At 72.7% G+C, this 114,602-nt stretch carries 98 protein-coding genes, 2 tRNA genes, 4 pseudogenes and 1 riboswitch (2 of these 105 cut by a window edge); of the genes and pseudogenes, 54 read left to right on the top strand and 50 right to left on the bottom strand.

What is annotated here, in order from left to right; genetic code table 11:
• A protein-coding gene (locus OG946_RS13365) for an SDR family oxidoreductase (protein WP_326796331.1) crosses the window boundary here: on the top strand, positions 1-786 show its 3' portion. 123 nt of this gene lie to the left of the window's left edge; 786 of the gene's 909 nt are visible here — the last part of the coding sequence; the start codon falls outside the window, past its left edge; it ends in the stop codon at positions 784-786.
• A 173-nt stretch (positions 787-959) separates the two neighbouring features.
• Here the strand turns inward: OG946_RS13365 and OG946_RS13360 are convergent, their stop codons facing one another.
• Both OG946_RS13360 and OG946_RS13355 read right to left on the bottom strand, forming a co-directional pair.
• The gene (locus OG946_RS13360) at positions 960-1,166 is read right to left on the bottom strand and encodes a hypothetical protein (protein WP_326796330.1); all 207 of its coding nucleotides are present in this window, start codon (positions 1,164-1,166) and stop codon (positions 960-962) included.
• Between the two features lie 107 nt (positions 1,167-1,273).
• Positions 1,274-4,714, bottom strand: a complete 3,441-nt coding sequence (locus OG946_RS13355; RefSeq protein ID WP_326796329.1) for a S41 family peptidase — start codon at positions 4,712-4,714, stop codon at positions 1,274-1,276.
• A gap of 212 nt (positions 4,715-4,926) precedes the next feature.
• On the opposite strand from OG946_RS13355, the gene OG946_RS13350 reads away from it, so the two are divergent.
• Positions 4,927-5,679 carry an MOSC domain-containing protein gene (locus OG946_RS13350; RefSeq protein ID WP_326796328.1) on the top strand — a complete coding sequence of 251 codons (753 nt, stop codon included), beginning with the start codon at positions 4,927-4,929 and terminating at the stop codon, positions 5,677-5,679.
• Positions 5,680-5,724: 45 nt separating this feature from the next.
• On the opposite strand, the gene OG946_RS13345 is transcribed toward OG946_RS13350, so the two are convergent.
• The 5 genes from OG946_RS13345 to OG946_RS13325 all read right to left on the bottom strand — a co-directional run bounded on the left by OG946_RS13345 (position 5,725) and on the right by OG946_RS13325 (position 12,077).
• Positions 5,725-6,942: a hypothetical protein gene (locus OG946_RS13345; protein ID WP_326796327.1), complete on the bottom strand. Its 1,218-nt coding sequence runs from the start codon at positions 6,940-6,942 to the stop codon at positions 5,725-5,727.
• Positions 6,943-7,057: 115 nt separating this feature from the next.
• The gene (locus OG946_RS13340; protein WP_326796326.1) at positions 7,058-7,909 is read right to left on the bottom strand and encodes an EamA family transporter; all 852 of its coding nucleotides are present in this window, start codon (positions 7,907-7,909) and stop codon (positions 7,058-7,060) included.
• Complete coding sequence (locus tag OG946_RS13335; RefSeq protein WP_326796325.1) at positions 7,906-8,400, bottom strand: YbaK/EbsC family protein; 495 nt, start codon at positions 8,398-8,400, stop codon at positions 7,906-7,908. The genes OG946_RS13340 and OG946_RS13335 overlap by 4 nt, the downstream gene beginning before the upstream one ends.
• Before the next feature lie 94 nt (positions 8,401-8,494).
• Complete coding sequence (locus OG946_RS13330) at positions 8,495-10,231, bottom strand: penicillin-binding transpeptidase domain-containing protein (RefSeq protein WP_326796324.1); 1,737 nt, start codon at positions 10,229-10,231, stop codon at positions 8,495-8,497.
• Between the two features lie 97 nt (positions 10,232-10,328).
• Positions 10,329-12,077, bottom strand: a complete 1,749-nt coding sequence (locus OG946_RS13325) for a dolichyl-phosphate-mannose--protein mannosyltransferase (protein WP_326796323.1) — start codon at positions 12,075-12,077, stop codon at positions 10,329-10,331.
• A gap of 246 nt (positions 12,078-12,323) precedes the next feature.
• Between OG946_RS13325 and rsmI the strand changes: the two genes are divergently transcribed.
• The 5 genes from rsmI to OG946_RS13300 all read left to right on the top strand — a co-directional run bounded on the left by rsmI (position 12,324) and on the right by OG946_RS13300 (position 16,409).
• Positions 12,324-13,202: a 16S rRNA (cytidine(1402)-2'-O)-methyltransferase gene (gene rsmI, locus OG946_RS13320; RefSeq protein WP_326796322.1), complete on the top strand. Its 879-nt coding sequence runs from the start codon at positions 12,324-12,326 to the stop codon at positions 13,200-13,202.
• Positions 13,203-13,299: 97 nt separating this feature from the next.
• Entirely contained in the window at positions 13,300-13,563 is a 264-nt protein-coding gene (locus OG946_RS13315) for a hypothetical protein (protein ID WP_047016192.1), read from the top strand.
• Between the two features lie 79 nt (positions 13,564-13,642).
• Positions 13,643-14,560, top strand: coding sequence for a TatD family hydrolase (locus OG946_RS13310; protein ID WP_326796321.1), 918 nt, complete (start codon positions 13,643-13,645; stop codon positions 14,558-14,560).
• Positions 14,557-15,450 carry a 16S rRNA (adenine(1518)-N(6)/adenine(1519)-N(6))-dimethyltransferase RsmA gene (gene rsmA / locus OG946_RS13305; protein ID WP_326796320.1) on the top strand — a complete coding sequence of 298 codons (894 nt, stop codon included), beginning with the start codon at positions 14,557-14,559 and terminating at the stop codon, positions 15,448-15,450. The genes OG946_RS13310 and rsmA overlap by 4 nt, the downstream gene beginning before the upstream one ends.
• Complete coding sequence (locus OG946_RS13300) at positions 15,447-16,409, top strand: 4-(cytidine 5'-diphospho)-2-C-methyl-D-erythritol kinase (RefSeq protein WP_326796319.1); 963 nt, start codon at positions 15,447-15,449, stop codon at positions 16,407-16,409. The genes rsmA and OG946_RS13300 overlap by 4 nt, the downstream gene beginning before the upstream one ends.
• A 246-nt stretch (positions 16,410-16,655) precedes the next feature.
• On the opposite strand, the gene OG946_RS13295 is transcribed toward OG946_RS13300, so the two are convergent.
• A complete protein-coding gene (locus tag OG946_RS13295) occupies positions 16,656-17,954 on the bottom strand; it encodes a transcriptional regulator (protein ID WP_326796318.1) in 1,299 nt (432 codons plus the stop codon).
• Positions 17,955-18,176: 222 nt separating this feature from the next.
• Between OG946_RS13295 and OG946_RS13290 the strand changes: the two genes are divergently transcribed.
• The 3 genes from OG946_RS13290 (at position 18,177) to OG946_RS13280 (ending at position 22,998) form a co-directional block, all read left to right on the top strand.
• Positions 18,177-18,986, top strand: a complete 810-nt coding sequence (locus tag OG946_RS13290) for a hypothetical protein (protein WP_326796317.1) — start codon at positions 18,177-18,179, stop codon at positions 18,984-18,986.
• A 274-nt stretch (positions 18,987-19,260) separates the two neighbouring features.
• On the top strand, positions 19,261-21,120 hold the full coding sequence (locus OG946_RS13285) for an ABC-F family ATP-binding cassette domain-containing protein (protein ID WP_326796316.1): 1,860 nt from the start codon (positions 19,261-19,263) through the stop codon (positions 21,118-21,120).
• A 123-nt stretch (positions 21,121-21,243) separates the two neighbouring features.
• The gene (locus OG946_RS13280) at positions 21,244-22,998 is read left to right on the top strand and encodes an outer membrane protein assembly factor BamB family protein (protein WP_326796315.1); all 1,755 of its coding nucleotides are present in this window, start codon (positions 21,244-21,246) and stop codon (positions 22,996-22,998) included.
• Positions 22,999-23,041: 43 nt separating this feature from the next.
• Here OG946_RS13280 and galK read toward each other — a convergent pair whose 3' ends face one another.
• The 3 genes from galK to galT are packed head-to-tail and all read right to left on the bottom strand — an operon-like array spanning position 23,042 to position 26,411.
• Positions 23,042-24,292 carry a galactokinase gene (gene galK / locus OG946_RS13275; RefSeq protein ID WP_326796314.1) on the bottom strand — a complete coding sequence of 417 codons (1,251 nt, stop codon included), beginning with the start codon at positions 24,290-24,292 and terminating at the stop codon, positions 23,042-23,044.
• The gene (galE, locus tag OG946_RS13270; protein WP_326796313.1) at positions 24,289-25,326 is read right to left on the bottom strand and encodes a UDP-glucose 4-epimerase GalE; all 1,038 of its coding nucleotides are present in this window, start codon (positions 25,324-25,326) and stop codon (positions 24,289-24,291) included. Before galE ends, galK begins: the two co-directional genes overlap by 4 nt.
• Entirely contained in the window at positions 25,323-26,411 is a 1,089-nt protein-coding gene (galT, locus tag OG946_RS13265) for a galactose-1-phosphate uridylyltransferase (RefSeq protein WP_326796312.1), read from the bottom strand. The genes galE and galT overlap by 4 nt, the downstream gene beginning before the upstream one ends.
• Before the next feature lie 262 nt (positions 26,412-26,673).
• Between galT and OG946_RS13260 the strand changes: the two genes are divergently transcribed.
• Together OG946_RS13260 and OG946_RS13255 are read left to right on the top strand one after the other, a co-directional pair.
• On the top strand, positions 26,674-28,344 hold the full coding sequence (locus tag OG946_RS13260) for a sodium:solute symporter family protein (protein WP_326796311.1): 1,671 nt from the start codon (positions 26,674-26,676) through the stop codon (positions 28,342-28,344).
• A gap of 9 nt (positions 28,345-28,353) precedes the next feature.
• A complete protein-coding gene (locus OG946_RS13255) occupies positions 28,354-28,737 on the top strand; it encodes a hypothetical protein (RefSeq protein WP_326796310.1) in 384 nt (127 codons plus the stop codon).
• Positions 28,738-28,825: 88 nt separating this feature from the next.
• Here OG946_RS13255 and OG946_RS13250 read toward each other — a convergent pair whose 3' ends face one another.
• Entirely contained in the window at positions 28,826-29,521 is a 696-nt protein-coding gene (locus OG946_RS13250) for a response regulator transcription factor (protein ID WP_101424136.1), read from the bottom strand.
• 357 nt (positions 29,522-29,878) lie between these two features.
• Here OG946_RS13250 and OG946_RS13245 point away from each other — a divergent pair, with 357 nt between their 5' ends.
• Positions 29,879-30,643 carry a response regulator transcription factor gene (locus OG946_RS13245; RefSeq protein ID WP_234380420.1) on the top strand — a complete coding sequence of 255 codons (765 nt, stop codon included), beginning with the start codon at positions 29,879-29,881 and terminating at the stop codon, positions 30,641-30,643.
• Between the two features lie 52 nt (positions 30,644-30,695).
• Here OG946_RS13245 and OG946_RS13240 read toward each other — a convergent pair whose 3' ends face one another.
• A complete protein-coding gene (locus OG946_RS13240) occupies positions 30,696-31,190 on the bottom strand; it encodes a MarR family winged helix-turn-helix transcriptional regulator (RefSeq protein ID WP_326796309.1) in 495 nt (164 codons plus the stop codon).
• A 71-nt stretch (positions 31,191-31,261) separates the two neighbouring features.
• On the opposite strand from OG946_RS13240, the gene OG946_RS13235 reads away from it, so the two are divergent.
• A complete protein-coding gene (locus OG946_RS13235; protein ID WP_326796308.1) occupies positions 31,262-32,059 on the top strand; it encodes a trans-aconitate 2-methyltransferase in 798 nt (265 codons plus the stop codon).
• Positions 32,056-32,415, top strand: a complete 360-nt coding sequence (locus OG946_RS13230) for a VOC family protein (RefSeq protein ID WP_125935178.1) — start codon at positions 32,056-32,058, stop codon at positions 32,413-32,415. The genes OG946_RS13235 and OG946_RS13230 overlap by 4 nt, the downstream gene beginning before the upstream one ends.
• A gap of 145 nt (positions 32,416-32,560) precedes the next feature.
• On the opposite strand, the gene OG946_RS13225 is transcribed toward OG946_RS13230, so the two are convergent.
• Positions 32,561-33,163, bottom strand: coding sequence for a TetR/AcrR family transcriptional regulator (locus OG946_RS13225; RefSeq protein ID WP_234380808.1), 603 nt, complete (start codon positions 33,161-33,163; stop codon positions 32,561-32,563).
• A gap of 88 nt (positions 33,164-33,251) precedes the next feature.
• The gene (locus OG946_RS13220; RefSeq protein WP_326796307.1) at positions 33,252-34,283 is read right to left on the bottom strand and encodes an acyl-CoA desaturase; all 1,032 of its coding nucleotides are present in this window, start codon (positions 34,281-34,283) and stop codon (positions 33,252-33,254) included.
• Between the two features lie 325 nt (positions 34,284-34,608).
• On the opposite strand from OG946_RS13220, the gene ppc reads away from it, so the two are divergent.
• Positions 34,609-37,401, top strand: a complete 2,793-nt coding sequence (gene ppc / locus OG946_RS13215; protein WP_442814344.1) for a phosphoenolpyruvate carboxylase — start codon at positions 34,609-34,611, stop codon at positions 37,399-37,401.
• Positions 37,402-37,555: 154 nt separating this feature from the next.
• Here ppc and OG946_RS13210 read toward each other — a convergent pair whose 3' ends face one another.
• The 7 genes and pseudogenes from OG946_RS13210 to OG946_RS36075 form a co-directional block, all read right to left on the bottom strand.
• Positions 37,556-38,254, bottom strand: coding sequence for a hypothetical protein (locus tag OG946_RS13210; RefSeq protein WP_326796306.1), 699 nt, complete (start codon positions 38,252-38,254; stop codon positions 37,556-37,558).
• A gap of 165 nt (positions 38,255-38,419) precedes the next feature.
• Complete coding sequence (gene pth, locus OG946_RS13205; protein ID WP_101424145.1) at positions 38,420-39,010, bottom strand: aminoacyl-tRNA hydrolase; 591 nt, start codon at positions 39,008-39,010, stop codon at positions 38,420-38,422.
• Positions 39,011-39,089: 79 nt separating this feature from the next.
• Positions 39,090-39,704 carry a 50S ribosomal protein L25/general stress protein Ctc gene (locus OG946_RS13200; protein WP_326796305.1) on the bottom strand — a complete coding sequence of 205 codons (615 nt, stop codon included), beginning with the start codon at positions 39,702-39,704 and terminating at the stop codon, positions 39,090-39,092.
• A 191-nt stretch (positions 39,705-39,895) separates the two neighbouring features.
• Positions 39,896-40,873 carry a ribose-phosphate diphosphokinase gene (locus tag OG946_RS13195; protein WP_326796304.1) on the bottom strand — a complete coding sequence of 326 codons (978 nt, stop codon included), beginning with the start codon at positions 40,871-40,873 and terminating at the stop codon, positions 39,896-39,898.
• Between the two features lie 97 nt (positions 40,874-40,970).
• Positions 40,971-42,449 (bottom strand): bifunctional UDP-N-acetylglucosamine diphosphorylase/glucosamine-1-phosphate N-acetyltransferase GlmU, encoded by a 1,479-nt coding sequence (gene glmU, locus OG946_RS13190; RefSeq protein WP_326796303.1) that lies wholly within the window; start codon positions 42,447-42,449, stop codon positions 40,971-40,973.
• Positions 42,450-42,561: 112 nt separating this feature from the next.
• Positions 42,562-42,633 (bottom strand) — tRNA-Gln (locus OG946_RS13185).
• A gap of 178 nt (positions 42,634-42,811) precedes the next feature.
• Positions 42,812-43,043 (bottom strand): annotated as a pseudogene (locus OG946_RS36075) (hypothetical protein); the annotation flags it as partial.
• A 157-nt stretch (positions 43,044-43,200) separates the two neighbouring features.
• On the opposite strand from OG946_RS36075, the gene OG946_RS13175 reads away from it, so the two are divergent.
• Complete coding sequence (locus OG946_RS13175) at positions 43,201-44,766, top strand: sensor histidine kinase (protein WP_326796302.1); 1,566 nt, start codon at positions 43,201-43,203, stop codon at positions 44,764-44,766.
• A 51-nt stretch (positions 44,767-44,817) separates the two neighbouring features.
• Here the strand turns inward: OG946_RS13175 and OG946_RS13170 are convergent, their stop codons facing one another.
• Together OG946_RS13170 and OG946_RS13165 are read right to left on the bottom strand one after the other, a co-directional pair.
• Positions 44,818-45,348, bottom strand: coding sequence for an SUKH-3 domain-containing protein (locus OG946_RS13170; RefSeq protein ID WP_326796301.1), 531 nt, complete (start codon positions 45,346-45,348; stop codon positions 44,818-44,820).
• Positions 45,349-45,351: 3 nt separating this feature from the next.
• Positions 45,352-45,855, bottom strand: a complete 504-nt coding sequence (locus OG946_RS13165) for a YwqJ-related putative deaminase (RefSeq protein WP_326796300.1) — start codon at positions 45,853-45,855, stop codon at positions 45,352-45,354.
• A gap of 365 nt (positions 45,856-46,220) precedes the next feature.
• Between OG946_RS13165 and OG946_RS13160 the strand changes: the two genes are divergently transcribed.
• From OG946_RS13160 to OG946_RS13150, 3 genes are all read left to right on the top strand, one after another.
• Entirely contained in the window at positions 46,221-47,204 is a 984-nt protein-coding gene (locus OG946_RS13160; RefSeq protein WP_326796299.1) for an SMI1/KNR4 family protein, read from the top strand.
• 7 nt (positions 47,205-47,211) lie between these two features.
• Entirely contained in the window at positions 47,212-50,037 is a 2,826-nt protein-coding gene (locus tag OG946_RS13155; RefSeq protein ID WP_326796298.1) for an SUKH-4 family immunity protein, read from the top strand.
• Between the two features lie 172 nt (positions 50,038-50,209).
• Positions 50,210-51,148, top strand: a complete 939-nt coding sequence (locus tag OG946_RS13150) for a hypothetical protein (RefSeq protein WP_326796297.1) — start codon at positions 50,210-50,212, stop codon at positions 51,146-51,148.
• A gap of 36 nt (positions 51,149-51,184) precedes the next feature.
• Here the strand turns inward: OG946_RS13150 and OG946_RS13145 are convergent, their stop codons facing one another.
• On the bottom strand, positions 51,185-51,787 hold the full coding sequence (locus OG946_RS13145) for a class I SAM-dependent methyltransferase (RefSeq protein WP_326796296.1): 603 nt from the start codon (positions 51,785-51,787) through the stop codon (positions 51,185-51,187).
• A gap of 99 nt (positions 51,788-51,886) precedes the next feature.
• Here OG946_RS13145 and OG946_RS13140 point away from each other — a divergent pair, with 99 nt between their 5' ends.
• Positions 51,887-52,489, top strand: a complete 603-nt coding sequence (locus tag OG946_RS13140) for a helix-turn-helix domain-containing protein (RefSeq protein ID WP_326796295.1) — start codon at positions 51,887-51,889, stop codon at positions 52,487-52,489.
• Positions 52,490-52,506: 17 nt separating this feature from the next.
• Here the strand turns inward: OG946_RS13140 and OG946_RS13135 are convergent, their stop codons facing one another.
• Entirely contained in the window at positions 52,507-53,352 is an 846-nt protein-coding gene (locus tag OG946_RS13135) for a putative RNA methyltransferase (protein WP_326796294.1), read from the bottom strand.
• Positions 53,353-53,549: 197 nt separating this feature from the next.
• Positions 53,550-54,587 carry an AraC family transcriptional regulator gene (locus tag OG946_RS13130; RefSeq protein ID WP_326796293.1) on the bottom strand — a complete coding sequence of 346 codons (1,038 nt, stop codon included), beginning with the start codon at positions 54,585-54,587 and terminating at the stop codon, positions 53,550-53,552.
• A gap of 307 nt (positions 54,588-54,894) precedes the next feature.
• On the opposite strand from OG946_RS13130, the gene OG946_RS13125 reads away from it, so the two are divergent.
• The gene (locus OG946_RS13125; RefSeq protein WP_326796292.1) at positions 54,895-55,521 is read left to right on the top strand and encodes a hypothetical protein; all 627 of its coding nucleotides are present in this window, start codon (positions 54,895-54,897) and stop codon (positions 55,519-55,521) included.
• Between the two features lie 249 nt (positions 55,522-55,770).
• On the opposite strand, the gene OG946_RS13120 is transcribed toward OG946_RS13125, so the two are convergent.
• Both OG946_RS13120 and OG946_RS13115 read right to left on the bottom strand, forming a co-directional pair.
• Positions 55,771-58,356 (bottom strand): ABC transporter permease, encoded by a 2,586-nt coding sequence (locus OG946_RS13120; RefSeq protein WP_326796291.1) that lies wholly within the window; start codon positions 58,354-58,356, stop codon positions 55,771-55,773.
• A 1-nt stretch (position 58,357) separates the two neighbouring features.
• A complete protein-coding gene (locus OG946_RS13115) occupies positions 58,358-59,122 on the bottom strand; it encodes an ABC transporter ATP-binding protein (protein WP_326796290.1) in 765 nt (254 codons plus the stop codon).
• A 603-nt stretch (positions 59,123-59,725) separates the two neighbouring features.
• On the opposite strand from OG946_RS13115, the gene mfd reads away from it, so the two are divergent.
• The gene (gene mfd / locus OG946_RS13110) at positions 59,726-63,280 is read left to right on the top strand and encodes a transcription-repair coupling factor (protein WP_326796289.1); all 3,555 of its coding nucleotides are present in this window, start codon (positions 59,726-59,728) and stop codon (positions 63,278-63,280) included.
• A gap of 39 nt (positions 63,281-63,319) precedes the next feature.
• On the opposite strand, the gene OG946_RS13105 is transcribed toward mfd, so the two are convergent.
• From OG946_RS13105 to OG946_RS13090, 4 genes are all read right to left on the bottom strand, one after another.
• A complete protein-coding gene (locus tag OG946_RS13105; RefSeq protein WP_326796288.1) occupies positions 63,320-63,754 on the bottom strand; it encodes a TA system VapC family ribonuclease toxin in 435 nt (144 codons plus the stop codon).
• Positions 63,751-63,993, bottom strand: coding sequence for a type II toxin-antitoxin system VapB family antitoxin (locus OG946_RS13100; RefSeq protein WP_240662138.1), 243 nt, complete (start codon positions 63,991-63,993; stop codon positions 63,751-63,753). The genes OG946_RS13105 and OG946_RS13100 overlap by 4 nt, the downstream gene beginning before the upstream one ends.
• Positions 63,994-64,111: 118 nt before the next feature.
• A complete protein-coding gene (locus tag OG946_RS13095) occupies positions 64,112-64,510 on the bottom strand; it encodes a putative quinol monooxygenase (RefSeq protein WP_326796287.1) in 399 nt (132 codons plus the stop codon).
• Positions 64,417-64,905, bottom strand: coding sequence for a DinB family protein (locus tag OG946_RS13090; protein WP_326796286.1), 489 nt, complete (start codon positions 64,903-64,905; stop codon positions 64,417-64,419). The genes OG946_RS13095 and OG946_RS13090 overlap by 94 nt, the downstream gene beginning before the upstream one ends.
• 215 nt (positions 64,906-65,120) lie before the next feature.
• On the opposite strand from OG946_RS13090, the gene OG946_RS13085 reads away from it, so the two are divergent.
• The 3 genes from OG946_RS13085 to OG946_RS13075 all read left to right on the top strand — a co-directional run bounded on the left by OG946_RS13085 (position 65,121) and on the right by OG946_RS13075 (position 67,815).
• Positions 65,121-66,308 (top strand): epoxide hydrolase family protein, encoded by a 1,188-nt coding sequence (locus OG946_RS13085; protein ID WP_326796285.1) that lies wholly within the window; start codon positions 65,121-65,123, stop codon positions 66,306-66,308.
• Between the two features lie 129 nt (positions 66,309-66,437).
• A complete protein-coding gene (locus OG946_RS13080) occupies positions 66,438-67,091 on the top strand; it encodes an HAD family hydrolase (RefSeq protein ID WP_326796284.1) in 654 nt (217 codons plus the stop codon).
• Between the two features lie 157 nt (positions 67,092-67,248).
• Complete coding sequence (locus OG946_RS13075) at positions 67,249-67,815, top strand: hypothetical protein (RefSeq protein ID WP_326796283.1); 567 nt, start codon at positions 67,249-67,251, stop codon at positions 67,813-67,815.
• A 176-nt stretch (positions 67,816-67,991) separates the two neighbouring features.
• Here OG946_RS13075 and OG946_RS13070 read toward each other — a convergent pair.
• Positions 67,992-68,438, bottom strand: a pseudogene (locus OG946_RS13070) (ATP-binding protein); the annotation flags it as partial.
• Between the two features lie 1,451 nt (positions 68,439-69,889).
• Here OG946_RS13070 and OG946_RS13065 point away from each other — a divergent pair.
• The 3 genes from OG946_RS13065 (at position 69,890) to OG946_RS13055 (ending at position 72,070) form a co-directional block, all read left to right on the top strand.
• Entirely contained in the window at positions 69,890-70,729 is an 840-nt protein-coding gene (locus OG946_RS13065) for a helix-turn-helix domain-containing protein (RefSeq protein WP_326796282.1), read from the top strand.
• Positions 70,726-70,971 (top strand): DUF397 domain-containing protein, encoded by a 246-nt coding sequence (locus OG946_RS13060; RefSeq protein WP_326796281.1) that lies wholly within the window; start codon positions 70,726-70,728, stop codon positions 70,969-70,971. Before OG946_RS13065 ends, OG946_RS13060 begins: the two co-directional genes overlap by 4 nt.
• Positions 70,972-71,071: 100 nt before the next feature.
• Complete coding sequence (locus OG946_RS13055; RefSeq protein WP_326796280.1) at positions 71,072-72,070, top strand: helix-turn-helix domain-containing protein; 999 nt, start codon at positions 71,072-71,074, stop codon at positions 72,068-72,070.
• Here OG946_RS13055 and OG946_RS13050 read toward each other — a convergent pair.
• Positions 72,057-72,383 (bottom strand): ArsR/SmtB family transcription factor, encoded by a 327-nt coding sequence (locus OG946_RS13050; protein WP_326796279.1) that lies wholly within the window; start codon positions 72,381-72,383, stop codon positions 72,057-72,059. The two genes, OG946_RS13055 and OG946_RS13050, sit on opposite strands and share 14 nt — an antisense overlap.
• Before the next feature lie 91 nt (positions 72,384-72,474).
• Here OG946_RS13050 and OG946_RS13045 point away from each other — a divergent pair, with 91 nt between their 5' ends.
• The 5 genes and pseudogenes from OG946_RS13045 to OG946_RS13025 all read left to right on the top strand — a co-directional run bounded on the left by OG946_RS13045 (position 72,475) and on the right by OG946_RS13025 (position 78,741).
• The gene (locus tag OG946_RS13045; RefSeq protein WP_326796278.1) at positions 72,475-73,638 is read left to right on the top strand and encodes an MFS transporter; all 1,164 of its coding nucleotides are present in this window, start codon (positions 72,475-72,477) and stop codon (positions 73,636-73,638) included.
• A gap of 72 nt (positions 73,639-73,710) precedes the next feature.
• Positions 73,711-75,226 (top strand): annotated as a pseudogene (locus OG946_RS13040) (family 43 glycosylhydrolase).
• A gap of 80 nt (positions 75,227-75,306) precedes the next feature.
• Positions 75,307-76,104, top strand: coding sequence for an HNH endonuclease family protein (locus OG946_RS13035; RefSeq protein ID WP_326796277.1), 798 nt, complete (start codon positions 75,307-75,309; stop codon positions 76,102-76,104).
• A gap of 267 nt (positions 76,105-76,371) precedes the next feature.
• Positions 76,372-77,397: a glycosyltransferase family 2 protein gene (locus OG946_RS13030; protein ID WP_326796276.1), complete on the top strand. Its 1,026-nt coding sequence runs from the start codon at positions 76,372-76,374 to the stop codon at positions 77,395-77,397.
• Between the two features lie 3 nt (positions 77,398-77,400).
• Positions 77,401-78,741, top strand: a complete 1,341-nt coding sequence (locus OG946_RS13025) for a polysialyltransferase family glycosyltransferase (protein ID WP_326796275.1) — start codon at positions 77,401-77,403, stop codon at positions 78,739-78,741.
• A 71-nt stretch (positions 78,742-78,812) separates the two neighbouring features.
• Here the strand turns inward: OG946_RS13025 and OG946_RS13020 are convergent, their stop codons facing one another.
• Positions 78,813-79,913, bottom strand: coding sequence for an acyltransferase (locus tag OG946_RS13020; RefSeq protein ID WP_326796274.1), 1,101 nt, complete (start codon positions 79,911-79,913; stop codon positions 78,813-78,815).
• A 171-nt stretch (positions 79,914-80,084) separates the two neighbouring features.
• On the opposite strand from OG946_RS13020, the gene OG946_RS13015 reads away from it, so the two are divergent.
• From OG946_RS13015 to OG946_RS12975, 9 genes are all read left to right on the top strand, one after another.
• Positions 80,085-80,738: a SurA N-terminal domain-containing protein gene (locus OG946_RS13015; RefSeq protein WP_326796273.1), complete on the top strand. Its 654-nt coding sequence runs from the start codon at positions 80,085-80,087 to the stop codon at positions 80,736-80,738.
• A 91-nt stretch (positions 80,739-80,829) separates the two neighbouring features.
• The gene (locus OG946_RS13010; protein WP_326796272.1) at positions 80,830-81,948 is read left to right on the top strand and encodes a MazG family protein; all 1,119 of its coding nucleotides are present in this window, start codon (positions 80,830-80,832) and stop codon (positions 81,946-81,948) included.
• A gap of 1 nt (position 81,949) precedes the next feature.
• The gene (locus OG946_RS13005) at positions 81,950-83,191 is read left to right on the top strand and encodes a cytochrome P450 family protein (protein ID WP_326796271.1); all 1,242 of its coding nucleotides are present in this window, start codon (positions 81,950-81,952) and stop codon (positions 83,189-83,191) included.
• Between the two features lie 98 nt (positions 83,192-83,289).
• Complete coding sequence (locus OG946_RS13000) at positions 83,290-84,324, top strand: transglycosylase family protein (RefSeq protein ID WP_326796270.1); 1,035 nt, start codon at positions 83,290-83,292, stop codon at positions 84,322-84,324.
• Positions 84,325-84,532: 208 nt separating this feature from the next.
• Positions 84,533-84,697: riboswitch (cyclic di-AMP (ydaO/yuaA leader) on the top strand.
• 76 nt (positions 84,698-84,773) lie between these two features.
• Positions 84,774-85,457, top strand: coding sequence for a transglycosylase family protein (locus OG946_RS12995; RefSeq protein ID WP_326796269.1), 684 nt, complete (start codon positions 84,774-84,776; stop codon positions 85,455-85,457).
• A 317-nt stretch (positions 85,458-85,774) separates the two neighbouring features.
• Positions 85,775-87,058 carry a phosphopyruvate hydratase gene (gene eno / locus OG946_RS12990; protein WP_047016128.1) on the top strand — a complete coding sequence of 428 codons (1,284 nt, stop codon included), beginning with the start codon at positions 85,775-85,777 and terminating at the stop codon, positions 87,056-87,058.
• A 110-nt stretch (positions 87,059-87,168) separates the two neighbouring features.
• Complete coding sequence (locus tag OG946_RS12985; protein WP_047016127.1) at positions 87,169-87,636, top strand: FtsB family cell division protein; 468 nt, start codon at positions 87,169-87,171, stop codon at positions 87,634-87,636.
• Between the two features lie 103 nt (positions 87,637-87,739).
• The gene (locus OG946_RS12980) at positions 87,740-88,276 is read left to right on the top strand and encodes a DUF501 domain-containing protein (RefSeq protein ID WP_326796268.1); all 537 of its coding nucleotides are present in this window, start codon (positions 87,740-87,742) and stop codon (positions 88,274-88,276) included.
• A complete protein-coding gene (locus tag OG946_RS12975) occupies positions 88,273-89,199 on the top strand; it encodes a Ppx/GppA phosphatase family protein (RefSeq protein WP_326796267.1) in 927 nt (308 codons plus the stop codon). The genes OG946_RS12980 and OG946_RS12975 overlap by 4 nt, the downstream gene beginning before the upstream one ends.
• Here the strand turns inward: OG946_RS12975 and OG946_RS12970 are convergent.
• The 3 genes and pseudogenes from OG946_RS12970 to OG946_RS12960 form a co-directional block, all read right to left on the bottom strand.
• A complete protein-coding gene (locus OG946_RS12970) occupies positions 89,191-89,577 on the bottom strand; it encodes an ASCH domain-containing protein (RefSeq protein WP_326796266.1) in 387 nt (128 codons plus the stop codon). The genes OG946_RS12975 and OG946_RS12970 overlap by 9 nt on opposite strands.
• A pseudogene (locus OG946_RS12965) lies at positions 89,574-90,693 on the bottom strand (hypothetical protein). Before OG946_RS12965 ends, OG946_RS12970 begins: the two are co-directional and overlap by 4 nt.
• Before the next feature lie 40 nt (positions 90,694-90,733).
• On the bottom strand, positions 90,734-91,126 hold the full coding sequence (locus OG946_RS12960; RefSeq protein WP_326796265.1) for an ATP-binding protein: 393 nt from the start codon (positions 91,124-91,126) through the stop codon (positions 90,734-90,736).
• A gap of 159 nt (positions 91,127-91,285) precedes the next feature.
• Between OG946_RS12960 and OG946_RS12955 the strand changes: the two genes are divergently transcribed.
• The 4 genes from OG946_RS12955 (at position 91,286) to OG946_RS12940 (ending at position 95,977) form a co-directional block, all read left to right on the top strand.
• Complete coding sequence (locus OG946_RS12955; protein WP_326796264.1) at positions 91,286-92,080, top strand: GntR family transcriptional regulator; 795 nt, start codon at positions 91,286-91,288, stop codon at positions 92,078-92,080.
• Positions 92,077-92,739 (top strand): YdcF family protein, encoded by a 663-nt coding sequence (locus OG946_RS12950; RefSeq protein ID WP_326796263.1) that lies wholly within the window; start codon positions 92,077-92,079, stop codon positions 92,737-92,739. The genes OG946_RS12955 and OG946_RS12950 overlap by 4 nt, the downstream gene beginning before the upstream one ends.
• A 269-nt stretch (positions 92,740-93,008) precedes the next feature.
• Entirely contained in the window at positions 93,009-94,505 is a 1,497-nt protein-coding gene (locus OG946_RS12945) for an NAD(P)/FAD-dependent oxidoreductase (RefSeq protein ID WP_326796262.1), read from the top strand.
• A gap of 185 nt (positions 94,506-94,690) precedes the next feature.
• A complete protein-coding gene (locus OG946_RS12940) occupies positions 94,691-95,977 on the top strand; it encodes a cyclopropane-fatty-acyl-phospholipid synthase family protein (RefSeq protein WP_326796261.1) in 1,287 nt (428 codons plus the stop codon).
• 284 nt (positions 95,978-96,261) lie between these two features.
• On the opposite strand, the gene OG946_RS12935 is transcribed toward OG946_RS12940, so the two are convergent.
• From OG946_RS12935 to OG946_RS12915, 5 genes are all read right to left on the bottom strand, one after another.
• Positions 96,262-96,930 (bottom strand): hypothetical protein, encoded by a 669-nt coding sequence (locus OG946_RS12935; protein WP_326796260.1) that lies wholly within the window; start codon positions 96,928-96,930, stop codon positions 96,262-96,264.
• Positions 96,923-97,600 (bottom strand): hypothetical protein, encoded by a 678-nt coding sequence (locus OG946_RS12930; protein WP_326796259.1) that lies wholly within the window; start codon positions 97,598-97,600, stop codon positions 96,923-96,925. The genes OG946_RS12935 and OG946_RS12930 overlap by 8 nt, the downstream gene beginning before the upstream one ends.
• A gap of 34 nt (positions 97,601-97,634) precedes the next feature.
• A complete protein-coding gene (locus OG946_RS12925; RefSeq protein ID WP_326796258.1) occupies positions 97,635-99,035 on the bottom strand; it encodes a hypothetical protein in 1,401 nt (466 codons plus the stop codon).
• Complete coding sequence (locus OG946_RS12920; protein ID WP_442814341.1) at positions 99,032-99,295, bottom strand: hypothetical protein; 264 nt, start codon at positions 99,293-99,295, stop codon at positions 99,032-99,034. The genes OG946_RS12925 and OG946_RS12920 overlap by 4 nt, the downstream gene beginning before the upstream one ends.
• A gap of 138 nt (positions 99,296-99,433) precedes the next feature.
• The gene (locus OG946_RS12915; protein ID WP_326796256.1) at positions 99,434-100,822 is read right to left on the bottom strand and encodes a cystathionine beta-synthase; all 1,389 of its coding nucleotides are present in this window, start codon (positions 100,820-100,822) and stop codon (positions 99,434-99,436) included.
• 329 nt (positions 100,823-101,151) lie between these two features.
• On the opposite strand from OG946_RS12915, the gene OG946_RS12910 reads away from it, so the two are divergent.
• On the top strand, positions 101,152-102,186 hold the full coding sequence (locus OG946_RS12910) for an SGNH/GDSL hydrolase family protein (RefSeq protein ID WP_326796255.1): 1,035 nt from the start codon (positions 101,152-101,154) through the stop codon (positions 102,184-102,186).
• Between the two features lie 178 nt (positions 102,187-102,364).
• Here OG946_RS12910 and OG946_RS12905 read toward each other — a convergent pair whose 3' ends face one another.
• A complete protein-coding gene (locus OG946_RS12905) occupies positions 102,365-103,201 on the bottom strand; it encodes a MurR/RpiR family transcriptional regulator (protein ID WP_326796254.1) in 837 nt (278 codons plus the stop codon).
• A 139-nt stretch (positions 103,202-103,340) separates the two neighbouring features.
• Between OG946_RS12905 and OG946_RS12900 the strand changes: the two genes are divergently transcribed.
• Together OG946_RS12900 and OG946_RS12895 are read left to right on the top strand one after the other, a co-directional pair.
• The gene (locus OG946_RS12900) at positions 103,341-103,757 is read left to right on the top strand and encodes a hypothetical protein (protein ID WP_326796253.1); all 417 of its coding nucleotides are present in this window, start codon (positions 103,341-103,343) and stop codon (positions 103,755-103,757) included.
• 217 nt (positions 103,758-103,974) lie between these two features.
• Positions 103,975-105,336: an SGNH/GDSL hydrolase family protein gene (locus OG946_RS12895; protein ID WP_326796252.1), complete on the top strand. Its 1,362-nt coding sequence runs from the start codon at positions 103,975-103,977 to the stop codon at positions 105,334-105,336.
• 258 nt (positions 105,337-105,594) lie between these two features.
• Here OG946_RS12895 and OG946_RS12890 read toward each other — a convergent pair whose 3' ends face one another.
• Both OG946_RS12890 and OG946_RS12885 read right to left on the bottom strand, forming a co-directional pair.
• A complete protein-coding gene (locus tag OG946_RS12890; RefSeq protein WP_326796251.1) occupies positions 105,595-106,179 on the bottom strand; it encodes a hypothetical protein in 585 nt (194 codons plus the stop codon).
• Positions 106,180-106,448: 269 nt separating this feature from the next.
• Positions 106,449-106,530: transfer RNA gene (locus OG946_RS12885), tRNA-Leu, on the bottom strand.
• A gap of 350 nt (positions 106,531-106,880) precedes the next feature.
• On the opposite strand from OG946_RS12885, the gene OG946_RS12880 reads away from it, so the two are divergent.
• Both OG946_RS12880 and OG946_RS12875 read left to right on the top strand, forming a co-directional pair.
• Complete coding sequence (locus tag OG946_RS12880; RefSeq protein WP_326796250.1) at positions 106,881-107,705, top strand: ABC transporter ATP-binding protein; 825 nt, start codon at positions 106,881-106,883, stop codon at positions 107,703-107,705.
• A gap of 57 nt (positions 107,706-107,762) precedes the next feature.
• Positions 107,763-110,321 (top strand): ABC transporter permease, encoded by a 2,559-nt coding sequence (locus OG946_RS12875; protein ID WP_326796249.1) that lies wholly within the window; start codon positions 107,763-107,765, stop codon positions 110,319-110,321.
• Positions 110,322-110,453: 132 nt separating this feature from the next.
• Here the strand turns inward: OG946_RS12875 and OG946_RS12870 are convergent, their stop codons facing one another.
• Positions 110,454-110,684, bottom strand: a complete 231-nt coding sequence (locus tag OG946_RS12870; RefSeq protein WP_047016108.1) for a DUF4287 domain-containing protein — start codon at positions 110,682-110,684, stop codon at positions 110,454-110,456.
• A gap of 118 nt (positions 110,685-110,802) precedes the next feature.
• On the opposite strand from OG946_RS12870, the gene OG946_RS12865 reads away from it, so the two are divergent.
• Complete coding sequence (locus OG946_RS12865; RefSeq protein ID WP_326796248.1) at positions 110,803-111,111, top strand: hypothetical protein; 309 nt, start codon at positions 110,803-110,805, stop codon at positions 111,109-111,111.
• Positions 111,112-111,180: 69 nt separating this feature from the next.
• Here the strand turns inward: OG946_RS12865 and OG946_RS12860 are convergent, their stop codons facing one another.
• Positions 111,181-112,134, bottom strand: coding sequence for a hypothetical protein (locus OG946_RS12860; RefSeq protein ID WP_326796247.1), 954 nt, complete (start codon positions 112,132-112,134; stop codon positions 111,181-111,183).
• Positions 112,135-112,403: 269 nt separating this feature from the next.
• On the bottom strand, positions 112,404-113,636 hold the full coding sequence (locus tag OG946_RS12855; protein ID WP_326796246.1) for an acetyl-CoA C-acetyltransferase: 1,233 nt from the start codon (positions 113,634-113,636) through the stop codon (positions 112,404-112,406).
• Between the two features lie 238 nt (positions 113,637-113,874).
• Between OG946_RS12855 and OG946_RS12850 the strand changes: the two genes are divergently transcribed.
• A protein-coding gene (locus OG946_RS12850) for a Bax inhibitor-1/YccA family protein (RefSeq protein ID WP_326796245.1) crosses the window boundary here: on the top strand, positions 113,875-114,602 show its 5' portion. It continues 172 nt past the right edge of the window; 728 of the gene's 900 nt are visible here — the first part of the coding sequence; its start codon is at positions 113,875-113,877; the stop codon falls past the right edge of the window.

Raw genomic sequence — 114,602 nt, 5'->3', positions numbered from 1 at the left:
GAGCCGGACGAGCTGAAGAAGGTCGCCGACTCGCTCCCCGGCGAAGCCGCCCACTGGTACGCGGACGTCACCGACCACGACGCGATGACCGGCGCCGCCGCCGAGGTCGAGGAGCACTTCGGCGGCGTCGACGTCGTCGTCGCCAACGCGGGCGTCGCCACCGGCGGCCCGTTCCTCGACTCCGACGCCCGCTCCTTCGACCGCGTCATCGAGGTCAACCTGCTGGGCAGCGTGGCCACCGCCCGCGCCTTCCTGCCCGCACTCGTCCGCGCCCGCGGCTACCACCTCCAGATCGCCTCGCTCGCCGCCGTCACGCCCGCGCCGATGATGGCGGCGTACTGCGCGTCGAAGTCCGGCGTGGAGGCGTTCGCGCACTGCCTGCGCGGCGAGGTCGGGCACCAGGGCGTGGACGTCGGCGTCGGCTATCTGAGCTGGACCGACACCGACATGGTGCGCGGCGCCGACGAGGACGAGGTGCTGCGCGACATGCGCGCGCGGCTGCCGTGGCCGTCCAACAAGACCTATCCGCTGGCGCCCGCCGTCGACCGTCTGGTCGCGGGCATCGAGCGGCGCTCGCCGCACGTCTACGGCCAGTGGTGGCTGCGCGGCATGCAGTCGGTGCGCGGCGCGCTGCCGTCGCTCGTCACCGGGCCGCTGGGGCGGCGGGAGATGCGCAAGCTCGCGCCCCGGCTCGCGGCCACGCGGGCGGCGCGCGGCGGGCTTGTCGGCGCGGGCGGCGCGGCGGACGAGCGCACGCGGGCGCTGCGGGAGACGCCGGAGCGGTAGCGCGCGGCGGGGGCCAGGCGCGTACGGCGGCGGGGGCGAACGCCCGTACGCTCTACGCCCGTACGCGCTGAAGGCAGACCCGCGCGCGCTCGTACGCGCCCGGCGCGGGACAACGGCAAAGGGGCGCACCCGGCGTGGGGTGCGCCCCTCGGGCGTGGCTCAACGACGCCGTATCAGCGCTGCTCCCGCTTGTCGTCGCGCTCGTCGCGGTCGTCCTTCATACGGTCGCGGCCCTGCTCCGCGCCCTCCTTGGCGCGCTGCGAAGGGTCCTGGCCGGACTCCTGCTTCTGCTCGCGGCTCTGCTGCGCCTTATGCGCGGCCTGCTTGGCCTTCTCGGCCGCTTCACCGGCCATGTCCTTCGCCTTGTCGAATGCGCCCATTCTGGTCACTCCTAGTGAGAGAGGGGGGTTCGGGCCCTCCATCAGGCTGACATGGACGGCCGAATGCCGCATTCCGGAACCAAGTGCCGTTACGCCTCCCGGGTGTTCTACGACCGCCGCGTGCGCGGGGGCAGCGGCGGCCGGCTGCGGTCAGGTACGTCGGTGTAGTCGGGCGGCGCCGCCGCCGGGTGCTCGCGCAGCAGGTCGAGCGCGGTGGCCACCGCGACGTTCAGCTCGGAGGTGCGGCCCTCCGCCCAGTCCAGCGGCGTGCGTTCCGCGACCACGTCGGGCGGTACGCCCGCGTTCTCCACGCCCCAGCCGTACTCGTCGAACCAGGCCGCGTTCATCGGCACCGTGATCACCGTGCCCTCGCCCAGCCGGTGACGGCCCGTCATCCCGACCACCCCGCCCCACGTCCGCAGCCCCACCACCGGGCCGAGGCCGAGCAGTTTGAACGCCGCCGTGATCATGTCGCCGTCCGACGACGTGGCCTCGTCGGCCAGCGCCACCATGGGCCCGCGGGGCGCGGTCGAGGTGTACGAGACGGGCTGCGCGTTGCGCGTCAGGTCCCAGCCCATGATCGTGCGGGTCAGCTTCTCCAGCACCAGCTCGCTGATGTGCCCGCCCGCGTTGCCCCGTACGTCCACGATCAGCGCCTCGCGGTTCATCTCCATCCGCACGTCCCTGTTGAACTGCGCCCAGCCGCTGCCGATCATGTCCGGGATGTGCAGGTAGCCGCAGCGCCCGCCGCTCAGCTCGTGCACCACCGCGCGGCGCGCCGCGACCCAGTCCTGGTAGCGCAGCGGCCGGTCGTCGACCAGCGGCACCACCGCCACCCGGCGCAGCCTCCCGCCGCCGCCCTCGGCCGCGAACGTCAGCTCCACCGACGTGCCCCCCGCCCCCTCCAGCAGCGGGTACGGCCCCGTGACCGGGTCGACCGCGCGGCCGTCGACGTGCGTGAGCACCGAGCCGTCCGGGATGCCGGTGCCGGCCAGCGGGGAGCGGGCGCGGGTGTCGGAGGAGTCGCCGGGCAGGATGCGGGCCAGCGCCCAGCCGCGGCCGTCGCGGGTGCGGACGAAGTTCACGCCGAGGAAGCCGATGGGCCGCTGGTAGTGCGGCGGGCCCTCGTTGCGGCGGGCGGGCGTGACGTACGCGTGCGACGTGCCCAGCTCGCCCAGCACCTCGCGCAGCAGGTCGGCGAACTCGTCGGGGGAGGCCACCCGGTCCAGCAGCGGCCGGTACTGCGCCAGCACCGCGTCCCAGTCGACGCCGCACATGTGCGGCTCCCAGAAGTACGCGCGGATGACCCGGCCGGCCTCGTCGTACGCCTGGTGCCACTCGGCCACCGGGTCCGCGGTGTGCAACACGCGCCGCATGTCGATGTAGACGGTGGTGTCCGCGTCCGCCAGGCCGTTCGCCGGGATCGCGCGCAGCGAGCCGCCGTCGTTGGCGACCAGCCGGCTGCCGTCGCCGCTCACGGCGATCTCCGTCACCAGCGACGTCAGCTCGGTGAGCCGGGCGGTGGAGATGTCGAAGTGCTCCAGCGTCGGCCGGCCCGAGGTGTCCGCGGGGTTGGCGAACGTCTCGCCGAGCGCCCCGGAGATCGGCCAGCGCAGCCAGACCAGCCCGCCGCCCGCGACCGGCACGAGGGAGGAGTACTTCGACGCCGGCACCGGAATCGGCGTCACCCGGCTCTCCAGCCCCTCCGGTTCCACCAGCACCGCGGAGTTCGCGCCCGCCTCCGCCGAAGGCGGGCCGACCGGGTCCATCCCGCCGGCCGCGGGCCGGCCCTCGGCGGACAGCGCGAAGGGCGAGGGCGTCGCGGGATGCAGCGGTACGAGGTACGGACGGGAGCCCAGCGGGAACGACAGGTCGCCGGTGTGCACGTCGTACACCGGGTCGAAGCCGCGCCAGGAGAGGAACGCCAGATAGCGGCCGTCGCGCGTGAACACCGGCTCCTCGTCCTCGAACCTGCCGTCCGTGACGTCCACGATCGTCCGGTCCGCGACCCGGGCGATCTTGATCTGCCGCAGCGAGCGGCCGATGCCCGGGTGCGCCCAGGCGATCCACTTGGAGTCCGGTGAGAACGACAGGTCGCGTACGGGCCCGTTGACCGACCGGATCAGCTCCGTGAGCTGGCAGTCGCCGGCCGCCTCCGCCGGCGACAGCTCCTCCGCGGCCCGTACCGCCTCGGCGAACTGCTCCGCCACCTCCGCCGACATCCGCTCGTCCGCGTGCACCCGCTCCGGCACCCGGACCAGCAGCAGCCGGCCGTCGTGCGAGGCGATCGCGATGTGCCGGCCGTCCGGCGACGGCACCAGCGCCAGCACCCGGCCCAGCTTCCCGGCCGCCAGCCGCAGCGGCTCGCCCACGGCGCCGGTGCGGGGCAGGTCGGCGATCTCGATGGCGTCCTCGCCGGCGGCGTCCGTGACGTACGCGACGCGGTTGGTGTCGCCCAGCATCTCCGGCAGCCTGATGCGGACGCCGGGGGTCTCGGTGATCGTGCGCGCCGGGCCGTCACGGTGGGTCAGCCAGTACAGCGCGCCGCGCACCGCAACGGCGCTGGCCCGTCCTGTGGTGTCGACGGTCAGCCCCTGGACGTGGTTCTGCGCGGCCACCTGGTACGGCCGCCGCCCGACCCGTGGGCTGCCGAGGCGCACGTCGAGGCGGCGGGGCTGGCCGGCGGGGCCGAAGTCCTCGGCCAGCCACAGCTCGCCGGCGCACTGGTAGATCACCCGGTAGCCGTCGGTGGCGGCGTTCCTGGCGTAGAACTCGGCGTGGTCGCTGTGCCGGCGCAGGTCGGTGCCGTCGGGGAGGCAGGAGTACAGGTTGCCGACGCCCTCGTGGTCGGAGAGGAAGGCGATCCGCGCGGCGGGCGGCGGGCCGACGAACATCACGCACTCCACGTGCCCGCCGAGGTCGGCGAGCAGCCGCCGGCCGTGCAGGTAGATCCGGCCGGTGGCCCCGCCGCGGTAGCGCTTCCAGGCGGCGGGCTCGTGCGGCGGGCGGCCGGTGAGCAGCAGGGTCTTGCGGTGTCCTGACAGCTCCGCGACGGCGATGTCGTCGACCGGGCCCCAGGGCAGCCGGCGCCCGGGGGCGCCGTTGGCCGGCACCAGATAGGACCAGGTCTGGTACGACAGCGGCTGGCCCTGCGAGGACACCGCGAGGATCTGCGCCTCGCCGTCCTCGCCGCTGCCCGGCGGCGTCCAGCCGCACACCCGGGTGTCGGGGCTGCCCCAGTACGTCAGCCGCCGGGCCCCGCCGCCCTCCGCGGACACGACGTGGATCTCGGCGTCGAGGCTGTGCCAACTGGTGAACGCGATGGACCGCCCGTCCGGCGAGAACCGCGGGTGCCCGACACGGGTGCGGTCGACGGTCAGCCGCCAGCCCCGCTCGGGCTTGGCGCCGGGGGCGGGCAGGGGAGCGAGCCACAGGTCGTCCTCGGCGGCGAAGCAGAGGAGGTCGCCGTGCAGGTGGGGAAAGCGCAGGTAGGGCAGGCCGGGGCCGGGCGCGGCGGTGCTGTCGGAACCGGCTGTCACAAACTCCATGTTTCGGGGCGTACGGGGACACGGCAAGTCGGGCGGCGGGCGCCACGGCGGACCGGGCGCCGTCGCCGCGGCCGCGGGCGGGCGCGGACCGCGTGCCGTCGCCGGGCCCGGCGCGGGGGCGGCGGCCGGGCGCGCACCCGGTCGCGCCTCCGCTCGCGTACGGCCTGGAAACACCCTTCGGCTTCGCCCGGGACGGGCATAGGGTCCGAGGCATGCCCGAACTCCCGCCCGCCATACCGGCTCCGCCGCCCTCCCCGGAACCGTCCGACCCCACCGTCGCCATGCTCCGGCGCTTCCCGGTCAAGTCGATGCTCGGCGAACGGCTGCCGGAACTCGTCATCGACGAGCGCGGCACGGTCGGCGACCGCCTCTGGGCCGTCACCTACGGCGACGGCAAGCTCGGCAGCGGCAAGAACTCCCGCCGCTTCCGCCGCACCGAGGGCCTGCTCCACTTCTCCGCCTCCTACGCCGCCGCCCACGACCCCGGCAGTGCCCGCCCGCACGTCGTCACCCCCGAGGGATCCGGCCTGCGCGACGACGCCCACCTCGCCGAACTGCTCGGCGTGGACGCCCGGCTGGCCCGCGAGGACGCCGTCTCGCACTACGACGACTGCGGCGTGACGCTCATCGGCACCGCCTCCCTGCACGCGCTCGGCCTGATACTCGGCGACACCGAACCCGCCGATGCCCGCCGCTTCCGCAAGAACATCCTTCTGGACACCGAGGAACCCTGGATCGAGGAGGACTGGGTGGGCCGGGAGATCGCCGTGGGCGACGAGGTGCGGCTGCGGGTCGTCAAGCGCATGAAGCGCTGCGTGATGACCACGATGGCGCAGCGCGACCTGCCGGAGGACCGCCGCGTGCTCAAGACGCTGACCGCGGACCGCGGGATGTGCATCGGCGTGGGCGCCGACGTCCTGAACCCCGGCACCGTACGCCTCGGCGACACGGTACGCCCGGTCTGACCCGCACCACGCCGGTCAGCCCCCGTCCGGTCAGCCCCGGTCCCGTCAGCCCGCGGGCGGCGGACCGGCAGGCGGCGGTGGCGCCTGCGGCGGCGCGGCCGGGGGCGGCGGCGCGGCTATGGTCGGCGCCTGCGGCATCGCGTCGTACGGCGGATGGGCCCTCGGCTGCGGCGGCGCCTGCGGCGCGGGCTGCCCCACCGGCTGCGGCGGTACGTAACCGCCCGCCACCGGCGGCGCGTCCGCCCCGGCCGCCGCCTCCGGCGCGCGCAGCATCATCGCGATCACCACGACGGCTATCAGCGCGCCGCCGACATAGGTGGCCAGGTTGAGCCAGCCCTCCGTGTCCTCGGTGTACACGTCCCAGCCGGGGAAGGGGATCCGGTTCCCGTCCGCCACGTCGTCCGGGTAGTCGGTGATCGTCATGCCGATCATCTGGCGGACGTACAGGTAGAGCAGCACCCCGAGAAGAGTGATCGATGCGCCCCGCACCACCGGCCGCCGCATCAGCGCCAGCACGCCCAGCACCAGCAGCGCCACCGGGAACACCGCCGCCCAGAACTCCCCGGAGCCGGCGAGCACCGGGTAGGGATTCTCGCCGGCGTCCACCAGCCCCTTGAAGTACGAACCCTTGTCGGCCTCTTCCCGGGTCAGCATGCGCACGATCCAGCCGACGAGCGCCAGTCCGAGGACGACCATCAGGCCCCCGGCGATCACGTAGAGCTGCGACCCCTGCGCCGGCATCCCCGCCGAGCCCGTGGCCGGCCGGTCGCCCGCCCGGAGCATCAGCACGACGACGGTCGCCGAGAACAGCAGGACCATCGACCAACTCGCGATGATCGCGACCTCCAGGTCATTGCCCCCGATGTACCACTGACGGAACTGGTCGCTCGACGCGAGGCCGATCAGCTCGCGCGCGGCGGTCGCGAACATCACGAACCCGCACAGCAGCGCGGCCCCCCGCCCCGCCCGCCGGTTCAGCGCCGCGACCAGCCCCGTCACCATCAACGCCACCGTGAACGCCCACACGTACGGGCTGAACAGCTCGGGCTCCAGAATGATGCGCGGGTCGTACAGCGCCTTGAGGAAGTCCCCGGCCTCGGTGTTCACATAGTCGAAGTCGTAGTAGATCCAGACGATCACCGTGCGGCCCAGGGCCGTGAGCAGCACCGCCGCCGTCAGATACGCGCCCAGGTGGCGCCGCGGCGCATGCCGGTCCGACGCTTGCCCGGACTGCCGTTTGGTCCCTTCTTCGAGCACTGTCATGGTCATCCCCCGTTGCCGGTGTTGCGGAGATTCCATCCTGAAGGCGAACGCCCGCGGAAAAAACCCCTGTGGATAACCCCTGTTGCGTACTCGTCACACCCCCGGGACGCCCCGGCTACGCCGGGAGCAGCACCAGCGCGATCCCCGCCACCATCAGGCAGGCCGCCACGATCCGCGGCCCGCCGAACCGCTCCTTGAGGAACACCGCCCCGATCGCCGCGCCCACCACGATGCTCGACTCCCGCAGCGCCGCTATCGGCGCAAGCGGGGCGCGCGTCTGCGCCCAGAGCACCAGCCCGTACGCCGTGATGGAGATCGCCCCGCCCAGCAGCCCGCGTACCGCCACCGGCGCCAGTTCGCGCACCATCCCCGGGCCGCGCAGCACCAGCGCCGCCAGCGGGATCCACGGGCCCATCAGCAGGACCAGCCAGGCCGTGTAGCCCATCGCGCTGCCGGAGGCGCGCACTCCGACGCCGTCGACGATCGTGTACGCCGCGATGGACAGGCCCGTCGCGAACGCCGCCGCCAGGGCCGGCCAGTGCGGGCGGGTGTCCTTGCCGCGCAGCCCCCACAGGGCGATGCCGCTCAGGCCCGCGCACGCCACCGCGACGCCCGCGGTCTGCCACAGGCCCAGCCGCTCGCCGAGGAAGAGATGCGCCACCGCCGCGACGACCAGCGGGGCCGTGCCGCGCGCTATCGGGTAGACCTGCCCGAAGTCCCCCAGCCGGAACGACTGCATGAGCAGCGTCATGTACACGAGGTGGATCGCGACCGACGCCAGCAGCCACGGCCAGGCGCCGGCGTCCGGGATCGGGACGAAGAACACCGCGGTGCCGGCGATCAGCACGTCGCCCACGCCGATCAGCGCGAAGACGACCAACTGGTCCTTGAAGCCATGGGCGATGGCGTTCCACGAGGCGTGCATCACGGCGGCCGCGAGGACCGCCGCGGCTATGAGGGGGGTCACACCCCGGGCTCGCGCACCTCGGACACGTCGGCGACCCGCGCGCCCGCATGCGCGACGAGGTCCTTGGGAGCCATGGGGAACACGGTGTGCGGGTCGCCCGCGGCGGCCCAGACCTCGCCGTGGTCGAGGAGCCCGCGGTCGGCGAGCACCGTCATGCGCGTCACGTGCCCGAAGGGCGGTACGCCGCCGATGGCGTACCCCGTGGCCTCGCGCACCACCGCCGCGTCCGCCCGGCGCACGCCCGCGGCGCCCAGCTCGGCCCGTACGCGCTCGGTGTCCACCCGCGAGGCGCCGTCCATCAGGACCAGCACCGGTACGCCGTCCGCCGCGAAGATCAGGGACTTGACGATCTGGCTCAGCTCGCAGCCGATGGCCTCCGCCGCCTGCGCCGCGGTGCGGGTGGCGTCCGGAAAGCGGCGTACCGGGACGCTCAGGCCGAGTTCGGCGAGGGCGGCGGCGAAGAGCGGGTGTGCGGTGTCGGCTGTCGTCATGGAGGTGACGTTAACGCCCGGTGTACGGGCCACGCGAACACATTCCGCACGCCGGGACCCGGCGCCCCGCGCCGGGTCCCGGTGAACCTGCGCCTCAGCCGCCGTGCGCCGCCAGCACGTCCCGCACCAGCGGGCCCGCGAACTCACCGCCGTGCCCGATGTTCGGCACCGTGGCCGCCGCCGCCAGGTCCCCGCGGTACGCGGTGAACCAGGCGTCCGTCTCCTCCTGGCCGCCCATCTCCGCGGAGCCGGTCTTCGCGCCCACCTGCCCGGTCAGCCCGCTCATCGCCCCCGCCGCCGTACCGGTCCTCGCCGTCTCCTCCATCAGGTCCCGCAGCGACTGCGCGGTCGACGCCTTCATGCTCTTCGGCGCCGTCGCGAACTGCCGCCCGTCGAACGCCTGCGGCACCAGGTGCGGCTGCTTGAAGACGCCGGACTTCGCGGTCGCGGACACCGACGCCATCGTCAGCGGGTTCATCCGGACGCCGCCCTGGCCGATCAGCGACAGCGCCATCTCCACGCCGGACTGCACCGGCACCGAGCCGTCGAAGGTGGTCACGCCCGTCTGCCAGTTGAGCCCGATGCCGAAGACGTCCCTGGCCTGCTTCGTCAGGTCGTCGTTCTCCAGCTTCTCCGCCATCGAGATGAACGCGGTGTTGCAGGAGGCGGTGAAGGACTGCGTGAACGTACCGCCCTGGATGGTGAACGAGTTGTCGCCGACGTTCTCGAACTCCCAGCCGCCGTACGCCTTGTACCGCGGGCAGGGGTGCGGCCTGTCGGGTGCGGCCAGACCCTTGTCCATCAGCATCGAGGCCGTGACGACCTTCATCGTCGAGCCGGGCGGCAGCGTGCCCTGGAGCGCCGTGTTGTGGCCGTCGGGGACCTGGTTGGCGACCGCGAGGATCTGGCCGGTGCTCGGCTGCAGCGCCACCAGCGCCGCGCCGCCCTGCTTGGCGACGGCCTCCTCCGCGGTCTCCTGCACGGCCGCGTCGAGCGTCGTCTGCAGCGTGCCGGGCCTGGCTTTGGAGAGCACCAGAAGGGTCTCGGGCGTGCCCGCCTTGTCGTCGTCCTTCTCGTCCTTCTTCTCGTCGCCCTTGGGCGCGTCGGCCGGCTCGGTCCAGACCTTGACGCCCGCCTTGCCGCCGGCCTTCGCGCCGTAACGTTCGCGCAGGTCCGCGATGACGGGCGCGAGCGAGGGGTACTCCTCGGGGTCGAGCCTGGCGCCGGTGCGGTCCAGTGCCTTGATCGGCGGTGCCTCGGTCGAACCGGTGCGCAGCCGCTCGCCTTCGCCGAGTTTGGGATGTATGAGGGACGGGTCCCAGACGACCTCTGGCTCGCCGGTCTTCTCGTCCCGTACGACCTCAAGTGCCGAGCTGTACGCCCAGGGCTTGACGTTGTCCCCGAAGGTCACCCGGGCGTCGACGCTGAACGGCACCTTCGTGCCCTCCGGCCGGCCGGGGGTCAGCTTCACCTTCTCGACGCCCGCGTCCTCACGGTACGAGTCAAGGCCGCGCAGCGCCGCCTTCCTGTCGTCCGTCATCCCGGACGCGGTCTCCGTGTCGCCGCCCGCCCAGGCGGCCAGGAAGGCCCCCGCCGCCCTGGCGGTCTCCCCGGGACCCGGCGGCCCGGTCTTCACCGGATCGGATGAGGCCGGCGCCGACAGCGCGTTGCCGCTGCTCTCGGCCTTGTCGTCCTCCAAGAGGCTGTACGCGCCGAACCCCGCCGCACCGACGACCGCGGCACCGACTCCGACGACTACTGCGATCCGGGTGCGCGTCGCTCGCGCCGACGCACCTGATCCGACGCGTCTGCGCCGGTGGCTGCCCGCCATCTGCCGTGCTCCCTCTGCGCGCCCCGAGACCATTTCGACCCTGCGTCAAGCACATTAAGCCACCTGCCGCAGGGACGCCCACCCGTCGCGCTCGCGCTCAGACCCAACTCCCCAGCCACATCCGCGCCTCCCAGGCGTCGCGCGTGATCGTTTCACCGGTGTAGATCGGCCAGAAGTAGATGAAGTTCCAGAGCACCAGGAGGACGAGCACCCCCGCCGCGACCACGCCCGCGGCTCTGCGCCATTCGGTGGGCTGGGCCGTGCCGGGTCCGGCCGCGGACGTGCCCGTGCCCGCGAGGGCGGCGGTGCCGGCGCGGGCCATCGCGCCGAGCATCATCGTCACCGCCAGACACAGGTACGGGAGGAAGACGACGGCGTAGAAGAGGAAGATCGTGCGCTCCTGGTAGAAGAGCCACGGCACCCAGCCGGCCGCCAGACCGCACAGGATCGCGCCGGCGCGCCAGTCGCGGCGCAGGCCCCAGCGGTAGAGCGCGTAGACGACGGCGGCGACGCCCAGCCACCACAGCAGCGGGGTGCCCAGGGCCAGGACTTCGCGGGCGCAGTTCTCCGTCGCGTCGGCGGGGCAGCCGTCGTAGCCCGGGCGCGGGTCGTCCCAGAAGTACGACACGGGCCGGCCGACCACGGGCCAGCTCCACGGGTTGGAGTCGTAGGTGTGGCCGGAGTCGAGGTTGACATGGAACCTGTAGACCACCGCGTGGTAGTGCCACAGGCTGCGCACGGCATCGGGGATGAAGGGGAACGCCGTGTCGCGGTCCTCGGCCCAGCCGCGGAAGTAGCCGTTGTCGGAGGCGAACCAGCCGGTCCAGGAGGCGACGTACACGGCCGCCGCCACCGGCACCGTGGAGACGAACGCAGGCACCACGTCGAGGCGCAGCGCGCGGGCGTACGGGCGGCGGGAACCGGCCGTACGGCGGGCGCCCGCGTCCCACAGCACCGTCAGCAGCCCGAACGCGGCGAGGATGAACAGCGCGTTCCACTTGGTGCCCAGCGCGAGCCCCATGCACACGCCGGCGGCGAGCCGCCACGGCCGCGCCCCGAGCCGCAGCCCGGAGGCCACCGCGTCGTCCGGCCGCCCTCGCGGCAACGCGGCGGCGAGCCGTTCCCGTGCGCGGTCCCGGTCGACGAGCAGGCACCCGAACGCGGCCAGCACCCAGAACATCAGCACCAGGTCGAGCAGCGCGGTGCGGCTCATCACGAAGTGCAGGCCGTCGACCGCCATCAGCAGCCCCGCCAGGCAGCCGAGCAGCGTGGAGCGGAACAGCCGGCGGCCGATACGGCACAGCATGAGCACCGACAGCGTGCCGAGCAGGGCGGTGACGAAGCGCCAGCCGAAGGGGTCCAGACCGAACGCCCACTCGCCGAGCGCGATCATCCACTTGCCGACGGGCGGGTGGACGACGTAGCCGGGATCCTCGCTGAGCGGGATGACCTGCGGGTCGTCGAGGAGCTTGTCGTTGGCGTCCTTGGGCCAACTGCCCTCGTAGCCGAGCTGGAGCAGCGACCAGGCGTCCTTCGCGTAGTACGTCTCGTCGAATATCACCGCGCGCGGGCTGCTCAGGTTCACGAACCGCAGCAGGCCGGCGAAGAGCGCCACGAGCAGCGGCCCGCCCCACGCGCCCAGCCGCGCCACCCGCATCGCCGTCACCGCGGGCACGCCCATCACCTGCAGCAGCCGCGCCCCGGACCGCCGGTACGGCGGCACCAGCCGCTCCGTGACGCCGGACTCGCGCCGCGGCACGTACCCGAACGCGCGGAGCCGCCGCTGCCACGCGGGGGCGGGCGCGGACCGGCTCTGCGCGGGCTGCGTCACGGTGTCACTGCTCACGGGGGCCCATCCTAGGCGCGCGCGTCCCGGGCACGGCCGGACTGATCCGAACCGGCCGGGAGCCGCCCGTACGGCCGCCGCACGGCCCGTACACCCCGGGCGGACCGCCCGCCGCCGCGGACCCGGCCACGGACCGCCGAGGGCGCCCGCCACGGACCCGCCGCGGGCCCCGCCCGGGACCCCGCCGCGGACCTGCGGCGGGACCCGTCCTCGCGGCCTGCCGGTGCCATCCGACAGGATGGGGACGTGAGTGGACTCCTCGTACTGGCAGGCACGCCCATCGGCGACCCCGCGGACGCCCCGCCGCGGCTGGCGACCGAGCTGGCCGCCGCCGACGTCATCGCCGCCGAGGACACCCGCCGGCTGCGCCGGCTGACGCAGGCGCTCGGGGTGCAGCCGACGGCCCGCGTCGTGTCGTACTTCGAGGGCAACGAGAGCGCCCGTACGCCCGATCTCGTCGAGGAGCTGGCCGGCGGCGCGCGCGTCCTGCTCGTCACCGACGCCGGCATGCCCTCCGTCTCCGACCCCGGCTACCGCCTCGTCGCCGCCGCCGTACGGCGCGGTATCACGGTCACCGCCGCGCCGGGTCCTTCCGCCGTGCTCGCGGCGCTCGCGGTCTCCGCGCTGCCGGTGGACCGGTTCTGCTTCGAGGGCTTCCTGCCACGCAAGCCGGGGGAGCGGCTCGCGCGGCTGCGGGAGGCGGCGGCCGAGCGGCGCACCCTGGTGTACTTCGAGGCCCCGCACCGGCTCGCCGACAGCCTCACCGCCATGGCCGGGGTCTTCGGCGAGGACCGCAGGGCCGCCGTGTGCCGGGAGCTGACCAAGACGTACGAGGAGGTCAGGCGCGGCCCGCTGCGGGAGCTGGCGGACTGGGCGGCCGAGGGCGTGCGCGGCGAGGTCACGGTGGTCGTGGAGGGCGCGCCCGTGGACCGCGAGCGGCCCGGTGCCACGGAGCTGGCGCGCCGGGTCACCATCCGTGAGGAGGCGGGGGAGGGGCGCAAGGAGGCCATCGCGGCGGTCGCCCGGGACGCCGGGGTACCCAAGCGCGACGTGTTCGATGCGGTGGTGGCCGCGAAAAATTCGGCAAACAACTCAGAGTGGCCGGATCAAAACTCCTTCAATTGATGGTATGGACGGCTGCGGGCCGCGCCGAATGGGTGTCCACTGGAATAGGGGATGCGTTCCGGCGACTTGTCCCTCACATGGACAAGAGGAGCAGCCAATGTCCGAACCCGAGCCAGTGATCGAGTCATATGCCTTCGCCTGCATGATGTGCGGGCACGGGTGGGAGCAGAGCTACGAGATACACCACCACGTCGATTCGAAGGGCCGGCCCTTCGTCACGTACCACACCGACGGAGAGCGGGTGCCCTCGCCGCTGACCCGGCCCACGTGCCTGAACTGCGGCGAGCACGTCGTACGCATCATGCGCGCCGGCCAGGTCCGGTCCGTCGAGTCGGTGCGGCAGCGCTCACGCCGTACCTGACCCCGCGGGGACCCCGGCAGGCCCCGGGCGGTCACCGCCCCGCACGGCGTTGTCGTACCGGGCCAGTAGAGTCCCCGGCATGGCTCAGCACACCTCCGGCGGCGCGGACGCGACGTCCGCGCCGCCGCCGCCCGAGCCGCTCGGCCACCCCGCGGCGGACTCGCACACCCATCTCGACATGCAGGACGGCACGGTCGCCGAGGCGGTGGCCGCGGCCGCCCGGGTCGGCGTCACCACGCTCATCCAGGTGGGCTGCGACGTGGAGCGGTCCCGCTGGTCCGCGGAGACCGCCGCCGCGCACGACGCGGTGTGGGCGACCGTCGCCCTGCACCCCAACGAGGCCCCGCGGCTGGGCGCGGGGCTGGAGGCGGCCCTCGGCGAGATCGACGCGCTCGCCGCGCTGCCGCAGGTCGTCGGCGTCGGCGAGACCGGCCTCGACTACTACCGGACAGGCCCCGAAGGCGTCGCCGCGCAGCAGCACTCCTTCCGCCGCCATATCGAGATGGCAAAACGCCGGCAAAAAGCCCTCGTCATTCACGACAGGGATGCGCACGACGACGTGCTGCGCATTCTTGAGGAAGAGGGGGCGCCGGAGCGGGTGGTATTCCACTGCTATTCCGGGGACGCGGCGATGGCCGAAACCTGTGCGGAAAACGGTTACTTCATGTCCTTCGCCGGCAACGTGACCTTCAAGAACGCGGGGCAGTTGCGCGAGGCGGTCGCCGTCGCGCCCGCGGAGCTGCTGCTCGTCGAGACGGACGCGCCGTTCCTGACGCCGATGCCGTACCGGGGCCGCCCCAACGCGCCGTATCTGATCCCCCTCACGCTGCGCGCCATGGCCGCGGAGCGCGGCGAGGACCCCGACGAGCTGGCCGCGGCGATCGCGGCGAACACCGCGCGCGCCTTCGGCTACGCCCCGGCCGACGCCGACGCCATACAGTCCGCCGGCGGCTCGCCAGGAGTCCGCCAAGACGCAGGGAATAACCTGGAGCGGTGAGCGCCACCACCGGCGAGCCGGACCCGCTGCTCGGCCCCGCGGACGTCCGCGAGCTGGCGGCGGCCCTCGGCGTACGCCCCACCAAGCAGCGCGGCCAGAACTTCGTCATCGACCCCAACACCGTCCGCCGCATCGTGCGCGCCGCCGGCGTGCGGCCGGACGACGTGGTGGTCGAGATCGGCCCGGGACTCGGCTCGCTCACCCTCGCCCTGCTGCAGGCGGCGGCCCACGTCACGGCCGTCGAGATCGACGACGTGCTCGCCGCCGCCCTGCCCGCGACCGTACGGGCCCGGCTGCCGCGCCGCGCCGAGCACTTCGCGCTCCTGCACGCCGACGCGCTGCGGGTCACCGAGCTGCCGGGGCCGCCGCCGACGGCGCTGGTGGCGAACCTCCCGTACAACGTCGCGGTGCCCGTGCTGCTGCACATGCTGGCAACCTTCCCCGGCATCGAGCGCACGCTGGTCATGGTGCAGGCCGAGGTCGCCGACCGGCTCGCCGCCGCCCCCGGGTCGAAGGTCTACGGAGTGCCGTCGCTCAAGGCCGCCTGGTACGCGGACGTCAAGCGGGCCGGCGCCATCGGCCGCACCGTGTTCTGGCCCGCGCCGAACGTCGACTCCGGGCTCGTCTCGCTCACCCGCCGCGAGCCGCCCGCGACCGGCGCCACCCGCACCGAGGTCTTCGCGGCCGTCGACGCCGCGTTCGCCCAGCGCCGCAAGACGCTGCGCGCGGCGCTCACGGGCTGGGCAGGCTCTGCGCCCGCCGCCGAGGCCGCGCTGCGCGCCGCGGGCGTCTCGCCGCAGGCCCGCGGCGAGTCGCTGACCATCGAGGACTTCGCGCGGATCGCGGAGTCCCGGCACCGGACCGCCACCACGAGGAGCAGCACGCCGTGACATCCGGATCGACCACGCCCGCCCCCGGTCCCGCCCCCGCCGCCGCGCGGAGCGTCACCGTCCGCGTACCCGCGAAGGTCAACGTGCAGCTCGCCGTCGGCCCGCCGCGCGCGGACGGCTTCCACGACCTCGCGAACGTCTTCCTCGCCGTGGGCCTCTACGACGAGGTCACCGCCACCGAGGCCGATGCCCTGCGCATCACGGTCGCGGGCCCCGACGCCGCCGCCGTACCCACCGACACCTCGAACCTCGCCGCCCGCGCCGCGCAGTTGCTCGCCGCCCGCCACGGGCGGGAGCCGAACGTCCACCTGCACATCGCGAAGGACATTCCCGTCGCCGGCGGCATGGCCGGCGGCAGCGCGGACGGCGCGGGCGCGCTGCTGGCCTGCGACGCGCTGTGGGGCACCAGGACCGGCACCGGCGAGCTGCTGCGGATCTGCGCGGAACTCGGCAGCGACGTGCCGTTCAGCCTGGTCGGCGGGGCGGCGCTGGGGCGCGGCCGGGGCGAGCGGCTCACGACGCTGTCCGCGAAGGGCCCGCTGTACTGGGTCTTCGCGGTGGCCGACGGCGGCCTGTCGACGCCGGAGGTCTACGGGGAGTTCGACCGCCTGGCGGCGGGCCGCTCCGTACCTGACCCGGACCCGTCCCCCGCGGTGCTGGACGCGCTGGGCTCCGGCGACCCGGCGGGCCTCGCCGCGGCGCTGACCGCGATCGAGGGCGGAAACGACCTCCAGCCCGCCGCCCTCTCCCTCCGCCCCTCCCTGGCGGAGACGCTCAAGGCCGGCACCACGGCGGGCGCCCTGGCGGCCCTCGTCTCGGGCTCGGGCCCGACGTGCGCGTTCCTGGCGGCGGACGAAACGGCGGCGGCGGAGGTCGCGGCGGCGCTGGAGGCGTCGGGCACCTGCCGCAAGGCCCGCGTCGCCCAGGCCCCGGCCCCGGGCGCCGTGGTGGTGGACTGACGGGCCGGCCTCCGCGTTTCACCTGCCGCGGTCTCCGGATCTTGAGCGGGAACGCGAAAGTGCCTTCTGAGCTGGGATGATGAGGCTTCCAGGGCTTCTGTCGCCACAGCGGGAAGGCACTCTCTGCGTGCACACGACCGGGTCACGTCCCAAGCTCATCCTGTCGGCCGACGGTCGCGGGGTGGTCAGCCATGCCGGACCCCGCAGCCGTTCCCGGTCCGAGCACCAGAGAACCGACCGGCTGACCTACTGGCTGCTGATCCACCTGTCTTCGGAGCTGCGGTAGTAGTACTCGGGAAGGGTATCGACGCCGCTGGTGCGGAACGGGCGGCCGTCGTCGTCGACGCGGACCGTACCGGAGCGGCCCTGGCTCGACCACTCCAGTTCCAGGTACCAGCCGCAGTCGCACGCCATGGTGCCGGCGGTGACCAGCAGGACCTCCGGCTCGCTGACGGAGACGGCGTAGGGGAAGGTCAGGGCGGGGATGTCTCTCTCCTCGTCGCCGCCGGGCCGGGACCGGGTCAGCGGCCGGTCGGCGTCGAGGTCCACCTCAAACCTGCGCGGGGTCAGTGAGCCGCCGCAGCCCTGGCTCATGTGGAAGACGTTGCCCGGAGTGGGCTTGTCGCGTTCGATGACCCGGACCTGCAACGCCTCCAGCACCACCGCCGCGGAGTCACGGCCTTGGACGGAGATCCGCACCAGGGTCTCCCCGCCGTGCACCGCGCTCTGCGATTCCGCCCACTCACGCGCGTCCTGCTGGACGGGCGGCGCCGGCACCTCGTCAGCCGGACGGTCGACGACGTACCGGTGGGAGCAGCCGCCTTGCCAGACGTGCGAGTCCACCGTCCAGTCCAGCGGCACCTGCGCGTCCCCCTGCTCCTGCCCCGCATCCGGGGCCTGGCTCTGGGGCGGCTCCGGATCGCTGTCCAGCCCCGGGTCAGGGCCTGGTTCCGTGGGCTCGGCCGGCTCCGGGGCGCCGTCCAGGCCCGGGTAAGGCTCCGGGCCCGCGAGCGTCGAATCCGGGTCCGGGTCCGGGCTGGGGGTCGGTTCCCCCACCGAGTCCGGAGCCAGGAGCCCGGCTGACGTCACCACGACGACGGCGATGACTCCCGCCGCCACAGCCGCGGCGACGCGCCTGGGCCAGCGGAGGGGCGAGGGCGGCAGCGCCGCTGCGGGCTCGGGCTCCTTCGGTTCCCCCGGTTGGGGCTCCCCCGGCTCGGGCTTTTTCGATTCCCTCGGTTCGGGCTCCTCCGGCTCGGGCGCGGCGGGCTCCTGCTCCTGCCTCCCGCAGGACTCCCGCGCGCTCACCCACAGCCGGTGGAGCTTCAGCCGTTCGTTCGGTGTCGCGTCGCACAACTGGGCGAAGCGCTCCAGCAGCGCGAAGTCCGCTGGCACCGCCGCGCCCGAGCAGTAGCGGTGGAGAGTGGAGGCGCTGACGTTCAGCCGCCGGGCCAGGGCTCCGTAACTGCGCCCGTCACGTTCCTTGAGCCGGCGCAGGTACGCGGCGAAGTCCTCGGCCTCCGGTGCCTTTCCCCGCTGCTTCACCCTGACTCCCCGCTCGTGTGTGAACCGTTCTCACCCTCCCACACGCCCGCGCCGCGCGTTCTGCAGCCGGCGCGAGGACGCAGGTCACCGGGGCGAACGGTGTTCCATCGTCCCGGGTTCGGGCGGTGTGGTTGTCCCCGCGCACCGTCTCCTCACAAACTCCTGGCGTCCACACACCGGAAACACCCGTACCTTCCACACCAGTCAAGGGACGACCCACGCATGACCACCCACGCCCGCCCTACCGGGCGCCGCACGAAGACCGTGACCCTGAACGTCCTCGCGGTGGCCTTGGCCGTCGCCACCGCTGTGTCCTGCACCGGCTCGGACGGGGACGACGAATCGGGCACCACGGGCACCGAGACCACTTCGGAGACCACGGACCACCCAGACGCCGAGGAGGCCCCAGGCCCCCAGGAGCCGGAGACCACGGAAGATCCCGGCGCCCAGGACGACCCCCGCGCCCAGGAGGGCTCGGACACCGCGGACGCCGCGGACGCCTCGACGGCCGCGAGCCCGGGCTTCCTGGAGGCTGACGATCTGCCCCTGGACTCCTCCGGGCCCTGGACTGCCGACGAGGTGACCACCGGCTTCCCGGAGCACGGGGGCCCGTCCTGGCTCGAAGAGACCCTGGCGGAGGGGGACGTTCCCCAGCGCCGCGAGTTTCGAACCGAGTTGGATGCCGGCGCCACCCAGTACACCGTCGTACAGCCCGACGAGTCCGCCGCCGCCGACCTGGCGACGCGACTCGACGAGGCGATCGAGCGGTACGCGAACGAGTACGAGGAACAGCAGCCCGCCAGTACCGCGGAGTACCGGGACTACGGCACGATCCATGTCGGGGACGGCGCCCGCGTCCAGGGGCTGCACACCCGCCAGGACCACGGCGCCAACGACGTCTCCCTCTACGCGGTGGGCCGCGACGGCGACACGGTCACAGTCGTCCGCTGGGGCAAGATGGGCGACTTCACCAGCGCGCCCGTGGCGGACTTCCAGGACACCGCGACCACAGCCGTCGACCGCCTGCGCTGACCGAACGGGCTCCCGGCTCTCCCTTCCCTGGCACGCCGCTCGGGTTCGGGTGGAACTGCACGGTCCCACCGTGCAGTTCCACCAGGAGGCTGGGCGCGGTGCGGCGCGGGAGCGTGGCTGGTGTGCGCCCCGGGGGCCGGGAGCAGCGCTCCCGGGTTCGGGAAGGAGCGGGGCGGGGGAAAGGCTGCGGGCGGCTTCCGGCGCTGCGCGAACTACGCTGGGAAGCCGCCCGCCGAGGAACCCACCCCGACCCCGCGAGGAGCACCGCACCGCCATGGCCGCCGCCAACCTGGTCAATCTGGAAGCCGTCGACAAGGTCTACGGCACCCGCGCCCTTCTCGACGGCATCTCCCTCGGCGTCGCCGAAGGCGACCGCATCGGCGTCGTCGGCCGCAACGGCGACGGCAAGACCACCCTCGTCCGCCTCCTCGCCAAGCTCGAAGAGCCCGACGCCGGCCGCGTCACCCACACCGGCGGCCTCAGCCTCGGCGTCCTCACCCAGGGCGACACCCTCGACCCCGCCGCCACCGTCCGGCACGAGGTCGTCGGCGACATGGCCGACCACGAGTGGGCCGGCGACGCGCGCGTCCGCGACGTGCTCACCGGACTCTTCGGCGGCCTCGACCTGCCCGGCTTCGAGCAGGGCCTCGACACCGTCATCGGCCCGCTCTCCGGCGGCGAACGCCGCCGCATCGCGCTGGCCAAGCTGCTCATCGGCACCCCCGGCCTCATCGTGCTGGACGAGCCGACCAACCACCTCGACGTCGAGGGCATCGCCTGGCTCGCCGAGCACCTGCGCACCCGCCGCGCCGCGCTCGTCGTCGTCACCCACGACCGCTGGTTCCTCGACCAGGTCTGCACCCGCATGTGGGACGTCCAGCGCGGCGCGGTCCACGAGTACGACGGCGGCTACTCCGACTACGTCTTCGCCCGCGCCGAGCGCGCCCGGATCGCCGCCACCGAGGAGGCCAAGCGGCAGAACCTCGTGCGTAAGGAGCTGGCCTGGCTGCGCCGCGGCGCCCCGGCCCGTACCAGCAAGCCCCGCTTCCGGATCGAGGCCGCCAACGCGCTCATCGCCGACGTGCCGCCGCCCCGGGACTCCGCGGAGCTGACGAAGTTCGCCAACTCCCGCCTCGGCAAGACGGTCTTCGACCTGGAGGACGTCACCGTACGGGCCGGGGGCGGCGCCGAAGGCAGGGTGCTGCTCAAGGGGCTGACCTGGCAGCTCGGCCCCGGCGACCGCGTCGGGCTCCTCGGCGTCAACGGCGCGGGCAAGACGTCCCTGCTGCGTACGCTCGCGGACGCCGCCCGCTCCGGCGGTGAGACGCAGCCGGCCGCCGGGCGGATCGTCGCGGGGAAGACCGTGCGGCTCGCGTACCTCTCGCAGGAGGTCACCGAGCTGGACCCGCAGTGGCGGCTGCTGGAGTCGGTGGAGTCGGTACGGCAGCGGGTGGACCTCGGCAAGGGGCGGGAGATGACCGCCTCCCAGTTGTGCGAGCAGTTCGGCTTCGGGCGGGAGAAGCAGTGGACGCCGGTGGGCGACCTGTCCGGCGGCGAGCGGCGGCGGCTGCAGTTGCTGCGGCTGCTGATGGACGAGCCGAACGTCCTGTTCCTCGACGAGCCGACCAACGACCTGGACATCGAGACCCTCACCCAGCTCGAAGACCTCCTGGACGGCTGGCCGGGGACGCTGGTGGTCATCAGCCACGACCGGTACTTCATCGAGCGGACCACGGACACGGTGCACGCGCTGCTGGGCGACGGAACGCTGCGGATGCTGCCGGGCGGGATCGAGGAGTACCTGCGCCGCCGGGCCCGTATCCGCGAGACGCAGCCGGGCCGGCAGCCGCAGGCCCAGGCCGCCGCCGGAGCGCAGCCGCAGGCGCAGGCGCGGCCGGCGGCCGGGCTGTCCGCGGCGGACGCGCGGGCGGCGAAGAAGGAGCTGCAGCGCATCGAGCGGCAGTTGGACCGGATCGGCGGCAAGGAGACCGACCTGCACGCCGCGATCGCCGAGCACGCGACGGACTTCGCGCGGGTGGCGGAGCTGGACGCGCAACTGCGCGCGCTGACGGCCGAGCGCGAGGAACTGGAGCTGCGCTGGCTGGAACTGGCGGAGGCGGCGGAGGCGGGCTGAGCCCGGGGGCACGCCACCGGTCGCGGAGGTTGTCCACAGGCTGCGGCGGCCGTCACCTGCGGGTGGTAGAAATGAGCCACGCGACCGCAGCTCGTACGCACATCCATCCGGGGGGACAGGGAAATGTCGCAGCCGCCACCGCCGCCGGGCCAGCCGCCGTCCGGTGGCTTCGGGCCGCCGCCCGCCGAGGACCCGCAGCAGCCCGGTTACGGATATCCGCAGACCCCGCCGCCGCCAGCGCCCGGCGGCGGCTTCGGCGCGCCGCAGGAGCCGCAACAGCCCGCGCAGCAGCCGCAGTACGGCTACCCGCCGGTGCAGCCCCAGCCCTCGCAGGTCCAGCCCCCGCAGCCGCCGCAGGCCCCGGCCGCGCCACCGCAGCCGCCGCAGGAGCACTACAGCTTCGCCCAGCCGGCCCCGCAGCACTCCGGCGGCTACCCGCAGGCGCAGGTCCCGGGCATGCCCGCCAAGCCGGAGGCGCAGAAGCTCGTCCCCGTCTGGGCGGTCATCGCGGCGGTGGTGGCGATCCTCGTGGTCGCGAGTGGTACGGGCTTCTTCCTCACCCGCGGCGACGGCGACACGCAGGCCGGCGGCGGCGGGGGCGGTGGCGGCGGCGGTGCCAAGAAGGCCGTCAGCGACAGCAAGCCCGCCAGCGCCGACGGCGAGTTGCTGTTCGGCGTCCCGTACCCGCAGGCAGAGGAGGGCGCGACGTGGCCCGCCGAGGGCCAGTGGGCGACCGAGAAGATCTACGCCAAGGGCGAGCTGAACGCCGTGAAGGGGTACGACACCACGACCGGCAAGGAAGTCTGGGAGCTGCCGACCGACGGCCTGGTCTGCGGCGCCTCGCGGGCGGTCACCGACGACGGCAAGGCCGCCATGCTGGTGCAGGACGGCAAGGTCTCCGACCCGGACGACACCTACGCGCCGTGCTCCGAGGTCGTGGTCTTCGACGTCAACTCCGGCGAGGAGCTGTGGAAGCAGCACGTGGCGACCGCCGACGAGAGCCTGAAGTTCGAGTACGTGACCATCGCCGACGGCACGGTCATCGCCTCCGGACTCTCCGGCTCCGCGGCGTTCCCCCTCGCCGGCGGTGACCCGGTGTGGCAGACCAAGCCCACCACCGAGTGCAAGGACCACGACTACGCCAGCGACGGGACGAACCTGCTCGGCCTGGTCTTCTGCGGCTCGCTCAACGAGGACATGAAGGTCCAGAAGGTCGACCCGGCCACCGGCGGCATCTACTGGTCGTACGACGTGCCCGACGGGGTGCAGAGCGTCCAGGTGCTCAGCGTCGAGCCGCCGGTGATCACGATCGGCGCGGGCAAGACCACCGAGACCGACATCTTCGCCCTCGACGAGGGCGAGCTGCGCTCGAAGATCTCGCTGGGCACGGAGACCGCGGGCCCGCGCTACAAGCCGGGTTGCGACTACTCCGGCGGCGCCGAGTCGTGTACGACGGTGGCGGTGGACGGCGACACGATGTACCTGCCGTCGCGCGAGCACCAGGGCAAGAGCGACTACGGCGACACGAACGAGATCGTCGCCTTCGACCTCGACACCGGCAAGCCGACGAAGAAGTACGACGCCGGTGAGAAGCGGACGATGGTGCCGCTGCGGATGGACGGCGGCAAGATCATCGCGTACCGGAAGGGGACGTACGACTCGGGTGGCGAGATCGTCGCGATAGACCCGGGCTCCGCCAAGGAGGAGACCTGGCTGGAGCTGCCGAACGACACGGCGGAGGCCGAGGCGACGCTGACCTACAGCGACAGCGTGCCGTACATATTCGAGCACGGCCGGTTCTATCTGGCGCAGGACATCATCAGCGACCGCGACGACGTGGAGTACTTCGCCCTCGCGTTCGGCAGCAAGAAGCAGTGACGGCCGGCCGCCAGGCGCCCCCGGGCGGGGGCGCCTGAGCGCCTCAGACCAGGCGGCGGGCGCCCGCGCCGGGGACGGCGGTGAAGATCCGCGGCGGGCGGAAGTCCGCCGCGGCAAAGGCCGATTCGACGGCCTTGCCGACCGTGTCCGCCGCGTCCGTCTCGGCCAGCACGATCGCCGAGCCGCCGAAGCCGCCCCCGGTCATGCGCGCGCCGAGCGCGCCCGCGGCGACCGACGACTCGACGACCACGTCGAGTTCGCGGCAGGAGACGCGGAAGTCGTCGCGCAGCGAGGCGTGTCCGGCGAGCAGCACGGGCCCGATGTCGCGGGTGCGGCCGGCGTCGAGCAGCGTGATGCACTCCTCGACGCGCCGGTCCTCGGTGACGACGTGCCGGACGAGCGGGCGCACCGCCGGGTCCGTCAGCCGGGCCAGCGCGGCGTCCAGCTCCGCGTACGGCACGTCGCGCAGCGCCGCTACGCCCAGCTCCCGCGCCGCCGCCTCGCAGCCGGCCCGCCGCTCGGCGTACTCGCCGTCGCCCAGGGCGTGTTTGACCTGCGTGTCGACGACGAGCAGCGTGAGCCCCTCCGCGGCCAGGTCGAAGGGCACGGCGCGCTGCGTGAGGTCGCGGGTGTCGAGGTAGAGCACGTTGCCCGCGGTGCAGCAGGCGGAGGCCATCTGGTCCATGATCCCGCTGGGTACGCCGACGAAGTCGTTCTCGGCGTGCTGGCTGACCTTCGCCAGCCGTACGGGGTCGAGGCGCAGGCCGTACAGGTCGCTGAGCGCCAGCGCGGTGGAGACCTCAAGCGCCGCCGACGAGGAGAGCCCGGCGCCCGTGGGGACCGTGCTCTCGTAGTGGATGTCGGCGCCGGCGAAGTCCGCGAAGGCGTCGACGGTGCGGCGCAGCGCCCACACCACCCCCGCCGGGTAGGCGGCCCAGCCGCCGCGGTCGCCGCCCACCGTCAGAGGGTCGATGCGGTCGACGGCCAGCTCGGTCAGGCGGGATTCGCCGTCGCCCGAGTGCAGCCGCAGCACGCCGTCGTCGCGGCGGCGGGCGGCGGCCAGCGTGGTGTGCGGAAGGGCGAGCGGCATGACGAAGCCGTCGTTGTAGTCGGTGTGTTCACCGATGAGGTTGACGCGCCCGGGCGCGGCCCACACCCCGGCGGGCCGCTCCCCGTACAGCTCCGCGAACGCCGCGGCCGTCGCCTCCACCGCGCCCGCCTCCGCGGCGTCCGGTCCGGCGGCGTCAGACTCCGCCGCGTCGCGGCCCGCCGCCGTCGTCTCCCCAGCCGTCATGCGTCCCCTCCGCCTTCCCCCGCGCCCGCACCCCGCCGTGCGAAGTCCCAGGCGTCCGACACGATCCCCGCCAGCTCCGTACGCGACGGCCGCCAGCCCAACTGCTCCTTCGCCGCCTGCGCCGACGCCACCAGCACCGCCGGATCCCCGGCCCGCCGCGGCGCAACCACCTCGGGCACGGGGTGCCCGGTCACCTGGCGGACCGTCTCGATGACCTCGCGCACGGAGAACCCCGCGCCGTTGCCGAGGTTGCAGATGCGGTGCTCCCCGGGGCGCACCGCGTCGAGCGCGAGCAGATGCGCCTCGGCGAGGTCCGCGACGTGGATGTAGTCGCGGATGCAGGTGCCGTCGGGGGTGGGGTAGTCGTCGCCGAAGACGGAGATCGACTCGCGCCGCCCCAGGGCGACTTGGAGCACCAGCGGGATGAGGTGCGACTCGGGGTCGTGCCGCTCGCCGTACGGGCCGCCGCCCTGCGCGGGCAGATAGGCGCCGGCGACGTTGAAGTAGCGCAGCGACGCGGCGGCCAGCCCGTGGGCGTGGCACTCCGCGCCGATCATCTGGTCGACGGCGAGCTTGGAGGCCCCGTACGGGTTCGTCGGCGCGGTGACGGCGTCCTCGGTGATCGGCACGGACTCCGGCTCGCCGTAGGTGGCGGCGGTGGAGGAGAACACCAGCCGCCGCACGCCCGCGTCGCGCATGGCGGCGAGCAGCTCCAGGGTGCCGCCGACGTTGTTGCGCCAGTACTTCTCGGGGTGCGTGACGGACTCGCCGACCTGCGAGGAGGCGGCGAAGTGCAGCACGCCGTCGTACGAGGAGTCCAGCCACTTCGCGGCGTGCTGGATCCGGTCCTCGACGAACTCGGCGCCCTCCGGCACCCCGTCGCGGAACCCGGTCGACAGGTCGTCGACCACGGTCACGCCGTGCCCGGCGGCGAGCAGGTGCGCCGCGACGACGCTCCCCACGTACCCCGCCCCACCGGTCACCAGATACTTCCGCCCGCCGCCCCCGGCACCTCCGGCCACGTCTTGACTCACTTGCCAGCTACCTCTCGCAGTCGCTCTGCCGCCCGTTCGGGCGGCACATCGGTGACAAAGGCGTCCATCGCGGACTCCGAGCCTGCAAGGTACTTCAGTTTGCCCGGGCTTCGCCGGATCGTGAACAGCTCGAGGTGCAGAGCGTAGTCATCGCGGCCCGGCGCCCGCACCGGTGCCTGGTGCCACGCCGAGATGTACGGCGTCGAGGGCTCGCCGGGGCCGAAGATCCGGTCGAATCTGCGCAGGAGTTCGAGGTAGACCTCCGGGAACTCCGCGCGCGCCGCGTTGCCCAGCGCCGGCAGGTCGGGCACCCGCTGCCGCGGGTAGAGGTGGACCTCGTACGGCCAGTGCGCCGCGTACGGCACGAACGCCACCCAGTGCGCCCCCTCCAGCACCACCCGCGCCCCCGCCGCCGTTTCGGCGGCGACGACGGTATCGAAGAGGTTCTCGCCCGTCCTCGCCCGGTGCAGGTCGGCGCACCGCATCATCTGCGCGGTGCGCGGCGTGACATACGGGTAAGCGTAGATCTGCCCGTGCGGGTGGCCGAGGGTGACGCCGATCTCCTCGCCGCGGTTCTCGAAGCAGAAGACCTGCTCGACGCCGGGGAGTTCGGCCAGTTCCACGGAGCGGTCGGTCCAGGCGTCCAGGACCAGCGCGGCCTGCCCGGGGGAGAGGTCGGCGAACGAGGCGTCGTGGTCGGAGGTGAAGCAGACGACCTCGCAGCGCCCCGCGCCCGGGGCGCTGACGAACGGCGGTTCGCCGGTCTCGGGGCCGGGGTCGCCGGTCAGCGACGGGAAGCGGTTCTCGAAGACGGCGACCTCGTAGTCGTCGGCGGGGATCTCGCTCAGCCGCCCGTTTCGGGAGGGGCACAGCGGGCACTCGTCGGCGGGCGGCCGGTACGTACGGCCCTGGCGGTGTGAGGCGATGACCACCCACTCCCCGCGCAGCGGGTCGAAGCGCGCCTCCGACGCGGTGCGCGTCGGCTCCAGGGGGCGGCGGTCGGCCGCGTCCCGGACGGCGTCGTCACGCGCGTCGAAGTAGATCAGCTCGCGCCCGTCCGCGAGCCGCGTGTGCGTCTTCTTCACTGGAGCCTCTTCCTCGGCCCTGGCCTGCCCTGCCCGCCGGTCGTCATGGTCCGGTTCCCCAACACAATCGAACACAATGAACCACAAGCCAACAGGCGAGTCAACGCCGGAGCGTCGCTTACCCCAATTTGTCCCTTATCAGACATTCTGGGTTCGAGATCCAACAGACAAGCAAACAGTCCCAACAGAAGCTTTCGGAATCCAACGCCATCCGTCTGGCTTCGTCTTCTGAACGCACCACGCACGGAAGCGGACCTGAAGCATGCACCCACTAGCGACAGAGCTGCGGCTCGACACCAACGCCCTCGACTACGTGATCATGGCCATGTACTTCGCCGTCGTCCTCGGCATCGGCTTCCTGGCCCGGCGAAGCGTCAAGACCAGCCTCGACTTCTTCCTCTCCGGCCGCTCCATGCCCGCCTGGATCACCGGCCTGGCGTTCGTCTCCGCCAACCTCGGCGCCACCGAGATCCTCGGCATGGCCGCCAACAGCGCCCAGTACGGCGTCTACACCACGCACTTCTACTGGATCGGCGCCATCCCGGCGATGGTCTTCCTGGGCCTGGTGATGATGCCCTTCTACTACGGCTCGAAGGTCCGCTCCGTGCCGGAGTTCCTGCTGCACCGCTACGACCGCGGCGCGCACCTGCTCAGCTCGGTGCTCTTCTCCGTCGCCGCCGTGCTCATCGCCGGCGTCAACCTCTACGCCATGTCCATCGTCGTCGAGGCGCTGCTCGGCTGGCCGGAGTGGGTCGCCATTGTCATCTCGGCCGCCGTCGTGCTCGCGTACATCACCCTCGGCGGGCTGTCGTCCGCGGTCTACAACGAGGTGCTGCAGTTCTTCGTCATCATCGCCGCGCTGCTGCCGCTGACGCTCCTCGCGCTCAAGCGCGTCGGCGGCTGGGACGGCCTCAAGGACACCCTGACCGCCTCCCGCGGCAGCGACTTCACCACCGCCTGGGGCGGGACCGCCATCGGCCACGCCAACCCGCTGGGCGCCAACTGGCTGACGATCGTCCTCGGACTGGGCTTCCTCCTCAGCTTCGGCTACTGGACGACCAACTTCGCCGAGGTGCAGCGCGCGCTGTCCGCCAAGAACCTCTCGGCCGCCCAGCGCACGCCGCTCATCGGCGCGTACCCGAAGATCTTCATCGTCTTCCTGGTGATGATCCCGGGCCTGGCCGCCGCGGCGCTGGTGCCCAAGATCGGCACGTCCGGCTCGAACCTGACGTACAACGACTCGATCCCGTACCTCATGGAGCAACTGCTGCCCAACGGCATGCTGGGCGTGGCCATCACCGGACTGCTGGCGGCGTTCATGGCCGGCATGGCGGCCAACGTCTCGTCGTTCAACACGGTGTTCACCACCGACATCTGGGAGCCGTACGTCAAGCGCGGCCAGACGGACGCGTACTACCTGCGCTTCGGCCGGATCATCACCGTGATCGGGGTCGCGGCGAGCGTCGGCACGGCGTTCATCGCGTCCAGGTTCAGCAACATCATGGCCTACCTGCAGACGCTGTTCTCCTTCTTCAACGTGCCGATGTTCGTGGTCTTCATCATCGGCATGTTCTGGAAGCGCACCTCCGCCAAGGCCGGCTTCTGGGGGCTGCTCGTCGGCACGGTCGCCGCGGTGCTCAACTACTTCTGGATCTACAAGCAGGGCGTCATCAGCATCCCCAGCGACCAGGGCGCCAACTTCGTCTCCGCGATCGTCGGCTTCGTCGCCGGCGCGGTCGCGATGCTCGTCGTCACGCCGTTCACCCGGCCCAAGTCCCCCGAGCAGCTCGCGGGCCTCGTCTACGGGACCCGCTCCCCGGGCCTGTCCGAGCCCCCCGCCGTCGGCGACGACGCCTGGTACCGCAAACCGGCGCTGCTGGGCTGGGGCGCGCTCGTCCTCGCCGCCCTGTGCTATATCCCCTTCTCCTTCTAGGAGCGCACCATGAGCGACACCAACGACCGCCCGGACGGCCCGGACGGCCCCGGCCACCGCATCCCGGACACCGGCGAGCTGGCGCAGCAGATCGAGGAGCTGGAACGCAAGTCGGCGACGGCCAGCAGGCTGTTCGACGTACGGCGGCTGATCGGCGGCCTCTTCGTCGTGTACGGGCTGATCCTCGCGATCACGGGCGCCTTCGACTCCGACGCGGAGATCGCCAAGGCGGAGGACGTACGCATCAACCTGTGGACCGGGCTGGGAATGCTGGCGCTCGGGCTGTTCTTCCTCGTCTGGCAGTTTCTGCGGCCGGTGCGGCCGCCGTCGGGGGAGGAGCTGGCGGAGGCCCTCAACGGAGACGAAGGACAGGACCGCCCGGACGCCCACTGATCCGGACGCCCGCCGATCCGTACGCCCCGGCCCCCGCCCCGGACGCGAATGTCCGAAAGCCGCCGCTTCTTCGGCCGCGGAAAAGCCGCTACGCCCCGGCCTCGCCGTCCACCGCGGGCCGGGCGGCGGCGCGGTCCAGCAGCCCCGTACGGGCCGCCAGCGCCGCCGCTTCAAGCCGTGAACCCACTCCGAGCTTCATCAGCACGCGCTGCACGTGCGTACGGGCCGTGCTCGCGGCTATGCGCATCCCCTGGGCGATCAGCCGCGTGTCCTCGCCCTCCGCCACCCGCACCAGCACCTCGACCTCGCGCGGGGTCAGCAACTGAAGCAGCCGGGCTCCCTCGTCGTCCGGCTCCGCCGCCGGGTTCAGCAGCTCCGTGAACGCGCTCTGCAGCAACTGCGGAGCCACCGCCGCCTCCCCCGCACGTGCCTTGACCAGCGCACGCTCCACACCTTCGATGCGCTCGTCATGCCGTACGTACCCGGAGGCACCCGCGGCGAACGCCGCCGCTATGCCGCGCGGGTTCGGCACCGGGCCGAGCACCACCACCGCTATCTGCGGTCGCTCCCGCTTGATGCGCAGCACAGGGTCGAACGCCCCGGGTGCGGCCGGGGTCGCCGTGCCCAGCAGGCACACCTCAGGTCCTCTGCTCACCACCAGCTCCGCGGCGCCCGCCGTGGGTGCGGCCGCGGCCAGCACCCGGTGCCCGCGCAGCTTCAGCGCGGACGCAAGAGCCTCGGCGAGCAGGCGGTGCTCGTCGACCACGATCAGCCGAACGGCCATCTCGCCCTCCCCCCGGGGGGTCTACTGCCCCGGCAAGGTACAGCCTTACCGCTCCCGGGCCCGACAGAACTCCGGAATCCCTCCACAACGGGGCCGTATCCGGCCGGTTTCTACTCCGCGTGGCGAACTCGCCACGGAAAGTCGGCCGTTGGGCTTCCCTTGTGGGTCCCGCGCCCTACGCTGTGGGGCAGCACCGGTGGGGGCCGGTGCCGTTCAGGGGGCGAGACCGTGGGTACGGCGCACGGGGTGGGGTAGCTATGGGACGCGGCGGCGGCCGCAGCTCAGGCGGGCGCTCCATGCTCCGAGCGCCGTATTCCGCATTCCGCGAGTTTGGTAGTCCGCGACATGGGGGTGTCCGTGGTTCGGATCCGGGTCCTGGTGGCCGATGCCCACCGCGTGTTCGCCGAGTCGCTGGCCGCCGCGCTGGCAGCGGAGCCCGACGTCGACGTGCTGCCGGCCGGCAGCGGTCAGGCCGCGCTGCGCTCGCTGGAGCGGGCCGCGGCGGAGGGCCGCAGGTTCGACGTGTTCCTGGTCGACGCCGACCTCGACCGCGATACGCCCGCGGGCGCCCCGGTGCCCGCGCAGGCGGTCGCGGGGAACGGCTCGGCGGCGGGCGGTCCGGGCGGGATATCGCTCACCGCGCGCGTCCGCTCGGCGCACCCGCAGACGCGCACGGTGGTCCTCGCGGCCCGCGACGACCCGGCGCGGGCGGCGGCGGCGCTGCAGGCGGGGGCGTTCGGCTGGGTCGCCAAGGACAGCTCGCTGTCCCGGCTGCTGGCGGTGATCAGGGGCGTGCTGCGCGGCGAGACGCATCTGCCGCCCGCGCTGCTCACGGGTGTGCTGCGGGAGCTGACGGCGGCCCGGGAGCACCGTACGGAGAGCGAGCAGTTGGTCGAGTCGCTGACCCCGCGGGAGCACGAGGTGCTGCGCTGCATGGTCGCGGGCCTGGGCCGCAAGGCGGTCGCGGAGCGGCTGTACCTGTCACCGCACACGGTCCGTACGCACATGCAGAACGTCCTGGGCAAGCTGGGCGTGCACTCGACGCTGGCCGCGGTGGCCCTGGCCCGCCGCGCGGGCGTGGGCCCGGTGGACCTGGGCGAACCGGCAAGAGTGGGCGGCTAGCGCCTCCCGGGGGCGGGGGCATCCGCGCGGCGGAAGGGGCGATACGGGGCCGTCACGGAACGTTGTCGAACGGGGCCGTCAGTTGCCGTAGCAGGTCCGCCAGCTCCCTGCGGCGCTCCGGCGCCAGCTCCGCGAGGATCGCCCGCTCCTGCTTCAGCAGCGCCGCCAGCGCCGCGTCCGCGCGTTCGCGGCCCTCCGCGGTGAGCCGTACGAGCACGCCGCGCCGGTCGCTGGGGTCCGGCAGCCGCTCGACGAGGTCCTTCTTCGCCAGCCGGTCGATGCGGTTCGTCATCGTCCCGGAGGTGACCAGGGTCTGGGTGAGGAGCTGCCCGGGGGAGAGCTGGTACGGCTCGCCGGCCCGCCGCAGCGCGGTCAGCACGTCGAACTCCCAGCCCTCCAGGCCGTGTTCCGCGAACGCCAGCCGCCGCGCGCGGTCCAGGTGGCGGGCCAGCCGGCTCACCCGGCTCAGCACCTCCAGCGGCTCCACGTCGAGGTCGGGGCGCTCCCTGCGCCACGCCACGACCAGCCGGTCCACCTCGTCCCGCATGCGATCAGTGTAGTCGGTCTGTCGACATGAAGTCTCTTGACATCGAGATACATTGGCGGAACGCTGGAGGCATGACCTCACCCTCCTGGGACCCGCAGCAGTACCTGCGCCACGAGGGGCCCCGCACCCGCCCTCTCGCGGATCTCCTCGCCCGCGTGGGCGAGCTGCCGGGACGCCCGCCGCGGATCGCCGACATCGGCTGCGGCACGGGCAACGGCACCGCGCTGCTGGCCGCCCGCTGGCCCGCCGCCCACGTCACGGGGTACGACAGCTCCGCCGCCATGCTCCGCACCGCCGCCGCCCACGCCGGCCCCACCCCCGGCGGCGGCCGGATCGACTTCGCCCACGCCGACCTCGCCGACTGGACGCCGGAGCCCGGCGCGTACGACCTGATCCTCGGCAACGCCGTGCTGCAGTGGGTGCCGGAGCACTGGGAGCACTTCCCCCGCTGGCTCGCCGGGCTCGCCCCCGGCGGCACGTTCGCCTTCCAGGTCCCCGGCAACTACGACGCCCCCAGCCACGCGCTGATGCGGCAGCTCACCCGCGACCCGCGCTGGCGCGAGCGGCTGCACGGCGTGCTGCGCGACCAGCCGGTGCTGCAGCCCGTCGCGTACCTGGAACTGCTCTGCGACCTCGGCTGCGCCGGCGACGCCTGGGAGACCACGTACACCCACCTCCTGCACGGACCCGACCCCGTGCTGGACTGGGTGAAGGGCACCGGGCTGCGGCCCGTCCTCGACGCCCTCGGCGCCGACGCCGACGCCTTCGTCACCGAGTACGCGGCCCTGCTGCGCACCGCCTATCCGCCGGGCCCGCACGGCACCCCGTTCCCGTTCCGCCGCATCTTCGCGCTGGGAGTCACGCCATGATCACCGGACTCGACCACGTCCAGCTCGCCGTCCCGGCCGGCAGCGAGGAAATCCTGCGCATCTTCTACGGCGACGTCCTCGGCATGACCGAGGTGCCCAAGCCGGCGGCGCTCGCCGCCCGCGGCGGCTGCTGGTTCACGTCGGGACCCGTGATGCTCCACCTCGGCGTCGAGCAGGACTTCCGCCCTGCCCGCAAGGCGCACCCCGCGCTCGTCGTCACCGACCTCGACGCGCTGGCCCGCCGGCTGGCCGTCCGCGGCCACGACGTGACCTGGGCCGACGACGAGATTCCGGGCGTACGGCGCTTCCACACCGCGGACCCGTTCGGCAACCGGCTGGAGTTCCAGGCCGCGTAGGGGCTCCGCCGGGGCCGGATGCCGACAAGGATGCCGGGGCTCCGCCCTCTGGGCCCCCGGGGCCGGCGGCGTTCCGGCCGCCCGGACCGGCAGCGGAAGGCGCCGGGACCACACACACGCGCCGCAGGCCGCCGCGCGCCGCATGCTACGCGCGGCGGTGGCCTATCAGCCGCGGCTTCGCCTCCAGGTCGCCCAGGCCGTGCCAGGCGAGGTTCACCAGATGCGCCGCGACCTCCGCCTTCTTCGGCTTGCGCACGTCCAGCCACCACTGCCCGGTCAGCGCCACCATCCCCACCAGGGCCTGCGCGTACAGCGGCGCCAGCTTCGGATCGAAGCCGCGGGACTTGAACTCCAGCCCCAGGATGTCCTCCACCTGGGTGGCGATGTCGCTGATCAGCGAGGCGAACGAGCCGTGCGACTGCGCCACCGGGGAGTCCCGGACCATGATGCGGAAGCCGTCGGTGTACTCGTCGATGTAGTCCAGCAGCGCGAACGCCGCCTGCTCCAGCAGCTCCCGCGGATGCCCCGCGGTCAGCGCGCCCGCCACCATGTCGAGGAGCTGCCGCATCTCCCGGTCGACGACGACCGCGTACAGCCCCTCCTTGCCCCCGAAGTGCTCGTACACGACCGGCTTGGACACGCCCGCCTTCGAGGCGATCTCCTCCACCGACGTCGCCTCGAAGCCGCGCGCCGCGAAGAGCGTGCGCCCCACGTCGACGAGCTGCTCGCGGCGCTCCTTGCCCGTCATCCGCCGCCGGGTACGGCGCGGCGGCTTCCCCTCGCCGCCGTCGCCGCTGTTGCCCGTGCTGCTCTTACCGCCGGTAGCCACGGCTCCATCATGCCGCGTCGGCGGCGGCCTCCTCACGGCGGGCCGACGCGGCGGCCGCGCCCTTGCCGACGTCGCCGTCCTTGTTGCGCTTCGAGTCGATACGGGACTCGCTCGGCCAGCGCACGTCGTACGCCCAGCCGAGCTTCTCGAACCAGCGGATGATCCGGGCGCTGGAGTCGATCTGGCCCTTCATCACGCCGTGCCGGGCGGAGGTCGGGTCCGCGTGGTGCAGGTTGTGCCACGACTCGCCGCCGGACAGGATCGCCAGCCACCACACGTTGCCCGAGCGGTCCCGGGACTTGAACGGGCGCTTGCCGACCGCGTGGCAGATCGAGTTGATCGACCACGTGACGTGGTGCAGCAGCGCGACCCGGACCAGCGAGGCCCAGAAGAACGCCGAGAGCGCGCCCTGCCACGACCAGGTGACCAGCCCGCCGACCAGCGGCGGGAACAGCAGCGAGACCGTCGTCCACAGCACGAACTGACGCGACACCCGGCGGATCGCCGAGTCCTTGATGAGGTCGGGCGCGTACTTGTTCTGCGGCGTCTGCTCCTCGTCGAAGAGCCAGCCGATGTGGGCCCACCACAGGCCCTTCATCAGCGCCGGCACCGTCTCGCCGAAGCGCCACGGGGAGTGCGGGTCGCCCTCGGCGTCGGAGAACTTGTGATGCCTGCGGTGGTCCGCGACCCAGCGCACGACCGGGCCCTCCACCGCCATCGACCCGGCGATCGCCAGTGCCACCCGCAGCGGCTTCTTCGCCTTGAACGAGCCGTGCGTGAAGTACCGGTGGAACCCGACCGTCACCCCGTGCAGGCCGAGGAAGTACATGAACGTCATCAGTCCGAGGTCGAGCCAGCTCACCCCCCAGCCCCAGGCCAGCGGGATCGCCCCGACCAGCGCGACGAACGGCAGCACGATGAAGGCGAGCAGCGTGATCTGCTCGATCGATCTCTTGTTCTCACCGCCGAGCGTCGCGGACTCAGCGGTGACCGTGGCCGAGCGGGGCTGCTCGTCGATCACTTCGGACGTGGACGGCATGGGCATCCTCGGAGGCTGGGGGAACATGGACCAGCGAGGCTACGGTCCCGTAACCTACGTTGGCGTAAGTATGGCATGCCTCAGTTCCGGGCTGAAAGAGGCACGGTCCCAACGGGCGTACATGCGCGCCCGTGTGGAAGGAACACCTCTTGAGTGCCCGCAGACGCCGGTTCCCATGCCGCGACCCCGCGGGCTTCGCCCACCCGGGCGGCGAGCAGGGACGACTAGTCTGGGGGCGTCGGACAGCGCGGTCCGCACCCCGGCCCCCCGCGCGCCGCCGCGCACGGGCGGAAACACCAGCGCCGCACGCCAAGGAGCCGCACCAGTGACCAGTGCCGACACCCACGCGCACCGCCCCGCCGGAGCCGCAGGCCCCGACCCGGGCGCCGCGGCCGCCGGCAACGCCGAGCTGCGCGCCGACATCCGGCGCCTCGGCGACCTGCTCGGCGAGACCCTCGTCCGCCAGGACGGGCCGGAACTGCTGGACCTCGTCGAGCGCGTACGCGCACTGACGCGCACCGACGGCGACGCCGCCGCGGAGCTCCTGCGCACCGTCGACCTGGAGACCGCCGCCCGGCTCGTGCGCGCCTTCTCCACCTACTTCCACCTCGCCAACGTCACCGAGCAGGTGCACCGCGGCCGCGAGTTCCGCGCCCGCCGCGCCGCGGAGGGCGGCAGCCTGGCCCGTACCGCCGACATGCTCAAGGACGCCGACCCCGCGCACCTGCGCGAGACCGTCGCCAGCCTCGGCGTACGCCCCGTCTTCACCGCCCACCCCACCGAGGCCGCGCGCCGCTCCGTCCTCACCAAGCTGCGCGACGTGGCCCGCCTCCTCGAAGCCGACGAGGGCGCGTCCGCCGCCGACCGCCGCCGCTGCGACCGCCGCCTGGCCGAGGACATCGACCTCATCTGGCAGACCGACGAACTGCGCGTCGTCCGTCCCGAGCCCGCCGACGAGGCCAGGAACGCCATCTACTACCTCGACGAGCTGAACCGCGGCGCCGTCGGCGACGTGCTCGAAGACCTCGCCGCGGAACTGGAGCGCGTCGGCGCCGACCAGTCCGCCGTGCTGCCGCCCGGCACCCGCCCGCTGACCTTCGGCACCTGGATCGGCGGCGACCGCGACGGCAACCCCAACGTGACCCCCCAGGTCACCTGGGACGTGCTCCTCCTCCAGCACGAGCACGGCATCACCGAGGCCATCGGCCACGTGGACGAGCTGCGCTCCGCCCTGTCCAACTCCATCCGCAACGGCGGCGCCACCGAGGAACTCCTCGAATCCGTCCAGCGCGACCTGGAAGTGCTCCCCGAGATCAGCCCCCGCTACAAGCGGCTCAACGCCGAGGAGCCCTACCGGCTCAAGGCCACCTGCATCCGGCAGAAGCTCCTCAACACCCGCCGCCGGCTCGCCGAGGGCAGCGCCCACGTGCCCGGCCGCGACTACCTCGGCACCGCGCAGCTCATCGACGAACTCACCCTCGTACAGACGTCGCTGCGCGCGCACCGCGGCTCGCTCGTCGCCGACGGCCGGCTGGAGCGCACCATCCGCACCATCGCCGCCTTCGGCCTCCAGCTCGCCACCATGGACGTACGCGAGCACGCCGACGCCCACCACCACGCCCTCGGCCAGCTCTTCGACCGGCTCGGCGAGGAGTCCTGGCGCTACCTGGACATGCCGCGCGACTACCGCCGCGGCCTCCTCGCCAAGGAGCTGCGCTCCCGCCGCCCGCTGGCGCCCACCCCCGCGCCGCTCGACGAGGCCGGCACCAAGACCCTCGGCGTCTTCGGGACCGTCAGGAAGGCCATCGACACCTTCGGGCCCGAGGTCATCGAGTCGTACATCATCTCCATGTGCCAGGGCGCCGACGACGTGTTCGCCGCCGCCGTCCTCGCCCGCGAGGCCGGGCTCCTCGACCTGCACGCCGGCTGGGCGAAGATCGGCATCGTGCCGCTGCTGGAGACCACCGACGAGCTGAAGATCGCCGACGACCTCCTCGACGCGATGCTCTCCGACCCCTCCTACCGGCGCCTGGTCTCCCTGCGCGGCGACGTCCAGGAGGTCATGCTCGGGTACTCCGACTCCTCCAAGTTCGGCGGCATCACCACCTCCCAGTGGGAGATCCACCGCGCCCAGCGCCGGCTGCGCGACGTCGCCCACCGGCACGGCGTACGGCTGCGCCTCTTCCACGGCCGCGGCGGCACCGTCGGCCGCGGCGGCGGCCCCACCCACGACGCGATCCTCGCCCAGCCGTGGGGCACCCTCGAAGGCGAGATCAAGGTCACCGAGCAGGGCGAGGTCATCTCCGACAAGTACCTCGTGCCGTCCCTGGCCCGGGAGAACCTCGAACTGACCGTCGCCGCCACCCTCCAGGCGTCCGCCCTGCACACCGCGCCGCGGCAGTCCGTCGAGGCGCTGACCCGCTGGGACGCCGCGATGGACGTCGTCTCCGACGCCGCCCACGCCGCGTACCGGCGGCTCGTCGACGACCCCGACCTGCCCGCGTACTTCTTCGCCTCCACCCCCGTCGACCAGCTCGCCGAGCTGCACCTCGGCTCCCGGCCCTCCCGCCGCCCCGACACCGGCGCGGGCCTCGACGGGCTACGGGCCATCCCCTGGGTCTTCGGCTGGACGCAGTCCCGGCAGATCGTCCCCGGCTGGTTCGGCGTCGGCTCCGGGCTGCGCGCCGCCCGCGAGGCAGGGCTCGACGCGGTGGTGGAAGAGGCGTACGAACACTGGCACTTCTTCCGCAACTTCCTCGCCAACGTCGAGATGACGCTCGCCAAGACCGACCTGCGGATCGCCCGGCACTACGTCGACACCCTCGTGCCCGACGAGCTGAAGCACATCTACGCGGTCATCGAGGCCGAGCACGAGCTGACTGTCAGCGAAGTGCTGCGCATCACCGGCGAATCGGAGCTGCTGGAGGCCGACCCGGTGCTCCAGCAGACGTTCCGCATCCGCGACGCCTACCTCGACCCGATCTCGTACCTCCAGGTCACGCTGCTCGGCCGGCAGCGCGAGGCGGCCGAACGCGGCCAGGCCCCGGACCCGCTGCTGGGCCGGGCGCTGCTGCTGACGGTCAACGGCGTGGCGGCGGGCCTGCGCAACACGGGCTGACCTGCGGTCCGGCCTGCGGGCGCCGCGTACCGGAGGTGGCGCGCCGCGGGGCGGACGTACACCGTGCTCACCGGGGCGTTGCGGCGCCCGCAACCGCACGCGGCCCCCACCCCCCTGGGGTGAGAGCCGCGTGCGGTCTTCCGGCGGGACTCGCTCAGGGCTGGCGGCCCATGCCACGGCGGCGGAGCACCAGGTACCCGCCCGCGCCCAGGAGGATCGCCGAGGCGATCGAGATGCCCGTCACCGACGCGCCGGTGGCGGCCAGGCCGCCCGACTCGTCGTCGCCCCCGCCCTGCGCGCCCGGCGCGCTGGACGCACTGGGCGTCGCGTCCCCGCCCTGCTCGCCGTCCTTGCCCGGCTTCCCGTTCTCGCCCGGCTGCTCCGCCGGCTCGGAGGAGTCGTCCGACGGGGTGTCGGACGGGGTGTCCGACGGGTCCGGCGACTCGGAGTCCTCGCACTCCGTCCAGAAGACCTTGTGCTTCGCGGCCCCGTTCTCGCCCTCCCAGTTCCAGAACAGCTTGTAGTGGCCGTCCGGGAGGGTCATGTCCTCGGTCCGGCCGTGCCCCTCGCCGTCGAGGACGATCTCGCCCTCGTCCGCGACGGTCTTGTTGTCCCCGGTCGGCTTCCAGCCGACGATCTCCCACGTGACCTGCTGCCCGGCGTCGAAGCCGAAGGCGTCGAGATAGAACTCGCAGACCTTGGGCTCGTTCTTGCGAAGCTCCTCGCCGGTGGCGGCGTCGTGGATCTTCACGGTCCCGTTGTCGCCGTTGGCCGCCGGCGCCGGCGCGGCGGCGAACAGCAGGGAGGCGGCAGCGGCAGCGGCGACCGCGCCGACCGAAGCAATGGTTCGCATGGCATACCCAACTTCGTGAGTGAAAGGTGTGCAGAGGGAAGTTGGGGGGCGGCTCAGCTTCCGCCGCCGGCGGGGTGCCGGTCAAGCGCGTCGTGCGCCCTTCATCCCGTTTCAGGGGATGTGCTGGGAAAGCCCTTTGTCACAGTCTGGTGACAGGTCGGGGGATCAGCCGTTGTACGTGTTCTGGGCGCGCTCCAGGCCCTCCGTGACCAGTGCCTCCACGGCGTCCGCCGTCCGGTCCACGAAGTAGTCGAGGTCCTTGCGCTCGGCGGCGGAGAAGTCCTTCAGCACGTAGTCCGCCACCTCCATCCGCCCCGGCGGCCGGCCCACGCCGAACCGCACCCGCAGATACTCCCGGCCCAGCGACTTCGACAGCGACTTCAGCCCGTTATGGCCGTTGTCGCCGCCGCCGAGCTTCAGCCGCAGCGTGCCGTAGTCCAGGTCCAGCTCGTCGTGGACGACGACCATCCGCTCCAGCGGGACCTTGTAGAAGCCCGCGAGCGCCGAGACCGGGCCGCCGGACAGGTTCATGTACGACATCGGCTTGGCCAGCACGATCCGCCGGCCCGCAGGACCCGGCGGGCCCAGGCGCGCCTCCACGACCTGCGCCCGCGACTTGTGCGCCTTGAACCGGCCGCCGACGCGCTCCGCCAGCAGGTCGGCGACCATGAACCCGACGTTGTGCCGGTTGCCCGCGTACCCCGGGCCCGGATTGCCCAGGCCCACGACGAGCCACGGCTGCGCTGCGTCCGACATCTGCCGGCCCTCCCGGGGTGCGTGTGCGTGCGCGTACGGAGACGGGGGGCGGGCCCGTACGACCCGCCCCCGGCCGTGCTCAGTCCTCCGACTTGCCCTCGCCGGCCGCGGTCTCGCCCTCGGCCGCCTCGCCCTCGGCCGCCGGCTCCTCCGCCTGCGGCGCGACCACGTGCAGCACCGGGTCCTCGCCGTCGACCGCGAGCGTCACCCCGGCCGGCAGCTTGACGTCCTTCGCCGCCACCGTGGCACCCGCCTCCAGGCCCTCGACGCTGACCGTCACGGACTCCGGGATGTTCGTCGCCTCGGCCTCCACCGGCAGCGCGTGCAGCGTGTGCTCCAGCAGGTTCTGGCCCGGCGCCAGGTCGCCCTCGACCGTGATCGGCACCTCGACGGTGACCTTCTCGCCGCGCTTCACGACCAGCAGGTCCACGTGCTTGAGCACCCCGGTGCGCAGCGCGTCACGCTGCACGTCCTTCGGGATGACCAGCTCGGACTTGCCCTCGAGGTCGAGGCTGATGAGCACGTTCGAAGTCTTGAGCGCCATCAGCAGGTCGTAGCTCGGCAGCGCCACGTGCCGCGTGTCGGCGCCGTGGCCGTAGATGACGCCGGGAACCTTGTCCTCGCGGCGCAGCCGGCGGGCGGCGCCCTTGCCGGTCTCGGTCCGCGGCTCCGCGGTGATCTTGTACTCGGCCATGGCGGCACTCCTCGCAGTAGGTGAAGCTGACGGGACGGTCACCCGGCCGCGATCGGCCTGCTACGAAGAGCGCGTCGATAACGGAGCACCGAACCGGAACCGGACGAACCGGGGCGGCCTCCCTCGCCGAGCAACTCCGGGAGTCTACCCGGCGGCGAGTGGCCGCCCCAAGTCGATCTTTTGCGCTACGGCTACGCCTGCTCGTCGAAGAGGCTGGTCACGGACCCGTCCTCGAACACCTCGCGCACCGCCCGCGCGATCACCGGCGCCATCGACAGCACCGTGATCTTGTCCAGGTCCAACTCGCTCGCCGTCGGCAGCGTGTTCGTGAAGATGAACTCGCTGACCTTCGACCCCATCAGCCGGTCACCCGCGGGCCCCGACAGCACGCCGTGCGTCGCCGCCACGATCACGTCCTCCGCGCCGTTCGCGAACAGCGCGTCCGCCGCCGCGCAGATCGTGCCCCCCGTGTCCACCATGTCATCCACCAGCACGCACACCCGGTCGGCCACGTGCCCCACGACTTCGTGCACCGTCACCTGGTTCGCCACATCCGGGTCCCGGCGCTTGTGCACGATCGCCAGCGGCGCACCCAGCCGGTCGCCCCAGCGGTCCGCCACCCGCACGCGCCCCGCGTCCGGCGAGACCACCGTCAGCTTCGACCGGTCCGTCTTCGACGCCACGTAGTCCGCCAGCACCGGCAGCGCGAACAGGTGGTCCACCGGGCCGTCGAAGAAGCCCTGGATCTGGTCCGTGTGCAGATCCACCGTCAGGATCCGGTCCGCACCCGCCGTCTTCAGCAGGTCGGCGATCAGCCGCGCCGAGATCGGCTCCCGGCCCCGGTGCTTCTTGTCCTGGCGCGCATAGCCGTAGAACGGGACGATCGCGGTGATGCTCCGCGCAGAGGCACGTTTCAGCGCATCCACCATGATCATCTGTTCCATGATCCACTGATTGATGGGCGTCGTGTGACTCTGCATCACGAAGCAGTCGGCACCGCGCGCCGACTCCTGGAAGCGGACGTAGATCTCACCGTTGGCGAAGTCGAACGCCTTCGTCGGTACGAGGCCCACACCGAGCTGGTGCGCGACCTCCTCGGCAAGCTCGGGGTAGCCACGGCCGGTGAAAAGCATCAGCTTCTTCTGGCCGGTCGTCTTGATCCCGGTCACAGCACGGTCTCCTCGGTGTCGGGGCAGGCGGCCGGGCGGGCGGCCGGTCGGATGTCCTACTCACCGTACGCCCCGAACGCCCCCGCCTCCCACGCCCTCACCCCGCCTGACCGGCCGCCTCGTCCTCCGCCGGGGCCTCCCGGCGGGCCGCCTCGGCCGCCTGCGCCGCGGCACTCCCCGGCCGCTTACGGGCCACCCAGCCCTCGATGTTGCGCTGCTGACCGCGCGCCACGGCCAGCGAACCCGGCGGCACGTCCTTCGTGATCACCGAGCCCGCGGCGGTGTACGCGCCGTCCCCGATTGTGACCGGCGCAACAAGCATGTTGTCCGCGCCCGTACGGCAATGACTCCCGATCGTCGTGTGGTGCTTGGCCACCCCGTCGTAATTGACGAACACACTCGCGGCACCGATGTTCGTGTACTCGCCGATCGTCGCGTCCCCCACGTACGACAGATGCGGCACCTTCGTCCCCGCGCCCACGTCCGCGTTCTTCATCTCCACGTACGTCCCGGCCTTGGCCCCCTCGCCCAGCCGCGTCCCCGCCCGCAGATACGTGTACGGACCCACGTTCGCCCCCGGCCCGATCTCCGCCCCGTCCGCAACGGTGTTGAGCACCCGCGCGCCCGCGCCGACCACCGTGTCCGTCAGCGTCGACCCCGGCCCCACCTCCGCACCGGCACCCAGGTGCGTCGACCCCAGGAGCTGCGTCTGCGGCTGCACCACCGCGTCCGGCTCGTACGTCACCGCCACGTCGAACCACGTCGACGCCGGATCCACCACCGTCACCCCGGCCAGCATCGCGTCCCGCAGCAGGCTGTCGTTCAGCAGCCGGCGCGCCTCCGCCAACTGCACACGGTTGTTGATGCCCAGGATCTCGCGGTGGTCGGCGGCCGGCGACGCACCCACCCGGTGCCCCGCGGACCGCAGGATCCCCAGCACGTCCGTCAGATACTCCTCGCCCTGGCTGTTGTCCCGCCGCACCTGCGTCAGCGCGGACGCCAGCAGCTTCGCGTCGAACGCGAAGACCCCGGAGTTGATCTCCCGGATCTCCCGCTGCACGGCGGAGGCGTCCTTGTGCTCCACGATCCCGGTCACGGCCCCGGTCGCGTCCTCCCGCACGATCCGCCCGTACCCGGTCGCGTCCGGCACCTCGGCGGTCAGCACGGTCACGGCGTTCCCGTCGGCGTCGTGCGCCGAGGCGAGCCGGTCCAGCGTCTCGCCGGCGAGCAGGGGCGTATCGCCGCACACGACCACGACGGTCCCGTCCAGCGCCACCCCGCTCCCGGCCAGCTCCTCCAGCGCGATCCGCACGGCGTGCCCGGTCCCGTTCTGCTCCCGCTGCACCACGGCCCGCGCCTGCGGCGCGACCTCCCCGAGATGCGCGGTGACGGCCTCCCGGCCGTGCCCGACGACGACGACCAGATGCTCGGGGTCCAGCTCTCCGGCGGCGGCGACGACGTGCCCGACGAGCGAGCGACCACAGATGCGGTGCAGGACCTTGGGGGTCGCGGACTTCATACGGGTGCCTTCGCCCGCGGCGAGTACGACGACGGCTGCGGGGCGGTTCGCGGTCACGGAGGTGTCCTTACGCAGGCGGAATCGGGGGTACGGGCAGGATACCGACGCCATACGCGTGAGTAACGCAAACGGGCCCCGGCGGCGCCGGGACCCGGAATCGGTATGTGGGCTCCCCTGCCTGGACTCGAACCAGGAACAAATCATCCAAAGTGACCCGTGTTGCCGATTACACCACAGGGGATAGCTAATCAGGCTTAAATGGACATTTTCTCTGTCCGCTGCCTGGCGGCCACCACTATGCCGTACCACCACCCTTCAATGCGACGGTAGAGATCCGCGCCCTGCAAGACGCGAACCACGAGGCAACCTCGATAGCTCTGTCCCACGTTCTTGCGCACGGTCACCGGATTGTGCTTCTTGAGGGTCGTCCTTCGCCCGCGGGCGCTTGGTCCACTCCGGGGGTGGTTCGCCTTCCAGGAGGCGGTTGAGCAGGTCGTTGTTGCCGACTTTCAGGTGGTCGCGGATCTGTCTGCGGCTCAGGCCCTCCCTGCGCAGGGCGACCGCCCGGTCGCGTAGTTCCTCGAAGGTCGCCGTGCCGGTGAGCAGGCCGCCCGTGCCGTCGCCCCGGCGGCGTTGTGCTGCGTGGGTCATGGCGACCAGCCTCGCCCGGGGCCCGGGCGGCGGATGCGAATATTCGGTCGATTCGCCAGTTCGGGGCTTACCCGGTGGTTTCGTGTGCGTTCGAATCCGTTGCGTGCTGTTGCACCCGAAGCCTGGCACCGTGCGATCGGCCCTTACGCTGGTTGGTATGACCGCGTCGGGGGAAGCCGTGAGCGAGGTCTCCGGGGGGCGGAGGCCGGTCTGGTGGTGGGCGCGGCGCCGGTCGATGGTGCTGGACGTGGTGCTCGCGGCGGCGTCGGCCGCGGAGTGCGTGGTGCAGGGCGTGCCGTTCGCGCGGGACGCCGGGCTGCCCCTGGGGTTCGGGATCGTGCTGGGGCTCGTCGCGGGCAGCACACTGGTGCTGCGGCGGCGGTGGCCGATCGTCCCGGTGCTGGTGGGCATGGCCGTCACGCCCGCGGAGATGGGCTTCCTGCTGGCCGTCGTCGGCCTCTACACCCTCGCCGCCTCCGACATCCCCCGGCGCATCACCGCGGCCCTGGCCGGGATGTCCGTCTCCGCCGTGATCATTGTCACGTTCGTGCAGATGTACCAGACCTTCGAGGAGCACGACCGCGACTCGCCCTTCGTGCTGGCCGCGCTCGTCGCGCTGCTGATGTCGGTCGGTGTGACGCTGCCGCCGCTGCTGTTCGGGCTGTACGTGGGCGCGCGGCGGCGGCTCGTGGAGAGCCTGCGGGAGCGGGCCGACGGTCTTGAGCGGGAGTTGTCGCTGCTCGCGGAGCGGGCGGAGGAGCGCGCGGTGTGGGCGCGGCGCGAGGAGCGCACGCGGATCGCGCGGGACATGCACGATGTGGTGGCGCACCGGGTGAGCCTGATGGTGGTGCACGCGGCGGCGCTGGAGCGGGTGGTGCTCAACGATCCGGAGAAGGCGGCGCGCAACGCGGCGCTGGTCGGGGACATGGGGCGGCAGGCGCTGACGGAACTGCGGGAGATGCTGGGCGTGCTGCGGATGCCGGCGGGGTCGGTGTCGTCGCCGGGGAGCGGGGCGCCGGGCGGTGGCGAGGCCGTCGTCGGCGCTGCGGCGCCGGGTGGTGCGGCGTCCGGCGCCGCCGCGTCCGGCGGTACGGCGGCGGGGGCGGCCGGTGCCGGGGTTGCGGTGGCCGGTGGCGGTTCCAGCGCCAGGGCCGGGGGTGCCCGGGGCGGTCCGGAGGCCGCCTCCTCCGCGGCCGGTGGTGCCCCCGCCGCCGTTGCCGCCGACGCCGACCGCCCGTCGCGTGGCGGCCCGGCCGCGGCCGAGGCAGCCGCGGGTGCCCGTGCGGGGCAGCGCCCGCGGGACGCCGCGGACGCCGACGCCGGTGGTCCCGGGCCGTGTCTGGACGACCTGGAGTCGCTCATCGGCGAGTCCCGCGCCGCCGGGATGGCCGTGGACTTCGCCGTGGAGGGCGATCCCGGCCCGTACGCCGCCGAGGTGGAGCAGACCGTCTACCGGGTCGTGCAGGAAGCGCTGACGAACGTCCACAAGCACGCCCCGGGCGCGAAGACCCGGGTGCTGCTCGCGCACCGCGTCGCCGAGGTGGCCGTGCTCGTGGTCAACGGACCGTCCGACGCCGCCTCGCAGAGCGCCGGGCTGCCCAGCGGCGGCAATGGCCTGGTGGGCATGCGCGAGCGCGTGACGGGCCTGGGCGGCGGCTTCGTCTCGGGTGCGACGGAGGCGGGCGGCTTCCGCGTCTCGGCCGTGCTGCCCAGCGGGACGTAGCACCCGGCGCATCCCCCGCGGAAGCCCCGCCCGTACGGAGGCCCGCCGCCCCTAGTCCGGCTCCGGCGTCAGGCGCTGCGGTTCGAGTCCGGTCACCAGCGTCACCAGCGCCTCGTCCACGCTCCTGCCCAGGAACCAGTCCCCGGCGTGGTCCAGCGCGTATCCCCTGCCGTCGGCGTCGACCGCCAGCACCGCCTGCGCCGTGCTCCCGTCCGGGGCCAGCTCCGCGCCCAGCGGGCACAGCTCCGTCCGGAGCGCGCGGCCCAGGTCCGCGAGGGTGCGGGTGAGGTGCAGGCCGTGCATCGGGTCCACGTGCAGGTCCGCCGGGCCCAACTGGCGGCCGGGACCCTCGCCGACGACGCGCAGGCCGCCGAACTCCGCCCACGCCTCGACCGCCGCCGGGAACACCGCGTGCACGTGGCCGCCGGGCGACACATGGGCCCGTAGCGTGTCGGCCCAGGTCTCCGCCTGCCTTATGTCCCACCGGCCCGGCTCCCAGCCGGCCGCGCGCAGCGCGCTGTCGACCTCGACGGGGAAGCGCGTGTGGTGCGCGGCCAGGTCGCGCGGGTCCGTGGGGACCACGGCTCAGCCCTCGGCGTGCGCGTCGCCCACGGTGCGCACGCCGAAGTGGGTGAGGAGCGCGGTGCAGGAGCGGCACGGCGGCGCGTACCGCCCGTGCAGCGGGTCGCCGTCCTCGCGGATGTGCCGGGCGGTGATCTTCGCCTGCTTCAGCGCCCGCCGCGCCTCTCCCGCCGACAGCGGCTTGCGCGCGGCGCGCTTGCTGCGGCCGGCCTCGACGGCCGTCAGGTGCCGCGAGAGGAGCACGGCTTCCGGGCAGCGCCCGGTGAACCGCTCGCGGCGGCCGCTGGTGAGCGTGTCGAGGAAGTCCTGCACCAGTGGGTGGAGCAGGGGGCCCTGGTCGGCGCGGCCCGCCGTGCAGGTGAGGGTCTGGCCGCGGACGGAGAGGGCGGCGCCGACGGCCGGCAGGACGCCGTCCCGCCGGCTGGTGAGCCGCGGCACACCGTCGCCGGGCGCCGTGTCGCGCCAGTCTGTGCGGGGGTCGGCCGCCGGGCCGGTCCCCGTCCCCATGTCCGTTTCCATGTATCCGTACGGAGTGTCCGTCACGCCGAACGGGCGTCCCATACCGCCGTATGGATCGCCGCCGGTGAGCGGATCGGCTGTGTCTGAGCGTGCGTGCATAGCGGTAAGAGCCTCCCCCGTGAAACTCCGCTGTCTCGCGTCGTCCAGCTTGCCACATACGTACGACACGACACCCGAGGTGCCTTCCGTACCGGCGTGTGCACACCCCGTGGTCAGGTCCGTGCTGGGCAAGTCCGTCATTGCGGAGCAGATCACGCCGCTTGCCGGGGCGCTCCCTGACCAGGGCAAGACCGCCGGCCGCGGCACCCCATAGGCTGTGTTTCGACGGAGACCAACGGCAGGGGGCACACGCGATGACGTCAGGTCGGCGAGGAACGACCGTCGCACCGCCGAACGCGGCATACGCCGGGCAGGTCGTGAACTTCCCGGACCCGGTCCGGGCTGCCAGACACCCCCGCGGCGTGCGTGTGGACGCCGACGGTTACCCGGACTTCTCCCCGTACGCGCGCGCGGCGGCGGACATCGCCGAGCCCCCCGAGGGCTTCGGCATCGACGAGCTGCGGCTGACGGACTACGTGTCGGCGAACGCGGCGCTGCACGCGCAGGGCCACGAGCTGTGGTCGACGCTGCCGTCCGTGGCGACGCCGCACGGCTGGACCTGGCACCACGTGGCGGGCACCCGCCGCATGGAGCTGGTGCCGGCCGACGTGAAGGCGCTGCTGCGGCACCACGGCGGGCTGGCGACGGCGGCCGTCGACCAGGACAAGCGCGGCACGCGCCCGTTGCAGGAGACGCGGCCGGTGCATTTCACCCTCCCGCGTGACGGCGCTGCGGTCACCGAGGACCAGGTGATGGGCGTCGAGGAGGATCTCGGCTACGGGCTGCCGGGCGCGTACCGCGACTTCCTCAAGGCGGCGGGCGGCTGCGCGCCGGTCGGCGCGGCGCTCGACCCGGAGCTGGGGCTGCTGGTGGACCAGCCGTTCTTCACCGTGCGCGACGAGGCGGCGGTCAACGACGTGGTCTACGTCAACAAGTGCCTGCGCGACCATCTGACGAAGGACTATCTGGGCATCGCGTTCCTGCAGGGCGGGGTGCTGGCGCTGAAGACGAAGGGCCGCAGGCGCGGCAGCGTGTGGTTCTGCCCGTACGACGACGCCCGCGACCAGGGCGACTCGGGCTGGTCGGTCGCGGAGCGGGTGGAGCGACTGCTGCTGTTCTGCGGGGAGGACTTCGACGCCTTCCTCGACCGGCTGGTGGGCGGCCCGCCGGAGTTGGAGACCGTGGCGAATCTGATGGTGGACGGCGGCTTCGCGCGCGCCGTGCCGGTGGAGGGGTGAAGAGGTAATGGTCACCTTCGCACAGGCGCAGGAGCGCGCCGACTCGTGGATCAACGGCGGGGTGCCGCAGCAGCGGCGCCGCGAGGTCAAGGTGCGGGAGTTCGAGCTGGGCTTCGTGGCCTGGGCCGAGATCCCGGCGGGCGGTGAGGTGCCGGAGGGCTCGGGGGCGCGCATGGTCATCGCGCGCGACTCGGGCGACACGACGCTGTGGCCGGCGCTGCCGGTCGGCGAGGTGATCCGGCGCTTCGAGGAGGAGTACGGCGGCGAGGAGGCGGCGGCGCCGCGGGGCACGCAGCCGGGGGAGCGCGTGGACCTGGGGGCGACGTCGTTCCTGCTGACGCCACCGGAGTGGCTCCAGGAGGCGGCGGACCAGATCGGCATTCCGCGGCGTGACTCGGGGTCTTCGGGCTCGTCCGGGTCCGGTGGGTCGGGCGGCCGGCACGCGGCTGCGCCTGCTCCTTCCCCGTCTTCCCCGCCCCCCGCGTCTTCCCCGTCGCCCGTCTCGGCGTCGGCTTCGGGCCCGGGTGCGCCTGCGGCGCAGGGGAGTTCGAGTGCGCCGTACGGGGCCGGGGGTTCCGGTCCCGCTTCGCCGTACGCGGCCGGGGGTGCCGGTGCGCCGGGGGCCTCCTCCGGGTCGGTGGGCCCGCGGGTGGACCCGACGGCGCCCGCGGCGGCGGCGCCGACTCCGTGGAACGACACCAACTCCCGCGGCGACGACGACGCGGCCTCCGTACCTCTGCCGGAGACGGTCCTCTCCGCTCAGCTTCCCGACACCCCGCCGCCGAGCGGCCCGTACCCGCCCCCGCCCGGAGGCGGCAGCTACCCCGGCGCTCCGGGCCCGCACTCGGGCGCGGGCGCTCCGCCCGCCCCGGGTTCCGGCAACTACCCCGGCGCCCCGGCGCCGCCCGGCCAGCCCGCGGCCCCCGGCGCCACGCCCCCTCCGGCCCCCGGCGCCCCACCCGCCCCCGGCTCCGGCGCCTACCCCGGCGCCCCGGGCACCCCGCCCCCGGGCACCCCCGCCCCGCCGGGAGCCCCGAACGCCCCCGGCGCCCCGGGCACTCCGCCCAGCGCTCCCGGCGCCCCGCCCGCCCCCGCGGCACCCGGCACTCCCGCGCCGCCCGCCCCACCTGCGGCCCCCGGCGCACCCAGCGCTCCGGGCGCCCCCGGCGCAGCTCCCGGTGCCCCGGGCGCACCCAGCGCGCCCCACACCCCCTCCGCCCCGCCCTCCAACTCCGGCGGCGGTGCCGCCGACATCGCCGAGCAGGCCACCAGCAAGGCCACCCCCCTCCCGCCCCCGCTCAAGGGCAAGCGGTCCCCCGGCGGTCAGGGCGTACCGCCGCCTCCCGGCGCCCCCGGCACGCCCGGCGCCGGCCGCGGCTCCGGGTCCTCGGCGCCGCCCCCGCCGTCCGCTCCGGGCACCCCGGGCGGCGGCAACGCGTACATCCCGACCCAGCTCGTGTCGCAGGTCGACCCGAGTGCCTCCGCGGGCGGCGCGCCCCCGGGCCCGCCCTCACCCCCCGGAGCACCCGGCGTCCCGGGCGCACCCGCAGCCCCACCCGCCCCCGGAGCACCCGGCGCACCCGGGGCGCCCGGGGCACCCAGCGCACCCCCGCCCCCCGCGCCCGGCCAGCCCGCCCCGCCCCCGGGCGGCGCCCCCTTCGCGCCCGGCGCTCCGGGCGCCCCCGGCGCGCCCCCCGCCGCCGGCCCCGCCCCCTTCCCCCCGGGTGCCCCCGGCGGACCCGGCGCCCCCGCCGGACCCGTACCCGGAGCACCCGGAGCCCCCGCGCCCGGCATGCCGCCCCCCGGCGCCCCGCAGCCCGCCGGCTACGGCTACCCGCCCCCCGGCGTCCCCACCGTCGGCCCCGGCTACCTCGCCGTCCTGCGCTACCGCGCCCAGGACGGCTCCGAGCAGCAGGTCATGCGCCGCTCCGCCCCCGGCACCCCGCACCCCGAGTGGCAGATCCTGCACGAGCTGCGCGGCATGGGCGTACCGCCGCAGCAGGTCCTGGAGCTGCACACCGAACTGGAGCCCTGTGACCTGCCCGGCGGCTACTGCTCCCGCATGATCCGTGAGACCTGGCCGCAGGTGCGGCTGAGCCACACCGCCTCCTACGGCCGCGACCACGCCTCCCGGCAGCAGGGCATGCAGCAGCTCATCGAGCACCAGGGCGAGCTGCACCAGGTCGCCGACGGTCCGGCCCGGCCGCGGCCGCAGCGCGTGCCGCTGCCGCCGCCCGGTCAGATCCCCGTGCTGCCGCCGCTGCCGCCCGAGGGGCTGGGCCACGAGCTGTACCAGGCGTTCGGGCCGCAGGGCGTGTTCCGGTACGACCAGCGGGCCGTGGCCCGGCAGGGCGTGCCGGACATCGTGGCGCAGACGCTCGTGTGGGCCGGGCTGCCGATGGACTTCGGCCCGTTCTTCTGGGGCCAGGCGCAGCCGGGCCGGCCGGTGCCGACGCTGGCGGAGCTGGCGGCGGAGCGGGGTGTGCAGGCGGCGTCCGACGCCGGTTCGTACCTCGTGATGGGCAACGACTTCGGCCGCCAGATGTGCGTCCAGTACGGCACCGCGCACATCGTCGCCGTGCCGCTGGAGGCGGCGCCCGGCGGGGGCAGCGCGCCGCCGCAGTTCGTGAACACGGGGCTGCCGGAGTTCGTGCGCTGCCTGGCGATGCTCGGCCACATGTGGCGGATGCGCTTCGGGCTCACACCGGACCAGGCGGGGCGCTGGACGGTCGACTTCCAGTCGCAGTTGGCGGCGATCGACCCGGCGGCCCTCCAGGGCCCCGACCACTGGTGGTCCGTGGTGCTCGAACAGCTCTGGGACGGCCTGTTGTAACCCTTCGCGGGCAGTACGGGAACGGCCTCACCGGCTCCGCCGGTGGGGCCGTTTCGTATGTTCTTCGACCGATGACCACCTGAAAGGAGTGGGTGTCAGATTATGACCGATTCGCGCGAGTCCTGAAGGATGAGCGCCGACAGTCGACCGGGGACGAGAGGAGCTCGATCAGATGGGCGCCGTGAAGACGTCGGCTCGGGGCTTCGACACCGTACGCGGTGGTCGCGGCTACCATCCCGACCAAGTGGACGCCGCGGTGACCCGCGTGGGCGAGGAGCGCGACTCCGCCTGGGAGCGGGCCGCCCGCCTCACCGTCCTGGAGCGCGAGCTGAGCCAGGAGCTGGAACGCCTCACCGGCGAGCTGGCGCAGGTCAAGGAGCAGACCTACGCGGAACTGGGCGCCCGCGCCCAGGAGATCCTGTACCTCGCCCAGGACCAGGCCGCGGAACTCCGCGGCACGGCGGCGGAGCAACTGCAGCGCGCGCAGGCCGAGACGCGCCAGTACGTCGAGGAGACCACCGCCGAGACCCGCCGCGCCGCCAACGCCCTGCGCGAGGAGGCCGAGGCCCGGCTGCGCAGCGCGCTCGGCGCGGCCGAGCAGGAGGCGGCCGACCTGCTGTCCTCCGCGCACGCCGCGGTCGAGGACACCGCGGGCGAGGCGGCGGCGGCGCTGGCGGAGATGAAGCACCGCACGGCGGCGATGCTCGACGAGGCAAGCCTCGAACGCACGGCGGCGGCACGGCGGCTGGACGAGGAGGTACGGGAGCGGCGGCAGGCCATCGACGACGACCTCGCCACCCGTACCCGGGCCGCGGAGGTGCACCTCGCCGAGCAGCAGGCGGCGCACGCCGAGGCCGAGGCGTACGCGGCCCGCTGCCGCGACGAGGCGGAGGCGCAGGGTGCGGAACTGGTGGCGGAGGCGGTGGGGCAGGCGGAGCAGATCGAGCGCGACACGCAGCGCGCGCTGCGCGAGGCGGAGGGCCGCCGCGAGGAGCTGACGGCGCACATGGAGCACGTACGCGCCACCCTCACGGCGATGACGGGCCGCGCCCCCGACTCCGACCCGGCCACCGGCACGGTCCCGGGCCCCTCGCCCCACGGGGACGACTAGGCGGGAACACGGCCCCGCAAAGGTTGCCGAGGGGGCTCACCGCGGGCGTCGTGCTCTCAGGACGGCGTCGTGGGTGTGGCGGGTGCCTGCGGACGGCGGGGTGGTGCGGGGGCGGGTCTCGTGGACCAGGATGTCCCAGGCCGGTGCGAGAAGTTCGGCGATGTCGCCGGGCTGGTAGTAGTCGGCGGGGTCGAAGCCCGGCTCCCCGTGCCGGGCCAGGTCGGCGGGGGCGTGGGTGGCGAAGAGCAGCGTGCCGCCGGGGGCGACGGCGTCCAGGAGGCCGCGTAGTGCGGCGTGGCCCGGCCGGCGCCTGAGCGGGAAGTAGTGGACGGACACCAGGTCGTAGGCGCCGGTGGGCGGCGGTGCGGCCAGGAGGTCGGCCCGTGTCCATGCCACGCGGCCGTCGACGTCGGTGGCCGCCGCGGCGGCACGCCGCAGGGCGAGCCCGGAGACGTCGACCGCGGTGACCTGCCAGCCCCGCCGCGCGAGCCAGCGGGCGTCGGCGCCTTCGCCGCAGCCGGCGTCGAGCGCCCGGCCCGGTGGCAGACCGGCGGCCTCCGCGACGAGTACGGCGTTGGGGTTGCCGCTGAACACCTGCTCGCGGCCGCGGTACATCGCATCCCAGTACTCGGTGTCCATGTGTCCGGTCCTCTCGCTGTGTGCCGCCACGGTGCCCCCGACCCGGCGAGCCGGCAAAGGTCTTTGCGGAAAGTGCAAAGTGGCCGCACAGTGGGCCCCGTGAGCGATGACGTCGACGCCGTGCTGGCCGCGGTCGGCCCCCGGCTGCGCGAGCTGCGCCGCCGCAGGGGCGTCACCCTGACCGCCCTGTCGGCGACCACCGGCATTCCGGTCAGCACCCTGTCCCGGCTGGAGTCCGGACAGCGCAAGCCGGGTCTGGAACTGCTGCTGCCCCTGGCCAGGGCGTACCAGGTGCCGATCGAGGAGCTGGTCGGCGCTCCGGCGGAGCTCGACCCCCGGGTGTACCCGCGGCCGTTCACCCGGAACGGCATGACCGTCGTCCCGCTGACGCGCAAGCCCGGCGGGCTGCAGGCGTTCAAGCACCTCCTGCCCGCCGGCCTCACCGACGGCCGCGAGCCCGACCCCCGGTCGCACGAGGGCTATCACTGGCTGTACGTCCTGAAGGGGCGCCTGCGCGTCGTCCTCGGCGACAAGGACTTCGTCCTCCGGGAGGGGGAGGCGGCCGAGTTCGACACCCACCTTCCGCACTGGTTCGGCAACGCCGACGAACGCGCCGTGGAGTTCCTCAGCATCCTCGGCCCCCAGGGCGAGCGCGTCCACGTCAGAGCCGCCTTCCGTCCCGACGATCCCGATCGCCTCTGAGCGGCCGCGGGCCCCGTTCACCGCCGCCGGTAGGCGGTGGCCAGCACCGAGACGGTGACCCGGCCCGGCGGAGGTCCTTCCGTACGGGACGGGTGGCGTGCGGTCGGTGTCATCGCCACCAGGTCCAGGGCCTCCGCCGCGGTCAGGTGGACGGGGTAGTCGATCCGCTCGGTGGCGGCGGCCTCGAAGAAGGGGTCGAGCGCGCGGTGCAGCCGCTCCTCCTTCGCCGGGTCGACGGTGACCATCGCGGGCCGCCGGTCGCGCAGTTCGGCGAGGTGGCGCCCGGTGGGGCGGAGCACGACCAGCCGGCCGGCCGGGCGCAGCACGCGGTGGAACCCGGCCGCGTTGCGCGGGGCGAAGACGTTCAGGACGACGTCGGCCGCGCCGTCGGCCAGCGGCAGGGGGCGGAAGACGTCGGCGGCCACCGCGGCGGCCCGGTCGTGGGCGCGGGCGGCGGCGCGCAGGGCGCGTACGGAGGTGTCGAGGCCGATGCCGCGGGCGCCGGGCAGCAGGTCGAGCACGCCGGCGAGGTAGTGGCCCGTACCGCAGCCCGCGTCCACGACCGTGGCCCGCGGCCGGGACACCGCCGCGGCCGCCAGCCGGGCCGCGGCCGCGCGCAGTGGTTCGTACGCGCCGGCGGCCAGGAACCGGCTGCGGGCGCGCACCATGTCCGCGTCGTCGCCGCTGGTGGCGCGGGCGCCGGTGAGCAGGCTGACGTAGCCGTGGCGGGCGAGGTCGAAGGCGTGTCCTGCCGGGCAGCGCAGGGCGCCGCCTTCGGGGTGCAGACGGCGGGTGCGGCGGCACGTGGGGCAGCGCAGCACGTCGAGCGAGCGGGCGAGGGCAGGGGGAAGCGGTACGGGCACGGGGCGCTCCTGGCACGGGCGGACGGGGACCGTGCCTGCGTGCGCGCGCGTAACGCCGCTGCCCGGGAGGCGGGCGGCGGAGGAACGCGGGTCACCCGGCAGGCACGCCGGGGAGGGCGACGCCGGCCGGCGTCGCCCTCAGTGCCTTCCGCTCAGAGGAAGCAGTGCGGACCGCTCGTGAATGCCACGCGACGAGTCTACGAGCCGCCCGCAAGGGGTTCGGGAGACGCCGTCGGCGAAGCCGCCGGGTCGCCGTGCCGGTACTCCCGGGGCGTCACCCCGTACGCCGCGCGGAAGTTGCGCGAGAACGCCGCCGCGTGGATGTAGCCCCAGCGGGCCGCGATGCGGTGTACGGGCACCGCCGCGAGCACCGGGTCGCCGAGGTCGCGGCGGGCGTGTTCGAGGCGCTGGCGGCGGATCCAGCCCGCGACGGTCTCGCGGCCCCCGGTGTGGGCGCGGAAGATCCGGTGCAGGTAGCTGACGGAGACGTGGTGGGCGTCGGCCACCGACTGCGGGGTCAGCTCCGGGTCCTCCAGGTGGTGGCGCATGAAGTCCACGACGCGCACCAGCAGCGCGTGCTGGCGGTGCTCCGGGTCCAGCGACTCCGGTGTCAGCGCCTCCAGTTGGTGGGCCAGGTGCGCGTGCACCAGGTCGAGCACGGCGGTGCCCAGCCGGGCGGTGTCGGTGGGGCGGTAGACGGCAGCACTGCTCAGCACGTGGCCGACGGTGCCCGCCAGCAGCGCGCCGGGGCCCTGGTCGCCGGGGAGCTCCCGCCCGACCAGCCGCCGGAGGCTGCCGGCCGGGAGCGTCAGCCGGTCCTTCGGAATGGTGACGACCAGCGCGTCGAAGGTGCCGCAGGCGTCCGCGGGACGGCAGTCGAAGCCGTTGAGCCGCGTCCCGTCGTGGAAGTACATGCCGCCCGGCCGGCAGACGCCCGTGCGGCCGTCCCAGTCCGTGTGCAGCGAGCCCTGCAGGGGCATGAGGAACTGGTACGTGTCGTCGTCGACGTCCGCGGACTTGCGGCGTACGTGCACCGGGGAGAACCTGCGGGCCGCGACCTGGATCCCGCCCAGCCCGATCTCCAGGTCCTCGGCGAGGAACCCGGTGCCGTCCCAGCGTTCTCCGCCCGCCTCCCGGGCGGTGAACCCCTCCATCCGCGAGCACATCCGGTTCGTCCAGTGCGTGAACCGCTCCGGTGCCGGTACCTCGTCGCTGCGGAACTCTTCCCCGATCATGCCTGCCTCCACCCCGACTGCCCCCCGAGGCAAGGACACCGAGCCTAGAGCATCCGTTTACCCGCCCTTTACCCGGACCGCGGGACCGCGCGGAGTGCGCCTGAGGTCGACGCATCGTCAAGAAAGTGTCCTCAGAGCGTCAATGACCCGGCCGGGGCCCTGCTGCCACCGTGGGTCGGGACACGAATCTGCGCGTGCGGTGACCGCTCGTGTCCCTGCTTGCGTGCCTCTCATGCACGACCAGCACGAGAGACCGCGCGCGCCACCGCGCATTTTCGAAAGGCAACCCCCAGTGAACCGAACTCGCATGACAGTGCTGGCGGCGGTCAGCGCCGCCGCTCTCGCCCTCACCGGCTGCTCGGACGACGACTCCGACTCCTCCGCCGCGGACCAGGAGTCCTCGCAGGAGGCCGCGCCGGAGCCCGAGGAGGAGCCGGCGGCCGAGGAGGAGAGCCCGGCCGCCGCGCCGAAGGAGGTCGAGGTCACGCCGCCGGGGACGAAGCTGAAGATCGGCGAGCAGGCGATCGTCCCCTACGACAGGGCGGGCGCCACCGGCCACATCGGGATCACGGTCACCGGGGTGTCGGACGTGGACAAGGCGGCCTTCGACGCCGCGCTCGGGGAGAACGGCGACGCGGACATCACGCCGTTCTGCGTCGAGTTCACCGTCGAGAACGCGGACGGCAGCGACCTGGGCGGCTCGTACCCGCCGGACCTGATCGGCACCACCGCGGACGGCGGCGACCCCGGGGCCACGGTCTTCGGCGCGGACGTCGAGGGGTGCGCGGAGGGCCAGGCGCCCGACGAGTTCGCCGAGGCGGGGGCCTCGTACGAGACGAAGCGGCTCCAGGGCGCCGGTCCCGGCGCCAGCGTCGCGGGCGCCTCGTACGAGGAGGACGACTACCGGGACGAGCCGATCGTCTGGACCCCGTAGCCGCCGACCTGCAACAGAGGCCGCAGACAGCGGCAGCCGGCAGCGATCGACAACAAAAGTCGACGACAGAGGCCGGCAACAGAAGCAGGGCCGGCGATCCCACCCCCGTAGGGTCGCCGGCCCGTACGGGAGCCGCCCGCGGCGGCTCCGCCAGACCGCCCTTCCCGGATACCGCCCGTACCGGGAACGGGCTCGGGGCCCGGCGAACGCCCACCAAGCTCCGCCGGGCCCCTCCACCGCGTACCGCCGCTACTCGGTCGCGATGGCGTTCAGCACGTTCATCCGGCCCGCCCGGAACGCCGGGACCAGCGCCGCGAACAACCCGACGACCGCCGAGCCCGCGAACACCACCCCGATCGTCGGCCAGGGGATGTCGAGCACCTTCAGGCCCTCCAGCGCCAGCAGTTGCTGCGCCGCCGTGCCCCACGCCAGCCCGAGCCCGAGCCCGAGCAGCGCGCCGAACAGGGCGATCACCACCGACTCCAGCCGGATCATCCGGCGCAGTTGCCTGCGCGACAGCCCGATCGCGCGCACCAGCCCGATCTCCCGGGTCCGCTCGACCACCGACAGGGCCAGGGTGTTGACGACCCCGAGGACCGCCACGATGATCGCCAGCGCCAGCAGCCCGTTGACGAGGTTGAGCATCTGGCCCACCTGGTCCTTCAGGGTCTGCTTGAAGTCCGTCTGGTCGCGCACCTGGTACTGCGGGTACGGGTCCATCAGTTCCTTCAGCGAGGCGTACGCGGCCTCCTCCTGGCCGTCCTTCGCCTTGCCGAACATGATGTCGTCGAACGGCAGGTCGCCCGCCTTGATGTAGTCCCGCGCCGTGGTCAGGTTCAGGTACGCCGCACCCGAGTCGAGCGTGGTCTCGGAGGAGGTGACCGCGCGCAGCGTCAGCTCCGCGGTGCCGCCGTCGGCGAAGTCGACGGTGAGGGTGTCGCCGAGCTTCAACCCGTGGTCCTTGGCGAAGTCCTCGCCCACGGACATGCTGTCCTTCTTGTAGGCGTCGGCCAGGTCGCCGCGCACGGTCTCGGACCTGAGGTCCTGCGCGTACGTCGCGGAGGCGGCGGTCAGGCTGTACTCCTTGACGGTCTTGCCGTCCGGCAGCGTCAGGTCCGCGTCGAGCGCCTTGTAGTGCGTGACGTGCTCCATGTGCGGGGCGCCGTCGAGGACCTTCGCGGCCTCCGGGACGATCGGCTGACCTCCGTCGTCTTGGATGATGAAGTCCGCGCCCACCGACTTGTCCAGCTCCTCCGTCGCCGAGGCGACCATCGAGGACCCGACCACCGACAGGCAGGCGACCAGCGAGAGACCGATCATCAGCGCCGAGGCGGTCGCCCCGGTGCGCCGCGGGTTGCGCAGCGCGTTCCGCTCGGCCATGCGGCCCACCGGGCCGAAGATCCGCAGCACGCCGGCCGCGAGGGCCCGTACCAGCAGACCGGCCAGCACCGGCGCGAAGACGATGAAGCCCAGCAGGGACAGCAGCACGCCGCCCGCGAGGTACATCGCGCCGTCGGCGGCCTCGTCGACGCGGGTGGTGAGGAAGAGCAGCCCGCCGCCGCCCGCGGTGAGCAGCACGCCCAGCGCGGTCCGTACGGCACCCGCCTTGCGGTCGCCCGGCGTGCCGGCGTCGCGCAGCGCGGCCATCGGCGAGACCTTGCCCGCCCGGCGGGCCGGCAGCCACGCGGCGAGCACGGTGACGACGACGCCGAGGAGAATGCCGACGGCGGGCGTGGTGGCGTTGATCGTCAGGTCGGCGGTGTTCAGCTCCATGCCGACCGCGCCCATGAGCTTCATCAGCCCCACGGCGATGCCGATGCCCGCGCCGACGCCGAGGACCGAGCCGATCACGCCGAGGAGCAGCGCCTCGACGAGCACCGAGCGGTTGACCTGGCGGCGGCTGGACCCGATGGCCCGCAGCAGCCCCAGCTCGCGGGTGCGCTGGGCGACGAGCATCGAGAAGGTGTTGACGATGAGGAAGATGCCGACGAGGACGGCGATGCCGGCGAAGCCGAGCATGGCGTACTTCATGACGTCCATGAAGCTGCCGAGGTCGTTCTTGTTCTCCTCGACGACCTCGTCCTTCGTCTGCACCTTGAGGGGCTCTGCGGAGTCGGCCACGGCCTTCCGGACGTCGGCCCTCAGCGCTTCGTTGGAGACGCCGGCCTCTGCGGTGAGGTTGACCGAGGAGAAGACACCGGGCTTGCCGAGGAGCTTCTCCTGCGCGGTCGCGGTGTCGAAGTAGACGATCGTCGCGCCCGGGTTGGTGATCTTGAAGGTGGCGATGCCGACGACCTCGGAGGTGAACGAGCCGGGGGCGGCGATCGTACGGATCTTGTCGCCGATCTCGACTCCGTGCTTGTCGGCGGCGTCGGCGTCGATGACGACCTCGGTGGGCCCGCGGGGCTCGTGGCCCGAGGTGATCTCGGTGGTTTCGAGCTCCAGCCGGTCCCAGTTGGTGCCGATGGTGGGGGCGCCGGTGGTGGAGCCGAGGTTCTCGTTGTCGGCGTCCGCGACGGTGATGGCGTCGTTGGACACCTCGCCGTCGGCGGCCTTGACGCCGTCGACCTTCTCCACCCGCGCCAGGTCCGCGGCCGGCATCGTCGGTTGCGGCTTGCGGCCCCAGTCGCCGTCGTCGTTGTCCGCGGCCTTGGGGCTGACGCGGACGTCGGAGGCGGACGCCTTGAAGAGCCGGTCGAAGGTGGTGGTCATGGTGTCGGAGAAGACGAGCGTGCCGCACACGAACGCCACCGACAGCACGACGGCGACGGCGGAGAGCGCCATGCGTCCCTTATGGGAGAAGAAGTTGCGCATGGAGGTCTTGAAGACGGTCATCTCAGGCCACCCGGCCCCGCGCGTCGAAGGACTTCATCCGGTCGAGGACCTGCTCGGAGGTGGGGTCCCACATCTCGTCGACGATGCGGCCGTCGGCGAGGTACAGGACGCGGTCCGCGTAGCCGGCGGCGACCGGGTCGTGGGTGACCATCACGATGGTCTGGCCCAGCTCGTCCACCGAGCGGCGCAGGAAGCCGAGGACCTCGGCGCCGGCGCGGGAGTCGAGGTTGCCTGTCGGCTCGTCGCCGAAGATGATCTCCGGCCGGGAGGCGAGCGCCCGCGCCACCGCCACGCGCTGCTGCTGGCCGCCGGAGAGCTGGCTCGGGCGGTGCTTGAGCCGCTCGGCCAGGCCCACGGTGCCCACCACGCGCTCCAGCCACTCGCGGTCGGGCTTGCGGCCCGCGATGTCCATGGGCAGCGTGATGTTCTCCAGGGCGTTGAGGGTGGGCAGGAGGTTGAACGCCTGGAAGATGAAGCCCACGCGGTCGCGCCGCAGTTGGGTCAGCTTCTTGTCCTTCAGCCCGGTGATCTCGGTCTCGTCGATCCAGATGCGGCCCGCCGTGACCGTGTCGAGGCCGGCGAGGCAGTGCATGAGGGTCGACTTGCCGGAGCCCGAGGGCCCCATGATGGCGGTGAACTGGCCCCGGGCGATATCCACATCGACGTTGTCGAGAGCGAGGACCTGCGTCTCCCCCGAGCCGTACGCCTTGGTCACCTGTCGCGCTCGTGCGGCGACGGCCGTGCGCGCCGCTACAGCCGTGGTCACTGTCGTGTCTCCTTCGTCTGCGGAACCGCCCTGCGGAACCTGTTCGCGCCGCTGCTGCGGCGCTGCTTCGTCGTGTGTATGAGTCTGGTGAGCGGGGGCCGGGAAATCCCTGGTGCCTGGCGCCGTATCGGGTGTGGGGATATCCCCACCCCGCTCCTGGGGAAGGACCCCCTGCCCGGCCCGTCGTCTGTCTCGTCGACTCGCCTGACCAGGCTAGATAGCCTCGCGGCCGGTCCCGTCGGCCGGACGGAGGAGCCCGCCCCTGCTTTCCGACGGGGGCGGGCCCTTAGGGGTGCGCGGGGCGGTACGGGCCGGGGGTCGGGGTTCCGCGGCGGCACCTGCGGCTTCGGGCCGAGGGCGCGGGGCGCTGCGGGGGTACGGCGGGTACGGGGCCGGGGGCGGGCGCGGGGCGAGGGGGCGCGGCGGCGGGCGGCCTGGCGCGCCGCCGCGGTGGCGGTCCGGCCGCTTGGGGCGCCGGGTGTCGGTGGAGCGTCGTACGCTGGAGACCCCCGGGGCGTCCGCCGCCTCGGGCTGTTCGCGTTGCCCGCGGCGCCAGCCGCCTGCCCACCCACCCAGCACCCAGCCACCCGGAGCGGATGCCCCATGAGCCTGTACGGCCTGCTCGACGCCGTCGTCCGCGACCCCGCGCTCGCCGAGGCGGTGACCGCCGCGGAGGGCGGCGCCCGGCCGCAGGTCGACCTCGTCGGCCCGCCCGCCGCCCGCCCCTTCGCGCTCGCGGCGCTCGCCGCGCGTACCCGGCGCCCGGTGCTCGCCGTCACCGCCACCGGCCGCGAGGCCGAGGACCTGGCCGCCGCCCTGCGCTCGCTGATGCCGCCGGGCCGCGAGGACGCCGTGGTGGAGTACCCGGCGTGGGAGACCCTGCCGCACGAGCGTCTTTCGCCCCGCTCCGACACCGTCGGCCGCCGCCTCGCCGTGCTCCGCCGGCTCGCGCACCCGGACCCCGACGACGCGGCCGCGGGCCCCGTCTCCGTCGTCGTCGCGCCCGTACGCTCCGTGCTCCAGCCGCAGGTCAAGGGCCTCGGCGACCTCAAGCCCGTGGCGCTGCGCAGCGGCCGGTCCGCCGACCTGGAAGAGACGGTGCAGGCGCTGGGGGCGGCCGCGTACAGCCGGGTGGAGCTGGTCGAGAAGCGCGGCGAATTCGCCGTGCGCGGCGGGATCCTCGACGTGTTCCCGCCCACCGAGGAGCATCCCCTGCGGGTGGAGTTCTGGGGCGACGACATCGAGGAGATCCGCTACTTCAAGGTCGCCGACCAGCGCTCCCTGGAGGTCGCCGAGCACGGCCTGTGGGCGCCGCCGTGCCGCGAGCTGCTGCTGACGGGCTCCGTCCGGGCCAGGGCCGCCGACCTCGCCGTACGGCACCCGCAGCTCGGCGAGATGCTGGGGAAGATCGCCGAGGGCATCGCGGTGGAGGGCATGGAGTCCCTGGCCCCCGTCCTCGTCGACGACATGGAGCTGCTGCTCGACGTGCTGCCCGCCGGCAGCATGGCGGTGTCCTGCGACCCGGAGCGGGTGCGGACCCGCGCCGCGGACCTGGTCGCCACGTCGCAGGAGTTCCTCCAGGCGTCCTGGGCCGCCTCCGCGGGCGGCGGCGAGGCGCCGATCGACCTGGAGCTGCTGGGCCGGGCCTCGCTGTGGGGCATCGCCGACGTCCGCGAGCACGCGCGCGAGCTGGGCATGATGTGGTGGTCGGTCAGCCCCTTCTCCGCGGACGCGGAGCTGGAGGAAGACACCTTGGAGCTGGGCCTGCACGCGCCGGAGGTCTACCGGGGGGACACCGCCCGCGCGCTCGCCGACACCAAGGGCTGGCTCGCCGACGGCTGGCGCGTGGTCTACCTCACCGAGGGCCACGGCCCCGCGCAGCGCACCACCGAGGTCCTCGGCGGCGAGGGCATCGCCGCCCGCCTCGACGCGGACCTCGCCCCCGACGCGCTCGCGCCGTCCGTCGTGCACGTCTCCTGCGGCGAGCTGGACCACGGCTTCGTCGCCCCCGGCCTGCGCCTCGCGGTGCTCACCGAGACCGACCTGTCCGGCCAGAAGGCCGCCGGCCGCGAGGGCGCGCGGATGCCCGCGCGGCGGCGCAAGCAGATCGACCCGCTGACCCTCCAGGCCGGCGACTACATCGTGCACGAGCAGCACGGCGTGGGGCGCTACCTGGAGATGGTGCAGCGTACGGTCCAGGGCGCCACCCGCGAGTACCTGCTGGTGGAGTACGCCCCCGCCAAGCGCGGCCAGCCGGGCGACCGGCTCTACATCCCCACCGACCAGCTCGACCAGGTCACCAAGTACGTCGGCGGCGAGGCCCCCACGCTGCACCGGCTGGGCGGCTCCGACTGGGCCAAGACCAAGTCCCGGGCGAAGAAGGCCGTCAAGGAGATCGCCGCCGACCTCATCAAGCTCTACTCGGCGCGCATGGCCGCCCCCGGCCACGCCTTCACGGGGGACACCCCGTGGCAGCGCGAGCTGGAGGACGCGTTCCCGTACGTGGAGACGCCGGATCAGTTGTCCACCATCACCGAGGTGAAGGAGGACATGGAGAAGCCGATCCCCATGGACCGCCTCGTCTGCGGCGACGTCGGGTACGGCAAGACGGAGATCGCGGTGCGGGCGGCGTTCAAGGCGGTGCAGGACGGCAAGCAGGCCGCCGTCCTCGTACCGACGACGCTCCTGGTGCAGCAGCACATGGGCACGTTCTCCGAGCGGTACGCGCAGTTCCCCGTGGTGGTGCGCGCGCTGTCGCGGTTCCAGACGGACGCCGAGGCCAAGGCCGTGCTCGACGGGCTGCGCGAGGGCTCGGTGGACGTCGTCATCGGCACGCACCGGCTCTTCTCGTCCGACACCCGGTTCAAGGACCTGGGCCTGGTCATCGTGGACGAGGAGCAGCGCTTCGGCGTGGAGCACAAGGAGCAGTTGAAGAAGCTGCGCGCCAACGTCGACGTGCTGACGATGTCCGCCACCCCCATCCCGCGCACGCTGGAGATGGCCGTCACCGGCATCCGCGAGATGTCGACGATCACCACCCCGCCGGAGGAGCGGCACCCGGTGCTGACCTTCGTCGGCCCGTACGAGGAGAAGCAGATCGGCGCCGCCATCCGCCGCGAACTGCTCCGCGAGGGCCAGGTCTTCTACATCCACAACCGGGTGGAGTCCATCGACCGCGCCGCCGCCCGGCTGCGGCAGGCCGTGCCGGAGGCGCGGGTCGCCACGGCGCACGGGCAGATGTCGGAGTCGGCGCTGGAGCAGGTGGTGGTCGACTTCTGGGAGAAGAAGTTCGACGTGCTGGTCTCCACGACGATCGTGGAGAACGGCATCGACATCTCCAACGCCAACACCCTCATCGTCGAACGCGGCGACACCTTCGGCCTCTCGCAGTTGCACCAGTTGCGGGGCCGCGTCGGCCGCGGCCGCGAGCGGGGCTACGCGTACTTCCTGTACCCGCCGGAGAAGCCGCTGACGGAGACCGCGCACGAACGCCTCGCCACCATCGCGCAGCACACGGAGATGGGCGCCGGCATGTACGTGGCGATGAAGGACCTGGAGATCCGCGGCGCGGGCAACCTGCTGGGCGGCGAGCAGTCGGGCCACATCGCGGGCGTCGGCTTCGATCTGTACGTCCGGATGGTCGGCGAGGCCGTCGCCGACTACCGCGCGACGCTGGAGGGCGGCACGGAGGAGGCGCCGCCGCCGGAGGTCAAGATCGAGTTGCCGGTCGACGCCCACGTCCCGCACGACTACGCCCCGGGCGAACGGCTGCGCCTGGCGGCGTACCGCGCGATCGCCTCGGTGACGTCGGAGGACGACATCCGCGCGGTCCGCGAGGAACTCACCGACCGCTACGGCCCCCTCCCGGAGCCGGTCGAGAACCTCCTGCTGGTCGCGGGCCTGCGCATGCTGGCCCGCGCCTGCGGCGTCGCGGACATCACCTTGCAGGGCACCCGCATCCGCTTCAGCCCGGTGTCGCTGCGGGAGTCGCAGGAACTGCGGCTGAAGCGGCTGTACCCGGGCGCGGTGGTGAAGCCGGCGCTGAACCAGATCCTGGTGGACCGCCCGAAGCCGAAGCAGATGGGCGCCCAGCCGCTGAAGGGCCGCGAACTGCTGGCGTGGGTGGGTGAACTGCTGACGACGATCCTGGACTCGTAGGGGCGGGGGCGGCGGCCGGAGCCGGGGCCGCTGCGGGCGTCACCCTTGCAGGGGATTGCGCACCCGGACTCCGGGAAACCGGCTGAAGTCCCGGTCGGCGGACCACAGTTCCCGTACGCCGTGCATGCGGCACAGTGCGGCGACCCGCCCGTCGTGCACCATGGGCCCGGCGACCTTGCCCTGCTCCAGCGCCTCGCGGAGCACCGGCCAGTACCCCGTGCCCTCGGCGAGGAGGACGGCGGTGGGGGACTGCAGCCAGGCGTCGATCTGGGTCAGCGCCTGGCCGGTGGTGCTCGGCGGCTGGTAGATGCGCGGGTGGGTGGCGACGGAGAAGAACTCGTGCAGACACGGCCACGGCAGCGCCCACGGGACCGATCCCTCGGCGAGCCCCCGTACGGCGGCCGCGGCCGCGTCGTGGAACGGGCTGTCCGCGCGGTGGGCGTAGACGAGCACGTTGGTGTCGAGTGCGATCACGCCCGGTCCCCGTAGGCGAGGTCACGGATCTCGTCCCAGCTCGCCCCGCGCACGTCCCGCTGCAGCCCGTCGCCGGTCACGCTGGCATCCCGCAGAGTGAAGGCGGCGCGGTCGGCCTCTTCCTCCAGGACGGCGCGCAGGCCCTGCTCGATGAGGGCTTTGAGAGTGGTTCCCTTGCGTCGGGCCGTCCGGCGCGCCTCGGTCAGCAGCGCGTCGGAGATGTCGACGGTGGTCTTCATATGGCTCACCATACCCATTGACCCATACTCCCATACATGATGACACTCCGTGTCGGATTATCACCCTGCGTACGTGTGTGTGAATCGCGGTGACTCGGCGTTCGGTGCGCCTGTGGCGCTACGGGGCCTCGATGCCGGAGATGCGGTACTTGTGGACGTCGGCGTCGAGGATGCGGACGGACTGGTCGGCGTCCGGGCCCGTGCCGCGGAAGCGGAGGACGTCCTCGTCGGTCTCCCACCGCTCGTAGACGTTGATCCGGTCCGCCTCGACGGGGTCGGGGGAGAGCGCGAAGTCCAGACAGCCGGCGGCGGTGCGCGCCTGCGTGACGACGTTCGCGCAGCCGGCCAGATAGTCGTCCCGTCGTCGGACCCCACATCTGGGTCCGCCACCACCTGCGGTGACGGAAGGGGGTCGCCGTCCCGTCAGCGGCCCGTCGCGCCGTCGATTTGTTCGCGGAGGATGTCCGCGTGGCCCGCGTGGCGGCCCGTTTCCTCGATCATGTGCGTCAGCGCCCACCGTACGCTCGGCGCCTTCCCGCCCCGCCGCGGTACCTGTGCGCCCAGGTCCGTGCAGTCGTCGAGCACCCGGTTCGCGCCCGTTACCGCCTCGCGGTAGTCCGCGACGATCTCCGCCACGGTCGACGCCGCCGGGGCCTCGAACGTCGACGGCCAGTCGGTGACCCGTTCGCCCAGGAACGTCGCGCGTTCGACGTACGTGAGGTGGTGCAGCAGGCCCAGCAGGTTCGTACCCGACGGGACTCCCGCCGTGCGCACCTGCGGTTCCGGGGCGGACTCGACCTTCGCGGCGATCGACGTCCGCAGGTAGTCGAGGAAGCCGCGCAGCGTCTCGGCCTCCGTGGCTCCGGTACGGGGCGGCGGGGTGTCCCTGCGGCGGGATGCGGCGGTGGCCATGGGGTGTCCTGCCTTTCGGCGGTCGGCGCTCGGTGGTCCGTCTCGGCGGTCGGCGGTCGGCGGTCGGCGGTCGGCGCTCGGCGTGAGCCTCCGGTACGTCGCCAGTCTCCGCACCCCCGCCCCATCCCGCGAGAAACCTTGCCGTTCCGGCAAAGCCCCCGTGCCCGTAGCGGATGAACCGAAGCCGCCCCGACCCCGGCGGTAAGGTGCGTCGCATGCCGGATGCCCCGTCCCGCCCCGAGCCGTTCACCCCGCACACGGAGCCCGCGGCGCTGGACGACCTCCGTGCGAGGCTGCGCGCGACCCGCTGGCCGGACGCGCCCGAGGACGCCGGCTGGTCGATGGGCACCGACCTCGGCTATCTCCGTGAACTCGTCGGCTACTGGGCGGACGGTTTCGACTGGCCGGCGCAGGAGGCGGCGCTCGCCCGGCTGCCCCGCTTCCGCGTCCGGCTCGGCGGCCTCGGGATCCACTTCGTACACGTACGGGCCGCCCCGCCACCCGCAGGGGTTGCCGCCCCCGTCCTGCCGCTCGTCCTCAGTCACGGCTGGCCCGACTCCTTCTGGCGCTACACGAAGGTCATCCCCCTCCTGACCGATCCCGGTGCGCACGGCGCCGACCCCGCCGACGCCTTCGACGTCGTCGTCCCCGACATGCCCGGCTACGGCTACTCCGACCGCCCCGCAGGCCCGCCCCTTGACTCCATCGCCGTCGCCGGCCTCTGGGCCCAGCTCATGGACGTCCTCGGCTACGCGCGCTTCGGGGCGGCGGGCGGCGACATCGGCAGCCACGTCAGCCGCTACCTCGCGCTCGACCACCCCGACCGGGTCGTCGCCGTTCACCGTACGGACGCGGGCGTGCCCGTCCCGCCCGGCGACCCGGCGGACCTCGCCCCCGAAGAGCGCGCCTGGTTCGAGTCCGTCGCCGCCTGGGCCGCGAGCGAGGGCGCGTACGGCGCCATGCACCGCACGAAGCCCCAGACCGCCGCCTTCGGGCTCGCCGACTCGCCGGCCGGGCTCGCCGCGTGGATCGTCGAGAAGCTCCGGGCGTGGAGCGACTGCGACGGCGACGTCGAGCGCTCGTACACCAAGGACGAGATCCTCACCAACGTCACGCTCTACTGGCTGACGAACACGATCGGCTCGTCGATGCGCATGTACCGCGCGAACGGCGCGATCAAGCCCGCGCAGCTCGCGCGCCGCGTCGAGGTGCCTTCCGGCTTCTCGCTCTTCCCCGGCGACATCGCCCGCCCGCCGCGGGCCTGGCTTGAGCGCACCGCGAACGTCGTGCGGGTGACCGAGCCGGCGCGCGGCGGGCACTTCGCGCCGTTCGAGGAGCCTGAGTTCTACGCGGAGGAGTTACGCGCCTTCTTCCGCCCGTACCGGGCGGCGGCGACGGGCTGAGGCCGACGGTCCCGGACTTCGCGGAACCGGCCGACGCCGTGACCCACTCCTGCTAGCTTCTGGCCACGCCGGCCCGAGCCCCGCGCCCCACCGCCCGCTGCCCGCCGCCCCCGGCGCGAGAGGAACCCCTTGCCCCCGCCACCCCCCGCCGCCACCGTGCTCTTCGACCTCGGCAACGTGCTCTTCTGCGATCCCTGGGAGACCCTCCTCCTCACCCCGGGCACCGGACTCGCCGACCGCCGAGGGCTCGACCGCGAGCGCGTACGGGCCGAGGGGACCGAGCTGTGGGCGCGTTACAGCCTGTCCGCCACCGCCGAGGAGAGCTACTGGGCCGAGCTGTCCGCCGCCCTGCGGATCCCGCTGACCCGGGAGTTCGTCCGGTCGCTCGAAGAGGAACTCCTCCTCCCGCACCCGGAAGCCGACCGCATACTGGCCGCCGCCGCGGCCTCCGGCCGGCGCATCGGCATCGTCTCGAACAACACCACGTTCTGGTACGCCAAGCAGGCCGCGGCACTCGACCTGCTCCGCTTCGTGGACCCGGCGCTCGTCTTCCTCTCGTGCACCGAAGGCGTCAGCAAGGGAACGCGCCCCGGACTGCTGGAACTCGCCGCCGACCGCACCGACCCCGCCCGTACGCTCGTCGTCGAGGACCGGCCGGCCCATCTCCGCCGCGCCGCCGGACTCGGCTTCGAGACGCTGGAGTTCTCCCTGGCGGCGTCGGTACGGGATCCTTCGAATCAGTTGCTGGAGAAGCTGTCAGATGCCTCAGGTCCCCGCCGGTGAGAACCCCCCGCCGCCCCTCCCCGGCCCGCGCGCCGAGTCCTTATCCCCGGCAGACGGCGGAGGCGGAGGCGGAGGCGGAGGCGGAGGCGGTGTCGAGGTCGGGGACGGCGGAGACGGCGGCGACCGCGGTGCGGCCCACCGCGCCGATCCCGCCGCGATGAACGCGCTCCTCGCCGAGTACAACTCGCTGCGCCAGGAGAGCCTCCAGGCGATCACCAACCGCATCCAGATCATGAACTTCGCCTTCACCTCGCTGGCGGTGGTCCTCGCGGCCCTCCTGACCTCGTCGGTGTCCCGGGCCGTGCTCATCCCGGTCAGCCTCGTCTTCGTACCGGCGGCGGCGAAGGCGAGCCTGCTGATCTGGCTGGGCGAGTACCACCGGTCGCAGCGCGCCGGGCGGGGAGTGGCCCAGATCGAGAGACGGATCAACGCGCTGCTGGGCGCCGACGACCACGTGGGGTGGGAGTCCCGGCTCATCTCCTCCAACACCCACATGGGATACCCGTACGTCGCCACCTCCCTGTTCATCCTCAGCACGGGCGTCCTGGGCGAGGTGCTGGGCGGCTACTACCTCGTGGACAGGGTGGGGGAGGACGGCCGGACCACCGCGGCGGTCGCGGCCGCGGCGGCGGTCGCGACGTACGCGGTGGTGGCGGAGGTGCTGTTCGTACGGTTCTTCCTGCACCGCTGGCGGCTCATCCGCAGGGCGACACACAGCGGTTGAGGGGAGGGGGCGCGCGGGCGTCACCCGAGGCGGGTCGGTTGGGGAGGCGCGGCTGCGGCGTCCGGCCGTGGAGGTGCCGCTGCCGCGTCCGGCCGTGGAAGCGCCGCCACCGCCTCGGGCGGTGGACGGGCCGCCACCGCGTCCCGCCGGGGGAGCGCCGCCGCCGCGTCCCCGCGTAGGTCCAGCTCGGCGCGGACCGTCTTGCCGACCGGCACCCGGTCCAGCACCGCCCACCGGTCGGCCAGTTCGTCGACGAGCAGCAGCCCGCGCCCGGATTCCCCCTCCGGTACGGGCATCGCGCCCACCTGCTCCGGCCCCGGCGGCCGCCGCTGCCCCCGGGCGTCGGAGACCTCGATGCGGACGGCCTGCCCGAGGAGCGAGAGCCGCAGCTCGAAGTCCCGCCCGGCTACGCGGCCGTGGGTCACGGCGTTCGCCGCCAACTCGGCGACGATGGCGGCGGCGTCGCAGACGGTGGCGGTCTGCGGGACACCCCAGGAGTGGAGCTGCACGATCGTGAGATGCCGCGCCAGCCGCGCCCCGAGCGGGGTGGAGCTGAAACGCTGGCTGAACACACGTACGGTGACGGGCGGGGGTAGCGGGAGCGACGTGGAGAGTGCGGTCATGCCCCCGAATCTGCCCGGAGCAGCGGCAGTTAGCCAGGTCAAACGCATGTACGCGCCGGACGGTACAAAGCGGCGGGATGGAAAGTACCGGTAACTACCCGTAACCATGAGGAAGTGTGCCGCGGCTCTGCCCACCACTCGCCAAGCGAATCACCCGTGGCGCAACCGCGACGGCGAATGCAAGCATGCCCGCCTCACCACCTCCCATGCCCGACCAATTTCAGTTCTCCGGACGGGTGGATGCGGTTGCTCCGTGGGTGAGGTCGGTCGGACGCACGGACGCGTCCGGTGGGTGGGTGTGTGGGTGCGTTCGGTGCGCGGGCGGGTTCGGTCGGGGAGGCACGGGGCGGCTCGGGACGTGGTGATCCGCTCGGCCCACTTGGCCCACTTGACCCAACTCGCGATTCGCCCATTCGTGATCGGCCCACTCATGCCCTCACACCCGCCCAAGGGTAGGCGCCTGGTCTGACAACGCGGGGGCAGCGGGGCGCTGAGCTGGTACGTCGTCTCTGTGTGTGGCGGGTACGGGGGTACGGCGTCGGGGCGGCGGGGTGCGTGGGGTGGGTCGGTGTGCGGGGGGTCCGGGTCGGGGTGGGCGGTGTCGTTGGGGTTCCCACCGGGCCACCCGTCTCTTGAGTGTGCGGGCCTGCGTGCGCCGTCAAGGGCGTTCCCTCCGCTTCGCTGCGGGAACGTCGCTTCGCGATGGGGCTTCGCCCCACCCTGGACTGCGGACTCCGGCCCGTGACAGACCGGCGGCTATGGGTGGCCCGGAGGGAGCGGCGTCCCTTGAAGCCGCGTACGGATCGGTCGTCCGGTGACGGGGGGCCGGCCACCGGAGGCGGGCCCGCTCGGTGCGCGGACGGTCTCGGCGTCGGTGGCTCATGCGTGCCCCGGCGCCAGTGGTTCACGCGGCCCGTTTGCGGGTGGCCGACACGGTTCCTGCGTTGCTGGCTACGCCGCCCCCTATGCCGGTGGCTTACGGTGTCGGGCCCCCGCCCGCTTGTCGGTGGTCCCGGTTCCGTCCTTCCCGCTGGGGCTTCGGGCTGGGTGTGGGTTGGGGGCGGCGGTGGTTGGGCGAAAGTCGGGCTGTGCGGGTGTTTTGGCCGGGTTTTGCGCTGCTATTGCGCAGGGTTTTTGGCGGTGGCGCGCATTCCGGGTGGTCTGGGCGAGGGGGTGGCGGCCTGCGGGCGGGTGGGTGCGCCTGGAGGGGCGAAAGTCGGCGCTGGGGGCCTGATTCGGTGCGGATTGGGGGGTGTTACCGCGAGTTACGGCCCGATTTCTCTGCTCGGAGTGTCATGGGTGTGGCGTCGGCGCGCGCGATCGGAGGGCGGCCCGCCCGCGTACGTGTCCAACTGTATGAAGGGGCGGGGATAGACGGTGATCGTCACTGTACGTAAGTATTCGCGTGCACGGTGTTCAAGGCGGGCCGGGTGAGTGGGAGGTGGCCGCTGATGGCCGGGGATGTGAGCGGGACGAGTGGGCTGGGGAGTGAGCCGGAGCCGTCGGACAGCATGAGGACCTTCGGCGCGGTGGTCCAAGCACTGCGTGAACACGCGGGGTTGAGCCGGGAGCAGCTCGGTGAGCACGTGCGGTACTCGAAGCACACGGTGGCGTCGGTCGAAGGCGGCCGCCGTATGCCACCGCCTGACTTCGTAGAACGGGCAGAGCCCGTCCTCGGGGACACGGGTGTACTGCGGAGGTCCGTGCCCCATGTGGTGCGCAAGCCGGGCCTGGCACGGTGGTTTCGGGCGTGGGCGCAGTTGGAGACGGAGGCGATCAGTCTCAGTACGTACGAGTGTCGAATGATCCCGGGGCTGTTGCAGACGAAGGCGTACGCGCGAACGTTGTTCGAGTACGAGTTGCCGCCACTTGATGACGAGCAGATTGAGGCTCAGTGGGAGGCGCGAGCGGCGCGGCAGCGGCTGCTGCGGGAGCGGCCGAACACGGCGTTCAGCTTCATCCTCGACAAGCATCTGTTTCTGCGCCGTATGGGCGCCGTCGAAGTTGCACGCGAGCAGATCGACCACGTCATGGAGATCGCCGAGCTGCGGAATGTTCAGATCCAGGTCATGCCGCTCGTGGCTCACTGTGGGTTGCACGGTCCTATCGTGCTGCTGGAGACCGATGACAACTGTACGTATGCCTACAGCGAAGGGCAGGAGAGCGGCCAGTTGATCAGCGATCCGAAAGTGGTCAGCGTGTTCCAACGGCGGTATGCCAGGATGAGCGCGCAGGCTCTCACGCCGGAGGACTCCCTGAGCCTGCTGCAGCAGATTCGAGGAGACCTATGAACACCGCTGACGTGGGTTGGTTCAAGAGCAGTTACAGCAGTGGGTCGGGCGACAACTGCATCGAGGTCGCCGTCTCCTGGCGCAAGTCCAGCCACAGCAGCGGCTCCGGCGACGACTGCGTCGAGGTTGCCGCCTGTCCCTCCGTCGTCCACGTCCGTGACTCCAAGGACAAGGCCGGCCCTCAGCTCGCCTTCACCCCCGACGCCTGGGCCGACTTCGTCGCCTTCGCCCGGGGGCTCTGACCCCCTTCCGCGTGACCCCCGTGGCGTACGGGGCGGTGTGAACGGCGAAGTTGCCGTGCAACTTTGGCCGCGCGTCGCACGTCTCATCCACGGGGGAATCATGCTGCACATTGAGTTCACTTCTGCCGGTCTCAACCGGCTGCGGTCGGCCGGGGACGTCAGTCCCATGTGGGAAGTCGTCCTCAGCTTGCAGGCGTTGCAGACCGCGCACGCCGCGCTCGCGCTGGATCCGTGGCGGCGGCGGGTGCGGGGCGAGCTGGTTGCCGCCGGGCTGGGGGAGACCCTCGGGGCGTTACAGCGGCTGTGTCCTGAGGCCGCGTACTTTCCGGACTTCCTGACGCCCAGCGCCGGGGGTGGCCGGACGCTCGATGCCGAGCTGGAGCAGGTGCTACGGACCCCGAAGGCCCGGTTGCGCAAGGAGATCGGGCTGCTCTGCGCCTTGGGTGGGTCGTCGCGCGGGGCGCGGCGGTTGGCCGACGGGGACGCCGGTGCCCTGCGGCGGCTCGGGGACGCGGTGCGGCGGTACTACGCGGTGGCCGTGGCGCCGTACCGGGAGGCGATCCGGTCCGCTGCCGCCGCCGATCGGCCCGTACGGGCGGAGGCCGCGCTGCGGGAGGGGGCGGAGGGGCTGCTGGCCAGTTTCGCGCCGGAGGTGACCTGGCGCGGGGACCGGCTGGAGTGTGTGTACCCGGTGAGCAGGGGGTTCGCCCTCGACGGGCGGCCGTTGACGCTGATCCCGTCGTTCTTCTGCACCCGCAGGCCCGTCGCGCTCGCCGATCCCGAACTGCCGCCCGTGCTCGTCTATCCGCTCACCCCCGCGCCCGGGTGGCTGCCTGCCGCCGAGGGGGCGGTTGCCCCGGCGGACGGTGGTGACTCGCTGGTAAGGCTCATCGGTCTCACGCGCGCCCGCGTGCTGGAAGTCCTCGACCGGCCGATGTCCACCGGCCGCATCGCCGACGCCCTGTACGTCGCGCCCGCCAGCGCCAGCCGGCACGCCGCCGTCCTGCGCGAGGCCGGGCTCGTACGGTCCGAGCGGCGCGGGCACTGCGTGCTGCACCGGCGTACGGACCTGGGGGAGGCCCTGCTCAGCGGCGGGTGACGTCCGCCGCCGCGCCGTTCAGCACCGAGTCCAGCAGGCCCGGGAACAGCGCGTCCAGGTCGTCCCGCCGCAGCCGCACCAGTCGCGTCCGGCCCTGGACCGTCGTCCAGGTCACGCCCGCCTCCCGCAGCACGCGGTAGTGGTGGGACATCGTCGTCTGGTGGACGTCGAGGTCGCCGCCGATGGCGTTGCAGCTCTCCTCGCCCGTCGCGGCGAGCCGTAGCACGACCTCCAGCCGCACCGGGTCGGCGAGCGCGCGCAGCACGTCCACCATGCGGATCGCCTCGGCCGCGGGCTGGGACACCTCGCGCATCGTCTTCCGTACTCCCTCCGGTGTCTGCCCGCAGCCTACCCACACATTGATACATGGACAAGCATCCATGTATTGGCTACGGTGCCGTCCCGTGACCAGAAAGCTCCTGCCCCTCGCCCTCGCGACGTTCGCCGTCGGCACCGACAGCTACGTCATCGCCGGACTCCTCCCCGCCCTCGCCGCCGACCTCGGGGTCTCCACCCCCGCGGCCGGCCAGCTCGTGACGGTCTTCGCGCTGACGATGGCCGTGTCCGCGCCGGTCGTCGGGGCGCTCACCGGGGGGCTCGACCGGCGTACGACGCTGCTGATCGCGCTCGGCGTCTTCGTCGCCGGCAACGCCGCCACCGCCCTGGCCCCCGGCTACGGGACCGCCATGGCCGCCCGCGTCGTCACCGCCGTGGGCGCCGGTGTCATCAACTCCGCCGCCTCCAGCACCGCCGCCGCGATCGTGCCGCCCGAACGCCGCGGCCGGGCGCTGGCGTTCGTGCTCGGCGGGCTGACGCTGGCGACCGCGCTCGGGCTGCCGCTCGGCACGCTGATCGGCAGCGCGGACTGGCGCGTCACGCTCTGGGCGGTCGCGGGGACCGGGCTGGTGGCGGCGGTCGGCGTCGCCGTCGGGCTGCCCGCCGTACGGCTGCCGCCCGCCACGCTCGCCGACCGGCTGCGGCCGCTCGCGCGGGGCGGGCGGGTGCCGGCGCTGCTGGCCGTGACGACGCTGGCCTTCCTCGGTACGTACACGCTCTACACCTACGTCGCCCCCGCCCTCCGCGACGCGACCGACGGCGACGAACCGCTGCTCACGCTGGTCCTGCTGGCCTGGGGGGTCGGCGTGCTGGCCGGGAACACCGCCGCCGGGCGGCTCGTCGACCGCCGCGACCCCGCCCGCGTCCTCACCGGGCCGCTCGCGCTCGCGGTCCTCGCGCTCGCGCTGACCCCCCTCGCCACCCGCGCGCTCATACCCGCGCTCCTCTGGGCGGCGGTCTGGGGCGTGGCCGTGGGCTTCGTCGTCGTACCGCAGCAGCACCGGCTCGTCGCGCTCGGCCCGGCCGCCGCGCCGGTCCTGCTCGGGCTCAACTCCTCGGCGCTGTACGCGGGGATGGCGCTGGGCGGCGGTCTTGGCGGGCTGGCGCAGGAGTGGTTCGGGCTGAGCCCCGCGGGGCTGGGTCCTGTGGCCTCAGGGGTCACGGGTGTGGCGCTGCTATGGCATCTGGGTACGTCGCGGACGCGGACGCCGCGACGGGTTGTACAACGTTGAAATCTCCGCTACAAACCTCGTGACACCCTCCCGCGCACCACCCCCACAGGCATCGCACGGAAGGTACGCACCGTGACCCAAGCCGTACGCAGACTCCGCCGCCGGCGCTGGCCGGCCCTGGCCGCGACGCTGCTCGCGGTCGCCGTGGTGGCCGGCCTCGGCCCGGCAGCCGCCGACGGGGCCCCGGCGACCGACAGCGCCGCGGCCACCGCTGAACGCACCGCGGCCGACCCGGCTGCCGCCGCCCCGGCGACCAAACCCACCGCCGCCGCCGGCCAGTTCCGCAACCCCGTCAACACCGGCGCCGACCCCACCCTCGTCACCCACCAGGGCAACTACTACGTCGCCACCACCCAGGGCGACGCCATCCGCATGTGGAAGTCCCGCTCCGTCGCGACCCTCCTCACCGCCTCCCCGCACGAGGTCTGGCGCGACAGCGACCCTTCCCGCAACAAGCAGATCTGGGCCCCCGGACTCCTCAGGGACGGCGGCCGCTGGTACCTCTACTACACCGCCAGCGACGGCAACGACGCCGCCCACCGCATGTACGTGCTGGAGTCCCAGGGCAACGACCCGCTCGGCCCGTACCACTTCAAGGCCAAGGTCGCCGACTCCGGCAACGACCGCTGGGCCATCGACGGCGAGCCCTTCCGGCACAACGGCAAGCTGTACTTCGCCTGGAGCGGCCAGCGCGACGACGGCGTCGGCAACCAGCTCTTCGTCGCCCCGATGTCCAACCCCTGGACCCTCTCCGGCGGCCGCGTCTTCCTCCCCGCGGACGGCAACTGCCCCGAGGTGCGCGAGGGCCCCACACCGCTCCACAACTCGGCCGGCCGCCTCTACCTCACGTACTCCGCCTGCGACACCGGCAAGCCCGACTACGCGATCTGGGCCAAGTCCCTCGCCCCCGGCGCCAACCCGCTCGACCCCGCCGCCTGGCGGCAGGAGCCGGGTCCGATGTTCTCGCGCAACGACGGTGCGGGCGTCTACGGCCCCGGGCACCACTTCTTCTTCAAGTCGCCGGACGGCAGCCAGGACTGGATCCGCCTACCACGCGAAGAACACGACGACCTACACCTACAGTTGGCGCACCACCCGGGTGCAGAAGATCGGCTGGACCGCCGACGGCCGCCCCGACCTCGGCACCCCCGTCGCCGCGGGCGCGACCATCGACCTGCCGGCCGGCGACCCGGGCCCCGGCACGACGACGATCAACGACACCGACCCGCAGGTGACCTACACCGGCAACTGGAACTCCGGCAGCGGCTGCGCCGTGCAGTGCTTCCGGGGCAACGACCACTGGAGCGCGGAGCCCGGCGCGACGGCGACGTTCCGCTTCACCGGTACGCGGCTGGCGCTGCTGTCGGTCAAGGACACCGGCAACGGCATCGCCGCGATCTCCGTCGACGGCGGCCCGGAGCAGCGCGTCGACTACCACGGCAGCCCGCGCGTCGGCGAGCAGTTGCAGTGGGTGAGCCCGGTGCTGCCGCGCGGCGAGCACACGGTACGGATCCGGGTGACCGGTGAGAAGAACCCGAACTCGGGCGCGGCGTTCGTCTCCGTCGACCGGGCGGAGGTCTATCCGTAAGCGGCCGTCCGCAGGCGGCCGTTAGCATGCGGAGCCGGGGCCCGGCCGGGGTCCCGGCTCCGACGTGAAGTGCGAGTGCCGTGATACGAATACGCCGCCTGCTGCCGCCGCTCCTCGCCGCCGCCTCGGCCGTGACCCTGACCGCGGGCTGCGACACCGCGGAGGACCGGGTGGACAAGCCACCCGCCGACAACGCCCCCGCGAGCCCCGGCAGTCCCGGCGCCCCCGGCGCTCCCGGCAGCGGAACCTCCCCCCTCGACAACCCCGACGGCACCGCCCCCGGCCTCGCCCCCCTCACCTCCGCCGCCGACCGCGAGGCGGCCCTGGGCATCATCGACCGCCTGGCCACCGAGAGCCGCGGCTCCGGTTCCGGTTACGACCGCGACGAGTTCGGCTACGCCTGGATGGACACCGCGACCGGCGTACCGCTGGCGGGCAACGGCTGCGATACCCGCAACGACCTGCTCCGCCGCGACGGCCGGGACGTCCGGATGGAGAGCGGCGACGACTGCCTGGTGGAGACGATGGAGCTGGCGGACCCGTACGCCGGTAAGGACATAACCTTCGAACGCGGCCCGTCCACCTCGATGGACGTGCAGATAGACCACGTGGTGCCGCTGTCGTACGCGTGGCAGATGGGCGCCGGGACGTGGCCGGAGGACAAGCGGAAGCAGTTGGCGAACGACCCGCTGAACCTCCTCGCGGTCGACGGCGACACCAACTCCTCGAAGGGGGATTCAGGGCCGGAGTCGTGGCTGCCGCCGGCCGAGGGGATCCGCTGCGCGTACGGCGTACGGTTCGCGCAGGTCGCGCGGAAGTACGAGCTGCCGGTGACGACGGCGGACAAGGAGACGCTGCGGCAGCAGTGCGGGACGTGACACCCGGCATGTGGGAGTTCCCGACCGCCGCCTCCACCACAACGGCGGCTGGCGCGCCTTACCGAGGACGAGGACATCCGCCGCGCGGTCGCCGGACTCCTCGCCGGGTGACAGGCTCCCCCTATCGCCCCGCGCGGTGCGGGGCCGGGCGGCGCCCCCCTACGAAGCCGGAGAAACGGCACACGTTCGCCCGCCGGGCACCGAGAATTCACCCGCTGGACTCCTCGGCGGCAACCGCTTCAACGACCGCACGCTTAGCCTTGCGAAGTGCCCAAACTGTCGGTCATCGTGCCCTTTCACAACGTGCAGGACTTCGCCCAGGACACCCTGCGCAGCCTGGCCCGCAACGCCCGCTCCGACCGGGAGTTCATCCTCGTCGACGACTGCTCGACGGATGCCACTCCGCAGATCGTCGACCGCGCCGCGCGGACGCTGCCCGGTGCGCGGGTGATCCGGCACGAGACCAACCAGGGCATCGCCCGGGCCCGTAACAGCGGTATCGACGCCGCCAGAGGCGACTATCTGACGTTCCTCGACGGCGACGACTGGTACGCGCCGGGGTATCTGGACGACCTCATCGCCGCCATGGACCGGTACGGCACCGACTTCGTGCGCGTCGACCACGTGCAGTCCAACGGGCGCGACCGGGTCGTGCGGCGCGCGCCCGCGCGGCGCCGCGACACGATACTCGCGGCCCGCGACGGCATCGGTCAGGCCAATCTCGAAACGATGGTCGACTATCCCTTCGTCTGGGCCGGCATATACCACCGCCGTCTGTTCAAGGACGGCGCCGGGCGCTTCGCCGCCGAGCTGCGCACCGCCGAGGACCGGCTGTGGACGTGGATGCTCCACCTGACCGCCGAGACCTTCGCCGTCACCGGGCTGCTCGGGGTCTTCTACCGGCGCGGCGTCAAGACCTCCCTCACGCAGATCAGCGACGACCGCCAGCTCGACTTCATCCCCGCGCACGACGCGATGCTCGACGCCGTCCTCGCCGACCCGGACGCCGACCGCTTCCTGCCCAAGGCCGTACGGACGTACTGCGCCCTCATCGCCTTCCACCGCGGCAATTCGGAACGCCTGGAGCCGGGTCTCGCCAGACGCCTGGAGCGCGCCTCCGCCGAGGCGCTGCGGCGGATGCCGCAGGACGTGCTGGAGGAGACCCTGCGCGGCATGGACGAGCAGCGCGCCCGCATGCTGCGGCAACTGCGCGCGTCGGGGCGGGGGAAGCCCGGGAAGCCGGGCAGGCAGGGCACGCAGGACAGTACGGGAAAGCCGGAAAGGGTCGCCTGAAACGTGCACGAGCACCGCACCCAGATCTTCGAGGTCTCCACGCTGTACGGGGCGGCGACGCTCGCCGCCGCGCTGGACGCCGGGCAGTTCGGGCCGCGCGCCGGCGCCCGCCGCATCCTGCTCGTCGCCAACAACGCGGCCGTACCCGAGACCGCCGTCCAACTGTCCGAAATGCACGGATGGACTCCGGTTTCCGCCCGCTTCGACGAGGTGCTGGACTACAACCACGAGATCCGCCCGCACCACCCCGCCGCCTGGCACCCCAAGGGCGGCGACGTGCCGCTGCTCCAGCGGCTGCTGCGGCGCGCCTGGAACCTCGGCGACGGGCCGCTGGACCTGGTGGTCGAGTCGGTGACCGCGCCGCCCGCCAAGGCGCTCGTCGCGATCTTCGCCGACGCCGACGTGCACGTGTACGCGGACGGGCTGATGAGCTACGGCCCGACCCGCGAGAAGCTGCCGCAGCACGTGGCCTGCCGGGTGCAGCGGCTGCTGCACCTGGACCTGGTGCCGGGGCTCGAACCGCTGCTGCTCACCGAGTACGGGGTGCCGGCGGAGGTGGTGCCGAACGAGGCGTTCCGCGCGGTGCTCGACGAGGTGACCGCCGCCACGCCCGCGGGAGAGCACGGCGAGAGCGACGGAGCGGGCGACGGCGACGGTGCGCCCACCGCCGTACTCCTCGGCCAGTACCTCGCCGCGCTCAACATCCTCAGCCAGGCCGAGGAGGAGGCGCTGCACGAGCGCATGCTGCGCGGTGCCGCCGCGGCCGGCCACCGCGCCGTCCTCTTCAAGCCCCACCCCACCGCCCCCGCGCGCTACTCCACGGTGCTGCAGAAGGCCGCCGCGGACGCGGGCGTCACGCTGACGGTGCAGGAGGAGCCGATGCTCGCCGAGGCGCTGTACGGCACGCTGCGCCCGGGGCTCGTCGTCGGCTGCTTCTCCACGGCGATGCTCACCGCGGCCACCCTGTACGGCATCCCCGTCGCCCGCGTCGGCACGGACACGCTGCTGGAACGGCTGACCCCGTACCAGAACAGCAACCGGATCCCCGTCACCATCGTGGACTCCGTCGTGCCGGAGCTGGGCGGCCCGGACCGCCCGGCGCGGGATGCCACCCAACTCGCCGGGCTGCTCACGGCGGTGGGGTACTGCATGCAGGCCGACAACCACGCGCGGCTGCGCCCGGGTGCGCAGGAGTGGCTGGCGGTGTACCTGGACGCGTCCACCCGGCCGTACTTCAAGCGCAAGCGGCTGACGGCGCTGCGGCTGCCGGGCGGCAACCTCGGCCGGGTCCCCAACGCCCGCAGGGCGCTGGGGAAGGTGCGCAGGGCGCTGACGAAGCCGTAGCCGCGCAGGCGGTGTGAAGAGGGGCCGTACGGGCGCCGGAGCGCGCGTACGGACACCCGGCCCGCGGCCCGCTACCCCAGCAGCCGCCGCAGGCCCAGCCGCTGCCACAGCAGCGCCGCGCCGAAGGACAGCACCACGCTCCCCGCCCATATCCCGGCCGTGAGCAGCACCGCCTCCGTGCCGCCCAGATCCGCCGACACGAGCGGCTCCGCCAGCGTCCTGATCACCATGAGGTGCACGAGGTACGCGCCGAACGCGGCTCCCGCGACGCGCTTCAGCGGGGAGCGCCACCGCTCCGGCACCCGCACCCGGGTCAGCGTCAGCAGCACCGCGCCGGTGAAGACCGCGACCAGCACATGGGCGTTGGGGATCACATACTTCACCTGCGTCTGGTAAAGCAGCACGCCCAGCATCGCCGCCGTCGCCGCGCCCAGCCACAGCGCGCGGATGCCGGGTCCGCTCCGCGGGCGCAGTGAGAACAGCAGGGCGCCCCCGGCCGCGTACACCAGCGAGTAGACGCCGAAGCCCCAGCCGAACGACGGCGTGCCCGAGTCCGCTATCCGGCCCGCGTCGGCCAGCAGGCCGGGGCCGAGGGCGAAGCCGAGGAGCACCGCGCCGAGCCACCAGGGGCGGCGTCCTGCGCGCAGCAGGACGACGAAGCCGAGGAGGAGGACGACGGGGACGTACGCGTACAGGTACCAGAGGTGGTAGGCGGGGCGCACGGTCCCGAACGCGGCGTCCACGGCCAGGTCCCGCAGGGGGTCCTCATTTGTCTCCTGCAGCTTGCCCCACAGCAGATAGAGGACCGTCCACACGGCCATGGGGACGACGATGCGCACCATGCGCTGCGCGAGCCGCCGCCCGTCGCGCGGGGGCGCGCCGACGAGGACGGCCCAGCCGGCGATCGCGAAGTACATGGGGACGGCGAACCGGCTGACGGCGTCGGCGGTCATGCCCGCCCAGTACGCGGCGGCGCCGTTCGCCTCCTGGCGGCCCACGGCGTCGATGAACTCCGAGCCGGTGTGCCCCAGGATGACGCCGCAGGCGCACAGGAGCCGGATGACGTCCACGTCGTAGCGGTGTCCGGAGGGCCGGGCGGGCGCTGTGTCGGTGTGATTCGGCAGAGAAGTGGAGGCGGCTGCCGGCCGCCTCGCCACGTCGGATACGGTCACTGCCGAACCTTCTTGTGCCGCGGTGTACGGAACATGAATGACGGCCGAACAGAACGGCCGAACAGACAAGTCATGCCTTGGCAGTGGTGGCGCCGGCCACCCCTTGCATAAGATCGTGATCCGTATCACGAAGTGGCACGCCGCCGCAGGAAAGCCGCCCAGGAGGCCGCCATGCGCAGGACAGCGCTCGCCGTAACCGCCGCCGCGTTCATCGCGGCCGTGCCGCTGCTCAGCTCGTGCAGCGGCGAACCGCGCGCGGGAGCCGCGGCCTTGCTCGGCGACGACGAGCGCATCACGGTCTCGCAGTTGCAGAACCGGGTCGCCGACGTGCGCGCCGCGCAGAACGACAGCCCCCAGGCCGACGAGATGATCGACAAGAGCGGCGACCTCAGCGTGGACACGCTGAACACGATGCTCCAGGGCCGGGTCATCGAGCAGGCCGCGGAGAGCCACGGCGTGACCGTCCCCCGCGGCGAGGTGCAGCGCACGCACCGGGAGGAGGCGGAGATGGCGGGCGGTGAGAAGCAGCTTGAGGCGCTGTACCTCCAGCAGTACAGCATCCCGCCGGAGGGCCTGGACACGCACTACAAGCAGCAGCTCATGGTGCAGGGGCTGGTGGAGAAGCTGGGCATCGACCCGCAGACGCAGGAGGGCCAGGCGCGGCTCGGCGGGGTCCTGGTCGAGGCGTCGAAGGACCTGGGCATCGACGTCAGCCCGCGCTTCGGCAAGTGGGACAACGAGCAGGTGCGGCTGGCGCAGGCCGACACCCCGTGGATCAAGCAGGTCAGCGCCACCGCCGAGGACGGCGCCGTCCCCCAGCAGTGAGCGGGCGGCGCGGGGCGCAGGCCCTGTCCGGCCCCGTCGTTCCACGGCCGCCGGTGCCGGGCTGTCGGCGGCGTCGGCTACGGTCGGGGACGTGACCGGCCGAATCGTCCTGCTGACCACCACCCACCGCATCGCCCCCGGGCTGCTGTCCTGGCCCGCGTGGGAGGCGCTGCGCGGCGCCGACCGCGTGCTGTGCGCCGACGCCGCGCATCCGCAGGTGCCGTATCTGCGGGAGGCGGGCGTCGAGGTGGAGACCGCCGTGCCCGACGCCCGCGAGCTGGTCGACGCCTGCGCCGAGGGCGCCACCGTCGTCGTGGTCGCCGCGGCGGACGGCGAGCCCGCGCTGACGGACGGCCTGGCCCGGCTGGCGGGCACGGGGCGGGTGGAGATGCCGTCGCTGGAGCTGCTGCCCGGTTCGTACGACGTGCCGGGTGCCCGGCTGGTCGACGTGGTCGAGGTGATGGACCGGATCCGGCGCGAGTGTCCCTGGAGCAGCGGACAGACCAGCGCGGGCCTGGCGGCGCACAGCCTGGAAGAGGTCTACGAGCTGGTCGAGGAGATCGAGTCCGGGGACTTGCAGGCCGTCCGCGAGGAGCTGGGGGACGTGCTGCTCCAGGTCGTCTTCCACGCCAGGATCGCGGAGGAGGACCCCGAGGAGCCCTTCTCCATCGACGACGTGGCGGGCACCCTCGTGGAGAAGCTGGTCCGCCGCCATCCGCACGTCTTCGGCGACGCGGTGGCCGAGACCCCGGCGGACGTGAAGGCGCACTGGCTGCGCGAGAAGGCCATAGAGAAGCGGCGTACGTCGGTCACGGAGGGCGTGCCGCTGGCGCAGCCGGCGCTGTCGCTGGTGGCGAAGCTGGCGGGCCGCGCCCGCACGGCGGGCCTGGCGGTGCAGGTGCCCGGCGGGGGACGGGCCGGGCACGGGAACGGGGCTCCGGCGGCCGCAGGGAACGGCGTTCGCAGGGACGAGGCCGCCGCTGCCGTACGGGAGGGCCGCGGCGCGGCCGCGCCGGCGGGCGATCCCGTGGACGGGTTCGGCGCCGAACTGCTCGCGCTGGCGCTGCGGGCCGAGGCACAGGGCGTGGAGCCGGAGACGGCGCTGCGGGCCGCGGCGCGCACCTACCGCGAGGCGATTCTCACGGCGGAGCAGGCGGGCTCCAGGACCGACGGCCCGTCCGCCTCCGCCGGGTCCGCCGGCGCGAGCTGACGTGGCCGGTCCGCCCGCGGGCGACGGGCCCGAGCCCGCGCTCTTCAGTTGGGAGTTCGCCACCGACCCCTACCCCGCGTACGCCTGGCTGCGCACCCACGCGCCCGTCCACCGCACCACCGTGCCCAGCGGCGTCGACGCCTGGCTCGTCACCCGCTACGCCGACGCCCGCCAGGCCCTCGCCGACCCGCGGCTGTCCAAGAACCCCGCGCACCACCACAGCGACAAGACCGGCATCCCAGGCGAGCGCAGCGCCGGTCTCATGACCCACCTGCTCAACATCGACCCGCCCGACCACACCCGGCTGCGAAGGCTGGTCTCCAAGGCGTTCACGCCCCGCCGCGTCGCCGCCTTCGCGCCCCGCGTACAGGAGCTGACCGACCGCCTCATCGACGGCTTCGCGGACCGCGGCGAGGCCGACCTCATCCACGAGTTCGCCTTCCCGCTGCCGATCTACGCCATCTGCGACCTCCTCGGCGTCCCCGCCGAGGACCAGGACGACTTCCGCGACTGGGCCGCCGTGATGATCCACCACGGCAAGGGCCCGCGCGGCGGCGTCGCGCGCGCGGTGAAGAAGATGCGCGCCTACCTCGCCGAGCTGATCCACCGCAAGCGCGCGGCGCTCGGCGGCGGCGACGCGGCGGACGACGACCTGATCTCCGGCCTCATCCGCGCCTCGGACGAGGGCGAGAAGCTGACGGAGAGCGAGGCCGCCGCCATGGCGTTCATCCTGCTGTTCGCCGGCTTCGAGACCACCGTCAACCTGATCGGAAACGGCACGTACGCCCTCCTCACCCACCCCGCCGAGCGCGCCCGGCTGGCCGCGGATCCCGCGCTGCTGCCCTCCGCGGTGGAGGAACTGCTGCGCTACGACGGCCCGGTGGAGCTGGCGACGTGGCGGTTCGCCACCGAGCCGCTGGAGATCTGCGGGCAGCGCATCGCCGTGGGCGACCCCGTGCTCGTCGTGCTGGCCGCCGCCGACCGCGACCCCGCGCGCTTCGCAGACCCCGACACCCTGGACCTGTCCCGGCGTGACAATCAGCACGTGGGCTACGGCCACGGCATCCACTACTGCCTCGGCGCCCCCCTCGCCCGGCTGGAGGCGCAGACCGCCCTGGGTACCCTGCTGCGCCGCCTTCCCGACCTGCGGCTGGCGGGCGAGACGTCCGAATTGCGGTGGCGCGGTGGGCTCATCATGCGGGGCCTGCGGACGCTGCCGGTGCACTTCGGGCGTTCGCTGTGATCTGCGCGTGACTATCAGGCGATCAACTTGTGATCGGGGGTGATTCGGTATTAAGTTCGGCCACTGGCTCGAACACACAGGGAACGAAAGGCACTCGCATGCGCTCGGGTAACGGACGCCACCGACGTCCCCGCCAGGCCCCCGCGTTCGTCGTCGCGGCCGGTGCGACCGGGGCGGGTCTCGCCCTGCCGCTGCTGGGCGCGAGCGGCGCGAGCGCCGCCGACGCCGGCACGTGGGACCGGGTCGCCGAGTGCGAGAGCGGCGGGCTGTGGAGCGCCGACGAGGGCAACGGGTACTACGGCGGCCTGCAGTTGACGATGGACATGTGGCAGGAGTACGGCGGCGAGGAGTTCGCCTCGCAGCCCGACTACGCCAGCCGCGCGCAGCAGATCACGGTCGCCGAGCGCATCCTCGCCGGCATGGGCGCCGACAAGGCGTGGCCGGAGTGCGCCCAGGACGCCGGGCTGGACGGCGACGACGGGGTGCCGGAGGTCGACCCCGGCGCCGAGTTGCCGCTGCTGCCCACGGAACCGCCCACCCTCGCCCCGAGCCCGGATGACGACTCCCGGGGCCAGGACGAGGACGGGCGTACGGACCGCGAGGACGAGCGCGACGGCAAGGACGGCGAGGGCGCCGGCAAGCATCGCGGCAGCCAGGACCCGGGCGAGCGCGACGGCGGCCCCGGCGAGCGGACCGGCCCGGACGACGACACCACCTCCGGCGAGGGCTCCGGCCGGCACCGCGCCCCGGACGCCTCCGCGACCCCGACCCCCTCCGAAGCCCCGTCCTCGCCCGGCGCTCCCGAGGCCCCGCGCGAGGCCGTCGAGACCCCCGGCGCCTCCCAGTCGCCCGATGAGACCGAGCTGCCGGAACCGGGCCGCGAGTGGATCGCCGAGATCCCCGGCGACGCGGACAAGCGCGGCGAGGACCGCAAGGGCGACGCCTCGGGACGCGACGCCGCGGCGGACGGCGGCAGTTATACCGTCCGACCGGGTGACACCCTCTCGGAAATTGCCAGAGAGCATTCCCTGTCGGGCGGATGGTCCGAGTTGTACGACGGGAACAAGAACTCCCTCGGTAAGGACCCCGACACCATCAAGCCTGGTCAGGAACTCGAATTGAGCGGGAACTGAACAGTCGGCGGGTGAAGTCGGCGCGGATTAGTCATATTTGACGTAATCGGCTGACCGGGCTACCTGACGGACGTAAAACCGGGCGTGGCATTTTCCGGGGTCTTTGAATCGCACACGCCTATGTGCTTACCGTCACATTGCTCGCCAACGCGAGTCCCGGTGATCGCCTCACGCCGAATCCTGTCGGCGTTCACCCGGGCCACCTGTGCATGAAGCACCGCTGACAGGAGCGGGGGACCCACGGTAAGCGCCGCTTCGGTCCAACGAGAAGGCGGACCGGACGGCTTGGGGTCAAGCCGCACGCATGACGTACGGCCGGGCACTCACAGCCCGCACCCGACAGCTCACCTCGCAGGCGTCGGTGAGAAAAGAGCATCATGCTTCTTCCTGCCGGAACGGGTAAGCACCGCCGCCCCGCCGCACAGGCACGCCTTGGCACACACTCCCGCATGGCCGTCCTCATGGGCGCCACCGGAACCGCGATCGGGCTGCCGGTGCTCGGCGCCCAGCACGCGTCCGCGGCGCCCATCGATACGTGGGAACGGGTAGCCGCCTGCGAGTCCAGTGGAAATTGGGCGACGAATACCGGGAACGGCTATTTCGGCGGCGTCCAGTTCTCCCAGCCGAGCTGGGAGGCCGCCGGCGGCCGGAGCTTCGCCACGCGCGCCGACCTGGCGTCGAAGCAGCAGCAGATCGCCGTCGCGGAGCGGCTGCTGTCCATGCAGGGCCCGGGCGCGTGGCCCAACTGCGGCCCACGCGCGGGCCTGGCCGCGGGCAGTCCGGCCACCGGGCAGATCATCCCACCGGCGCCGCAGGAGGCCCCGCAGCAGCAACCGGAAACCCAGCCGCAGCCGGCCCCGCAGGCGCAGGAACAGGCCCCGCAGGCGCAGGAACAGGCGCCGCAGGAGGCCCCGCAGGGCACCGAGGCCCGCGGTGCCGCCGAGCAGACGCAGCCGGAGTCCCGCACGGTCTTCCGCGGCTTCTACTACGAGGTCCGCGAGGGCGACACCCTCGACGACATCGCCCGGCGGCACGGCGGGGAGAACTGGCAGCAGTTGTACGAGGACAACAAGCCGGTCGTCGGCGCGAACCCGGACCTGATCCGGCCGGGACAGAAGCTGAAGGTGGACTAGCCCGGCGCGCGGGCGGGCCGCACCGGTCCACGGACCGGCCGGCCCGCCCGCGCCGTGTGCACCGCCGCCGCCTGCCGCCCCCTGGTGCCGCCTGCCGCCCGGCACGCCGCCGCGGTACGGCGCGGCCGTCCCGGCCCGTCCGGTGCGCGGGCCGGGACGACCACGCCGTACGCCACCCGCCACCGCGGTCCTCCTCCCCGCTCCCCGGCCCGAACCGTCTCGTACCGCGGAATGCGGCCGGGTGCGCGCCGGGGCCGTCACCCGGGGCGGCTAGGCTCAGGGCGGAACCCGTAGCGAATCCCTCCGAAGGAGACACCGTGCCGTCCATCGACGTCGTCGTAGCCCGAGAGATTCTCGACTCCCGCGGCAACCCCACGGTCGAGGTCGAGGTCGGCCTCGACGACGGCAGCACCGGCCGTGCTGCCGTTCCGTCCGGCGCCTCCACCGGCGCCTTCGAGGCCCTGGAGCTGCGCGACGGGGACAAGGCCCGCTACGGCGGGAAGGGCGTCGAGAAGGCCGTGCTCGCGGTCATCGAGCAGATCGGCCCCGAGCTCGTCGGCTACGACGCCACCGAGCAGCGTCTCATCGACCAGGCGATGTTCGACCTCGACGCCACCCCCGACAAGTCCTCCCTCGGCGCCAACGCCATCCTCGGCGTCTCGCTCGCCGTCGCGCACGCCGCCTCCGAGGCGTCCGACCTGCCGCTGTTCCGCTACCTCGGCGGCCCCAACGCGCACGTGCTGCCCGTGCCGATGATGAACATCCTCAACGGCGGCAGCCACGCGGACTCCAACGTGGACATCCAGGAGTTCATGATCGCGCCGATCGGCGCCGAGTCGTTCTCCGAGGCCGTCCGCTGCGGCGCGGAGATCTACCACCAGCTCAAGGCCGTCCTCAAGGAGCGCGGCCTGTCCACAGGACTCGGCGACGAGGGCGGCTTCGCGCCGAACCTCGACTCCAACCGGGACGCGCTGGACCTCATCATCGAGGCGATCCAGAAGGCCGGCTACACCGCGGGCCAGGACGTCGCCCTCGCGCTCGACGTCGCCGCCTCCGAGTTCTACAAGGACGGCGTGTACGTCTTCGAGGGCAAGGGCCGCTCCGCCGCCGAGATGACGGAGTACTACGAGCAGCTCGTCGCGGACTACCCGCTGGTGTCCATCGAGGACCCGCTGTTCGAGGACGACTGGGCCGGCTGGCACGTGCTGACCGAGCGCCTCGGCGACAAGGTGCAGATCGTCGGCGACGACCTCTTCGTCACCAACCCCGAGCGGCTGCAGCGCGGCATCGACGAGGGCTCGGCCAACGCGCTGCTGGTGAAGGTCAACCAGATCGGCTCGCTCACCGAGACCCTGGATGCCGTCGAGCTGGCGCAGCGCAACGGCTTCAAGTGCATGATGTCCCACCGCTCCGGCGAGACCGAGGACGTCACCATCGCCGACCTGGCCGTCGCCACGAACTGCGGCCAGATCAAGACCGGCGCCCCCGCCCGCTCCGAGCGGGTCGCCAAGTACAACCAGCTCCTGCGCATCGAGGAGATCCTCGACGACGCCGCCGAGTACGCGGGCCGCAGCGCCTTCCCCCGCTACAAGAACGGCTGAACGGACCGACCCGTACGACATCGGCGTCGGACGCACCCGGCCCCGGCCGCACCGCGTAAGGTGCGACCGGGGCCGACCACCGCTTGCCGCCCGGGGAGGACGCGACGCACATGGCCAGGGAGCGCTTCTCCACCACCACCCGGCTCAAGCTGCTCGGCGAGCAGGCCGTCAGCCGGGTCTCGGAGCGCGTCTACCGCGCGCGCCCGCCGCGCCGCAGCCGGCTGACGGGGCGGGCCGCGGTGCTCGCGCTCGTCGTCTGCTCGCTGGTGGTGGCGCTCGCGTACCCGCTGCGCCAGTACATCGCCCAGCGCGCCGAGGTCGCCGAGCTGGAGCGGGAGAAGGCGCAGGCCGAGCAGCGGGTCGAGGAGCTGCGGGACGAGAAGTCCCGGTGGAACGACCCGGAGTACGTGCGCCGGCAGGCTCGCGAGCACCTGCACTACGTCCTGCCCGGCGAGACCGGCTACCTGATGCGCGACGGCACCGGCTCCGCCCGCTCCGGCGAGGAGGGGGAGGCGGTGGACAGGCCGTGGTACGAGAACCTGTGGGACGGCCTGGACGCCGCGGACGGCCGGCGCTGAGGCGCGTACGTACGCGAACCTGCGCCCGCCGCGGTACGCCGGCCTGACGCAGGCCGCCTGACGCCTGACGCCGGAAGCCGACCGCCCGGCTGAACGAGGAGAGATGGACAAGCCCCCGCCGCCCAGCGAGCACACCCCCGCCACCGCGGCCGACGCCGCCGCCGTGGCCGCGCAGTTGGGCCGCGCCCCGCGCGGCCTGCGCGCCGTGGCGCACCGCTGCCCGTGCGGCAACCCGGATGTCGTGGAGACGTCCCCGCGGCTGCCCGACGGCACGCCGTTCCCGACGCTGTACTACCTGACGTGCCCGCGCGCGAACTCCGCGATCGGCACGCTGGAGGCGGACGGCGTGATGAAGGAGATGACGGCCCGGCTGGCGGCGGACCCGGAGCTGGCGGCGGCGTACCGCGCGGCCCACGAGGACTACCTCGCCCGCCGCGACGCGATCGCCGAGCTGGCAGGCTTCCCGAGCGCGGGCGGGATGCCGGACCGGGTGAAGTGCCTGCACGTGCTGGTCGCGCACGCGCTGGCGGCGGGGCCCGGGGTGAACCCGCTGGGGGACGAGGCGCTGGCGATGCTGCCGGAGTGGTGGGCCAAGGGCCCGTGCGTGACGCCAGAGGAATCCGGGGAGGATGAGGCATGACCCGAGTGGCTGCCGTGGACTGCGGTACGAATTCGATCCGCCTGCTGGTCGCGGACGTCGACACGCGGTCCGGCGAAGTGAAGGACCTGGACCGCCGGATGGAGATCGTCCGGCTGGGCCAGGGCGTGGACCGTACGGGCCGGCTGGCGCCCGAGGCGCTGGAGCGGACCTTCGCGGCCTGCCGCCGGTACGCGGAGATCATCGAGCGGCTGGGCGCGGTCCGTACCCGGTTCGTCGCCACCTCCGCCTCGCGCGACGCGGAGAACCGCGAGGACTTCGCCCGCGGCGTGGAGGAGATCCTCCGGGTCCGCCCGGAGGTCATCACCGGCGACGAGGAGGCCGCGCTGGCCTTCACGGGCGCGACGAAGGAGCTGTCGGGACGGGTGCCGGGGCCGTACCTGGTGGTCGACATCGGCGGCGGCTCGACGGAGTTCGTCGCCGGCACGGACGACGTGGCGGCGGCCCGCTCCGTCGACATCGGCTGCGTCCGCCTCACCGAACGCCACCACTTCGCCGACCCCCCGACGCCGGCGCAGATCGAGGCGGCGAAGGCCGACATCGCCGCGGCCCTCGACACCGCGGAAGCCGCGGTCCCGCTCCGCGACACCGCCACCCTGGTCGGCCTCGCCGGCTCGGTCACCACGGTCGCGGGCATCGCCATGGACCTCCCCGCCTACGACACGATGGCCCTGCACCACGCCCGCGTCCCGGTGGCCCGCATCCGCGACATCACGAACTCCCTGCTCAAGGCCACCCACGAGGAACGAGCCGCCATCCCGGTCATGCACCCGGGCCGCGTCGACGTGATCGCCGCGGGAGCACTGGTCCTGCTGTCGGTCATGGAGCGCACGGGCGCCCCCGAGGTGATCGTCAGCGAACACGACATCCTGGACGGGATCGCATACCGGTCCGCCTCAGCCTGATCGAGGCCGCTGACCTGCCGTAACGCGGGTGATGCTGATGGCGAGGGCGCCGAGTGCTTCCTTTTCAGGGCCGTAGATGCTCCGCATGTTCGCGAGCTGCTGCTCGCGCGAGGCTGTCGGGTTGACGTTCTCCGGGCCCTCGCCGTCGAGCAGCGCCGCGAAGGTCGGGTATTCGGTGACCCTGGTGACCCGTACGTCGACGGTTTCCTCGGTGCCTTTGACCCGGAACCGGATCACGTCGCCCGCGGCGAGGTCGGCGAGGTCGGCGAGGTGCGGATAGTTGACCCTTACCTCGATGGATTTTCTCCCCGCTGCGACAAGATCGAAATATCGCCGGTAGAGGTTCAGCTCGTGAACGCGAGCCGTGGTTCCGGTCATGGGGCGGGAACGCTCCTAGTCGCTGGTGCGGACATCATCCGGCCGACTTCGCCGGCCGAGTACGAACGGAAGAAGTGCCGTGGGTCTGAGAGCACGATCTCGGTCATGCCGAGCAGGCGCTCGACGTAGTCGGCTAACGTGCCGGGCCATTCTCGGGTGTCGAGCATCCACGGCGCCGCGCCGTCCGGCGAGGGCGCTTGCCCTTCCCGAATGAGGGATTTCGACAGCTTGGTGCCGGTGTCCGTGACGACCTGCGGGCAGAACAACCGGGCGGGAAGCTGCTCCGGGGCGAGGCCGACGGCCTGTAGGGCGCCGTCGACGAGCTGCGAGCCGAACACCCAGTCGCCGCCCTTGACCATCACGTGCAGCGTGCCGCTGTGCTTGTCGCCGAGGGACAGCTCTTTCACGAGGTTCCGGTAGAGGGTGGCGAGGTCGAGGTACCCGCTCACCGGCAGGAGCGATGGTGACTTCGTACGCGCCATGGCGCAGGCACTCGGCCGTCACGACCGCGTCCGCGCGGCTGCTGTTGCGTACGCGCGTGCGCTCGGCGTACTTCTCGGACCAGCCGCATCCCGATGCGGGGCACGGCACGCGGAGGTGAGCGACGCCGGTCGAGGGGGCGAGCCACCAGCGGGCCGCGTTCATACGGGGCAGGACGCGCAGCCACGTGCGCCGGTAGTGCTCGGTGGCCTGCTGCCGGCTGTAGGTCTCGACGCCGTACGGAACCGCCAGGCGCTCGGAGAGCGCGGCGAAGAGCGGTCGGTACAGGGCGTCGATCTGCTCGGTGATGGCCTGCGCGCCGAGAGCGTGCACGTAGGTGCGCATGTACCCGTGACCGGTCTCGGGGGCCGTGACGATGGTGTGTGGGGCGTTGTCCAGCGCGGCGAACCGCACCTCGACCGGCACGCCGAACTGTTCGCGCACCCGTGCTGCCGTGGCGAAGGTGAGGGACTGGACGAGTGACGTGCCGATGTGAGGCGCCCCGTTGATCTGCGTCCCGACGACGAACACGATCCGCTCGGGTGTCGCGTCGAGGACGCGAGGTGTGAGGACGTCCTGAGCATGTGAAAGCGCGTTGGCAAGGACGGTGTTCGGCGATACCGGGTAGCTGCTCACACTTCCTCCTCAGTCGGGTAGTCAGGACGATGCCGCGCCGCTAACACGTTGCCTCTGCCGGCTGCCTGATCTTGAACTCGGCCCATACGACCTTGCCGGGGCCGGTGCGGTCGGACACTCCCCAGTCGTCCGCGAATGCGGAAACGAGCAGCAGCCCACGGCCGCGGTCGTCGGTGTCTGCCGGCGCGCACGGGTGGGGGGTGTTGGTGCTGGCGTCGTGTACCTCGAGGCGTACTACGTTGTCGCTGCAGGTGATCTGAACGAGGAAGCGGCGGCCAATGGGGGTGTGCTGTAAGGCGTTCGTGGCCAGTTCGGAGACGCACACGCGGATGTCGTCGGCCTGCTCGGGAGCGCATCGCTGGATGCAACCCGCTACGAATGTTCGTGCGTGGCCGACGGCTGCAGCGCTGCGAGGGAACGAACGCGATTTCACGTGTAGTCACATCCTCGGGCGTGGGGGGCGCACCGACAGCGCCCTGGCACTCGCTGTCCTAGGACTGCAAGTCGATTGAGCAAGACTATGGCACGTAGTCCTAGGACAGTCAACAGTCCTGGGACTGTGGTTCACTGTCGCTGTCGAGAGGAGTGCTGTATGGCGCCCAAGTGGCGAGAGCTTGCGGACCGGCTGGCCGAACAGATCAGGAGCGGCGAGTACATGCCAGGTGCCCAGTTGCCGCAGATCAGGGACCTCGTGGAAGCGGGGGAAGGCTCGAAGTCCACGGTCCACGCGGCCTACAAGGCGTTGGAAGTCGAAGGACTGGTCACGTCGTCGCGCGGACACGGCACGGTCGTCCGCGAGCGGGCCCCGCTCAAGCGGCTCGGTATCGCGCGATACGACAAGGCCAAGTGGCGCGACGGTGATGAAGTGGCGTTCATCGCGGACCGTGTGGCGTCCGGACGCACGTACAAGCGGAACGAACAGACTCAGACCGTCAGCCGTGTGCCTGCCTCGGCCACCGTCGCTCAGGCGCACGGCTTGCCGGAAGGCGCGGAGGTCTACGCCCGCGCGCGTGTGGTCAAGGAAGGCTCACAGCCGACGCACACCCTGACCAGCTATTACCGTCCCGAGCATGTGGAAGGGACGCGCATCGTCGACCCGGCGCCGGGGCCCGCCGGCCGGGGCGGCGGCTTCCGTGTCCTGTATGACGCCGGATACGAAATCGACCACATGCAGGAAACGCTGTTCGCACGCATCCCCACGGCGGACGAAGTGCAGCTCCTCCGGCTCGCACCGGGCGAATGGGTGGTGGAGCTGCACCGGACGACCTACACGGCTGACGGCACCGTCGTGGAGTTCGCGATCGGCGTTCACGCGGCGACGCGCTTCGCATGGACCTACGACTTCAAGGTCCCCGACTCGGCGACAGCGGAGGGCGAGAGCACGTGATCTCAGCGCAGGCATGGGCCGACGCGCAACGGCTCTGGGACTTCCAGCAGATGGGCCACGAGCCGCGCCCGTGCTCTGTTGCCATCGGACTCGGAAGCCATGACCTCGGAGTCGCGGACACGACCGCCGACCTCTATCACCTGGGCATGATGCCGCTGATCGTCTTCACCGGGGCGACCAGCCGCACCACCCGCGACCGCGTGCCGCGTGGGGAGGCCGAGCACTACCGCGAGCGGGCGGTGGCGCTGGGGGTGCCGGCCGGTGCGATCCTCGTCGAGTCGCGAGCCCGGAACACGGGGGAGAACATCCGCTTCTCCCGCGTGCTGCTCGAAGAGCAGGGCGTCCCTGTGGCGTCTGTCATGCTGATTAGCAAGCCGTACGAGGAACGACGGGCCTACGCGACCGCACGCAAGCTGTGGCCAGAAGTCGAGTGGGTCAGCGCCTCGACACCCATGACACTGACCGGATACGTCGACTCCATCGGCGACGCGCGCTTGGTGCTCGACATGCTGGCCGGCGCACAGCAGCGGCTCATGGTCTACCCGCGGCAGGGGTTCATGATCGAACAGCACATCCCCGACGACGTGGCCGCAGCGTACGAGCGGCTGCGCGACGCCGGTTTCACGAGTCGGCTCGTACCGGACGAACCAAGTTCGTGAAGTTATTCACATGCTTCCGGTGCGGATTTGGCCTTCTGGCTCGAATCCTGGACTCCGCGGCCCCGCGCGGCGTGTGACAGGCGCTTTGCGTCAGAGTGACATCTGTGCGTCGCGGGCTCGAAATCCCAGCTCAAGGGCCTGTCGCCGAAAACCGGCCCGCGGTCCGTGGCGAGCGCACAAGATGCGGCGGCGCAGTGTAGCACCATCGGGGGTGGAGCTTGTGAACCCCCTCACGAGCACCCCTCCGGTACCGGGGGGATACTCGAATCATGAGCACTACGGAGCGTCCCAGGATCCTCGTAGTAGGCGGCGGTTACGTCGGCCTTTACGCGGCGCGCCGCATCCTGAAGAAGATGCGGTACGGGGAGGCGTCGGTCACCGTCGTCGACCCGCGCTCGTACATGACGTACCAGCCCTTCCTCCCCGAGGCGGCCGCCGGCAGCATCTCCCCCCGGCACGTCGTGGTGCCGCTGCGCCAGGTCCTCCCCGGCGCCGAGGTGCTCACCGGCCGGGTCACCTCCATCGACCAGGACCGCAAGGTCGCGGTTGTCGCACCCATCGTCGGCACTCCTTACGAGGTGCCGTTCGACTACCTGATCGTCGCGCTCGGCGCCGTGTCCCGTACCTTCCCGATCCCCGGCCTCGCCGAGAACGGCATCGGCATGAAGGGTGTCGAGGAGGCCATCGGGCTCCGCAACCACGTGCTGGAGCAGCTCGACAAGGCGGAGTCCACCAACGACGCCGACACCCGGCGCAAGGCCCTCACCTTCGTCTTCGTCGGCGGCGGGTTCGCCGGCGCCGAGACCATCGGCGAGATCGAGGACCTGGCGCGTGACGCCGCCAAGTACTACCCCTCGATCAAGCGCGAGGACATGCGCTTCGTCCTCGTCGACGCCGCCGACAAGATCCTCCCGGAGGTCGGTCCCGCGCTCGGCAAGTGGGGTCTGAAGCACCTCCAGCAGCGCGGCATCGAGGTCTACCTCGACACCTCCCTGGAGTCGTGCGTCGACGGCCGCGTCGTGCTCAAGAACGGCCTGGAGGTCGACTCCCACACCATCGTGTGGACCGCGGGCGTCAAGCCGCACCCGGTGCTGAAGGAGTACGGCCTGCCGCTCGGCCCCAAGGGGCACGTCGACACCGCCGCCACCCTCCAGGTCCAGGGCACCGACTACATCTGGGCCGCCGGCGACAACGCCCAGATCCCCGACCTCGCCGCCCGCGCCGCCGGCGTCGAGAACGCCTGGTGCCCGCCGAACGCCCAGCACGCCCTGCGGCAGGCCAAGCTCCTCGGCGACAACGTCGTGGCGGAGTTGCGCGGCTTCCCGCAGCGCCAGTACCGGCACAAGAACAAGGGCGCCGTCGCCGGGCTCGGCCTGCACAAGGGCGTCGCGATGATCAACGTGCTCGGCAGGTCCCTGAAGTTCAAGGGCCGCCTCGCCTGGTACATGCACCGCGGCTACCACGGCCTCGCCGTGCCCACCTGGAACCGCAAGATCCGGGTCTTCATGGACTGGACGCTCGGCGTCTTCCTCAAGCGCGAGGTCGTCTCGCTGGGTGCCATGGAGTCGCCGCGGGACGAGTTCTACGAGGCCGCCGCGCCGGTCACCGCCGCCGCCCGGGCCCAGCACGACCAGTCCGTACGCGAAGCAGAGGCGACGCGGGAGCAGGAGCAGGCCCGCGGCGCCGCCGGCCTGCCGCCCGCCGAGGACAGCCGCGACGAGCGCGGCCGTGAGGAGCACAGCCGGGAGGCGGCCCGCGCCTCCTGACCTCCCCGGTACCCGCCGGTCAGCGCCCACCCGGTCCGCCGGGCAGGGCGCGTGACTGCTCTTTTCGGCTGGTACCCGCGCCCCGGCGGGCAACGGGACTTCCCGGGGTGGGTCTTGGTGTTTACGTGTAGTCCAGCAACGGCGGACACCACGTCGACCACCTGCCCATCTCACGGAGGTGCGCCATGCCCCACGGAGCCGCGCCCCGGCTCGCCGCCCTCGCGGAAGAGCTGCTCGGAGGCCCGCTGCCGATCCGTATCCGCGCCTGGGACCGCTCGGAAGCCGGTCCCGAGGGCGCCCCCGTCCTCGTCGTACGCCACCGCAGAGCGCTGCGCCGCATCCTGTGGCGGCCCGGCGAACTCGGCCTCGCCCGCGCCTGGGTCGCCGGCGAAATCGACGTCGAAGGCGACCTCTACACCGCCCTCGACCGCGTCGCCGGACTCCTCTGGGAACGCGGCCCCGACGCCCCCCGCCCCCGCCCGGCCCGCCTCGCCGCAGCCGCCCGCGGCGCCCTCGCCCTCGCCCGGCCGCTGCCCCCGCCCCCGCCGCCGCCCGAGGAGGTGCGCCGGCACAAGGTCCGCGGCGCCCTGCACACCCTGCGCCGCGACAAGGCCGCCGTCAGCCACCACTACGACGTCGGCAACGACTTCTACTCCCTCGTCCTCGGCCCGTCCATGGTCTACTCCTGCGCCTACTGGCACGAGGACGGCACCCTGGAGGACGCCCAGGCCGCCAAGCTCGACCTCGTCTGCCGCAAGCTCGGCCTCAAGGAGGGCGACCGGCTGCTCGACGTCGGCTGCGGCTGGGGCTCGATGGTGCTGCACGCGGCGCGCGAATACGGCGTACGCGCCGTCGGCATTACGCTCTCCGGCGAGCAGGCCGCGTACGCGCGCAAGCGGGTGGCCGACGCCGGACTCGGCGACCGCATCGAGATCCGGGTACAGGACTACCGCGAGACGGCGGACGGCCCGTACGACGCGATCTCCTCCATCGGCATGGCCGAGCACGTCGGCTCCCAGCGCTACGGCGAGTACGCCCGCGGCCTCCACCGGCTGCTGCGCCCCGGCGGCCGGCTGCTCAACCACCAGATCGCCCGCCGCCCGCTGGCGGACGAAGAGGACTACGCCATCGACGAGTTCATCGACGCGTACGTCTTCCCCGACGGGGAGTTGTCGCCGCTCAGCACGACGGTGGACCAGTTGGAGCGCGCGGGCTTCGAGGTGCGCGACACCCAGGCGCTGCGCGAGCACTACGCGCTGACGCTGCGCCGCTGGGTGGCGAACCTGGAGGCCCGCTGGGCGGAGGCCGTGGCCCTGACCTCGCCGGGGCGGGCGCGGGTGTGGCGGCTGTACATGGCGGCGTCGGCGCTGTCCTTCGAGCACAACCGGATCGGCGTGAACCAGGTCCTGGCGGTACGGACCCCGGCGTCGGGCGACTCGGGGCTGCCGCTGCGGCAGCCGCGGTGGCGGTGAGGCTCGGTTGGGGGCCGTGGGGCGGTGGGGCCGTGTGGCCTGGGGGCGTGGGGCTGCGGACCGGTTGATTCCGCAAACGGTACGAGGGCGTCACGCCGGCGCAGCACGGGGTTAACACGGGTCCTGCATCGTTGAGGACGTCGGCAAGGAACTCTCCGGAGCGGCTCCCGGACCTCCTGGTCGCCGGACGCAGGGCACGGCCTGACCGGCCCGCGCGTCCCCACGCGGGGACCGCCGTCGTCCCGCCCCTTGGTGCACGCACCGGGGGTGCGGCGGTCCCCGCGTCACACGTTTGTTCGCAGGTGGACCATCGGGTCGTCGAAGCTGACGTGCTCGGCGACGTCGTGCAGCATCGCGCGGTAGTGGGCGCGGCGGTGCGGCGCGGGAGTGGTGAGGGTGAGCACGGCGAGCCGGCTGCCGTCGGGGTGGGGCAGATAGGCGTGAATCTGCAGCAGCCGCTCGACGGCGAGCCCGAGATCGGGCGCGACGGTCCTCGCCACCTCGCCGAGGGCGGCGGGGCCGCAGGGGAGGTCGAGGACTTCGATACGTTCGTGACCTGCGGCGACGGCACGGGCGGCGGTGAGGTGTCGGGGAGCGCGACTGATCTCCTGCCACCGGAAGGTGAAGAACGAGGTGAGCAGGCGCCCGTCGCCGTCGTCGTCGCGATGGAGCCCCAGCGAACAGTGCACGACGCCTTCTTCGCGGAGGGCGAGCATCATCCGCTGAGCGCCTGCTAACTGCCCGATGACTTGCTGCCGACCGACTCCGTCGGGAACCCCGGCGAGAAGGTCATCGACCACCTCCCGCAGCCGCGAGGCACCGGGGCTGCCGACGGGGGCGGTGAGGACATCGAGCGGCAGGGTGGTGAACCCGGCTGGCAACGCGAACCACGCGTCACGGTCGGGCGCGGTGGCGGAGTCGCTGAGGATGTAGGTGTTCTGGTCTTCAGCCACGGGGGCCTCGCCAACCAATGGCTTGCCGTGCGTGAGCGAGATCCTCGGGGGAAGCCTGCCACGAGTTGACGTCGATGGGTGCCGTTTGCTTCGTCTCTCCGACCTGGACGATTAGGTGCATGCGTTTTGGTGCTGGGGTTTCAGGGGCACTTCCGGGTTTGGTGACGGCGATGACGCCGAAGAAGCGCGGATCGCCGACGAACCAGATGGGCTTCAACTGAGCCTTCAGCTCAGGCTTGGCGCGGGGTCCCATCCTTCTGGTCCACCATGTGGGCAGGTCACGCAGGTGTTGGTACATCAGGAACGTTTCCCCCGGCTGCGCGGGGTGGGGGATTGTGAGGCAGAGCTTCGTCGGCGTTCCTCCGGGGAGGGTGGGGAAACTGTAGGGGATATCGTCGAGACGCCAGGGATAGGCCCGAAGGACTCTGCGGATTCGGACGTTGGCGAGGATTTGAGCAGGCTGAATTTTGGCGCGATACGCACCGTAGCCCATGAGAATGATGATGAAGATGCTGAGTGCGAGCGAGTAGAACGCGAGGAGAAGGATCAGCAAGCACCAAGGGCTCAGGAACCAACCGATGAAGGCAAGGACACTGATCGTCGTCTGCTTGGCCCAGGCGCGCCGGGTCGGCGGGTGTTCCCATGCTGTGGGGTTGTTGGCTGGGTGCACGTTAAACCTCCTTGAGGCATGGTCGGGAGGTGTGTCAGGGGAAGACGCGAGGGATGACATTTATGAGATCCCCACTGCTGACTCCGGCAATCTCAAGGCCACCGAAGATGGATCCCGAATTACTGACGCCTTCGTTGTCGAGGGCGTCCACCTTGGTGCCGAGCAGGTTGATTCCTCCGGAGGCCACCCCGATGGAAGCCGCGGTTACCTCTATGGCTTTGGGTGCTGAGGGCGGCATCCTTGTACTGTGGACAATCCAGGCCACCGTCGGGTTGTCCAGTGCACTGATAGCTCGCGCTTCTGTTATTACGTGGCTGCCTACGGTGCTAATTCTCTGGCCGAGTGACAGAGCTGCGGATCCTGTCCGAATAGCGCCCACGCCGAGTTTGATTCCCTGGCCTACCGCAGCCAGGCCGGGCACCATGCCGAGAGCGTCGGCACCCACGCCTGTCAGGTTGGAGAAGAAGTCCGCGTCGAATTCGCCCTTCGTGATGCCGTTCCATAGCGATGCCCGCACTTCCGGATCTGAGAACCGCATCGCCAGTGCGCCCGCGCTCAGCCCTGCCGCCATCAACAGCAAGATGGCCGTTGCCGTGCCGCCCGTGACGATCGTCAGCGCGGCCAGGGCCACCACACCTGCCGCGATACTGAGGATGTCCGGGAGGTTCTCCTTGATCCAGGCTGCTGCCTTGGCGAAGAAGCCCGGTTCCTGGGGGGCCAGTTTGTCCGTGGCGTCGCGGATCTTGTCCGCTCGGGTGCTCGCCTCGTTCTCGTGCTCCCAGGCGAGCGCGCGCGCCCGCGACAGGATGCGCTCCAGCTCCGCCTGCGCGTCGTCCACCGCCGCGTCCAGGCGCCGCATCGTCGCCTTCGCCTCGTCACGGCCGTCCTGGCCCTCGCGCTGCCCGTCGCCGTCGCCGGATTCCACGGCGTCCTGCTTTGCCGCCCCCGCGCGGGATTCCGCCTCGTCGAGAGTCTGCCGCGCTTCGCGGGCGCGGTCGTTGAGGCGCTTGGCGCGGCGCTGGAAGTCGCCGAGGTCGGATTCCCAGCCGTCGAGCTGATGGGCGGCTTTTCTGATGGAGCGTGCGGCGTTGCGGAGGTTCAGGGGGAGCGGGCCGTCCTCCAGTTGTTCGCGGAAGGCGACGGCCGCGTCGCCCTTCCAGTAGCTGCCGTCCATCAGCTTGGTGATCATGTCGCGGGTTTCGTCGAGCACGTCCGCGCACTTGATCAGCTTGGCACGCAGCGTGTGGACGGTATCGGTGCTGCCGGGTGCAGGGTTGAAGCCGAGGTGCGGGTAGGTATCCGGGACCGTGCCGGGCTGCAGGCCCTGCGGCTGGTCGCCGCGCCACGCCTGGTCGGGCGGGACCAACTCGGCGGGCTTGGCTCCCGGTTGCAGGGGCACGGTGCCATCTAAGCCGGCAGTTCCGTCGTTCGTCATGTACCGCCTCCCTGGGCAGCCTTCGTCAGGTTCTCTTCCAGGGCTTTGTCGACCTCGGCGTAGCTCTCCTTGCTGTCCCCGACGATCTCCGCCAGTTCCTCTACCTGTTCCCCGATCTGCCCGGTCCCGTACTTCCAGTCGTCCTGGAAGTCCTGGCACGCGTCATCGAGGTCGTCCGTACCCAGTCCGCTGATGGTGGAGTCGCGCAGGGCCTTGTGGACCCCTTCGAGCGACTGCACCGAGCGCTTCAACAAGCGCATGAAGCGCTCTAGTTCGTCACCGTCGACTGCGAGTCGGTCCGCCAATCTGTCCCTCCGCACGTGTCGTCACCGGGATACGCACGCATGGTAGCGGTGCGTGGTGACACGTGTTCGAAGGGTGTGGACAACGTGGCGACTTCACGCCGTGCCGGCGCCCTTCGCCAGGTACGCCAGCAGGTCCGTGCGGGACACCACGCCCGTCGGCTTGCCCTCCACCAGCACCACCGCCGCGTCCGCGCGCTCCAGGACCGCGACCAGGTCCGCCACCGGTTCGCCCGAGCCGACCTGCGGGAGCGGGGGGCACATGTGCAGTTCCAGGGGGTGGTCAAGTTCCGCCTTGCGGGTGAACAGGGCGTCCAGCAGCTCCCGTTCCACGATCGAGCCGACGACCTCCGCCGCCATCACGTCCGGGTGGCCCGCGCCGGGCTTGACGACCGGCATCTGCGAGACGCCGTACTCGCGCAGCACCTCGATCGCCTCGCCCACCGTCTCCTCCGGGTGCATGTGCACCAGCGACGGCATGCTGCCCTCCTTGTCCCGCAGCACGTCGGCGACGCTCGCGGCGCCGGCCTCCTCCAGGAAGCCGTAGTCCGCCATCCAGTCGTCGTTGAAGATCTTCGACAGGTAGCCGCGGCCGCTGTCCGGGAGCAGGACGACGACCACGCCGTTCTCGTCCAGCCGCTCCGCCACCCGCAGCGCGGCGACCACCGCCATCCCGCAGGAGCCGCCGACGAGCAGGCCCTCCTCGCGGGCCAGCCGGCGGGTCATGCGGAAGGAGTCCTTGTCGGAGACGGCGACGATCTCGTCCGCGACCCCGCGGTCGTAGGCGTCCGGCCAGAAGTCCTCGCCGACGCCCTCGACCAGGTACGGGCGGCCCGAGCCGCCGGAGTACACCGAGCCCTCGGGGTCGGCTCCGACGATCTGCACGGCGCCGTCGGAGGCTTCCTTCAGATACTTGCCGGTGCCGGAGATCGTGCCGCCGGTGCCGATGCCCGCGACGAAGTGGGTGATGCGGCCGTCGGTCTGCGTCCACAGCTCGGGGCCCGTGGAGTGGTAGTGGGACGCCGGGTTGTCCGGGTTGCTGTACTGGTCGGGCTTCCAGGCGCCGGGGGTCTCGCGGACCAGGCGGTCGGAGACGTTGTAGTACGAGTCCGGGTGCTCGGGGTCGACGGCGGTCGGGCAGACGACGACCTCCGCGCCGTACGCCCGCAGCACGTTGATCTTGTCGGTGGACACCTTGTCAGGGCAGACGAAGATGCACTTGTAGCCCTTCTGCTGGGCCACCATCGCAAGCCCCACGCCGGTGTTCCCCGACGTCGGCTCGACGATCGTGCCGCCCGGCCGCAGCGCGCCCGAGCGCTCGGCGGCCTCGATCATGCGCAGCGCGATGCGGTCCTTCACCGAGCCGCCGGGGTTGAAGTACTCGATCTTCGCCAGCACCGTCGCCCGGATGCCCTGGGTCACGCGGCCCAGCCTGACCAGGGGCGTGTTGCCCACCAGGTCGGTGATCGACTCGTGATACTGCACCGCTCACTCCAGGGTCCGTGGCTCTCGGGGCGAGCCCAGCGTACGGCTTCCGCCGCGGGTGATTGAGCCGGGCACAAGGCCGGGCAACAAAGTGTTAGCACGCGCGTAGACCGCGCCGGAGGGCGGGTGCCCGCGCGCCGTCGCGGACCGGAGGGGGAGACGGCGTAGGACAGAGAAGGGGAGGGGACTGACGGCGGACAGGGACTGGCACAAGGGACAGGAAAAGGGACAGGGGCGGCGACGGTTCGGACACGGTCGTACGGACCTGGCGGCAGCGGTACGTACGGACACGGCGCGGCACCCGGGGGCCGGCGCGGAACGGAGAGGCGATGTCGATGACCAGGGCGAGGGCGGCACGCCGGATCGCCGCGGCGGCGGCGTACGGCGGCGGGGGCATCGGCCTGCTCGGCGGTGCGACGCTGGGGGTGCTGGTCGCGGAGGTGCACCTGGCGCGGCGCCGGGTGGGCGGCAGCGACGAGGAGCCGCCGCGGGCCGACGGGCGGTACGGGGCGGCCTTCGGCCGCAGACGTGGCGTGCGGCCGGTGCTGCTGGCGTTCCTCGGCGACTCCACCGCCGCCGGCCAGGGCGTCTACCGCCCCCGGCAGACGCCGGGGGCGCTGCTCGCCTCCGGGCTCGCGGCGATCGCGGAGCGGCCGGTGGACCTGCGCAACGTGGCGCTCTCCGGGGCGCAGTCCGACGACCTCGACCGGCAGGTGACGCTGCTGCTGGACGAGGAGGGGCTGCGGCCCGACGTCGCGGTCATCATGGTCGGCGCCAACGACGTCACCCACCGGGTGCCCCCGGCGGTGTCCGTGCGCTGCCTGTCGGACGCCGTCGCGCGGCTGCGCGACGCCGGCACGGAGGTCGTCGTCGGCACCTGCCCGGACCTCGGCACGATCGAGCCGGTGCAGCAGCCGCTGCGCTGGCTGGCCCGCCGGCTGAGCCGGCAGCTCGCCGCGGCGCAGACCATCGCCGTGCTCGACCGCGGCGGGCGCACGGTGTCGCTGGGCACGCTGCTGGGGCCGGAGTTCGCGGCCAACCCGCGCGAGCTGTTCGGGCCCGACAACTACCACCCCTCGGCGGAGGGCTACGCCACCGCCGCGATGGCCCTGCTGCCCACCCTCTCCGCGGCGCTCGGCATGTGGCCGGCGGAGGAGGAGCGCCCGGACGTCCGCCGCGACGAGGGCTACCTGCCGGTGGCCAAGGCCGCGGCCCAGGCGGCGGGCGAGAGCGGCACGGAGGTCGCCCCGGTGGGGCCGACGGGCGGCCGCGGGCCGTGGGCGCTGCTGAAGCACCGGCGCAGGCGGCGGCTGGCGGAGTCGGAGACGGACGCTGAGCAGACGGCGGTGGGGGAGCGGGGGTAGCGGGCAGGGGGCGTACGCGGGCGGGGGCCGGGGCGTACGGCGACGCGGGCGGGCGTGCGGCTCGTAGGACATGCGTTTCGCGTCCGGCATGCGCTTCGCGGCGGGCGCGCGCCTCGCGTGCGGCACCCGCCGTGCGCCCCGCGCCCGCGCTCCCGGTCCGCCGCGCTCCTCGTACGCCTCAGTCCAGGAACAGCCCCCGCTCCGCCGCCCGCGCGTCGAACTCCTCCAGCCGCGCCTGCGCCTCCGGGAGCGCGTCGCACATCGCCTCCAGCAGCACCCGCCCCAGCAGCATCGGCCCGCACGCCGTGTCGAACGACAGCCCCGTGCCCACCGCCGCCGGCAGCAGCACGTCGCTGTCCTGCGCGACCGGCGTGAACGAGCTGTCCGCCACCGTGACCACCGTCAGCCCCGTCGCCCGCGCCGCGCGCAGCGCGTCCGACAGCTCCCGCGGATGCCGCGGCAGCGCGAAGCAGAGCAGCGCCGTGGCGCCGGCGCGGGCGGCGGCGTCGACGCGGTCGTCGAGCATCGAGCCGGCCTCGTCGAGCACCCGGATGTCGGGGTGGACCTTCGCCGCGAAGTACGCGAAGCCGCGCGCCTGCGCCGCGGCGGCGCGCAGCCCGAGCACGGGCAGCGGCCGGGAGGCGGCGAGCAGCCGGCCGGCGTCCTCGACGGGGGCGGGGTCGGCGAGGAGCGCGGCGAGGTTGCGCAGGTTCTCGATCTCGGCGTGGACGGCCTGCTGGTACTCGTTCCGCTCCGCCCGCCCCGCCGGCTCGCCGAGCCCTGCCTCGCGCAGGGCGCGGCGCAGCGCCGGGTAGCCGTCGAAGCCGAGGGCGACGGCGAAGCGGGTCACGGACGGCTGGCTCACCCCGGCCAGCTCGGCCAGCTCCACGCTGGACAGGAACGGTGCGTCGGCGGCCCTGCGCACCATGCAGTGCGCGATACGGCGCTGGGTCGGCGTCAGCCGGCGCCCCTCGAAGAGCTTCTGCAGCCTGGCGCCCGCGTCGGCGGAGACCATCCCACCTCCGGATCCGATGTCCTATTCACTGCACGACGACTTTGCATGACCGTATGCACGACGGCAAGGGCGCACCGGAACGAATTGGGGGGGGGTAGCACTACTGCACCTGAGCGCGCGGACTCGTACCGTACGGGGTATGAGTGCGCGGGACCCGGAGATCAAGAGTGAACTCGATGCCACCCTGCAGACCCGCAGGGACCTCGGCCCCGAGTACGAGGAAGAGCTGATCGAGGGCTTCCTCGAGAAGGTGCAGCAGCGGATGGACGGGACGTTCGACACCCGGCTCCGCCGCCAGCTCGCCGAGCAGCAGATGCAGGTCGCGCGGGGCACGCAGCCGGGCGCGAGCTCGACGGAGGGCACGTTCGGCGAGCGGTTCGGCTTCGCCGCCGTGTCGATGGTGCTGGCGATTCCGCTGTCGGCGATCGGCGTGGTCAACGAGGGGCTGGCCGGGCTGCTGGTGACGTGGGGCGGCATCGTCGGCGTGAACGCGGTGCACGCCACGGGCCTCTTCCGCCGCCGCCGGGCGGAGAGGGACAAGTCCGACTGGGACTGACGCGGTCCCGGCGGCGATGTGGCCGCGTACCCGCAGGGGTAGCGGCGGGTGGAGCAGTTGCGGCTGTACCGGTCGCGGTATCTGCCGCGGGCGTCGCTTTGGCCTGAACCTGCGCGGGTGGCGGCGTTGACCGGGGTGGCGGCGGACCGTAGCGTACGGTCAGAAATTTTCGGCACGGATCTCGAAATATTTCGCCGCCTCGCCCCGGGAGCCGCAGATGCCCGAGCCCGCGTACCCACGCCCCCGTGACCGCCGCTCCGCCGTGTATCCGTACCTCGCCGCCGCGCTCGTCATGGCCCTCGTCGCGGCCGTCGCGGTGGCGGCGAACGCGCTACGCGGCCCCGCACCCGCCGCCGCCACCCCCGCGGCGGCGCCCGCGACGGCCGCGGCTCCCGGCGGGCCCGCGCAGTGGGTCGCCGCCTGGACCTCGATGCCGCAGCTCACCGAGCCGGCGAACATGCCGCCCCCGCCGTTCACCCAGGCCGACGGCGTGCTGCGCGACGCCACCCTGCGCCAGACCGTGCGCCTCGCCGTCCCCGGCGAGCGGCTCCGGTTCCGCTTCTCCAACTCCTTCGGCGGCGCCGAGCTGCCGATCACCCGCGCCGCCGTCGCCCTCCCCGCCGGCGGCCGGGCCGGCGTCGACGGCATCGTGCCGGGCAGCTCGCGCCCGCTGACGTTCGGCGGCCGGACGGGCGCGACGGTCCCCGTCGGCGCGCAGGTCGTCTCCGACCCCGTACGCCTCGACGCTCCCCCCGGCGCCAACCTGACCGTGACCCTGTACCTCGCCGACGGCCAGGCGTCCACCGACGTCACCTCGCACCCGGGCTCGCGCACCACCTCGTACCTGCTGGCCGGCGACCACACCGGCGCCGCCTCGCTGCCCGGCGCGACGGCCACCGACCACTGGTACTTCCTCAGCGGCGTCGAGGCCCAGGCCCCCGCCCGCACCCGCGCCGCCGTCGTCCTCGGCGACTCCCTCAGCGACGGCCGCGGCTCCACCACCAACGGCAACGACCGCTGGCCCGACCTCCTCAACGACCGGCTGCGCGGGCCCGGTGCCCCGCCCGTCGCCGTCGTCAACCAGGCCGCGGGCGGCAACCGCGTCCTCGACGACGGCCTCGGCCCCAACGCCCTCGCCCGGCTCGACCGCGACGTGCTCGCGGTGAGCGGGGCGCGCTGGCTGCTGGTCTTCGAGGGCATCAACGACATCGGCACCGCGCCGGCCACCGAGGCCGCGCAGCGTGAGACCGGGGACGAACTGGTGGCCGCGTACGACCAGATCGTCACGCGCGCGCACGCGCAGGGCATCCGCGTCTACGGCGCCACGCTCACGCCGTTCGGCGGCAGCACGCCGTACGACGACCCGGCGGGGCTGCGCGAGGCGACCCGGCAGCGGGTGAACGACTGGATCCGCGGCAGCGGGCGCTTCGACGCCGTCGTGGACTTCGACGCGGCCACCCGCGACCCCGCGCACCCCCGCGCGCTGCTGCCCGCCCTCGACGCCGGGGACCACCTCCACCTCAACCCCGCGGGTTACGCGCTCCTCGCCCGCACGGTCCCGCTGCGCCTCTTCCGCTGACGTTGTTTCTACGCGTTCACGGCGATTTGGGCGACGAAACGGATAAGCCGCCGGGCAGCCGCAACTACGCGGGTAATGCGGAACGTTGTTTTTCACTTAACGCCGGTAATTCGTGTGCTGCTGAAATTCCAAGCGCGCGATGGGTGCCGGTGGCAATAGACGGGATTTTCCGGTACGCGAATGCCACTCGCCGCCGCGCACCCGCGCACCCCGCCCACGCGCGCACCCGTGCACCCCCGCGCTCCGGGCCCGCCGTCGTCAGACGGTGGCGGGTGAGCCCCGGCGTACGCCCCCGCCCGGCGGGGCGTCGCCGGCGGCGATGCCCGTACGGAGGTACGCGGCGCCCGAACCGCCCGTTCCGGCGCCGCGGGCGGTGACCGCGCCGACCGGCAGCCACAGCAGCGCCTCCTGCTCCCGCTCCCGGCGGCCGAGCCACGCGGCCTTCGCCCGCAGCCCCGCACCGGCTCCGGCCAGCACCAACCCGCCGGCGATCGGCATCGCCGCCGCCGAGCCCGCCGCGACGGCGAACGCCGCCGCGAGCCACCACCGGCGCGCCCGCCGCCATGTCCGTAGGGTCACGGCCCGGTCCTGCAACACTGCGCCGCGGCCCGCCCGTTGGGCCTTTCGCGCCTGCGCCAGGACGCGCCCGCGGCGGACCGCGTAGACCGCGGGGGCGACGACGAGGAAGAGCGCCGCGCCCGCGTAGAGTCCTATCCACTGACCGGTCAGCCCGTCCTGCCAGGCACCCGCCGCCGCGGCGGCGATACCCAGCCACCACAGCGGCGCCGCGCCCGCGCGCACCACGACCGCCGCCCGCGCCAGCGTCACCGTCCCGCGTGCCACTTCCGCTCCTCCCGCCGGGGCTCCTCGACCGCGTAGCGCGTGAGGCTACCTGCGGATTCTGAGGAGGGCATGAGAGGCGGGCCGATGGGCGCCAGGGGGCCGCAGTGGTCCGATCTGCGGCCGGCGGGATCTGGGTGAACGTTTCAGCGCTGTGGCCGGTTCCAGACTGCCGGGGCGAGGCCGAAGGGGGTGTCAGCGGTGCCCCGGAGGGGCGGGGTCACCGTTGCTGACCAGCCGTCTTCATACGTCGACGACCTCTTGCCGGGAGGTGCCCGGAGCCGGACTTGAACCGGCACGGCCCGAAGGCCAGCGACTTTTAAGGTCGCCGTGTCTGCTTTCCACCATCCGGGCAGGACTCCCGGCCCGCACACGCTGCGTACGGACCACCGCATGGCGCGTAACCAGAGTAGCGGGGCGGATGGGCCGAACTGGCCGTCTACGGACTGATGTTGGCTTGAATTAGGCCCGAGTTGTCGAAGAAGTCCTCGGATGAAATTCCACTTCCCTTATTGCCCCTCCGGAGGCCCTTGCTCCATGCCTTCGTCAGGGTGCGGGTCATCCCCGAGGAGGAGCCGCCGCCGGCCCGTGTACCTCCTCGGTCTCGCCCGGAACCGGAGCTCGGGCTGATCCGGGCGACGGATTCCGCAGCCACGATGGAGGGGACAGGTTGCACACCACCGTCCCGACAGGAGCCCACCGCCGTGACCACCACCATCCCCGGCGCCTCCGGCCCCGGTACCGCCTACGCCCGCGTGGCGGCGGCCGGCGCCACCGAGCTGACGAAGGTCTACGGCGAGGGCGAGACGAAGGTCGTCGCCCTCGACCGCGTCTCCGTCGAGTTCATGCAGGGCGAGTTCACCGCGATCATGGGGCCGTCAGGCTCCGGCAAGTCGACCCTCATGCACTGCATGGCCGGCCTCGACACCATCTCCGGCGGCTCCTCGCGCATCGGCGAGACCGAGCTGAACGGGCTGAAGGACAAGAAGCTCACCCAACTCCGCCGCGACAAGGTCGGCTTCGTCTTCCAGGCGTTCAACCTGCTCCCGACGCTGAATGCCCTGGAGAACATCACGCTGCCCATGGACATCGCCGGCCGCAAGCCCGACGAGCAGTGGCTGCAGCAGGTAGTGGAGACCGTGGGCCTGTCGGGACGGCTCAAGCACCGCCCGAGCCAGCTCTCCGGCGGCCAGCAGCAGCGCGTCGCCGTGGCCCGGGCGCTGGCCGCCCGGCCCGAGATCATCTTCGCCGACGAGCCCACCGGCAACCTCGACTCCCGCTCCGGCGCCGAGGTGCTCGGCTTCCTGCGCAACTCCGTGCGCGAGCTGGGCCAGACGGTCGTCATGGTCACGCACGACCCGGTCGCCGCCGGGTACGCGGACCGCGTGGTGTTCCTCGCCGACGGCCGCATCGTCGACGAACTGCGCGACCCCACCTCCGAGCAGGTACTGGACAAGATGCGCCACCTTCCGGGGGGCGCGGCCCCCCAGACCCCCCCAGGCTTCGACGCCAAGGGCCGGGTGAGCTGAGCCCCGCTCGCTGACCAGCAGGCCGCCCGCTACCGGCTTTCCACCACAGGACCCCATATGCTTCGCACCGCCTTGCGCAACGTGTTCGCGCACAAGGCCCGGTTGCTGATGACCGTGCTCGCCGTGATGCTCGGCGTGGCCTTCGTCTCCGGCACCCTGGTCTTCACCTCCACCATCTCCGACGCCTACACCAAGAGCTCGGAGCAGGGTTTCGACCACGTCGACGTACGCCTCCAGCCCGACGACGACGCCGACGAGGGCCGCCCAGGCGAGCCGCCCCCGCTCACCCAGGACCTGCTGGACGAGGCCGTGGCCCTGCCCGGCGTGAAGTCCGCCACCGGTAACGTCGCCGGGTTCGCCGCGCTCGCCGACAAGGACGGCGACCTCGTCGGCGACGGCTGGTCCACCAGCGGCGCCAACTACTACCCCGGCGACGGCGGCAGGGGCGAAGACCCCCGCTACCCGATGCGCGACGGCCGCGGGCCCGAGAACGCGAACGAGATCGCCATCGACGCCAAGACCGCCGAGCGCACCGGCTACGAGGTCGGCGACACCCCGCGGATGTCCGTCGACGGCCCCGTACTCGAACCGACGATCACCGGCGTCTTCACCACCGACGACGGCAACGTCGCCGCCGGCGGCAGCCTCGTGCTCTTCGACACCAAGACCGCGCAGGACCTCTTCACCAAGCCCGGCGAGTACACCGAGATCGACCTCGCCGCCGCCCCCGGCACCTCCGAGAGGCAACTGCGGGCCGAGGCGCAGGAGATCCTGCCCGCAGAAGCCGAGGCGCTCACCGGCACCAAGCTCGCCGACGACCAGGCCCGGCAGATCGAGCAGGGCATGGACGGGCTGCGTACCGCCATGCTCGCCTTCGCCGGCATCGCGCTCTTCGTCGGCATCTTCCTGATCGCCAACACCTTCACCATGCTCGTCGCCCAGCGCACCAAGGAGCTGGCGCTGCTACGGGCCGTCGGCGCCAGCCGCCGCCAGGTGACCCGCTCCGTGCTCTTCGAGGCCACCGCCGTCGGCACGGCCGCGGCCCTGACGGGCCTCGCCGCGGGGGTCGGCATCGGCGCCGGGCTGCGCTCGCTGATGAGTTCCACCGGCAGCACCGTGCCGGACGGGCCGCTGATCGTCTCGCCCACGACGGTCGTGATCTCGCTCGTCGTCGGCATCGTCGTCACCGTGCTCGCCGCCTGGCTGCCCGCCCGCCGGGCCGCGAAGATTCCGCCGGTCGCGGCGATGAGCAGCCTGCACGCCCAGGCGTCCACCCGCAGCCTCGTCGTACGCAACATCATCGGCGCGCTCATCGGGGGCATCGGCGCCGTCATGGTCGTCGCGGGCACCACCGCAAGCGACGGCAAGGCGCTCATGGGCATCGGCGCCGCGGTGCTGCTGATCGGCATCTTCGTGCTGACGCCGCTGCTGTCCCGCCCGGTGATCGCGCTCGGCGCCCCGCTGCTGCGGGTGTTCGGGGTCTCCGGCAAGCTCGCCCGGCAGAACGCCGTACGCAACCCGCGGCGCACCGCCGCCACCGCCTCCGCGCTGATGATCGGGCTCACCCTCATCACCAGCCTGACGGTGATCGCGGGCGGCGTCGCGAACGCCATCGACAAGATGGCCACCGACGCCATGAAGGCCGACTACTCGGTCTCCATGACGAACTTCACCCCGCTGAACCCGGAGGTCGGGGAGAAGCTCGCCGGCCTCGACGAGGTCACCGCCGCCTCCCCGCTGCGCACGGTGCCCGTCGACATCGGCGGCGACGACGAGGACCTCACCGGCGTCAACGGCAAGACCGTCGGCAAGCTCGTCGAGCTGGACTTCGAGCAGGGCTCGTTCGCCGGCCTCGCCGAGGGCGTCCCGGCCGGCGGCGGCCCCGCCAAGGCGATCGTCGACACCGACACCGCCGAGGACGAGGGCTGGAAGATGGGCGACACCGTCCAGGTCACGTACCAGGACGGGGCGAAGGGCGAGCTGGCCGTCTCCGGCCTCTACAAGGGCAACGAGATGCTCAGCGGCATCATGCTCGACACCTCGGTCGTCAATCCGCACCTCGACCGGATCACCGACTTCGAGGTCTGGGTGAAGACCGCGGGCGGCGAGAGCGACGCCGTGAAGGACAAGCTGGAGGCGGCCCTCGGCGACAACCCGGCCATCGCGGTGATGGACGAGGAGGACGTCTCCGACATGGTCGCCGGGCTCATCAGCATGATGCTGAACGTGCTCTACGCGATGCTCGGCATGGCCGTCCTGGTCGCGGTCCTCGGCGTCATCAACACGCTGGCCATGTCGGTCTTCGAGCGCTCGCAGGAGATCGGCATGCTGCGCGCCATCGGCCTCGACCGGCGCGCGGTGAAGCGGATGGTCCGGCTGGAGTCGCTGGTCATCTCGCTCTTCGGCGGGGTGCTCGGCATCGGGCTCGGGGTCTTCCTCGGCTGGGCCGCCGGTGAGTTGATCGCCAGCTCGATCGACACGTACTCGCTGGTGCTGCCGTGGGAGCGGATGGGCTACTTCATCCTCGGCGCGGCGCTGGTCGGCATGCTGGCGGCGCTGTGGCCGGCCCGCAGGGCGTCGCGGCTCAACATGCTCGCGGCCATCAAGAGCGAGTAGGAGCCCACGGGGGAACGGGGAGACGGCGGCCGTGTCCGTCGGAAGGGCCCGCGCGGAGGGATCGCCCTCCCGCGGGCCCTTCGCCGTGCGGTGGTGTGCTCTCGTGGTGCGCTGGGGGTGCTGTGTCCCCTCCTAGAGCAGTTTGCGCGCGGCCCGCCTCAGGTCGTACTCGTGGATGATCGCTTTGGCGTGGCCGTACGCCAGGTTGTGCTCACCACGGAGCCAGCTCACTTTCTCCTCGAAGCGGAGGAGACAGGGACCGTCTTCGACGGTCTGCAACCAGTCGGAGACTTCACGGCCGGTGCAGTGGGGGATGCGGGAGAGCAGGTTCCGGTGGGTTTCTGCGGAGAAGACTTGGGACATCGGCGCCTCCGGTATGCAGTCCTTCTCAGCACCGTGCCTGAGGGCGCGCCGATTGACAACCGTCTGGAACGGGACGGCTCGAACCGCCCGGGGGCTACCGGCGGGTTAGGCTCGGCTCGTGCTCGACGTCCTCGACTTCGTGACCGCGGTCGACCGGATCGCCGACCGGCTGCGGTCGCTGCCGCAGAGCCGGCTGCGCGCGGGGGCGGCCGCCGCCGGGCTCGCGCTGGCGCGCGAGCTGTCCGCGCGGGCGCAGCGGCTGGAGGCGCCGGAGCGGATGCCGTACGAGATGCCGGCGGCGGGGGAGTTCGCGGTGGGGGACCAGGTGGCCGTCGCGGGCCGGGACCTGGCGGAGGCGCTGCGGGCGGCGGGGGACGCCGAGGGGCTCGCGGAGGCGCTGGCGGTGGTCAGGGACGTACGGCTGTGAACGGGGCGCTCTGACGGGCTTGTACGGGCTTGCGCGGGGCCCGTCCGTACGGGGCCCGGCCGCTGTGGCTCAGAGGGAGGCGATGACGCGGTCCGCGAGGATGTAGACGCTCTCGCCCGCGCAGTCGAAGGTCAGCGCGAACGCCCCGCTGATCGCCGAACCGCCCAGCAGCACCGGCTCCGTGCCCCCGTCGAGCGCCTCGGCGAGGCGCTCCGCGGTGTCGCGGTGGCCGGGGGAGAGGCAGAGCGTGGTGCCGTCGGCGAAGACGTAGACGTCGAGGGTGCCGAGCGGGCCGAGCCGTACGTCGGTCAGCGGCGTACGGCCCGCGGCCAGGTCCTCCAGCCGGTTCACGGTGCGCTCGTGGTCGGCGACGGCGGGCTGGGGGCGGAAGTCGGGGTGCGAGGGGTGGCGGCGGCGGGCGGCGGCCAGTTCGGCGGACTCGCCCTCGGCGGGCGGTGCGTCGGCGGCGGCGGCGACATCGTCCGGCTCGGCGGGTTCGGTGCGCTCCAGCCGGTCCAGCCGGTCCAGCCGGTCCAGCCGGTCCAGCCGGTCCATGCGGTCCAGCCGGTCCATCGGGTCGAGCAGCGGCTCGAAGCCGGCGAAGTCGGCCTGGCGCGGTATGAACACCTCGCCGCCGAAGTCGACGGGGTCGCCCGGGAAGGGGGTCGCGTCGATGCTGTCGCGGGCCTCCTGCTCGGCCCAGAACGCCCGGGCCTCGGCCAGCTCGCGCTCCCGCTCGTCGGCGAGCGCCTGGGCGACGGCGATACGTATCTCCGCCGCCGGTACGGGCCGCGCACCCGGCACGGCCGCCTCGTCCGAGGTCTCCGCCTCGGTTTCCTCCGCCGCCGCCTTCGGGACGGCCTGTGCCCGCTCCCCGGCGCCCTGCGTCGCGGCCTGCGCGGTCAGCTCGGCACGGAGCGTGACGACTTCGCGCCGCAGGCCGCTCACCGCGCGCAGCACGGCGGCGCCGAGCAGCGCGGCGGGGGTGGCGGCCAGCAGGACGGCGAAGTTGGTGGCGCTCACTGTCGGACTCCCGATTGCTGTAGGACCCCCATGTTCTACCTCAGCCTGCCGGAGCGCAGAACCCCACCCCTAGCGGAAAATGGCATGAATAGGACGGGCCTTTGGTCCCACCGCCGCATGACGGGGCGCGCACACGCCCCGTACGCCCCCCACGCCCGGCTCCGTACTCACTCAGCCGCGCGGTGTCTCGGGTCGCGCTGAGCTTCGCTTCCGCTCCGGGCGGGTCCCGCCCCTCGTTCCTCGGGGCGGCCCCCACCCTCCGCTGCAGCTCAGCTCAGCCGCTCCAGCACCATCGCCATTCCCTGCCCGCCTCCCACGCACATCGTCTCCAGGCCGAACTGCTTGTCGTGCCACTGCAGGGAGTTGATGAGCGTCGTCGTGATCCGCGCCCCCGTCATGCCGAAGGGGTGGCCCACGGCGATGGCGCCGCCGTTGACGTTCAGCCGGTCCAGGTCGATGCCCAGATCCCGGTACGAGGGGATGACCTGCGCGGCGAACGCCTCGTTGATCTCCACCAGGTCGATGTCGCCGATCGCCATCCCGGCCCGTGCGAGCGCCTGCTTGCTCGCCTCCACCGGGCCCAGGCCCATGATCTCCGGCGACAGCGCCGAAAGACCGGTCGAGACGATCCGCGCCAGCGGGGTGAGACCCAGCTCACGCGCCTTGGTGTCGGACATCACGACGAGGGCCGCGGCGCCGTCGTTGAGCGGGCAGCAGTTGCCTGCGGTGACCAGCCCGTCGGGGCGGAACACCGGCTTCAGCCCCGCGACCCCTTCCATCGTCACACCGGGCCGCGGGCCGTCGTCCTTGCTCACCACCGTGCCGTCGGGGGTGGTGACCGGCGTGATCTCCCGCTCCCAGAAGCCCGCGGCGATGGCCTTCTCCGCGAGGTTCTGCGACCGCACGCCGAACTCGTCCATGTCCTGCCGCGTGACGCCCTTGGCCCGGGCCAGGTTCTCCGCGGTCTGCCCCATGGCGATGTACACGTCCGGCACGAGGCCGTCCGCGCGCGGGTCGTGCCAGCCTCCTCCCTCGAAAGCCGCGCCCTTCTCCTGGCGTTCGGCGGTACGGGCCTCGGCCTCGGCGAAGAGGGGGTTGTGGGTGCCGGGCATGCCGTCGGAGGAACCGTTGACGAACCGCGAGACCGTCTCCACGCCCGCCGAGACGAACACGTCGCCCTCGCCCGCCTTGATGGCATGGAACGCCATCCGCGTGGTCTGCAGCGAGGAGGAGCAGTAGCGGGTGATGGTGCAGCCGGGGAGGTGGTCCATGCCGAGCTGCACGGCGACCACCCGGCCCAGGTTGTGCCCCTGCTCCCCGCCGGGCAGGCCGCAGCCGAGCATGAGGTCGTCGATGTCCTCGGGGTCGAGCCCCGGCACCTTGTCGAGGGCGGCCCGGACGATCCCCGCGGTCAGGTCGTCGGGGCGGACGTCCTTCAGCGAGCCCTTCCCGGCCCGGCCGATCGGGGAGCGGGCGGCAGAGACGATCACGGCTTCGGGCATCACGGCTCCCAGGGGACGCGGAGGGGCAGGGTCCTGGGCTGAAGTTACCCGTACGTAGCGAGGGGGTCACGGTTCTCGTGCTGTGACGCGGACCTCAATTTCTGAGCGCTTGCTTACCGGGAAGGGGGAAAGTCTGGGAAAAGCCTTGTGAAAGATCCTCCTGAGGTACTGGCGCGATGTCTTTGCCTACCCATTACTCTTGTCCCAAGGCCGCGCAGTGTGGCCACGGAGGAGTGAGATGAGGAGCAGCAACCCGGTCTTCACGCGACGGGGGTTCAGCCGCGAGGGCGGTTCGGCAGGCTTCAACGCGCCGTCGCAGGCCGGGGGCCCCACTGTCGCCCAGGGCAACAACCCGTACGCCCAGCCCGGCACCAACCCGTATGCGCAGCAGCCGGGTGGTGCCCCGCGGAACCCCTACGCGCCCGCAGACCAGCAGCAGGGCGAGTGGGCGCCGTACGCGGCGCCCGCCGGCGGCCGGATGACCATGGACGACGTCGTGTCCCGCACGGGCATGACGCTCGGCCTGGTGATCCTCGCGGCCGTCGCCTCCTGGATCACCTTCGACGGCGAGAAGTCGCTCGGCATCGGCCTGATGGCCGCGCTCGGCGCCTTCGTGCTCGCGATGGTCCAGGCGTTCAAGCGCCGGCCCATCCCCGCACTGATCCTGTCGTACGCGGTCCTTGAGGGCGTCTTCCTCGGCATCATCAGCGAGTACTTCAACACCTACGTCGACGGCGCGGTCATGCAGGCCGTGCTCGGCACGATGGCGGTGTTCTTCGGTGTGCTCGTCGCGTACAAGCTGCGGATCATCCGGGTCACGGCCCGGTTCCAGCGGTTCGTCGTCGGCGCGGCCATCGGCTTCGTGCTGCTGATGGCGGTCAACCTGTTCGCCTCGCTCATCGGCGGCGGCGACGGCATGGGCCTGCGCAGCGGCGGCCTCGGCATCCTGTTCGGCATCATCGGCGT

Origin of the sequence: Streptomyces sp. NBC_01808, assembly GCF_035917395.1 — a bacterium.
GTDB lineage: Bacteria > Actinomycetota > Actinomycetes > Streptomycetales > Streptomycetaceae > Streptomyces.
The sequence above is the reverse complement of the archived record's forward strand: the minus strand, read 5'-3'. Positions and strand labels throughout refer to the sequence as shown.

Excerpts from the sequence above, each read along its gene's own strand:
- OG946_RS13165 (WP_326796300.1), bottom strand. The coding sequence starts at position 45,855 with ATGGGGACGGGGACCGGCCCGGCGGCCGACCCCCGCACAGACTGGCGC.
- OG946_RS13315 (WP_047016192.1), top strand. The coding sequence starts at position 13,300 with ATGTCCGAACCCGAGCCAGTGATCGAGTCATATGCCTTCGCCTGCATG.
- OG946_RS12945 (WP_326796262.1), top strand. The coding sequence starts at position 93,009 with ATGAGCACTACGGAGCGTCCCAGGATCCTCGTAGTAGGCGGCGGTTAC.
- OG946_RS12970 (WP_326796266.1), bottom strand. The coding sequence starts at position 89,577 with ATGACCGGAACCACGGCTCGCGTTCACGAGCTGAACCTCTACCGGCGA.
- OG946_RS12980 (WP_326796268.1), top strand. The coding sequence starts at position 87,740 with ATGGACAAGCCCCCGCCGCCCAGCGAGCACACCCCCGCCACCGCGGCC.
- OG946_RS12940 (WP_326796261.1), top strand. The coding sequence starts at position 94,691 with ATGCCCCACGGAGCCGCGCCCCGGCTCGCCGCCCTCGCGGAAGAGCTG.
- OG946_RS13230 (WP_125935178.1), top strand. The coding sequence starts at position 32,056 with ATGATCACCGGACTCGACCACGTCCAGCTCGCCGTCCCGGCCGGCAGC.
- OG946_RS13310 (WP_326796321.1), top strand. The coding sequence starts at position 13,643 with ATGGCTCAGCACACCTCCGGCGGCGCGGACGCGACGTCCGCGCCGCCG.
- OG946_RS12910 (WP_326796255.1), top strand. The coding sequence starts at position 101,152 with ATGTCGATGACCAGGGCGAGGGCGGCACGCCGGATCGCCGCGGCGGCG.
- OG946_RS12875 (WP_326796249.1), top strand. The coding sequence starts at position 107,763 with ATGCTTCGCACCGCCTTGCGCAACGTGTTCGCGCACAAGGCCCGGTTG.
- OG946_RS13055 (WP_326796280.1), top strand. The coding sequence starts at position 71,072 with ATGCTGCACATTGAGTTCACTTCTGCCGGTCTCAACCGGCTGCGGTCG.
- OG946_RS13090 (WP_326796286.1), bottom strand. The coding sequence starts at position 64,905 with ATGGCCACCGCCGCATCCCGCCGCAGGGACACCCCGCCGCCCCGTACC.
- OG946_RS13235 (WP_326796308.1), top strand. The coding sequence starts at position 31,262 with ATGACCTCACCCTCCTGGGACCCGCAGCAGTACCTGCGCCACGAGGGG.
- OG946_RS12985 (WP_047016127.1), top strand. The coding sequence starts at position 87,169 with ATGGCCAGGGAGCGCTTCTCCACCACCACCCGGCTCAAGCTGCTCGGC.
- OG946_RS12905 (WP_326796254.1), bottom strand. The coding sequence starts at position 103,201 with ATGGTCTCCGCCGACGCGGGCGCCAGGCTGCAGAAGCTCTTCGAGGGG.
- OG946_RS13050 (WP_326796279.1), bottom strand. The coding sequence starts at position 72,383 with ATGCGCGAGGTGTCCCAGCCCGCGGCCGAGGCGATCCGCATGGTGGAC.
- OG946_RS13085 (WP_326796285.1), top strand. The coding sequence starts at position 65,121 with ATGCCGGATGCCCCGTCCCGCCCCGAGCCGTTCACCCCGCACACGGAG.
- OG946_RS13355 (WP_326796329.1), bottom strand. The coding sequence starts at position 4,714 with ATGGAGTTTGTGACAGCCGGTTCCGACAGCACCGCCGCGCCCGGCCCC.
- OG946_RS13200 (WP_326796305.1), bottom strand. The coding sequence starts at position 39,704 with ATGGCCGAGTACAAGATCACCGCGGAGCCGCGGACCGAGACCGGCAAG.
- OG946_RS13125 (WP_326796292.1), top strand. The coding sequence starts at position 54,895 with ATGACAGTGCTGGCGGCGGTCAGCGCCGCCGCTCTCGCCCTCACCGGC.
- OG946_RS12975 (WP_326796267.1), top strand. The coding sequence starts at position 88,273 with ATGACCCGAGTGGCTGCCGTGGACTGCGGTACGAATTCGATCCGCCTG.
- OG946_RS13285 (WP_326796316.1), top strand. The coding sequence starts at position 19,261 with ATGGCCGCCGCCAACCTGGTCAATCTGGAAGCCGTCGACAAGGTCTAC.
- OG946_RS13345 (WP_326796327.1), bottom strand. The coding sequence starts at position 6,942 with ATGACAGTGCTCGAAGAAGGGACCAAACGGCAGTCCGGGCAAGCGTCG.
- OG946_RS13210 (WP_326796306.1), bottom strand. The coding sequence starts at position 38,254 with ATGCGAACCATTGCTTCGGTCGGCGCGGTCGCCGCTGCCGCTGCCGCC.
- OG946_RS13145 (WP_326796296.1), bottom strand. The coding sequence starts at position 51,787 with ATGGACACCGAGTACTGGGATGCGATGTACCGCGGCCGCGAGCAGGTG.
- OG946_RS12855 (WP_326796246.1), bottom strand. The coding sequence starts at position 113,636 with ATGCCCGAAGCCGTGATCGTCTCTGCCGCCCGCTCCCCGATCGGCCGG.
- OG946_RS13335 (WP_326796325.1), bottom strand. The coding sequence starts at position 8,400 with ATGACGACAGCCGACACCGCACACCCGCTCTTCGCCGCCGCCCTCGCC.
- OG946_RS13330 (WP_326796324.1), bottom strand. The coding sequence starts at position 10,231 with ATGGCGGGCAGCCACCGGCGCAGACGCGTCGGATCAGGTGCGTCGGCG.
- OG946_RS12895 (WP_326796252.1), top strand. The coding sequence starts at position 103,975 with ATGCCCGAGCCCGCGTACCCACGCCCCCGTGACCGCCGCTCCGCCGTG.
- OG946_RS12955 (WP_326796264.1), top strand. The coding sequence starts at position 91,286 with ATGGCGCCCAAGTGGCGAGAGCTTGCGGACCGGCTGGCCGAACAGATC.
- OG946_RS13290 (WP_326796317.1), top strand. The coding sequence starts at position 18,177 with ATGACCACCCACGCCCGCCCTACCGGGCGCCGCACGAAGACCGTGACC.
- OG946_RS13015 (WP_326796273.1), top strand. The coding sequence starts at position 80,085 with ATGCGCAGGACAGCGCTCGCCGTAACCGCCGCCGCGTTCATCGCGGCC.
- OG946_RS12920 (WP_442814341.1), bottom strand. The coding sequence starts at position 99,295 with ATGCGCTTGTTGAAGCGCTCGGTGCAGTCGCTCGAAGGGGTCCACAAG.
- OG946_RS13075 (WP_326796283.1), top strand. The coding sequence starts at position 67,249 with ATGAACGCGCTCCTCGCCGAGTACAACTCGCTGCGCCAGGAGAGCCTC.
- OG946_RS12925 (WP_326796258.1), bottom strand. The coding sequence starts at position 99,035 with ATGACGAACGACGGAACTGCCGGCTTAGATGGCACCGTGCCCCTGCAA.
- OG946_RS13120 (WP_326796291.1), bottom strand. The coding sequence starts at position 58,356 with ATGACCGTCTTCAAGACCTCCATGCGCAACTTCTTCTCCCATAAGGGA.
- OG946_RS12870 (WP_047016108.1), bottom strand. The coding sequence starts at position 110,684 with ATGTCCCAAGTCTTCTCCGCAGAAACCCACCGGAACCTGCTCTCCCGC.
- OG946_RS13350 (WP_326796328.1), top strand. The coding sequence starts at position 4,927 with ATGCCCGAACTCCCGCCCGCCATACCGGCTCCGCCGCCCTCCCCGGAA.
- OG946_RS13160 (WP_326796299.1), top strand. The coding sequence starts at position 46,221 with ATGACGTCAGGTCGGCGAGGAACGACCGTCGCACCGCCGAACGCGGCA.
- OG946_RS13255 (WP_326796310.1), top strand. The coding sequence starts at position 28,354 with ATGAGCGACACCAACGACCGCCCGGACGGCCCGGACGGCCCCGGCCAC.
- galK (WP_326796314.1), bottom strand. The coding sequence starts at position 24,292 with ATGACGGCTGGGGAGACGACGGCGGCGGGCCGCGACGCGGCGGAGTCT.
- OG946_RS12900 (WP_326796253.1), top strand. The coding sequence starts at position 103,341 with ATGAGTGCGCGGGACCCGGAGATCAAGAGTGAACTCGATGCCACCCTG.
- OG946_RS13130 (WP_326796293.1), bottom strand. The coding sequence starts at position 54,587 with ATGATCGGGGAAGAGTTCCGCAGCGACGAGGTACCGGCACCGGAGCGG.
- OG946_RS13220 (WP_326796307.1), bottom strand. The coding sequence starts at position 34,283 with ATGCCGTCCACGTCCGAAGTGATCGACGAGCAGCCCCGCTCGGCCACG.
- OG946_RS12995 (WP_326796269.1), top strand. The coding sequence starts at position 84,774 with ATGGCCGTCCTCATGGGCGCCACCGGAACCGCGATCGGGCTGCCGGTG.
- mfd (WP_326796289.1), top strand. The coding sequence starts at position 59,726 with ATGAGCCTGTACGGCCTGCTCGACGCCGTCGTCCGCGACCCCGCGCTC.
- OG946_RS13060 (WP_326796281.1), top strand. The coding sequence starts at position 70,726 with ATGAACACCGCTGACGTGGGTTGGTTCAAGAGCAGTTACAGCAGTGGG.
- OG946_RS13225 (WP_234380808.1), bottom strand. The coding sequence starts at position 33,163 with ATGACGGGCAAGGAGCGCCGCGAGCAGCTCGTCGACGTGGGGCGCACG.
- OG946_RS13280 (WP_326796315.1), top strand. The coding sequence starts at position 21,244 with ATGTCGCAGCCGCCACCGCCGCCGGGCCAGCCGCCGTCCGGTGGCTTC.
- OG946_RS13175 (WP_326796302.1), top strand. The coding sequence starts at position 43,201 with ATGACCGCGTCGGGGGAAGCCGTGAGCGAGGTCTCCGGGGGGCGGAGG.
- OG946_RS13150 (WP_326796297.1), top strand. The coding sequence starts at position 50,210 with ATGGGCGCCGTGAAGACGTCGGCTCGGGGCTTCGACACCGTACGCGGT.
- OG946_RS13250 (WP_101424136.1), bottom strand. The coding sequence starts at position 29,521 with ATGGCCGTTCGGCTGATCGTGGTCGACGAGCACCGCCTGCTCGCCGAG.
- pth (WP_101424145.1), bottom strand. The coding sequence starts at position 39,010 with ATGTCGGACGCAGCGCAGCCGTGGCTCGTCGTGGGCCTGGGCAATCCG.
- OG946_RS13360 (WP_326796330.1), bottom strand. The coding sequence starts at position 1,166 with ATGGGCGCATTCGACAAGGCGAAGGACATGGCCGGTGAAGCGGCCGAG.
- OG946_RS13155 (WP_326796298.1), top strand. The coding sequence starts at position 47,212 with ATGGTCACCTTCGCACAGGCGCAGGAGCGCGCCGACTCGTGGATCAAC.
- OG946_RS13000 (WP_326796270.1), top strand. The coding sequence starts at position 83,290 with ATGCGCTCGGGTAACGGACGCCACCGACGTCCCCGCCAGGCCCCCGCG.
- OG946_RS13260 (WP_326796311.1), top strand. The coding sequence starts at position 26,674 with ATGCACCCACTAGCGACAGAGCTGCGGCTCGACACCAACGCCCTCGAC.
- OG946_RS13240 (WP_326796309.1), bottom strand. The coding sequence starts at position 31,190 with ATGCGGGACGAGGTGGACCGGCTGGTCGTGGCGTGGCGCAGGGAGCGC.
- OG946_RS13065 (WP_326796282.1), top strand. The coding sequence starts at position 69,890 with ATGGCCGGGGATGTGAGCGGGACGAGTGGGCTGGGGAGTGAGCCGGAG.
- OG946_RS13100 (WP_240662138.1), bottom strand. The coding sequence starts at position 63,993 with ATGAAGACCACCGTCGACATCTCCGACGCGCTGCTGACCGAGGCGCGC.